The following is a 111,928-nucleotide window of genomic DNA, read 5'->3' on the forward strand; positions in this document are numbered from 1 at the left end:
CCAGCGCGCCGCCGGCCGCGAGCACGGTTCCGGCCGCCGCGCCCGCCCCGAGCGCGGGACCGCCAGAAACGATGCCGTTGGCGATGCCGGGACCGAAAATCGAAAGGCCGAGCAGCGACAGTGCGGCCAGCGCGATCGCCATGACCTGGTTGATGTCGGGCGCGACGCCGAGGCTGGCGTTGGTGAACTGGCTGAAGAGCGTCGTGCCGATGCCGGTGATGACGGCCAGGACCAGCACCTTGATGCCGGTCGAGACGACATGGCCCAAGACCTTCTCGGCCATGAACGCGGTCTTGTTGAAGAAGGCGAAGGGCAGCAGCACGAAGCCGGCGAGCGTCACCAGCTTGAACTCGATCAGCGTGATGAAGACCTGCACCGCGATGATGAAGAAGGCGAGCACGACGATGACCCAGGCGAGCAGCAACACGAGGATCAGCGCGAGGTTCGAGAAGACCGCCCAGAGGTTGGAAAATTGACCTGCGGCGTCGAGTAGCGGCCTGCCGGCTTCGAGGCCCTTCGCGGCGATCATGCCGGGTTTCATGAAATCGGAGATCGACATCGCCCCGCCGCTCGCCTTGAGGCCGAGCCCGGCGAACGACTGGAACACGATATTGGCGAGCGAGGAGAAGTTGCCGATGATGAAGGCGAAGGTGCCGATATAGAGCGTCTTCTTGATGAGGCGCTGAAGCACGTCCTCGTCCGCGCCCCAGGCCCAGAACAGCCCGGCGAGCGTCACGTCGATGGCGATCAAGGTCGTCGAGAGGAAGCTGACCTCGCCGCCGAGCAGGCCGAACCCGCTATCTATGTAGCCGGTGAAGACGCTGAGGAAGGTGTCGATGACCGATGTGTCGTTCATGGCGCGTCGCCTTTGGCGGGCGACGACGGGCCGCCGTCGCGCTCGGTGTCGGGGGCAGGCTCATCCTGTCGGAAGAAGCGGCGGCGGTTCTCGGCCCAGGCCGCCTCGCAGCCCGCGTCCGGCATGGTGAGCGTCGCGCATCGATCCAGCTCACGCGCGAGCCGGGCGCGGCCTTCGTCCGCCGCTACGGCGGCGCGCGGTGATGGAGGTGGTGCGCTCGGCCGGGTGGCGGCGACGATCGCCACCGTCATCATCAGCCCGGCCAGCGCCGACACCCCCGCGATCTTCGCCGTGCGCGACATGGGCGATCAGTTGCCCATGAAGCGGCGGAACCGCTCGCGGCCCTCCGCCTCCTCGGCGGCCTGGCGCGCGGATTGCAGCGCCTGTGCGCGGCCCTGCGCGGCGACCGCAGCGGTAAGGTCCGCGAGCTGCTGCGATTGCAGGGCGAGAAGCTGGTTGCCCGCCTGCGTCGCCTGAAGCGCGCCGGTCGCCGACTGGCTGGCCGAGACCAGACCGTCCATCGCCGTGCGCGCGCCGTCGATATTGCCGACGACGCCTGCCTGCACCTTCAGCGAGTCCTCGAACGCGCCGACGCTATCCTCCCACCGCGCATTCGCATTGGCGACCATCTGCGCCTGCGTGCCCGTCAGCGTCGCACCCTTGTAGCGGCTGCCGAACACCTGCTGGACGTTCTGCACGTCATAGGCGATGCGTTGCGCTTGCCCAAGAAGCTGCTGGGTGCGCTGCACCTGCTGCTGCAACTGCTGGAGCGAGCTGAACGGCAGCGAGGTCAGGTTGCGCGCCTCGTTGATGAGCGAGGTCGCCTGGTTCTGGATTTGCTGGATCTGGTTGTTGATCTGCTGGAGCGACCGGGCCGCCGTCAGCACGTTCTGCGCATAGTTGGTCGGGTCATAGACGATCCCGCCGAACTGCGCGTGCGCCGGTGTCGCGGCAGTGATGCCGATGGCGCTCGACGTCGCGATGGCGCCGGCCAGGATGGCACGGCGCAGGATAGTCGTCTTCATAGTGGTAACTCCTGCTGAGGTTGATGCGAGGGATCGGGAGGAAGAAGCTCGACGGCCCAGGCGCAGCCGCGATGGCGCAGCCATTCGGCCGCGAAGGCGGATTGCCCGTGGGCGTCGATCAATTCGGCGATGCGGAGCTGGTCGGTCTTTGACGACGCGGCGGCAAACGCCAGCGCCACCTCGCCCAGCCCCAGCTCGAAGAGCCGATTGCCGCGGCGTGACTGGCAGTAATAGTCGCGCTTGGGCGTCGCCCGGCTGAGGATTTCGATCTGCCGCGCGTTGAGCCCGAACCGCTCATAGATCGCCGCGATCTGCGGCTCGGCCGCGCGCTCGTTCGGCAGGAAGATGCGTGTCGGGCAGCTCTCGATGATGGCCGGCGCGATGCTCGACGTCTCGATGTCGGCGAGGCTCTGCGTGGCGAACACCACGCTGGCGTTCTTCTTCCGCAAGGTCTTGAGCCATTCGCGGAGCTGCGCGGCGAAATCCGGGCTGTCGAGGACCAGCCAACCCTCGTCGATGATGATGAGCGTCGGCGAGCCGTCCAAGCGGCCTTCGATCCGGTGGAACAGGTAGGACAGGACCGCCGCGGCCGAGCCGGCGCCGACCAGGCCCTCGGTCTCGAACGCCTGAACCGACGCCTCGCCGAGCCGTTCGGTCTCGGCGTCGAGCAGCCGGCCCCACGGCCCGCCGATACAATAGGAAGCGAGCGCCTGCTTGAGCTGCTGGCTCTGGAGCAGCACGGCCAACCCGGTCAGCGTGCGCTCGGGCGCCGGGGCGGACGCCAGCGATCCGAGCGCGGACCAGAGATGCTCCTTGGCCTGCGGATCGACCGCGACGCCTTCGGAGGCGAGGATCGCCGCCAGCCATTCAGCCGCCCAGGCGCGCTCGGCGGGATCGTCGATCGCTCCAAGCGGCTGAAGCTGGACGCCTGTCTCCGCTTCGTCGGCGAGCATCCCGCCGAGATCCTGCCAGTCGCCGCCCATGCCGAGCGCGGCGGCGCGGATGCTGCCGCCGAAATCGAAGGCGAAGACCTGAGCACTCTCGTAGCGGCGGAACTGCATCGCCATGAGCGCGAGCAGCACCGACTTGCCGGCGCCGGTCGGGCCGACGATCAGCGTATGGCCGACATCGCCGACGTGAAGGGAAAACCGGAACGGGGTCGAGCCTTCGGTCCTGCCATAAAGCAAGGGGGGTTGTCCGAAGTGCTCGTCCCGTTCCGGCCCCGCCCATACCGCTGACAGGGGGATCAGGTGGGCGAGATTGAGCGTGGAAACCGGGGGCTGACGAACATTTGCGTAGGTGTGGCCGGGAAGGCTCCCCAACCATGCCTCGATCGCGTTCATGCCCTCGGGGATGACCGTGAAGTCGCGGCCCTGGATGACCTTCTCGACCAGCCGCAGCTTCTCGGCGGCTATGGCCGGATCGCGGTCCCACACCGTCACGGTCGCGGTGACATAGGCCATGCCTGCATAGTCGGCGCCCAGCTCCTGCAGGGCGGTGTCGGCGTCGGCGGCCTTGTTCGAGGCGTCGCTGTCGAGCAGCGTTGATGCCTCGTTGGTCATCACCTCTTTCAGGATCGCGGCGACGCTCTTGCGCTTGGCGAACCACTGGCGACGGATCCGGGTGAGCAGCTTGGTCGCGTCGGTCTTGTCGAGCATGATCGCGCGGGTGGACCAGCGATACTCGAAGGCGAGCCGGTTCAGCTCGTCGAGCAGTCCGGGGAACGTGACGGACGGGAAGCCGACGATGGTCAGCGTGCGGAGATGATGGTCGCCCAGCTTCGGTTCGAGACCGCCGGTCAGCGGCTCGTCAGCCAGCAGCGCGTCGAGATGCATGGGCGTCTCAGGAACGCGGACGCGCTGACGGCGGGTCGAGATCGTGCTGTGCAGATAGGTCAGCGTCTCTTGCGTCTGGAGCCAGCGGACTTCGGGCACGAAACCTTCGACCAGGTTCAGCACGCGGTCGCTGCGATCGGTGAAACCCTTGAGCAGCTCCCAAGGGTCGACACCGGATGTTGAACGGCCCTCGTAGAGCCAGCCTTCGGCGCGCGCGGCTTCCTCGGCCGGCGGCATCCACAGCAGCGTCAGATAATAGGCACTCTCGAAGTGTGCCCCTTCCTCGCGGAACTGTTCGCGGCGCTCCATATCGACCAGCGCCGAGACCGGATCGGGGAACGTGGATTCGGGATAGTCGAGCGCGGGCGTGCGCTGCGCCTCGACGAAGATCGCCCAGCCCGAACCGAGCCGGCGCAGCGAATTGTTGAGCCGCGCCGTCGTCGCGACCAGCTCGGCCGGCGTGGCGCTATCGAGATCGGGGCCGCGGAAACGCGCCGTGCGTTGAAAGCTGCCGTCCTTGTTGAGCACGACGCCTTCGCCGACCAGCGCGGCCCAGGGCAGGAAGTCGGCAAGGTGCGCCGCGTGCCCGCGGTATTCGCGAAGGCTCATCATGACCGCATCCAGCTCGGGTAACGGAGGTGGCGGCGGGCCACGTCCACGAATTGCGGGTCACGGCGCGCGGCCCAGACGGAGAGCGCATGGCCGATGGCCCAGATGACGAGGCCGGCGATCCAGAGGCGCAGGCCAAGGCCGATCGCGCCCGCCAACGTCCCGTTGACGATGGCGAGCGACCGGGGGGCGCCGCCGAGCAGGATCGGCTCAGTCAGCGCCCGGTGGACGGGGGCGTAGAAGCCCGCGATCGGTTCGCCATATTCGGCTGCGCCCGTCATGCGATCAGCGCCCCGCCGCCGAAGCTGAAGAAGGACAGGAAGAAGCTCGACGCAGCGAATGCGATGCTCAGCCCGAACACGATCTGGATCAGCCGGCGGAAGCCGCCCGACGTGTCGCCGAAGGCCAGCGTCAGGCCGGTCACGATGATGATGATGACCGCGACGATCTTGGCCACCGGCCCCTCGATGCTTTCGAGGATCGACTGGAGCGGCGCTTCCCATGGCATCGACGATCCACCCGCATGGGCCGGGACGGCGAAGGTCAGCGCGATCACGCTGGCGGTGGCGGCAAGCATGGCGCGACGTGCGCCATGCCGGATGGCATGGATCATGGCAGGTCTCCCGGTTGGGTGTTGGAAAGCGGTGTGAGCCGGTAATCGCCGGTCGCAGGGTCGAGCCCTTCGACACGGGCCAGCTCGGCGAGGCGGCGGCCGTGCCCGTCGCGGACCAGCACGGCGATCAGGTCGATGGTCTCGGCGAGCAGCGCGCGCGGGACCGTGATGACGGCCTCCTGGATGAGCTGCTCCATGCGGCGCAGCGCGCCGAGCGCCGTCCCGGCGTGGATCGTGCCGATGCCGCCGGGATGGCCGGTGCCCCAGGCTTTGAGGAGGTCGAGCGCTTCGGCGCCGCGCACCTCGCCGATCGGGATACGGTCGGGGCGCAGGCGCAGCGAGGACCGCACAAGATCGGACAGCGAGATGACGCCATCCTTGGTCCGCATGGCGACCAGATTGGGCGCGGCGCATTGCAGCTCGCGCGTGTCTTCTATGAGGACGATGCGGTCGGTGGTCTTGGCGACTTCGGCCAGGAGCGCGTTGACCAGCGTGGTCTTGCCGCTGCCGGTGCCGCCTGCGACGAGGATGTTGGCGCGGGTCTCGACGCCGTGCCGTAGCGCCTCGGCCTGGCGCCCTGACATGATCCCCGCCGCCGCATAGTCGTCGAGCGTGAACACAGCGACGGCGGGCTTGCGGATCGCAAAGGCCGGCGCGGCGACCACGGGCGGCAACAGCCCCTCGAACCGCTCGCCGCCTTCGGGCAGCTCCGCCGAGACGCGCGGAGACTTCGCGTGAACCTCGACGCCGACATGGTGTGCGACGAGACGAACGATGCGCTCGCCGTCCGCTGCCACCAGCGTCATGCCGGTGTCGCTGATGCCCTCACCGAGCCGATCGACCCACAGCCGGCCGTCCGGGTTCAGCATAACCTCGATGACGGCGGGGTCTTCGAGCCAGGCCGCGATCGAGGCCCCGAGCGCGGTGCGCAGCATCCGCGCGCCGCGGGATTTCGCTTCGGATCGGATCGGGTGGACGGTCAAGACTTGGCCCCTGCAATGGACCGGGCGAACCGCCGCCCGGCGTCAGGAGCACATCAAGAGAGCCAGAAATTTATCCGCCGCAACAGCTAGTTGAAGGCGTAGTAGAGGCGGCGGCATATACTTGCAGGATGCGGATCGGCCGACCGGCATCCCGCCCGCCGAGACCATGATTATTCCGAATCGGGCGACTGCTTCGGCCAGACGTCCTCGGGGATCTCATCCATCAGGCTCTTGCCGCTCGCGTAGCGGCGGCCGAGTGTTTCTACGAACCCCTCATAGCGCTTGCGCCCCTTGACCTGGGCCGCGGCCTGCTCGTCGTCGGGAAGCGGCGGCGTTACGGCCAGCCAGAAGCGGACGAATAGCGTCAGCGCCTCGGTCGTCAGGCCCGTATTGCGCTCAAGCCGTTGAACCTGTCGCGACAGGCGGTCAAGCCGCCGCGCGAACGCGGCCTCCATCCGATCGGCGCCGTCCGGCGACAGATAGGAGGCGACCGCCGCCTCCACGATCGCCGAACGAGAGATGCGCCGACGGATGGCCAGCTCGTCGACCTGTTTGGCGAGCGCCGGCGGGAAATAGACATTGAGGCGGGTGCGCATCACGGACTCCTACAGATCGATCCCGTCGCCGGGGTCGAGCGACGCCTGCCGCGCGAGCCCCTGCATCCGGCGCCTCACGGCGGCCTGCCGCGCCGCGTCCTCGGGTTCGTCGTCGACGATCGCGAACTCCTGTGCGGGCGGCGCCGTCGTCTCCGGCGCGATGGCGACATGCTCGGGCAGCTCGGGCTCCCGGCGCAGCCCGCCATTGGCGGCGTCCTCCTGCGCACGAACGATCCGCGCCACATCGGCGGGATCGGCGGCGGCCGCGCGGCCGGTCCAGTCGTCAGGCCGGGCCGCGACCGCGGCCGGCTCGGGCGCGGCCATGATCCGCTCGGCGAAACGCGGATCGCGGAAGTAGCGCGCCTTCTTCGCGCGGATCGGATGAACGCCCGCCACCATCACGATCTCGTCGTCGGGCGGGAGCTGCATCACCTCGCCCGGCGTGAGGAGCTGCCGGGCGGTCTCGGACCGCGACACCATCAAATGTCCGAGCCAAGGCGAGAGACGGTGCCCGGCATAGTTCTTCATCGCGCGCATCTCGGTCGCGGTGCCGAGCGCGTCCGACACGCGCTTGGCGGTCCGCTCGTCGTTGGTGGCGAAGCTCACGCGCACATGGCAGTTGTCGAGGATCGCGTTGTTGGGGCCGTAAGCCTTTTCGATCTGATTGAGCGACTGTGCGATGAGGAACGCCTTCAGCCCGTAGCCCGCCATGAACGCCAGCGCGGACTCGAAGAAGTCGAGCCGGCCGAGCGCCGGAAACTCGTCGAGCATCAGCAGCACGCGATGCCGGTCGCCCTTCGGCGTCAGCTCCTCGGTCAGCCTCCGTCCGATCTGGTTGAGGATGAGGCGGATCAGCGGCTTGGTCCGCGAGATGTCGCTGGGCGGCACGACGAGGTAGAGCGTCGCCGGCCGGTCGCCCTCGACCAGATCCGATATGCGCCACTGACAGGCCCGCGTGACCTGCGCGACGACCGGATCGCGGTAAAGGCCGAGGAACGACATGGCGGTGCTGAGCACGCCCGATCGCTCGTTATCGGATTTGTTCAGCAGCTCGCGCGCGGCCGAGGCGACCACGGGATGCACGCCGGCCTTGCCCAGGTGCGGCGTCGCCATCATCGCGGCCAGTGTCTGCTCGATCGTGCGCGACGGATCGGACAGGAATCCCGCAACGCCGGCCAGCGTCTTGTCGGGCTCGGCGTAGAGGACGTGGAGGATCGCGCCGACCAGCAGCGAGTGAGAGGTTTTCTCCCAATGATTGCGACGCTCGAGACTGCCTTCGGGATCGACCAGCACGTCGGCGACATTCTGCACGTCGCGCACTTCCCACTGGCCGCGCCGCACCTCCAGCAGCGGGTTGTAGGCGGCCGACGCGGCGTTGGTCGGATCGAACAGCAGCACCCGGCCATGCCGCGCGCGGAAGCCCGCGGTGAGCTGCCAGTTCTCGCCCTTGATGTCGTGGACGATCGCCGATGCCGGCCAGGCCAGCAGCGACGGCACGACCAGGCCCACGCCCTTGCCGCTCCTCGTCGGCGCGAAGCACAGCACATGCTCGGGGCCGTCGTGGCGAAGATAGTCGCGCGCGAGCTTGCCGAGCACCACGCCGTTTGGTCCGAGCAGGCCGGCGGCGCGAACCTCCCGCTCGGTCGCCCAACGCGCCGACCCGTAGGTCTCGGCGTTCTTCAGCTCGCGGGCACGCCATACCGACATGCCGATGGCGACGGCGATCGACACGAACCCGCCCGACGCCGCGATATAGGCGCCCGTCAGGAAGATGCCGGGCGCATAGGCGTCGAACGAAAACCACCACCAGAAGAAGGCAGGCGGCGGATAGATGCGCCACTCGCCAAGCATGAACCACGGCGGACCAAGCTCGGGCTGATAGGCGAGCGCGGCGGCGGTCCACTGCGTCGCGCCCCAGACCGCGGAAAGCACGATCAGGAACACGATGATGATCTGGCCCCACAAAATCTTGGTCGCGGACATGAGTTCACTCCTGAATTAGAGGCCGAGGCCGCGCTTGCGGCCCAGCGCCCAGTCGATGCCGCCGCCTGCGCGGACGACGCCGGACACCTGCCGGCCGAGTTGCTGTTCGAGGGTGCTGGCCCAAGGCACGAGCTGGAAACCGAGGCCGTCGTCGATCATGGCGAAGCGGCCGGACGTGAGCGCGAGGCGCTGGCGCACGACGCCTGCGATCTTCTCGCCGGTGGCAGCCGGGCGATAGGCAAGCCCGGTCTCGCCCGCGATCTTCGCGCCGACGGAATCCAGCTCGCGCTTGCGGAGCCTGTCGAGCATCCCGCGCTCGAACACCGTGCGTTCGCCGAAGCGGCGCGCCAGCCCCTCGCGAACGAGATGATCAGTGCGCGCGTCCATCGCCCGGCGCACCTCGGCGCCGAACCCGCCGTCCGCGACGCCGGCGCCGCGCTCGATCAGGCGATGGTCGAGCCAGGTCGCGCCGGGCGCCTTGATCTGCGCGGGCAAGTCGAGATCTGATCGCGTGGCGAGGATGAGCGCCGGCTTCTCGTCGCCGGGCCTGCCGACGCCGCGCAGCTCGACGATGCCGCCGAGCGCCGGGCTATGCTCCAGCGCTTCGAGACCCGGCAGGCGGACGTGATGGGTGCGGCCGTCCGTGCCGTCGATGACGGCATAGGCCGTCCCGGTCAGTTCGTCGTGCAGTCCTTTGTCGATCAGCCGGCCAGCGATCGGCTTCTCGGGAGCGCCGCTGACGACGGCATAGCTGTCGAGCGGCCGATCCTGTCCGCGCTCTTTGAGCGCCGCGCCGATCGTGCGGATGATGTCGCCGCGTGACCCCAACTCGCGCAGCTTCGCCTGCGCGCCTGTCGCAACCGCCCATTGACCCGGCTCACCCTCGGCCGCCAGCCCCATCGTCTCCAGATGCTGCAACCGCCCGATCATCAGCCGGCGGAGTCGCGGATCGTCCGGGCCGGGCCGCTCGGGGCGCAGGTCGATCACGCCCAGCTCGTCGGCGGCGCGCCCGATCTCCCCGTCGAGCCGGGTCCAGCGCTCGGCCGTCACCTCGCGGTCGAGCGCGCGCTGGACTTCGTGCTCGGGTTTCGGCCCTAGCTCCGCGAACGCCAACTCCTCGGCGCGCGAGCGCAGGCCGTGGCCGATATAGTCGCGCGCCATCACGAGATCGGCGCCGGTGTCGGTGACACCGCGCACGAGCAGATGGACGTGCGGATTGTCGGTGTTCCAGTGATCGACCGCGATCCATTCCAGGCGTGTGCCGAGGTCGGCTTCCATCTGGCGGACGAGATCGCGGGTGTATTCGCGCAGGTCGGAAAGATCGGCGGCATCCTCGGGCGAAACGATGATGCGGAAATGATGCCGGTCGTCCTTGCATCGCTCCGCGAAACCGCGATCGTCGGCACGATCCCCGTCGGCGTCGAACATGCGCGCGGGCGAGCCGTCGCGGGTGACGCCCTCGCGCTTCAGATAGGCGATGTGCGCGGACAGCGGCGCCATGCGCCGGCCGCCGACGCGGTGGCGGACGGGCAGCGCCTTGACCAGCACGCGCCGGCCCGATCCGAACAGGCGGCTCCGCGCGAACGATGTGCGCCCGCGCCCGAAGCTCGATTGCCCCCGCGAGCGCGATCCGCCCCACCCGGCGCGCTTGCCGCCGCCGCTGCGGGCGGCGACGCGCAGCACCTCGGCCACCAGGCCGCGCGCATTGCGGCCCTGCGCCTTGCTGCGCTTGGCCTTGCCTGGCCGGATGCGGAAATCGCTGTCCTCGCTCATGGCCGGGCCGTTTTCCGCCGAAAACGGCCTGTGGTGCCGTTCGAGGCGCTGTTTTTGCTCGCTTTTTTCTTCCGCGCGGCACGCGCGCCGACCGACGCCCCCACGTTAGCCATAAGAAAAGCCTCGGCTTTTCGGCAAAACGGGGTGCGGCTTGTATCTTGCCCTCGTCTGTCCCGGCCGTTTTCTCCCTCCCCAGCCTCACTTCTGCTTCGGATGGTCGAGGGTTGCGCGATGCCGATCATTGCGATCGGCCCGCGCGAGCGCGGGAGACGAACAGCGTGTCGGCCTGCCTCTCCGTTGGCGATGCAATGGCGTTATCCTCGCCGGGTGCTGGTCGGCCCGGCGGTGCTGGCGCTGCACCAGTCGCGCTCCCCGGTTGCACAGGAACCGCATCCGAATCCGCGCTCGCCGTGCGCACGAACAGCGCGGCGCGGCGCCAGGCGAATGGATCGGGCGAAGCGCTCACCGCCGTTTCAACTGCGTCCGACGTGCCGACAATCGACGTCAGTTTTGCGAGATAGGCGCGCGTCTCGGCGGGCAGCGGACGGCCGCGCGACAGGTAATCTTCGTAGCGTCCCGGCCCCGCGTTGTATGCCGCCAGCATCGCCGTCGCGCTGCCATAGCGGTCGAACATCGCGCGCAGATAGGCCGCGCCCGCCATGATGTTGTCGCGCACGTCATAGGGATCGCTCCCGAGACCGTGGCGGGCGCGAAGATTGGCCCAGGTCGCGGGCATGATCTGCATCAGGCCCATCGCCCCGGCCGACGAAACGGCGCGGGCATCGCCGTTGCTCTCGACGCGCATCACCGCCCAAATCCACGCCTCGGGGATGCCGAACCGGCGCGCCGCGTCGGCGACATGCTCGGCATAGGGATGACGCGCCACGGCTCGATCCGTCGCCGCGTCCTGCGCCGACGCCGCCATTGGGACAGCCCCGGCCGAAAGCAGACCGAGGGCGAGCGCCACCGCCGATCCGGCTCCGCACCGCCGCCAGCCTGCCAGCGTGCTCGCTGCGGTAAAGGGTACGCGCGGCGCGCCGGCCTTCGGCCGCCCTTGACCTTCGCTGCGCGCCCCGGCCGGCCTACGCCCGAGCGGGACGAAGGGATGAGACGGCTTTCCCGCGAACAAAGGGATGATGGAGAAGCGCACGATCTCAGTCCTGCTCGCGCGGCTTCTGGGGCCGGTTCCAGCGCAGCGACCATGCCGATTTGTCATTGGTGTTCTGGAACAGCGCGGCGCGGATCGGCTGCGCGAAGGTGGGATCGTCGATGCGCAGCGAGACGTAATCCCCGGCGCGTTCGCCGCTCTCGTTCCAGCCCGCGCCGATCTCCGGTCCGTCGCCGTCATCGCCGCGATGGACGCGCCAGTCCGGCGCCTTCTCGGCATCGCTCGGCTCGGCCGGAACGATGGAGATGCGGATGTCGAGCATCGCGCTTTCGAGGATGCCTTCAAAGCCATTGGCGGTGCGGATGAAGCTGCCGATCTGCATGGGAATCTCCTTTGGGTTGGCAGGGAAAAATCGGGTCAGCGCCAGGTGAGCGGCGCGTCGGGGGTCTGGCGGGTGAGGATCGGGATCGCGCGGCCGAGCACGGCGGACGCGCGGAGCGGCCCGAAATAGCGGCCGTCCAGGCTGTCGGGATGATCGGGATTGAGCAGCAGCAGCTCGCCCGCCGCGAGCGTGCGGCAGCCCTGCCAGACCGGCAGCGGACGGCCGATCCGGTCGCGCATCAGCGCGACAGCGACGGGCCGTCCCTCGACGCTCACCGCGACACCGATCCGGCACACATGCTGCCCGGCCTTGGCGGCGACGTGCTTCAACAGCGGCACGTTCCTGCCGAGATAGCCGCGCTCGGCCATCCAGCGGCCAAGCCGCTCGGGCGGCTCGACCGCGACCAACGCGCCGCGCGGCGGATCGCGGTCCGGCTCGATCCGATAGAGGCCGAGCGGCGCGCTCGCGCTGGCGTTCCAGACGACGCGCGGCAGCGGATCGGTGATCGCGATGACCGCGAACGCGCCAGCGAAAGCCGACGCGGTGATCGCTGTCGCGCGGACGTAGAAGCGGCGGGTCATCCTTCGATCTCCCGGCGCTTGAGCCAGGCGCGATGTCGCTCCAACGTGTAGAGTCGCGGCTGATGTCCGGCGGCGATGCGGTTGTGGACGTGGCGCCAATGATCGGGTGCGGCGTCGCACGGATCGACACCGGCCGCTTCGGTCGCGTCGATCGCGGCCAGCACCTGTTGGACCTTGGGCCAGCCCTCGATCTTGAGCAGGATGTCGCCGCCCGGCCGCACGAACGGCAGCGTCGTGAACGGCTCACCGGCTGCGACCGCGCGCACCACGTCGATGCGCGAGATGATCGTGCCGTAGTCGTTCGACGCCCAGCGGACGAACGCGAACACGGCGCCCGGCCGGAAGCTGACGATGCGGCGGCGGCGATCGACGATCTCGTCCTTGGCGATGCGGCCGAACCTGATCCAGTGCTCGACCCGCTTCTCGATCCAGGTCAGTTCGACGCGGGTTAGGCCGTCGCCGGTGGCGGTCGGCAGGCGCATAGGTGACGGCGGCATGATCATCGCCGGCTCCGGGCGATGGCCGAGTCGGCGCGCGGCATGAGGTCGTCCTGCCCCGGATCGGAGGTCGAATGCTTGATGCCGATGTCGGCCCAGGCGCGCAGGTCATCGACCGAATAGACGACGCGGCCGCCGATCCGGCGGTAGGCCGGGCCGGTCCCGAAATAGCGGTGCTTCTCCAGCGTTCGGCCCGAGAGGCCGAGAAAGCGCGCGGCTTCCGGCGTGCGCAGGAAGCGGGGCGGCAGGTTGGTGGGCGTATCGGACAAGTGACGGCTCCTGCGGGCAGTGGCGGCAGGAGGCGTAAATGACAGGCCGGACGCGGCCGGGTGGGGTATGAAGATGTGCGGCTGCACGGATCTGACCACCCCCTGCGAGGGCGCCACCGGGGCGGACGGATCAGCGAATGCGGAGCAGTTTGCGGTAGTCGCCGTTCATCATCGCGATGCCGTCGCGGACCAGGCGCACGACGAACGACCGCGAAGCGGACATCTTCCAATCGCTGGCGGACAATCTGGTCGCGTCATCACGTCCGAGCTCGACCGCGATCTGGCGATAGGTCGCCCCGCCATCGCGCAGGTCGAGCGCGCGGAGCATCAGGTCGAGCCGCGCCAGCCGGTAGGCGGTGAGCGGCCAGCCGCGCGGCAACGGCCCCGCCGCACGCCCGAACAGGCGGCGGTGGAAGCGCAGCAGGCTCGCGATGCGCGTGATGAAATCCTTGTCGAGCGGGATGACGGCGGCGAGCGGGCGACCGGGCTCCGGATCGCGCAGCCAAAGCCGATGCTCGCCGGCAGCGTCAGAGACGATGACATGGCGCCCTTCGATACCGGCCACGTCGGCGAACAGCGCGCCGAGCGCGCGCGGATCGACCGGCGCGGCACGCTCGAATCCATCCGGGGCGGCGTCGAGAATGACCGTGACGGCGGTCAGTTCCGGCCGCCAGACGACCGGCTCTGAAAGATCATCCGGCGCCGTGGCGAAAGGACAACCCCCAGCGCCGCGCGAATGCCGCCTCGGCGGCATCCTTCGCGACGGCGCCGCTGGCGATGCGCTTCTGCATCTGCGCATGTTCGGCGCGATAAGTGGGGTTTCGCCGTAGAAACTCGGCGGCGATTTCAGCGCGCCCGCTTGCATCGGACAAGCCGCCGATGCGTTGCTGGCGCCGTCCCGGCGGCATCGGCATTGCATCCTCCCAGCCGCGCATTGCGCGAATTTCGGGAGGGACAACATTGCCGCGCAGGAAGCGTCGCAATAGCGCGAAGGTTGCGCTCAACCATGCTCGGAAGGCTGCGGCGCGAACCACGAGGAAGCGCCAAAATGGATGAAATCTTAACGCTTTAGGGACGCTCGCAACCGAGCAGATGGGCGTAGCCAACTTCGGTCATCCACCGCGCTCGCGCGAGATGGCTGGCGTGCATGGTCTTCGCCCTATGCGGTTCGGCGGCGGCGTCGATGCCGAGAATAAGGGCGGCGACCTCGCGCCAGTCGGCGCCCTCCTCGGCCGCGTCGAGCAAGCGCAGATAGTCCGCCAAATGGCTTTCGTCATAGGCGGTGAGCTGCGATACATCCGGCGCGCGATCTGCGAAATGGCTGGTGCTCATGGCGCCCCCGACATGATCCTCATTAACGAACCTAGACCAAATACATGCGCCGGCTATGTGCAAGTCTCGCATCGTTCGTTGCACCTGTTGCAGCGACAAGCGCCGCCAGACCGGCGATACACCTTATAGGAGATAAACCGGATAGTGTGTATCGTCCAGTTTGCCGCGCATGGATATGCGCCGCCTCGTGGGATTGAACTTCGCCAGATTGAGGAAGGAGAAGGGCTTTACCCAGGAGCGCTTTGCCGAGACATCGGGCTTTACTCAACAATATGTAAGCGATCTGGAGCGCGGGCGACGCAATCCCACGGTCGTCACCCTGTTTCATCTGGCATCGGCGCTTGGCGTTACACCGGCCGAACTTGTCGCCGAAACCGACTTGCCTGGGGGCGACTAACCTCTCCTGAGAAGCGAGCTGGGCGCCAGCCCGGCGAGCGCGCCATTGCGGCCGCGCGGACCTTGGGACGCGCGGCCGCCGCCGATCCGGTGCAGCGGATCGGCGCGAAACGGGAAAGGCCGCAGGGCCGGAAACTCGGCCCTGCGGTGGCGAATGCTCAAGCGGCTTTGAGGCGCTGCATCCCCTCGGCCAGCGTCCACAGCGCACGGTTGAGCGTCACATTCTGGTCGATGCCGTTGATCGCGCGGGTCTGACTGCGCCGGATGCGGCCCTCGGCATTGCGCTTGCGGCCATGCAGCCCGCCGCGAACGACATTCTCCTGAATGACGTTGAACGTGGTCCAGAGACTCCGGTCCACATCCTCGCGGCGGCGCGGCTCGATGATCTGGTCGGGCCGCACCGGACTTTCATCGTCGCCGTAGCGGGCGACAAGGCTCACCTCGCCAAGCAAGCGCTGTTCGTCGGGGGAAAGCTGAATCCCCTTCATGGTTTCGCTGGCGTCGATCAGCCGGGGAAAGTCCTCGGCGACGGTGTAAACGCCCTCGATAATGTCATGCTCGATATTCCCCTTGTGCGGAACGCGGACCTCCTCGAACCGCTCGCCTGCAATCATGCTGTTGGTGCAGACGAACCGCAGCATCCCGGCGAACATCTGGTAAGCGCTGGTCCCGTCATGGCTGTTGACGATGATGACTTCGGCGGCCTCGGGCTTACCGATCCCGTCATCGCGGCGCAGGCGCAGCATGTGCTTGGCGTGGCCGTGGCGGCTGCCGTCGCGAGGAACGGACTGCACGGCGAAGAACGGAAACCATCCTTCCCGGCGCAACCCCTCCACGATGTCGATGGTGGGAACATAGACGTAGCGATCAGAACGGCTGTCGTGCGCCTCGCGGGCAAAGATGGACGGGACATGGCGATAGAGCGCCTCGTTATCGAGCGCCTCATGGCCGCTGATCTGGTGGGCGTTGCGGCCGAACCGGGTGGCGAGTTGATGGTACATGGCTGAACTCCTTGGGCTTGGGTTTCCGCGCAGCGGAGCGCCGCGCTGAAACCCTGCCCGTCGGCGAGACCGGGGGTGCAACCGGAGTGGGCGGCTTCGCGGGGAACCGGCTGCACGGAATGGCGAAGCCGTGGAGGAAGCTGGGCGGAAGCCGCTCCGAAGGGCGCTGGGGGCAGCGCCCCAAGCACTGCGGCGCCAAGTGGCGCCGCACGACAAATGCGCCTAAGCGGGATCAGTCCGCGTAGAAGCTGCTGAGCGACACGAACGAACAGGGCTACACCTGCTCACCTCGAGCCACCGGGCAGATCGGGCGGAAGGCGTTCACATAGCCCGTCTAGATGAACGCGCTCAAGCAGAGCGGCAGCGCGCGCCTGTCGATGCACATGCGTGGCCGAGGAAAAGGAATAGTCGTGGGGAATGGTGAACGGGAGTGCGAGGACGAGTTGCTCGCGCTGGAGCGAGCACGCGATGAAAGACGCTGACGCGGCAGTCCGCAACCCTATCCCGGCCTTCGCTGCTGGCGGCGTGATTGGCACGCTCGGCGGGCTCATCGGTCTCGGTGGGGCTGAGTTCCGGCTGCCCCTGCTGGTGGGGCTGTTCGGCTTTCCGGCGCTCGAAGCGGTCATCCTGAACAAGGCGATGAGCCTGATAGTTGTGGCGACGGCGCTTCCGTTCCGCACCGGCACCGTGCCGTTCGCCGAAATCGCCACGCACTGGCCGGTCATCGTCAACCTGCTCGCTGGCAGCATCGCAGGCGCCTGGTTCGGGGCGGGTTGGGCGATCGGGCTCAAGCCCGAAACGCTGCACCGGATCATCGGTGTTCTGCTGGTCCTGATCGCGTTGGCGCTGGCATTCGGTCACGGCCTCACCGGCGGCCATGCGCTGGTGGCGAACGACTTAGTGCGGATCGCAGCCGGCATCCTGGCCGGGTTCGCGATCGGCATCGTCGCTGCTTTGCTCGGGGTCGCTGGCGGCGAGTTGCTGATTCCGACTCTGATCCTGTTGTTCGGGCTCGATGTGAAGCTCGCCGGCAGCCTGTCGCTCGCGATCAGCCTGCCCACGATGATCGCCGGGTTCGCGCGCTATAGCCGCGACCGTAGCTTCGCCGTGATCGGCCGGTATCGCATGTTCGTCATCGTCATGGCGCTCGGCTCGATTCTCGGCGCTTTCATCGGGGGGCGGCTTCTCGGGATCGTGCCTGAAGCCGTGCTGATGCCACTGCTGGCGACGATCCTCATCTTGTCCGCCGCCAAGATGCTTCTCCACCGTCGGCACTGATCCGTCCCTCTCTGGCGGCGAGCCGCCGAGAGGGAAACGCCCCGCCGGAGGGCGGGGCGTCGCGTCGCTCAGCGCGACCAGATGAGTGCATATTCGCCGGCGGTGTCGGTCTCGCTCAGGGTGGCGTAGATCGGCGCCGGGAAGCTCGGATCGTCCAGCTTGATCGAGATGTAATCGCGGTTCTCGCGGCTGGTCTTCTTCCATCCCGCGCCGCATTCGACCGAGCCGACCGCGAGGCGGTAATCGGGCGCCTTGTCGCTTTCCTTGTCGATCGGCCGGAGGGTCGCCTTGGCGTTGAGGGTCAAGGTCTTGACGGTTCCGGTGAAGGAGCCGTTGCTTGCCTGGGTGAAGGTGCCGATGGTGGCCATGTCGTAGTTCCTTTCGCTTTCGGGCCACGACCGCCGCGGCCTCGATGGCGATCGGTGAAGCGGGGATGATCGGACGCGCACCGCTTGCGGCCAGAGCGCAGCGGAGATAGAGCGGCGGTCCCGCAGGGAGGCGCCAAACCGCCTTTCAAATGCTGAACGCCATCAGTGAAGCAACGATGATGAATCGGCATCGCTTCATGCAGCCCTTGCTCTTTCCGGAGTAAATGAGGCTGCTATTTTGGGCCGATGTCTTTCAAGCGATTCACCGCCGAACTGCCGACCCAACTTGCTGCGAGGGTCGATGCAATCGCCGCCTGCAACGGCATGACACGCGATGAAGCCGTGCAGCAGGCATTGCAAACATGGCTGCTGCACGATGAAGAGGAGAGGCACCGCATGACATGGGAAGGACTGGACGACGTCGATGCGGGCCGCGTGGTCTCCCACGACGCCATCCAAGAGCATGTCGGCGCTTTGCTACATGGACGATCCTCGGGCCGAGGGCCGGTGTAATGAAGCGCCGGGCCAAGCGCCGGTTGCCGCGCGGGTGGGCGAAGGGGCTGACGTTCCCGCCGGATGAGCCGAAAAATCCGCCGCTGCGTCGCCGGAAGGATGATGGTCCGATCGTCGTGACCGACGACTGGCCCGAAGAGATTCCGATCGGTGACGACGAACTGCGGGTCATCGAACGCTACATGCGAAGCGAGCTGGACGATCTGTTCGGGCCGCTGCCCTAAGGTGCACAACCTTGCAGTTTTGCGCGTCATCGACTGACATGCAGTCATTGACTTATGGAGGTCAGCATGGCGGTGATAACGATCCGAAACATCGACGACGCGATCGAGAAGCGGCTGCGCGTGCGCGCCGCGATCAACGGCCACTCTATGGAGGACGAAGCGCGCGACATCTTGCGCTCAGCGCTTTCGACCGATGATCCGCGCCCCCGCAATCTCGCGCAAGCGATCCATCGGCGCTTCGGTCCGCTCGGCGGTGTCGAGCTTCCCGAGACGCCCCGCGAGGCCATCCAGCGGCCGGTGAACTTTGGCGAATGATCGTCCCCGGCATCAACGTCATCTCCGAGCTGATGCGGCGCGAGCCCGACGCAGCGGTGATCGCGTGGATCGGGCAGCGACCGACGGAGGGCGCTTCACCACGACATTGACGCAGGCGGAAATCTTCTATGGCTTGGCGCTGCCGCCCGAAGACCGCCGTCGGGACGCGCCGATGGTGGCCGCGCTGCCGATGTTCGAGGTCGATCTGGCCGGGGGGCTATCGTTCGATAGCGGTGCCACCTTGGCCTATCCTGACATCGCGGCGCCAGCGCGGCGCACGGTTAGCGATTCGCAATGTCATCGACTTGACCGATTGCGGCATCGCGGTGGTAAACCCTTGGACAGAGACATGGACTGCGCCGCCGTCCGTTCTTATCTGCGCTGCCCGGCACTAGGCGAATCCGCCGAGACCGCCCCGTTCAATTTGGCCTATTGTGCCATTCGCCGTCCTACACGCCGCCGACGGCGGATGCGCTCATCCCCGTCGTCGGCGAGTATATCGACTTTCAGGCCATGCCTCCGGTTAAGCCAGTAGTTCAAGCTCTTCATCGCCTGGCCATTCTGGATCAAAGAATTTCTGGTCGTCTCCATGTTCGACGAAAATGCCGTTAAACCCGCTCGTTGCGGTGCGGAAACTGTCGCAGATGGCATCGGCGAGTCCGCGTCGATCCATGCCGAGCGTAACCGTGACGCTGTAGATGGCGGAGGCTTTGGAATCGCACCAGATTGTGGAGACACGTAGCCGCACGTCATCAGGCATTGCGTCCACGACGGCCTTCATCGTCTGCAATTCATGTGCGACCGAGTAGCGGCTCTGGAGGAGAACCCCTCGATGCTCCAGTTCATCGTAGGGGACCTTGGGGCCAGCATCGCGCCATTCGATCCCCTCTTGATGGGCGAGCGCGGCGGCCAGATCGTCGTCCATCTGCTCATAGTCGACCGGCGGTGTCTGCGGCGCTCCCCATTGCGACGCCCGGCGCAGAATCTCTGTGTGCAGTTCCGAGTCATCCGCGATCTGGACCGTCGTCATGTTCTTCTCGACCACCAAGATGCCGGCATCGACCAGCGAGTGCAGGGCGACATCGAAATTCGGATCGCGCGCGAGGTTGGGCAGTATCGATACAGGCGTTCCCTCGAAGGTCAGCCATAGCCGTTTGGGATCAAGCTTAGGCGTGAAGCCGGAACCGCCTTCGACATTCAGCAGCATTCCCGAGATGATCGCAAGGCGCAGACGCTGCCCCGGACCCGAACCAGGCCGCAGCAACGATGCGTTCGCCCGAAGGACGATCTCAAGACTGAGCGCATAGGGAAGGACATCGCGCACCCACAGGTCTGAGGGTGTCAGCGCTCCCTTACTCTTCTGATCGAGAGAAGCCGATACCGGACGATGGCAAGCCTGCGGCAGCGCCTTGATCAGATTCCCCCAATAATCATACGGACTGGCCGCGCCCTGCCGCTGACCGATCCGGGCGTTGAGATCGTGCCAACTGCGATAGCCACCCGCCACAGCGACGGCATTCTGGCATTCGGACAGCGGAAAAATCATCGCGCTGGCCTGGAGGAGGCGCTTGAGCTGCTTGGCGCACTTCTTGGCGCCATCGAGAGTGGAGTACATCGTCGCATCCTTCATTCCGGCCTTGAAGATGCGCTGCTCATCTCTCTAGCGGCCGAATAAAGTTGCGGTCACAACAGAGCAAAATTCGTTGGATCAACGATCCTTCGCCAAGGCAGCGGCCGCGCCGACGATAGCGGCGCACGCCAGAAACTACGCCGGTCCATTCAAATTGCAATACCGGACCCGCGACGATGAGCGCGGTGCGGGCTGAGGATCGTCGAATAGGACCAAGTTCGGCACGACCGGGCCATCCTCCATCGATCAGGGGGCTGCCGAGCGCGCGCCTACTTCAATCGCTTTGAGCTCACTTCGGGCCGCATCGACGAACGCGCATTTCGCCGCGAAGTGATCGCCGTCCTCCCCGCTGCTTTCTCTGCCGTTGGCTGAAAGCGCCAAATCGCAAACTCGCTTCGCGCACTGCTGCACGGCATCGGTGGAGAGAAGGGATATCTCCGCGTAGAGCGCAAGCAACGGCGTGACGTTGTCGATCGACTTCGAACCGGCCCCTGCGACGAGCAGCACATTGCGGTCCGCTTCCGCGATGAACTTCGCGTAGAGCCGTTGCCGTTCCAACAGGCGCTCGCGGACAAGCCCAAGCTTCCACTCATGCGAGCGCATCCCGCGCCCTGCGACATAGCTCGCGATACCGGCGATCAGGGCGGCGCCGAGCGACGCGATGATAGGGATAAGAAACTGTGCGGAAGACGCTGTCATAATGCGGCCCCCATCAGTCGCGAACCCCGGATTGTGGTAACGCCTTCTCTATGAGCTCAACCTTTGCGATCTTCTTCCGCGATCTAGCGGACCGCTGGCTGGAGACGGAATAGCCGAATTCCAGAAAGAAATGTGCGACCCTGATCGTCCCATGGATCGGTGCGAGATGCGCGTCCCGGTCATGTTCGGTGTCGAAATCAGCGGCGGGAAACATCGTCGAAGGGGCCTCAAAAGCGCCGCCCGTCGGTGACGGTCTCAGCCGAAGAGTTGTCGATCGGGCCGCGTTGGACAACTCTTCGCACAGCGGCGTCAGCACATCGTGCTTGGGATCGGTCAGCATAGCGACCATCGCGGCGACAGCTTCCCCGCGCGCGTAGATGCCGGTCACGAAGCGGCCCAGACCCTTGTCGCCAAGATAATGATCCCGGTCGGCCTTGAAGCGGCTCATCTTCTTGAACTCGAATACCAACGCAACGGATTGAGTGGTGGTGTTGAAGCTGTAGACGATATCAGTCCGTCGCTCCTCTTGAACCTCCGCCGTTTCGAGATCCATTTCCAGAATGACATTCTCGGCGGACCAGTGGCCGAGCAGACCACGGCGCCGGCCCGTCACCAACTCAGCATGGGTCTTCAGCGCCTTTGTGAGCACGGGTTCATGAAGTTTCGGATGGAAGCCTGGCTTTTGGTGAGCGGCAAGCGTGGACCAACTCTCCATTAGCGCGTCAACCGCCTCGGTCGCGCTTTGGAGAGGAAATGCCGTTAGCCAGTCGGATGTGCCAGTCACGCAGGCACTCGCTTCGATGGAGAAGGGTCGGCCGCCACGCGCTGCACTGTGCGGACCATCTGCTCGGCGTCGCGTAGCGCATGGCGAACGGTCCAACTTCGGCGGGCGAGCGGGCGTACGAGATAGAGATCGCCGCCGTTCCATATCTGCGTGTCAGGAACTAGTTGCATAGCATCGCCCGACGGGATGACCGTCAGCCCAGCCTCACGAAGCTGCGCAACGGTGGCAAGCACCAGCGCGTCATCTATCTGGCTGCGGTCCAGAACAGGTTTATCAGTCACGTCCGGGCGATACCGCACGCGCACGATGCCGAGCGGTCCCGCCCGGCTTGGTTCGCTCGCCATCACGCCGACCTCGAACTGCCCCTGACCCCCCATCCGTTCTCGCCACTCGGTCAATGCGCGACCGAGCGTGCGGGCGTAGGCATCGAGGTCGCCATGAGCGAGCCGAAGTTGCGCCAGCTCGCGCATCCGCTTGAAGCCGCGCGGACGGATCGCCGGCATCAGCTTGTCGACCGTCTCGCGCACCAATTCCTTCTCGGTCGCGCCGAGATCGAAGAAATTGAAGACATGCTCGTCGAGCGTCGCCTGGTCGGCTTCGTAGCGTGCCGCTTGCTGCAATTCGGGTACGCTCTCCAGCGCGATCAACCAGTCGCTGATGGCCTGCATCGCGACGAGCGCCTTGGAGGGATCAGGAGCCATCTCGGGGCGGAAGAAGGGGAAGGTCTCGACATCCTTGAGATGGACGCCGTTCCGTTCCGCGAGCATCTTCCATGCGCGCATCATCAGGAAATAGCGGGCGAGGCTTGAGCGCAGATAGATGGTTGCAAAGCGGAGCAAGGGGGCATCGACAGACGCCCCGGAGATCACGCCGACGCTGTGGGTGAAGCTCGCAGGTTTATCGAAGAAAACGGCGCGAATCGATAACTCCGCGCGCGAGAAGCCGTCCGGGAACAGCACACGGGGCCCGTCGAACACCGACATCAGGCTGTCGTTCAGCCCGACGACGGTCGTGCGCGAAGGGGGCCAGGCACTAAGGCGATCGGGATGGAGCACTGGTGCGCCGGTGCGCAGCGCCTCAATCGGAACATGCTTCATGTTCTTGAGCCGGTCAGCGCTTTCCGGTGTGCGGCTCTTGTCTTCGAGATGCACGCCTTTCCGGTTGACCCATTGCCGGAATTCCTGCGGGCCTTTCCAGAGGTCGCCAAACGAGCCAAGCGCACTGAGCCGCGACCAAAGAGACAGATCGTTTGCGTCGCCCCACATATAGGTGATGAGACGTTGAGGGTCCTGCGCGATCGACCTCGTATCGAGGAAATGGCGATCAGCGGTCTGCATGGTGAGACGACCGAACGCCAGGCTGAGATCGGCTTTGGGCACGCAATAGTCGAAGCTTTCGCCGTGCGGGATGCGTGTTGCCCGGATTCGTTCTACGCCGTCGTCGCGGGATTCGGCTGCGGGCCGCGCTGTCCCGACAAACAAATGGCATGTGTTCGCCGCGGTCGGGAACAGGAGCTGCTGAAGATCGCCGAAATTGATCAACCGGAGCGGCTTAACACGTTCGAGAAATTCGCTGACAAAGACCGCGCTGGACGCGCCGAGGAATTGCCCGATCGGGAGGATGAGGCAGATCTTGCCGCCGCCCTCGACGAAGTCGAGCGCACGCATGGCGAACGCCCCGGCGATCTGCCGTCGCACGAAGGGAATATCGGTCGATTCGGCCCAGACGTCCGCACTGGTCTTCACATCGCCGGGGGGCTCAGTCCAAGGCGGGTTCGACAGGATCAGCGTGAAGCGCTTCCCCGTGAAACCGTGCTTCGGACTGAACAGGTCGCCAGTTGCGCCATAGAAGAGATTGGTCTGCTTGAGCGACGGAAGCTTGACCTGCTCGCGCTCCTGGGCGGTGAGGATGTCCGCGGGATCGAGACCTTCAAGCACCGAGAGATAGAGGCTGAACGCCGTCACTCGGCATGCCATCTCGTTGATGTCGGCACCGAAGATCTGGCGCTGCAGCAGTTCGCCGCGTTCCTTGAAACCGAGCTGGCGGCCGGAAATCGCCTCCGCATGGGCGAGCAGCCGGCGAAAAGCGGTGGTGAGCAGAATACCCGACCCGCACGCGCCATCGAAAATCCGTTCTGCCAGCGGGTTGTCCGAAAGCGCCAGGACCTGTTCGACCGCCAGCATCGCAAGGTGCCGGGGCGTATAATATGCGCCGTCACGCTCCTGCTGCTCGTCGGAGAGCAACTCCTCGTAGAGGCCCGACAGCAACTCGACCGGAATGTAGCTAAAGTCGTAATTCCAGAATGATCCCTGGCCGGTGCGCATGTTGGTGCGTCGCAGGAACGAATCGAGCGTTAGGAAACCTTTGCTGTCGAGTTCCGACCAGGGATCGTGGCGATCGTCCCCCAGGAAGTCGCCGTTGAAGTCCTGTCGCAGGCAATCGATCAGCTTGATGATGCCGTCCCGGTCGCTGGCCGTGACAAGTTCATGGAGGGAGGTCACGCCGCGCCGCTTCCGATAGTGTGCGCCGACGATCTGACGATGTTCGAGATAGGAGATGAAAAGTATTTGCCCCATCAGCAGTTCGGCGAGACGGCGCCAGAGCCGCTCGCGTTGTTCGGGGTCTAGATCGTCCCGCTGCTTGAAGCCTTCTTCCGCCAGGATTTCCACGGCAGCCGAGAGATTTTCCAAGAGTTTGCGATCGACGCGGGCGCGCAACTCGAACCATTTGGGTAGGCGCTCAGAGAGATTCGCCGATGCGACCTCCAGTGCCGAAAAGGGGCCATCGGGGGCCGCCTCGGCGAGCGTCAGACGCTCCTGTGCATTCTTGAGGCGCCGGACCGGTAAGGCGACGGCGGTGTCGCCGCGCACATCGATCACGACGGTGGCGAGGTTCTGGTTCCAGATGCGCTGGCGGATAGTGTCGAGCTGGTCGCGCGACAGCGGCTGATCCTCGCGGGAGACGAACACGACCGCAGGCACGCCTTCGACATCGAAGACTGCGCGCGCGCCGATCGCCCCGTCGTCGCTCAGCATCGCGCGTAGTTCGAGCGCGTAAGGGTGCGTGTCCGGGACGTCGTCGGTCCGCAGATGCAGTTGCGCCGGCTCGGCCGAATAGCCGAGGCGGTCGAGCCAACCCTGCAGCATCTCGCTCATCGCCCGGCTGCCTTAGCTCTTGCAGGCATGGCCGGCGAAGCGGCCGTGTCACGCACCGCGCGGACCGGAAACAATTCAAGCTGGCCTTCGCGGCGCACAGGTGATGGCAGGGCAAAGCCCTCGCGGAGGATATCGAGATGTTGATCGAGACCGAGGATGAGGGCGTCTTCGCCAGACGCCGGGGTATCGCCGGCGCCCAGCAACTCCCAACGATCATTGCCATAAAAGGCGATACGTCGCCCCCACAGCGCAATGAACGAAGTGCCCTTCAGTGTCTGGCGCAGGCTGTCGAACAGGTCCTTGTGCCCCTGCAGCTCAATGCGGAACTGGCGATGCAGCGTCGTTGCCAAGCGGAGGACAAGGATCGTCTGCCAGCTATATTGCGCCGGCGCACCCTTGCGACCAGGCCGTTCGTCTGCCGGAATGAGCGCGCGCCGAACCGTCCATTCCCGTAGCAGGTCAATGGAAAGGCCGGTCAGGCGGCTGGCAACTGGCGTAGCGACATAATTCATCAAACGGCCTAAATCGGGTATCGTGCCCGATCTCCCCCGAGAACGGGTACTCTACCCGATGTCCCGGGTAAAGCGGCTTCGTGCGGCCTCGGCCGATGAACCTCTCCGAACGCCGCCAATTTGAGGACATACTCGGCCATTCTCGCAAGCCGACACGGGTTGATCCATACGGTGTTCCGCTCCATTGACGAAGCGGTGCTTGGCTCGGCGACTGCCTAGCGGAGCTACCTTCGATGGGGCTTTTGTGAAGCGTCTCCGGCAACGCTAGGATGAAGGGCTGCCTAGGGCCCGCTACCACGCAGTTGCGATGGAAATGGTGATTACCGGGTGATTGCAACGATGAAAATCCCCACGGGATTCTCCGGAAATTCCGTTTTGATATCAATGCAATGTTACGATTTTGTCTCTGAGGTCTGGTACTTCCGCTACCGGCGTAAATGAATCCTCCCCTGCAAGGGGAGGTGGCAGGGCAAAGCCCTGACGGAGGGGTGTCACCCTCTCGTTCAGGCAACAGCCAACACGCTAACTTTACCCTGATCCGTTCGTTTCGAGCGAAGTCGAGAAACGTTGCGCACAGGTTTCTCGACCTTGGCCTGTCCTGAGCGCCTGCCTTGGCAGGCAGTCGAAGGGCTCGAAACGAACGGAGGTTGGTGCTTCAGCCCCCCCTAAAAATCCTCCGCCGCCAGCGCCATGATCGCCCCCTCACCCGCCGCGATACTCGCCGCCAGCCCCCCGGCCTGCGGCAACACCCGCCGCGCATAATAGTCCGCCACCGCCAGCTTGCCCTGATGCAGCGTCGTCTCGCCAGACCCGGCCGCCATCGCCATCCGCGTCCACATCCATCCCATCGCCACCAGAGCGAACAGCCGCAGATAGTCGACCGCCGCCGCCCCGGTCGCGTCCACGTCCGCCCCGCGCAGCGCCACCGTCGCCTCGCGCAGCAACGCCAGCGCCTCGCCGGTCCGCACCGCAATCACCCGGTCGCCCGCCGCCGCGACATCGACCGCGATGCCATCGAAGAAGCCCTCGACCACCGCGCCGCCCGCCATCGGCAGCTTGCGCCCGACCAGATCCATCGCCTGCACCCCGTTGGTGCCTTCGTAAATCTGCGCGATCCGCGCATCGCGGACATATTGCTCCATCCCCCATTCGCGAATGTAGCCATGGCCGCCAAAGACCTGCTGCGCCTGCACCGCGCTCTCGAAACCAAAATCGGTAAAAGCCGCCTTGATCACCGGCGTCAGCAGCGCCACCAGCGCATCGGCTTGTCCCCGCTCGCCCGCATCCTCATGCCCCTTCGCCCGGTCGAGTTGCAGCGCGGTCCACCCCGCCAGCGCCCGCCCGGCCTCCACGAAGGCGCGGACATTCAGCAGCATCCGCCGCACATCGGCATGGTCGATGATCGCCACCGGCCCGCGCGTCCCGTCCGCGCTACGCCCCTGCACCCGGTCGCGCGCATAGGCCGCCGCCTGCTGATAGGCGCCACCCGCAATGCCCAGCCCTTGTATGCCCACCATCAACCGCTCGGCATTCATCATCGTGAACATCGCCGCCAGCCCGCGATGCGCCTCCCCCACCAGCCAGCCGGTCGCGTCATCATAATGCATCACGCAGGTCGGCTGGGCGTGGATGCCCATCTTCTTTTCCAGCGACCCCACCGACATGGCGTTGCGCACGGTAAAGCCGCCATCGGCATCGGGCAGATACTTTGGCACCAGGAACAGGCTGATCCCCTTCACGCCGGGCGGCGCATCGGGCAGCCGCGCCAGCACCAGATGGACGATATTGCCGCCAAAATCATGGTCGCCCGACGAAATGAAAATCTTGGTCCCCGCCACCGCATAGCTGCCATCGCCGTTCGGCGTCGCCCGCGTCTTGAGCAGCGCCAGATCGGTCCCCGCCCCGCTCTCGGTCAGCGCCATCGCCCCGGTCCATGTCCCGCTCACCAGTGGCCCCAGATAGCTGGCTTTCAATTCGTCGCTGGCATGGGCCGCAATCGCCTCGCACGCCCCGCGCGACAGGCCGGGGAACAGGCCGAAGGACAGGTTGGTCGCCGATATCATCTCGTCGAACCAGAGTTGCAGGACAAAGGGCAGCCCCTGCCCGCCATGCGCCGGGTCCGCCGACAGCGACGTCCAGCCCGCCTCGGCAAAATCGCGATAGGCCTGCGCGAACCCGTCAGGCGTCTGCACCGCGCCATCGACCAGACGGCTGCCCTGCTCGTCACCCTCGCGGTTCAACGGATGCAACCGCTCGGCACACACCTTCCCCGCCTCCTCCAGCACCGCCACCGCCAGATCAGCGTCGACCTCCTTGCCCAACTCCGCCATCGCCCGGTCGAAACCCAGCACCTCGGTCAGCAAAAAACGATAATCGTCGATCGGCGGGACATAGCTCTGCATGACGGTTCCTCTTCTGTCGCGGCAATACTACACCAAACATATGTTACAGTCAATTTGGTGCGCGCGGGGAGCGCAACCTTCTCCCTTGGGGGGAGAAGGATACGAAGCCTTGACGACGCAGTCGTCTAGGCAAAGTTGGATGAGGGGGATCGACGCTGGTGGCGCGCGCCGCACCTTCTTCACCCCAGATCCTTCGACAGGCTCAGGACAGGCTTGATCCGGGGTCCCGCTTCTTCTCTTACGCACGCGAAGAAAAGCGGGATGCCGGGTCAAGCCCGGCATGACGAAAAGGGGAAATCGTGATGGACGACCAAAAGCGACCAGTTGCGGCCATAGCCACAGAAGAGCATTTGTCCTGCAAGCAGACGAACGAGATGTGAGGCAGTCATGCCAATTGAGATGTTAAGTTCAGAAGATGCGTTAGAGCGCATCAAAGCCAGCACACAAAGCGGGGGGCAGGTGCTTGGCGTGGACGGTTTTAAAATCGTGCCTGAGGGCTATATTGGATTGCTCGACCTAATTCTCGACTTGTCCGTGCATCCTATCTCGCCTCACGCTGCCGAAAGCGCCGCTTTGCAATTCGTTGAGGCCCATGCACGGGAGGGCATCATGTGGGAAATTGTTATCGGGCTGACGACCATCGGCTAACGACCAAGAGCCGACCTTGTCCCCCCTCCCGCAAGCGGGAGGGGGTTAGGGGGTGGGCCTGCGCAAGGTTGCATTTGCCCACCCCGCTGCGACTAAGGCGCTTCGCGCCTAAGTCTCGCTACCCCTCCCGCCTGCGGGAGGGGTGTGGGAAAGCCCCCCTACTCCGCCGTCCACCCGCCATCGACGACCAGACTCGTCCCCGTCATCAGCGCGCTGGCATCCGACGCCAGGAACACCACCGCGCCCATCAGATCCTCGACCGTCCCCAGCCGCCCCAGCTTGATCTTCTCCAGCACGCTCGCCAGAAACGCCTTGTCCTCGAAAAAGGGCTTGGTCATCGGCGTTTCGATGAAGGTGGGCGCAATCGTGTTGGATCGGATGCCATGGCCCGCCAGGTCCAGCGCCATCGCCTTGCTCAGCCCCTCCAGCCCCCATTTGGACGCGCAATAGAGCGAGCGGCGCGGCCCGCCGACATGGCCCATTTGCGATCCCATATGGATGATCGACCCGCGCAGCCCCGCGCCGATCATGCCGCGCGCCACCGCCTGGCCCATAAAAAAGGCCGCGCGCAGGTTCAGCCCCAGCACCGCGTCATAGTCCTCTTCGGACACATCGGTGAACGGCTTGGGCCGGTTGGTCCCGGCATTGTTGAGCAATATGTCGAACGCCGCGACGCCATCCAGCGCTTGCCCCACGCCCGCCACGTCATTGACGTCGATCTGAAGCGTATCGGCCTGTCCCCCCGCCGCGCGGATCGCCTGCGCGCCCGCCTCAATCTCCGCCCCGCTGCGCGCCGCCAGCGTGACATGCGCGCCTGCCTGCGCCAGTGCCGCCGCGCAGGCCAGGCCAATGCCCCGCCCCGCGCCCGTCACCAGCGCCCGCCTGCCATCCAGCCGGAAGCTTGGGGTTGTCGGCAGCGCGTCCATCACGCCGCCGTCGTCGCCGTGGGCGTCGCCGTCCCTGCATAGGGAACATCGCGCCCGCCATAGCGCCGCACACGGATATTGGCCTGCTCGCCATGCCCGGCAAAGCCCTCCAGCGCGCACAACCGGCTGCAATATTCGCCGACCAGCGCCGACGCCTCATCGGTCAGTATCTTCTGATAGGTGCAGGTCTTGATGAACTTGCCGACCCACAGCCCGCCGGTAAAGCGCGCCGATTTCTTCGTGGGCAAAGTATGGTTGGTGCCGATCACCTTGTCGCCATAGCTCACATTGGTCCGCGCGCCCAGAAACAGCGCACCATAATTGGTCATATGCGTCAGGAAATAATCGGGGTCTGCGGTCATCACCTGGACATGCTCGGACGCCAGATCATCGGCAATCCGCACCATCTCGGCCTCATCTTCCGCCACGATCACCTCGCCATAGCTTTCCCACGCCCGCCGCGCATAGTCGGCGGTCGGCAGGATGGTCAGCAAGCGCTCGACCTCCTTCATCGTCTCGCGCGCCAGTCTCTCGGACGTGGTCAGCAATATGGCGGGGCTGTCCGGCCCATGTTCCGCCTGTCCCAGCAGGTCGGTCGCCGCCAGCTCCGCGTCGCATCCGATCTCGTCGGCAATCACCAGCGTCTCGGTCGGCCCCGCAAACAGGTCGATCCCCACCCGCCCGAACAGCTGCCGCTTGGCCTCCGCGACAAAGGCATTGCCCGGCCCGACGAGTATGTCGATCGGGTCGATGCTCTGCGTGCCGATCGCCATCGCGCCGACCGCCTGAATGCCGCCCAGCGCATAGATGGCGTCCGCCCCCGCCATCGCCTGCGCCGCCACGATCGCGCGGGCGGGCTGGCCCTGGAATGGCGGCGCGCAGGTGATGACGCGCGGCACGCCCGCCACCTTGGCGGTGATGACCGACATATGCGCGGACGCCAGCAGCGGATATTTGCCCCCCGGCACATAGCAGCCCGCCGAATTGAGCGGAATATTGCGATGGCCCAGAATGACCCCCGGCAGCGTCTCGACCTCCACATCCTTCATGCTATCGCGCTGGATCTGCGCGAAATTGCGGACCTGCGTCTGCGCAAATTCTATGTCCTTGCGCTCCTGTGGGGTCAGGCTGTCGACGCACGCATCAATCTCCGCCTGGCTCAGGCGATAATCGTCCCGGTCCCAGCCGTCGAACTTGATCGACAGGTCGCGCACCGCGGCATCGCCCCGCGCCTCGATATCGGCCAGCGTCGCCTCGACAATATCGCGAACCTTGCGATCGGCATCGGCCTTCGCCTGCGCGGTCGCGCCCCGCTTCAGATAGTGCGCCATCCTGTCATCCTCCCGGCATTGAACATTCGACGAATAGGCTTGCACGGCGCACCATCGCCGTCAGCCAAGCCCGGTGCGGTTGGTCCGCCACACCGAATCGTCATCTTGTTGCATACATATGCAATACCAGGCCATTCAGGCAACCCCGAACCAGCAACCCCTCGCAATTGCCGCAGCAAAGCCGTTGCAAACCTATGCAACATATCCCATGCATTGGCCCATGAACGACCGCATCTTCGTCACCGCCCATGATGTCGCCCGCGCCGCCGGTGTCTCACAATCGGCGGTCTCCCGCGCCTTTACCCCCGGCGCCAGCATCTCGCCCGACACCCGCGCCCGCATCCTGACCGCCGCAGATCAGCTGGGCTACCGCCCCAATCTCCTCGCCCGCTCGCTCATCAATGGCCGCTCGAACATTGTCGGGGTCGGTGTCGGCAATCTCGCCAACCCCTTCTTCGTCGAAACCATGCAATTGCTCTCCCGCGCCCTCGACGACGCCGGACTAAGGCTGCTGCTTTTCCCGGCGGACAGCGGCGCAACCGCCGAACCCTCGATCCACGAAATCCTGCACTACCGGCTCGACGCCCTCGTCCTGCTCTCGGTCGGCCTGTCCTCGACGCTCGCCGAAGAATGTCGCCGCGCCCAGGTGCCGGTCGTCCTCTACAACCGCACCACGCTGGACGATGCGACCTCCAGCGTCATTGGCGATAATCAGATCGGCGCGCGCACCATCGCCGCCCATCTGCTCGCCGGCCGCCATCAGCGGATCGCCTATATCGCCGGCACCGCCGGATCATCGACCAACGCCCAGCGTGAAGCCGCCTTCTTCGCCTATCTCGCGCAGCAGGGCGCACCCGCCCCGTTGCGCGAGGATGGCCATTACGACATCGCCGCCGCCACCGCCGCGACCCGCCGCCTGCTCACCCGCCCGGATCGGCCCGACGCGATCTTCTGCGCCAACGACCTGATGGCCATCGCCGCGATCAATGTCGCCCGCCACGAATATGGGCTGGATGTGGGGCGGGAAATTTCGATCGTGGGCTATGACGATGTCCCCATGGCCGCCTGGCCCGCATTCTCGCTGACCAGCTACTCGCAACCCGCCGAGCAGATGGTCGCCCAGACCGTCCGCCTCATCCGCATCCTGCGCGATGATCCGGATGCGCATCAGGACGTCATAGTCGATGGCACGCTGATGCTGCGCGGCAGCAGCCGATCGGTGGCTAATCCCTCGGCTTATGCGACGACAACAAATATCGCCACACCCCGACCAGATTGATCCCCAGCATGGCAACATTCTGCCAGCCAATCCCCTCGCTGTCCTGCGCCAGAAATCCCCAGGCGATCAGCGCGATCGAACTGGTGACGAACAGCACGAACGCCCATCCCGTCACCCGCCGCCCGATATTGAGCGACACCAGCAGCGCCGCCAGCACCGCCACCCCCGCGCCATAATATTGCAGCCCTGTCAGCAGCGTGTCGCTCATACAACCCAAACGCAACGGCAGTACCCAGGTTGCAATCATTCCTGTAAAATGCTGTTCCCCGGCGAAGGCCGGGGTCCAGTCCAGAGCGCGGAACTGGACCCCGGCCTTTGCCGGGGAACGCCATGATCTTTTGCGCAAGTCACTATTCTAGCAATTTGCGATCACCCCCTCTAGGCAGGCAGCATGATCGCCAGCATTGACCCGTTCCACGCCATCGCCATCAGCCGCGAAGCCCACCGCCTCGAAGCGGCAGGGCGCTCCATCCTGCACATGGAATTTGGCCAGCCGTCCACCGGCGCGCCCGCCGCATCCATCGCCGTCGCGCACCATGTGCTGGACACCGACCCTATGGGCTATTGGGAAAGCCAGCCGCTCAAAGACCGGATCGCCCGCCATTATCGGGACCGGCATGGCGTCACTATCGATCCTGAACGGATTTTCCTGACCTGCGGCGCATCGCCCGGCCTTGTCTTGGCGCTCACCAGCCTGTTTGCGCCCGGCGCACGGGTCGCCACCGCCCGCCCCGGCTACGTCGCCTATCGCAACACATTGAAAGCGCTCTATCTGGAGCCGCTAGAAATCCCCTGCGGCCCAGCCGAACGCTACCAGATCAGCGCCGACGCGCTGTCAGCGCTCGATCCCGCGCCCGACGGCCTCATCCTCGCCAGCCCCGCCAACCCCACCGGCACGATCATCCCGGCGGATGAACTCGCCCGCATTGCCGCCACCTGCGCCGCGCGCGGCATCGCCATCATCTCGGACGAAATCTATCACGGCCTGTCCTTCGGCGACCCGGCCCGATCGATGCTGGAATTCGCCCCCGACGCGATCGTGGTCAACAGCTTCTCCAAATATTTCAGCATGGCCGGCTGGCGTCTGGGCTGGATCGTCGTGCCGCCTGTCCTGATCGACGCCGCCCGCGCCCGCATGGGCAATCTCTTCCTGACGCCCCCCGTCCTCGCTCAACAGGCCGGGCTACAGGCGTTTGAGGAGAGCGCCGAACTGGACGGCCATGTCGCCACCTACCGCCGCAACCGGCAGTTGCTGCTGGACGCCCTGCCAGCCCTCGGTCTCGCCAGCATCGCCCCGCCCGACGGCGCTTTCTACCTCTATGCCGACATCAGCCACCTGACCGACGACAGCCTCGCCTTCTGCCACCGCCTGCTCCAGGACACCGGCGTCGCCACTGCGCCCGGCATCGATTTCGATCCGGTCGAAGGCCACCACTTCATCCGTTTCAGCTTCGCCGTCTCCACCGACCGCGTAGAGGACGCCATCGCCCGGATGGTGCCATGGTTCCAGGCTCAGCGTAACGACAAAGCGCCATAACGGACCCAAAGGGTCCGCAAGGCCGAACGGCGGTCCTTGTCTTTGCGAGGGAAGCCAAGGCGGCGAATGCCGCCGCCGGCGCTTGAGGCCAAACAAACAGTGGTGCGGGCGGTCGGAATCGAACCGACACTCCTTGCGGAACCGGATTTTGAGTCCGGCGCGTCTACCAGTTTCACCACGCCCGCACGGCCTGGGTGCCGCCAAATGACAAAATCCTTGCCCCCCGTCCAGCCGAAAATCAGTCCGCGCGACATTCATCACCCAAAGTCTCGCACCCGCCCGATTTTCGCTGCACCACAGCAGAGCCGTTGCAGCATTGCTGCCGGAACGATAGCCTCCTTGCGCTATCATCCGCGTGCGCTATAAGGGCGTCATCGTGCAGATATAGATATGTTCAACGGAGAAGGACCATCCTTTGACCGAATCGTCTGCTACGTTCCTGTTATTCGGCGCCACCGGTGATCTTGCGCGGCGCATGATCTTCCCCTCGCTCTATAATCTCCTGTCGGACGGGCTGCTGCCCGACGACTTTCTGATCGTCGCCTCCGGCCGGTCGGAGATGGATGACGATGCCTTCCGCGACGATGTCGACGCGGCGCTGCGTCAATTCCTGGCGGCCGACCGCTACGACGGCCAAGTCGCCGCCACCTTCCGCACCATGATCTGCTATCAGCCGGTCGAGGCAGGCAATGCCGTCCAGTTCGCCGCGCTTGCCGAACGGATCGACGGGCGGCTGGAGCGCGGCCTGTCCGTCTATCTTTCCACCCCGCCCTCGCTCTTTGCCCCCACGGCGCAAGGTCTGGCCGATGCTGGCCTTATCACCCCGCTCACCCGGATCGCGATGGAAAAGCCGATCGGCAAGGATCTGGCGTCCTCCAAGCAGGTCAATGACGGCATCGGCGCGCTCTTTGCCGAAGATCAGATTTTCCGCGTCGACCATTATCTGGGCAAGGAAACCGTCCAGAACCTGCTGGCGCTGCGCTTTGGCAATCTGATGTTCGAGCCTTTGTGGAACGCCACCGGCATCGACCATGTCCAGATCACGGTGGGCGAAACCGTGGGGCTGGAAGGCCGCGTCTCTTATTATGACGGGGTCGGCGCGCTGCGCGACATGGTGCAGAACCATATGCTCCAGATCCTCTCGATCATCGCGATGGAACCGCCCGCCCGCATGGACCCCACGTCTGTGCGCGATGAGAAGGTGAAGGCCTTGCGCTCGCTCCGCCCGATGACCGCCGAAACGGTCAAGACCCACAGCGTCCGCGGCCAATATACGCCGGGCGCAGTCGGCGGCAAAATCGTCACCGGCTATGCCGATGAACTGGGCCAGCCATCGACCACCGAAACCTTTGTCGCGATCAAGGCGCATATCGACAATTGGCGCTGGCAGGGCGTTCCCTTCTACCTGCGCACCGGCAAGCGGATGCCCGCGCGCCAGTCCGAAATCATGATCCAGTTCAAGCCGGTCCGCCACTCCATCTTCGGTCGCGACGGTCACGGATCGGGGCTTGAATCCAACACGCTGGTCATCCGCCTCCAGCCCGAAGAATATATCCGCCTGACCATCATGTCGAAACGGCCGGGCCTTGAGCGGCAGGTGCATCTGGACGAAGTGACGCTCGACGTGTCGCTCACCGCCGCCTTTGCCGGGCAGCGCCGCCGCATCGCCTATGAACGGCTGATCCTTGACCTGCTGGCCGGCGACGCCACCCTGTTCGTCCGCCGCGACGAGGTGGAGGCGCAATGGGCGTTTATAGACTCGATCATCGACGGGTGGAAAGAGGCCAATATGAAGCCCGCCCCCTATTCTTCCGGCAACTGGGGTCCATCCTCGGCCATTGCCCTTATCGAACGTGACGGAGCCAGCTGGCATGACTGAACTGCATCCCACCATCGCCAAGGTGACGGAGCGCATCGTCGCGCGCAGCGCCAAAAGCCGCCGCCACTATCTCGACCTCATCGAACGGGGCCGGGACGCAGGCACCAACCGTGAGTCGCTGAGTTGCGGCAATCTCGCCCACGCCTTTGCCGCCAGTGGCGAGGACAAGCCCGTCATCCGCACCGGCGCGGCGATGAATATCGGCATCGTCACCGCCTATAATGACATGCTGTCCGCGCATCAGCCCTATGGCCGCTATCCCGAAGCGATCAAGCTGGCCGCCCGCGAAGTCGGCGCCACCGCCCAGGTTGCTGGCGGCGTCCCCGCCATGTGCGACGGCGTGACCCAGGGGCAGGCGGGCATGGACCTCTCGCTCTTCAGCCGCGACACGATCGCGCTCTCCACCGCCATCTCCCTGTCCCACGCCATGTTTGAAGGCGTCGCCCTGCTTGGCATTTGCGACAAGATCGTGCCTGGCCTGCTGATGGGCGCGCTGCGCTTTGGCCATCTGCCGACCATCCTGATCCCCGCCGGGCCGATGCCATCCGGCCTCGCCAACAAGGAAAAGGTCCGCATCCGCCAGCTTTATGCCGAAGGGAAAGTGGGCAAGGACGAACTGCTCGAATCCGAAAGCGCCAGCTATCATGGCGCTGGCACCTGCACCTTCTATGGCACCGCCAATAGCAACCAGATGATGATGGAAGTGATGGGTCTCCACATGCCCGCCGCCGCCTTCGTCAACCCCGGCACGAAGCTGCGCCAGGAACTCACCCGCGCCGCCACCCACCGCCTCGCCAGCATCGGCTGGGACGGCGATGATTATCGTCCACTCGGCCACTGCGTCGATGAAAAGGCGATCGTCAACGCCATCATCGGCCTGATGGCAACCGGCGGCTCCACCAACCACGCCATCCATCTGCCCGCCATCGCCCGCGCCGCCGGGATCAGCATCGACTGGACCGATTTCGCCGAAATCTCCGATGCTGTCCCGCTGCTCGCCCGCGTCTATCCCAACGGCTCCGGCGACGTGAACCATTTTCACGCCGCTGGCGGCATGAGCTATATCATCCGCGAACTGCTCGCCAGCGGGCTGCTCCACCGCGACATCATGACCGTCGCGCGCGGCGACCTCACTGACTATGGCAAGGAACCGGTGCTGGAAAATGACGCGCTGCAATGGCGCGACGTCCCCGCCTCGCGCGACGACAATATGCTCCGCCCCGTGTCCAACCCGTTCAGCGCCGATGGCGGCATGAAGCTGCTGGCGGGCAATCTGGGCCGCTGCGTCATGAAGGTCAGCGCCGTCGATCCCGCCCTCTGGACCATCGAGGCACCGGCTGCCGTATTCCACGATCAGGACGACGTCCTGCGCGCCTTCAAGGCGGGCGAACTGGAACGCGACGTCGTCGTCGTCGTCCGCTTCCAGGGACCAAAGGCCAACGGGATGCCCGAACTGCACAAGCTGACGCCCGCACTGGGCGTGCTACAGGATCGCGGTTTCAAGGTCGCACTGGTGACCGATGGCCGCATGTCCGGCGCATCCGGCAAAGTCCCCGCCGCCATCCACCTTTCGCCCGAAGCACTGGGCGGCGGCCCCATCGGCAAGCTGCGCGACGGCGATCTCGTCCGGGTCTGCGCCCAGAGCGGCACCATCGACGCGCTGGTCGATGCCGCAATCTGGGACGCCCGCGACATCCCCGCCGCCCCGCCCCCGCCCTATGATACCGGTCGCGAACTTTTCGCCCTGTTCCGCCATCATAGCGACCTGGCCGAACAGGGCGCCTCCCCCATCCTCGCCGCCATGGAAGCCGAGCTTTAACCCTAACTTCCGTCATCCCCGCGAAAGCGGGGACCCATCTCCCGACCTTGCGGTTTCAACCGTTGGCGGAGACGACAATAAGAATATGTTTTGAGGCGCCTGACCATGACCAACATCATCGCCGCCGACATTGGCGGCACCAACGCCCGCTTCGCGCGCGCCTCGCTCGACGATCGCGGCGTGCCGACGCTCGGCACCGTGCGCAAATATAAGGTCGCCGACTATCCCAGCCTGCAAGCCTGCTGGGCCGCCTTTGCCGAAGACGAAGCCAAAGGTGGCGAAGGCGACCTGCCCGACGCCGTCTCGATCGCTTTCGCCACCGCCATCGGTCGCGAAGTCATCAAGCTGACCAACTCCAGCTGGGTCGTCCGTGCCGATACGCTGGCCGACGATCTGGGCGTCCGCACCGTCAAGCTGGTCAATGATTTCGAGGCGGTTGCCCACGCCGTCTCGCGCCTTCCGCAAGAAAATCTCCCTTTGCTCTTCGGCGAGGACCGCCCCTTCCCCCGCGATGGCGGCGTCACCATCCTTGGCCCCGGCACCGGCCTTGGCGTCGCGATGATCGCCTATGACAATGGCCATCCCCATGTCATCGCGACCGAAGGCGGCCATCTCGACTTCGCCCCGCTCGACAGCCTAGAGGAAAAAATCCTCGCCTATCTGCGCGACAAATTCCTCCGCGTCTCGACCGAGCGGATCGTGTCCGGCCCCGGCCTCAACTATATCTACAAGGCGATGGCGACCATCGGCCATGATCGCGTCATGCTGATGGAGGACCCCGAATTGTGGCAGGCGGCGCTGGAGGATAGCGATCCCTTCGCCCGCGCCGCGCTCGAACGCTTCTGCCTCTGTTACGGATCGGTCGCGGGCGACCTCGCGCTCGCCCATGGTCCCCATGCCGTGGTGCTGGCCGGTGGCCTGACCCAGCGGATGCGCGACTTCCTGCCGCACAGCGGCTTCCACACCCGTTTCAAGGCCAAGGGCCGGTTCGAAAGCCTGATGGCCTCCGTCCCGATCCGTATGGCCATCCATGATGAAATCGGCCTGTTCGGGGCCGCCGCCGCCTTTAGGGAGCAATGAACATGAGCAAATTGACCGTCGAAAAAGTGATGGGCCTCGCCCCGGTAATCCCGGTGCTGGTGGTCGACCGGGTCGAGGACGCCCTCACCATCGCCCGCGCCCTTGTCGCCGGTGGCCTGCCCGCGCTCGAAGTCACGCTGCGCACCCCCGCCGCGCTTGATGTGATCCGGGAAATGAGCCAGGTCGAAGGAGCGGTCGTCGGCGCAGGCACCGTCCTAAACCCCGAACAGCTCGACGCCGCGATGGAGGCAGGTGCGCGCTTCATCGTCAGCCCCGGCCTCACCAAGCCGCTGGGCAAGGCCGCGATCGCCGCCAAAATCCCCTTCCTGCCCGGCACCGCCACGGCGGGCGACATCATGCGCGGCATGGACATGGGCCTGACCCATTTCAAATTCTTCCCCGCCGAAACATCGGGCGGCCTGCCAGCGCTCAAAGCCCTCGCCGCACCGCTCCACACCGCCCGCTTCTGCCCCACCGGCGGCATCACGCTCAAAAGCGCCCCGGAATGGCTGGCCCAACCCTTCATCAAATGCGTCGGCGGCAGCTGGGTCGTACCAAAGGGACCGGTCGATGGCGCAAAGATCGAAGAACTGGCCCGCGCCGCCGCCGCCCTCCCGCGCGGATAAAAGTGGGCGGATGACGTAGGGCGGGGCCATTGCGCCCCGCCACATCGCGCCCTAGATGGAACGCCATGATGACCCGTCGGCTGCTCCCCTATCTCGCCCTGCTCCTGTCCGGCTGCACCGGCGCGCAGCTGAGCTATCCCTCGCTCGCCAAGCGCCCGATCGAGAGCGCCCCGGTCGCCGAAGCTACCCCGCCCCCGGCCCCTGTCGCCGCAGACGCCAAACTGGCCGCGCAGATCAGCCGCTTCACCGCCCAGTCGGAAACCGGCCGCACCGGCTTCGACGCTGCCTACGCCGCGGCTGAAAAAGCCGCCCGCGCCGCGTCGGGATCGTCGGTATCCAGCGACGCCTGGGTCGCCGCGCAGGTCGCCATCAGCGCGCTGGAAACCGCCCGCAACGACAGCGTCTCCGCCCTCGCCAGCCTCGACACCCTCTATGTCGATCGCACCAGCGCCATCGCCGATGGCAAGGAAAATGGCGGCCTCGACGCCCTCGACACCGCCCGCACCGCCGCCCTCGCCATCGTCGACAACCAGAATGACCGCATCGACGCGCTCAAGGGCCAGCTGGCCCAGCCTTAGGGCGGAATAAACCCCACTCCGTTCGTTTCGAGCGAAGTCGAGAAACGTCGCGCGGAGGTTTCTCGACTTCGCTCGAAACGAACGGGTAACGGTAAAGTTATCGCGCCCTAAACCGCGTCCACTGCCGCCTTATGCGCCCGCGCATAATCGACATAACGCGCCGCGCCACCCCTCACCTTCTTCACCATCTCATCGGACAGGTCGCGCATATATTTGGCCGGTCGCCCCGCCCAAAGCTGCCGCCCCGGCAGTCGCTTACCCGGCGAGAGCAAGGCACCCGCCGCCAGCATCCCGTCACTCTCGATCACGCAGCCATCCATGACGATCGCGCCCAGCCCCACAAAGGCCCGGTCCTCCAGCGTGCAACCATGCACCATCGCCATATGGCCGATCAGCACATCATCCCCGATGATCGTCGGCCACCCTTCCAGCGGCCGGTCGATCCCGTCGCCGGGGCTGTCGCAATGGATCACCGTGCCATCCTGCACATTGCTGCGCGCGCCGATCCGTATCTGGTTCACGTCCGCGCGGATGACGCAATTATACCAGATGCTCGCATCCTCGCCGATCTCGACATCGCCGATGATCCGGCATCCCGGCGCGATGAAGGCGCTGGGGTGGATAACCGGCGCCTTGCCCTTGAACGGAATGAGGCTGACGCCCGGATAGTCACTCATCTCACGCCCCCAGCAGCCGCGCCGCGTGCAGCGCATGGTAGGTCAGCACGCCCGAACAACCCGCCCGCTTGAACGCCATCAGCGTCTCCAGCACCAGCGCGTCGCGGTCCCCCGCGCCAGCGGCAGCGGCATGTTCGATCATCGCATATTCGCCCGACACCTGATAGGCGAACACCGGCACCGCAAACTGCTCCTTAACCCGGCGGATGATGTCGAGATAGGGCAGCCCCGGCTTCACCATCACGCTGTCCGCGCCCTCGGCCAGGTCCAACGCCACCTCGCGCAATGCTTCTTGCCCGTTGGCCGGGTCCATCTGGTAATTTTTCTTGTCGCCCTTCAACAACCCGCGCGATCCCACCGCATCGCGGAACGGCCCGTAAAAGGCGCTCGCATATTTTGCGGCATAGGACATGATCTGGACATTGGCATGGCCGTCCGCCTCCAGCGCCGCGCGGATCGCGCCGACCCGCCCGTCCATCATGTCGCTGGGCGCAATGATGTCCGCCCCCGCCGCCGCCTGGTTGAGCGACTGGCCGATCAGCACATCGACGGTCGCATCGTTGAGAACATAGCCGGTGTCGTCCAGCAGCCCGTCCTGCCCGTGCGCCGTATAGGGGTCCAGCGCCACATCAGTCAGCACGCCGATATCCGGCACCGCATCCTTGATCGCCCGGATCGCCCGGCACATCAGATTGTCGGGATTGAGCGCCTCCGCCCCATCATCGCTGCGCCGCTCGGCCTGCGTATTGGGAAACAGCGCCAGACAGGGAATCCCGGCATCCCGCGCATCCCGCGCCCGCGCGACGATGCCATCCACCGACCATCGCGACACGCCGGGCAGCGCCGCGATCGGCTCCTCGACATGATCCCCCTCGGTCACGAACAAGGGCCAGATGAAATCGCTGGGTGACAGGCGATTTTCCGCAAACATCGCCCGGCTCCACGCCGAAGCCCGCACGCGCCGCATCCGCAGCGCCGGATAGGAAGATTGGCTCATGGCGCGGGTCTAGGCGCGGTCGAGCGGGGGATCAAGCAAGAGTGATCAAACAGGGGACGTCCCGCTCCTCAGCGCGGAAAGAATAGGGACTATCCAATCCGGTCCCCCATTCCCACGATCCTGCCGATATCCTAGAAGCCGCCCATGCGCACCGTCCATCACATAGCCATCATCTGTTCCGACTATGCCCGCTCTCGCGCCTTTTACCGCGACATATTGCAGTTGCCGGTGATCCGCGAAGTCTGGCGCGCCGAACGCCAGTCGTGGAAGTGCGATCTGGACGCGGGCAATACCCAGATCGAACTATTTTCCTTCCCCAACCCGCCTGCCCGCATAAGCCGCCCGGAAGCCTGCGGCCTGCGACACCTTGCCTTCACCATCGCCAATATCGATGCGGAGGTAGCGCGGCTCGACGCCGCCGGGGTCGCGTGCGAACCGATCCGGATCGATGAATATACCGGCCAGCGCTTCACTTTCTTCACCGACCCTGACGGGCTGCCGCTCGAACTTTATGAGCAGCCGACGCCCTGACCTCCGCTACTTCGCAAACCGCCGAAAGAAACTGTCCCCATTCCAGCTTGGCCGCGCCGCGCCATTGGCCACCCTCAGCGTCACCGCCGTCACATAGTCGTTGAGCTTCGCGCTCTCTGCGGGCATCACCGGCTGGTTCAGATCGTCGAAGGGCGAATGGTAGATATTCGCCCGCCACGCCTTTTCGGTGGCCGCTTCGGGCGTCCCGGCCTTGAATCCATATTTGAAGAACAGCGCCGGTATGCCTTCGCGGATGAAGGCATATTGGTCCGACCGGATGAACACGTTGCGGTCGGGGAAGGGATCGGGGGTGATGGGCAGGTTCATCGCCGCGCTCACCGCCTCGGCATCCTTGCCCAGCGAGCTTTGATCATAGCCGATCGGGGTCACGCTGGTCAGCGGGAAGATCGGCAGCGCCATGTCGAAATTCAGGTCGGCGACGATGCTTTTCTGCGGCACGGTCGGGCGGCGCGCAAAATAGCGGGCGCCCAGCAACCCCTTCTCCTCCGCCGTAACGATGGCGAACAGGATCGACCGTTTGGGCTTCACCTTGCTGGCTTTGAGCGCGCGACCAATCTCCAACAGGCTGGCGACCCCCGACGCATTGTCGAACGCGCCATTATAAATGGCGTCCCCCTTGATCGGCGTGCCGACGCCATAGCCGTCCAGATGCGCCGACAGCACGACATAGTCATGCCGCAGCTTGGGATCGCTGCCGGGCAGCACAGCCACCAGATTGGGCGATGACAATTCGGCCCGCGTCGCACTCACCTGCGCCTTCAGTCGCACTGCTAACGGAAAGGATGCGACCGGCGCAGACGCATCCGCCGCCGCCGCAATCGCGCCGAAATCCTGCCCAGACCCGGCAAACAGCAGATCCGACTTGGCCGGGTCCATCTGCGCCCCCAGAAACGGCGTCTGCGTATCCCGCAAACTGACATCGCTATAATAAAGCGCGGGCGCGCCCGACAGGGCGATCCGCCGGTCCCAGGGAATCTCCACCTGCTTGGGCGTCACCAAAGTAATCAGCCCCAGCGCGCCCTGCTCCGCCAGCCAGTGCGACCGTTCCGACCGCGCATGGGATTTGAGCGCGCCCGACAGGCTCGCCGGACCACCGGACAGCACGACGACGATCTTGCCCTTCAGGTCCAGCCCGGCAAAATCATCATGCCCCGCTTCGGGCAGATGCAGGCCATAGCCCGCAAACACCAGGGGCGCGTCGATGCTTTCAGGCACCGGCCCGCCCCCGCCGCCAAAGATCAGGTCGCCCGGCACTGCCAACGGCACCACCCCCTGCGGACCCGTCAGCGCCGCGCTGGACTTGTCCGACACGATCCGCTGCTCGACAAAGGCGACCGGCTGGCGATAGCCCTGCGTTCCCGCCGGTTTCAGCCCCATCGCCTGAAACTGGCCGATCACATAGGCCGCCGCCTTGTCATAGCCGGGCGTCCCGGTGCCGCGCCCCTGCATCGCGTCGCTCGCCAGCGCCTCGACATGCGCCCACCAGCGCGCGCCCCTGTCCCCCTCAGCCTCCCCTTCCGCCTCGGCCAGCGCGGTGCTGCCGACCATCAACGCGATCAGGGATATGCCGAAGGAAAGGCCGCGCATGCTCATGCTACTCCGCTCTAAACTCATCTCTATCTTGCCCGATCCTGTCCGACGAACAAGGGGGCTTGGAACCACCACCCCGAACGTGTATTAACATGACAATACAGTATGGAGATGATGATGCCCCATTCCCCGACTTTGTCCGCCCTGCTCGTCGCCGGACTCGCCCTCTCGACCACTGCCTGCTCGCGCCACGCCGATGATAGCGCGCGCGCATCCAATACCAGCGCGACGCAGGACTGGTCGACGCTCAAAAATTTCACCGCGATCGACGCCACCGGCCCGGACGATGTCGCCGTGACGATCGGCGACAGCTATTCCGTCAAGGCAGAGGGTGATCCCAAGGCGATCGAACAGCTCGACATCATGGTCAAGGGCGACCGGCTGGTCATCGGCCGCAAGTCGAACGGCAACTGGAGTTGGGGCCGCAAGGACGATAATGAGGGCGCGACCATCCGCGTCACCATGCCCGCCATCCGCGCCGCTGCCTTGACCGGCGCGGGCGATTTCACGCTCGACCGGGCGGAGGGCGACACGCTCGACCTCTCGCTCACCGGCGCTGGCGATTTCGACATTGGCGCGGTCAAATTGCGCAGCCTGAAAACCGACATCACCGGCGCAGGGTCGGTCAAGATTTCCGGCACAGCTGATGAAGGCAAACTCGCCATCACCGGCGCGGGCGATATCGACGCGGACGGCCTCAAACTGGGCAAGGCCGACGTGTCGATCCTGGGTGTGGGTGACATTGCCTTTGCGTCGGACGGCGCGGTCGCTATCAGCATCATGGGGCCGGGCGACGTGACGGTGAAGGGCAAGGCGCAATGTACGACCAGTGGCACAGGACCGGGCGAGGCGCGCTGCGCGCCCTGATCGGCGCGGCACTCCTGATCGCGACGCCCGCACCGGCGGCAACGCGCGGCTATACCATCACCAGCTTCGACGCGATCCGGCTCGACGCACCGGTCAGCGTGATCGTCACCACCGGCGCAGGCGCATCGGCCCGCGCGGAGGGGCATCAGGCGCTGCTCGACCGGCTGAACGTCAATGTCTCCGGTCGCCTGCTGACCATCACCATGATCCGACCGCGGCCCGGCGAGAAAAGCGGCGGCACGGCGACCCTGCGCCTCTCCACCGGCGATCTTTCCCGCATCGTCCTGACCGGCGGCGGATCGGTCGCGGTCAGCCGGATGAAGGGGCTGAGCGGGGATATCGTGCTGGGCGGCAATGGCGATGTGAGTGTGGCGGCGATCGACCTCGACCAGCTCGATCTGTCGCTGGCGGGCGGTGGCCGCGCGACCCTGACCGGGCGAACCGGCATCGCCAATATCCGCGTGTCCGGTCCGGGCGCGGTCGCGGGCGACGCCCTGCGCGCGCGACAGGCGACCCTTGCCAATGACGGGCCGGGCAGCATCGCCCTGACCGCCGATGTCACGGCCAGGATCACCGCCACCGGCTCCGGCGACGTCACCGTCAACGGCAAGGCCGCCTGCTCGGTCGACAATCGCGGCACCGGGCGCATCGCCTGCGGCGGCGAAAGCTATTGAACGATAATGACAAAGCCCCGCCGCTCTGGCATCGGCCAATCCGACATAGTGCGAACGGGGCGATCATGACGACTATCGGGATTTTCGGGGCCGCAGGCCGGATGGGCCGCGCCATCGCGCAGGTCGCGGCGGACGCAGGCCTTGGCATAGCGGGCGGCACCGACCGCGACGGCATCGGCGAGATCGCACCGGGCATCGCCATCACCACCGATCCGCTGGAACTGGCGCAGCGCAGCGACGTGCTGATCGACTTCTCCGTCCCCGGCGCCCTCTCTGTCCATCTCGATGTCTGCATTGCCGCCAACAAGCCGATCCTGATCGGCACCACCGGCCTTGAAGCCGTCCATCACGCCCTGGTCGACGAAGCCGCCGCGATGATCCCCATCCTCCAGACCGGCAACACCTCGCTCGGCGTCAACCTGCTCGCCGCACTGGTGGAACAGGCCGCAGCGGGCCTTGGCGACGACTGGGATATCGAGATTGTCGAGATGCACCACCGGCACAAGGTCGATGCCCCTTCCGGCACCGCCCTGCTGCTGGGCGAGGCCGCCGCGCGTGGACGCGGCATCACGCTCGCCGACCATAGCGAACGCGGCCGCGACGGCATCACCGGCGCACGAGCGCAGGGCGCGATCGGCTTTGCGAGCCTACGTGGCGGATCAGTCGCGGGCGACCATCAGGTCATCTTCGCGGCTGAAGGCGAACGGATCGAAATCGGCCACCGCGCCGAAAACCGCGCCATCTTCGCGCGCGGCGCGGTCAAAGGCGCGCAATGGCTGATCGGCCAGAGCGTCGGGCGTTACGACATGAAGGGCGTGCTGGGTCTCTGACGCCCATGAACAAGGCCCAGATCTTCGACTTTTTCAGCCGCCTGACCGAAGCGAATCCCGCGCCGGTGACGGAGCTGGCCTATGGCAATCCCTATCAGCTGCTGGTCGCGGTCACGCTCTCGGCCCAAGCCACGGACGTCGGCGTCAACAAGGCGACCCGCGCCCTGTTCATGGACGTGACGACGCCCCAGCAGATGTTGGACCTTGGCGAGGAAGGCCTCAAAACCCATATCCGCACCATCGGCCTGTTCAATACCAAGGCGAAGAATGTCATCGCCCTGTCGGACATATTGGTGCGCGATTTCGGCGGGGAAGTGCCGCAGGATCGCGACACGCTGACCACCCTGCCCGGCGTCGGGCGCAAGACCGCCAATGTCGTCGTCAACACCGCCTTCGGGCAGGAGACGTTCGCGGTCGACACCCACATCTTCCGCGTGGGCAACCGCACCGGGCTGGCCCCCGGCAAGACGGTGCTGGCTGTGGAAACAAAACTCGACAAGCGCGTCCCCCAGCCCTTCCGCCGCGACGCTCATCACTGGCTGATCCTGCACGGTCGCTACATCTGCAAGGCGCGCAAACCCGAATGCTGGCGCTGCCCGGTCGCCGACCTGTGCCGCTTCAAGCCCAAGACCCCGCCGCCCGCCTAAAATCGCACCGTTCTTCCCCGGTTCAGACCCGCTCGGCTAGAGACGGGTTTCATCGTCCTGCGACGTCGATTCGTTCAAACGCAATCGAAGGAGAGAAAGCATGTCCGTCCGTCTCGCTTTGGGTCTCGCGCTGGCCTGCGCCGTCACCCCCGCCATCGCCAAGACCGCGCCCGACCCCTATGTGCCGACCGGCGGCAAGGCGCTCGACTGCGTCCCGCTGACGTCGATCCGCTCAACCAATGTGCGCGATGACCGCACCATCGACTTCATCATGAACGGCAATAAAATCTACCGCAACACCCTTCCCAACAGCTGCCCCAGCCTGGGATTTGAGAAGCGCTTTTCCTACCGCACCAGCCTATCGCAGCTCTGCTCGGTCGATATCATCACCGTGCTGTGGAACAATGGCCCCGGCCTGCAACCGGGTGCCAGCTGCGGCCTGGGCAAATTCCAGCCGATGCAGAAAGCGCCGAAATAAGATGGCCCGGCGGCGATTTTGCCGCTGGCGCGGACGAACGGCCTTTGCTAAGCGGCCTGTCTGACACGGCTTACCGGCCAGCGTCACGCACCCATAGCTCAGCTGGATAGAGCGTTGCCCTCCGAAGGCAAAGGCCAGTGGTTCGAATCCACTTGGGTGCACCATAACCTCGCAATCAAACCGCTTTCCCTGAACACGGGCGTCTCATGCCCGATAGCTTCTGACCCCTGCCCCCATGCGCCGGGCCAGCATTTCGGACAATAGCAGCGCGGTCAGCGACAACAGGATCGACGCGATGGCAAGGCGGGTGACCACGGCTTCCGCGCCGGGGGCTTGCAGCGCCGCATAGATGGCGATCGGCAGCGTGCGGGTTTCGCCGGGAATGTCGGACACAAAGGTGATGGTCGCGCCAAATTCGCCGATCGACCGGGCAAAGCCCAATATCACGCCCGCCAGCACACCGGGCAGGGACAGGGGAAGGGAAATGGTCAGGAACACCCGCAGCGGCCCCGCGCCCAGTGTCCGTGCCGCGCCTTCCAGTCGTCTGTCCACCGACTCGATCGAGAGGCGGATCGCCCGCACCATCAGCGGCATGGCCATGATCCCGGCGGCAAGGGCTGCGCCGGTCCAACGGAACAGCAGGGTGATGCCAAACCAGTCCGCCAGCCAGCGCCCGACCGGACCATTCGCGCCGAACAGCAGCAACAGCAGCCAGCCGGTGACGACCGGCGGCACCACCAGCGGCAGATATACCAGCGCGTCGAGCAACATCCTGCCGGGAAACTGCCATCGCACCAATATCCAGGCCAGCGCGAACGCAATCGGCAGCATCGCCCCGACCGCAACCGCGCTGACCTTGAGCGACAGGGCGATAATCGGCCAGTAATCGGGCGGCAGGTCAAGCATCACGGCATCTTCCTGTCCATGGCCTGACTGGCAGCCATCATTCGAAATCCATCTGGACGATATGGGCGGACAGGCGTTCCGCCTCCGCCAGATCATGGGTGACATACAGGATCGGCACGCCCACTTCGTCCCGCAACCGTTCGACCAGCTGCAATATGTCAGCGCGCCGTGCGCGGTCGATCGACGCCAGCGGCTCATCCATCAACAGGCAGGACGGGCGCGTCAGCAAGGCCCGGCCAATCGCCACCCGCTGCGCCTCCCCCATGGACAGGGTCGATGGCCAGCGATCGAGCAGCGATGCAATGCCAAGGAAGCGGGCCATTTCCTCCAGCGCATCCGCCGCATCGGGCAAGTGGCGGATACCGTAGAGCAGGTTGCCGCGTACCCGCAGGTGCGGGAAAAGCCGGGCATCCTGAAAGATATAGCCCAGACGCCGATGTTCGGGTGCCACATCGATGCCCAGCGCGCCGTCGAACAGTGGCACGTCCTGCACATGAATATGCCCGCCATCGGGCCGCAACAGTCCGGCGACCATGTTGAGTATCGTCGTCTTGCCCACCCCCGACGGGCCGGACAGCGCCGTCACCCCCGGCCCGGCATCGACCCGGCACACGATTCGCCGATCACCAAGGCTGCGCCAGATGTCGATGCGAAATGTCGACGCGGTCGAAGGCGGCGATGGATCGGGACGGGCTGTCACAGCGGGTTGGGAAAGGGACATTGCCGCCCTTGTGCCCCGATCCTGTCCAGCGATGCAAGCGCGCAACGATGGCGCAGGACAATCCATCAAGACGTCAACATGGCGTCCCGATCAGCCGGGTGCCGCCGCGGAACCGGCCAGCAGGCCACCGTCGATATTGACCTCCGTCCCGGTCATATAGGTCGCTTCGTCCGACGCCAGCATCACCGCAATCGTCGCGACCTCATCGGGCGTGCCGAACCGCTTGAGCGGCGTGTCGGCCACCATCGCGGCCATCCTGGCGTCCCGATCCGGGCCATCGCCGATCATGGTTTCCCACATCGGCGTCAGGATCGCGGCGGGATGGATCGAGTTGCAGCGGATGCGCCAGCCCTGCTGCGCGCAATAGAGCGCCACCGACTTGCTATGGTTGCGGATCGCCGCCTTGGACGAGGCATAGGCGGCGGCCAGCGGAATGCCCACCAGCCCCGATCGCGACGACATGTTGATGATAGATCCGGTGCCGCGCGCCTTCATCGCGCCGATTGCATAGCGGCACCCCAGAAATGTGCCGTCCAGGTTGATCCGGTGGACAGCCTGCCAGTCTGCCAGCGTCGTATGTTCTGGATCATGGGCGACCCGGCCATGCTCGAACCCGGTCACGCCCGCATTATTGACCATGACGTCGATCGTCGGGACAGCGTCAGCAAGACGCGCCCAGTCCGCTTCCTCCCGCACGTCGAGCGCGATGAAGCGGCATCCGATTTCCGCCGCCGCCGCTGCGCCCGCCGACTCGTCAATATCGGTCAGAATGACGGTCGCGCCCTCGTCATGGAAACGCGCCGCAATCGCATGGCCAATGCCGCGCGCAGCGCCGGTGACGACGCAAATCTTCTTATTCAATTTGTGCATGATGATCTCGAAACAGAGCCAGAAGGGCGGATACCTCCGCAACTATTGTCGTGCCGCTTCAGCGGTTACGCTGCTTCATTTCGATGACTCCTTACGTCATCCAGCCTAGGCCGGTCGCCCGATCGGCGCAACCGCCTATGGCCGGGCATCCCCCTTCACTTGCCGCTCATGATCGATCAGCCATGTCTTGGCCGCCAGTCCGCCTGCAAAACCGGTCAGCGCGCCGTTGCTGCCCACCACCCGGTGGCAGGGCGCAATGATCGAGATCGGATTGCGGCCATTGGCGGCCCCTACGGCGCGCGAAGCGGTCGACTGGCCGATCGCGCAGGCAATCGCGCCATAGCTGCGCGTTTCCCCGAACGGGATCGCCAGCAGCGCGGCCCAGACCCGTTGCTGGAACGCCGTCCCCCGGAAATCGAGCGGCAGGTCGAACTGCCGGCGCGCTCCAGCGAAATAATCCGCCAGTTGCGCGGCGGTCTGGCGCAGCACCGGATGATCCGCGTCATCCTGCGTTGCTGGCAGCTTGACCCGCGCGGGATCATCCTCCTCCCACAGGACAGCCACCAGCCCGGCGTCGCTGGCTACCAGCGTCAATATGCCGACGGGCGAGGGAAACAGGGTCGTGGCAAGGGGCATCGAACAGTCTCTCTATCGGTCCTGCCATATGTAGCAAGGGACGGGACGGCACGCCTCCCGCCCCTTGCGATCAAAGCCGTCTTATTTCAGCCCGCCACCCATCGCCCGATACAGTTCGACCATATTGGTCGCACGGGTCAGCCGCGTCGCCAGCAGGCTTTGCTCCGCCGTGGACAGCGCCCGCTGCGAATCCAGCGTCGTCAGGAAGGGATCGACCCCGGCGCGAAAACGGGCGTCCGACAGCGTATAGGCGACCCGCGCCGCATCGCGCTGCGACGTCTGCGCCTCCAATTGCTGGCTCATCGTCCCGCGCCGCGCCAGCGCATCGGCTACTTCGCGGAAACCGGTCTGGACGCTCTTTTCATAGGTCGCCAGCATCGCGTCATAGGTCGCCTTGGCATAGGCCAGATTGCCCTTATTCTTGCCGAAGTCGAAGATCGGCAGCGATGCCGACGGCGCGACCGACCAGAATTGGCTGCCCGACCCGAACAGGTTGGAGAGGCCAAGGCTCAGCGATCCGAACGCGGCGGTCAGCGAGATATTGGGGAAGAACGCCGCCCGCGCCGCGCCGATATTGGCGTTGGCGCTGCGCAGCTGATGCTCCGCCGCCGCAATATCGGGCCGCCGCAACAATATGTCCGACGTTATGCCAGCGGGCAGATTGTCGATCGTCGCTCCGGCAGGTGGCAAAGCGTCGGGCAGGTCGCTCGCCGCAACCGTCGTACCCGCCAGCAGGTTGAGCGCATTCTGGTCCTGCGCCACCAAAGTCAGCGTCTCGGCAATGGTCGATCGCGCTGCATCATAGCTCGTCTGCGCCTGCCGCACTTCCAGTTCGGACGCGATCCCCTTGGCAAAGCGCGCACGGTTCAGCTCCAGCGTCTTGCCGAACGCGCTTTCCAGATCGCGGGCGATGCGCAAGCGTTCCTGATCCGCCGCCATGGTCAGCCAGGCATTGGCCACCTCCGCAATCAGCGCGGTCTGCGCCGCGTTGCGCGTTTCGACGCTGGCGAAATATTGCTCCTGCGCCGCCTTGCTCAGGTTGCGGACCCGCCCGAACAGGTCGATTTCCCAGGCCGATATCCCGACCTGCGCCTGATACAGATCCGTCCGGCCCGATCCGACCTGCGAGAAAGGCGTATCCTGATAGGTTGCGCTACCGCCTGCCGCCACCCTCGGCAACAGGTCGGCCCGCTGCACCTTATATTGCGCCCGCGCCTGCTCGACATTGGCCAGCGCGACACGCAGGTCGCGATTATTGGCGAGCGCCGTTTCGATCACCCGCGCCAGCCGGGCGTCGGTAAAGAAATCGCGCCATGCCGTGTCGGCCGGAACGATCGCCGCCCCGTCCGCCGCGCCATAGGCCGGTCCCTGCGGACTGGTCGCTGGCACCGGCAATACGGGCCGCACATATTTGGGGGCCATGTCGCAGGCGGCCAGCGTCAGCGACAGGGTGATGGCGCCCAGCGCCTTGATATTACGCATCTCTTATGCCTCCTGCGGCGCAGCAGGGCTCGCCTGCTCATCGGCCGCATCATGGGTCTTATGTTCACGGAACAGCCGCTTCACCACGGTGAAGAATACCGGCACGAAGAAGATGGCCAGCACGGTCGCCGACAGCATCCCGCCGACCACGGCCCAGCCGATCGCATTCTGGCCACCGGCCCCTGCCCCGGACGATACCGCCAGCGGCAGCACGCCGAATATGAAGGCGAAGCTGGTCATCAGGATCGGCCGCAACCGCAGCTTGCCCGCTTCCAGCGCCGCCGCCGCGGGCGACATGCCCTCGCGCATCTTCTCCTCGGCAAATTCCACGATCAGGATCGCATTCTTCGCCGACACGCCGATCGTGGTGATCAGGCCGACCTGGAGGTAGATGTCATTGTTCAGCCCCGCCAGCGTCGCCGCGATCACCGCGCCCAGCACGCCCAGTGGCACCACCAGCAGCACCGCGATCGGCACCGACCAGCTTTCGTAGAGCGCAGCAAGGCACAGGAACACGATCAGCATCGACAGCGCATAGACATAGGGTGCCTGCCCGCCGGACGTGCGTTCCTCATAGGAAATGCCGTTCCAGCTATAGCCGATGCCAGCAGGCAATTTGGCGGCATATTCCTCCATCGCCTGCATCGCGTCGCCGCTCGAAACGCCCGGTGCAGGCGCGCCCTGAATGTTCATCGACGGCACGCCGTTGAACCGTTCCAGCCGCGCCGGACCCTGGGTCCATTCCGTCGTGGCAAAGGCCGACAATGGCGCCATGACACCGCTACTGCCCCGGACATGCAGCGCGCCGATGGAATCGGGCGTCGTGCGGAACGGTGCATCCGCCTGCACGAACACCTTTTTCACCCGGTCGCGGTCAATGAAATCATTGACGTAACTGCTGCCCAGATTGGTGCTGATCGTGTCGTTGACGTCCGCCTGGGCAATGCCCAGTGCGCCTGCCGCCGCCTGATCGACGGTCAGCTTCAATTGCGCGCTGTCCTCCAGGCCATTGGGCCGCACCTGCGCCAATCGCTTGTCGGCCATAGCCATGCCGAGCAACTGATTGCGCGCCTCCAGCAGCTTTTCATGGCCGACATTGCCCTGATCCAGCAGCTGGAAGTCGAAACCCGACGCATTGCCCAGTTCCTGCACGGCGGGCGGCACGAAGGCGATCACCATAGCGGACGAGATTTTGTGCAGGGCGGCGTTGGCGCGCTGCGCCACGGCCATGACGCTATTGTCATGCCCCTTGCGCAGCTTCCAATCCTTCATCCGCACAAAGGCGATGCCGACATTCTGCCCCTGCCCGACGAAGCCGAAGCCGGAAATGGTGAATACCGCCGCGACATTCTTGGACTCGTCCTTCAGATAATAGTCGCGCACCCGGTCGAGCGTCCGCTCGGTCTCCTCGATCGTCGCGCCCGATGGCAGCGAGACCTGGTTGATGATGCGCCCCTGATCCTCTTCGGGCAGGAAACCGCTGGGCAGCCGCAGGAAGATGACCGCCATGCCGACCGTGACCAGGCCAAAGACCAGCATGGTCCGGCCCCAGCGCCGCTCGACCTTCTCCACACCCTGCCCATACCGCACCACGCCCTTGTCGAACGTCCGGTTGAACCAGCCGAAAAAGCCCTTCTGCGTGGCATGATCATGCTTGGCTGGCTTCAGGATCGTGGCGCACAAAGCGGGCGTCAGGACCAGCGCCACCAGCACCGACAGGATCATTGAGGAGACGATGGTGATCGAAAACTGGCGGAAGATAACGCCGGTCGAACCACCGAAGAAAGCCATCGGCAGGAACACCGCCGACAGGACAAGCCCGATGCCGATCAGCGCGCCGCTGATCTCGTCCATCGACTTTTTCGCGGCTTCCTTGGGACTAAGCCCTTCGTCCTGAATCAGCCGCTCGACATTCTCCACCACAACAATGGCATCGTCGACCAGCAGACCGATCGCCAGCACCATGCCGAACAATGTCAGCGTGTTGATGGTGAACCCCGCGACATGCAGGATTGCCAGCGTTCCCAGCAGCACAACCGGCACGGCGATGGTGGGGATCAGGGTCGCACGCCAGTTCTGGAGGAACAGGAACATCACGACGAATACCAGCAACACCGCTTCGACCAGCGTGTGGATCACCTGTTCGACCGACAATTTCACGAAGGTCGAATTGTCGACCGGGAAGTCATATTTGACCCAGGTCGGGAAATTCTTGGACAGCGCAGCCATCTGCGCCTTCACGTTGGTGACGGTATCCAGTGCATTGGCACCTGGTGCCAGCTTGATGCCGAAACCGGCGGCCGGATGGCCGTTGAACTTGGCGCCGAAGCTGTAATTTTCCGAACCCAGCTCAACCCGCGCAACGTCGGACAACAGGACGACTGAACCGTCACCGTTGCTGCGCAGGCGGATGGCGCGAAATTCCTCAGGCGTCCGCAACCGCGACTGGGCGGTGACGGTGGCGTTGAGCGCCTGGCCCTTGGGCGATGGCGTGCCACCGACCTGACCCGCCGAGACCTGCGCATTTTGCGCCTGGATCGCGGCCTTTACGTCGCCGGTGGTGACGCCCAGATTGGCCATCTTATAAGGGTCCAGCCACACCCGCATCGCATATTGCGCACCCAGCAACTGGGTATCGCCCACACCACTGATACGGCTGATCGGGTCTTGCAGCGATGACGCCACGAAATCGCCTGCATCCTGCTGATCATGGATGCCGTCATCGGCATAGACCGCCATCACCATCAGAAAACTGGCGGTTGATTTGGTAACGCGCAGCCCCTGTTGCTGCACTTCCTGCGGCAACAGCGGCGTGGCCTGAGACAGCTTGTTCTGGACCTGCACCTGCGCGATGTCGGCGTCAGTGCCCTGCTCGAACGTCAGGGTGATGGTCAGATTGCCCGCGCTGTCGCTGGTCGACGAAAAATAGCGCAGATTGTCGATGCCCTTGAGCTGCTGCTCGATAATCTGGGTCGTTGTGCTTTCCAGCGTCTGGGCGTTGGCGCCCGGATAGCTGGTGCCGATGCTGACGGTGGGCGGCGCGATTTCAGGAAATTGCGCGACGGGCAGCATCCGCATGGCGAGCAGCCCCGCCAGCATGATGACGATGGCGATGACCCATGCGAAGATGGGCCGGTCGATAAAATAGCGGGCCATGATTTACTGCGCCCCGCCCGTGGAGGCGGTAACCTGCTGCGGCGCACCGGGCTTGACCACCGTGCCGGGGCGCAGATTGACCAGTCCTTCGACGATCAGCCGGTCGCCCGCCTTCAGGCCGCTTGTGACGATCCACTTGTCACCAACCGCACGATCCACGGTCACCTGGCGCATTTCCGCCTTATTATCCTTGCCCACGACCATGGCGGTCGCGCGGCCACGCGCGTCGCGGCTGATGCCCTGTTGCGGTGCCAGGATGGCCTGGGTCCGCTGGCCCTCGATCATTTTCGCACGGACATACATGCCCGGCAGCAACAGGCCGTCGGGATTGGCGAAGGACGCCCGCAGCGTTACCGCGCCCGACGTCGGATCGACCGACACTTCGGAAAATTGCAGCCGACCCTCGATCGGATAGGCGCTGCCATTGGGCAATAACAGCTGGACACGCGCGCCATCCGCGCCGCTCACCCCGCCGCTCTTCATCGCCTGTTTGAGGTCAATGATCTGCGCGGCGGACTGGGTGACATCGACATAGACAGTGTCGGTGCGCTGGATCGTCGCCAGCGGGTCCGCCTGCCCCGCCTGCACCAGAGCGCCCGGCGTGAACAAAGACCGACCGATCCGGCCGGAAATGGGCGCGCGGATGCGGGTGAAATTCTGGTTCACCTGCGCCGATTTCACCGCGCCACGCTGCGCTGCAACATCGGCACGCGCCTGTTGGGCTGCGGCATCGGCATTGTCATATTCTTGACGGCTGACTGCATTGATGCCGACCAGTTCCTTGTAGCGTTGCGCCTGCAAGCTGGTGGAGCGGATCGCGGCATTGGCCCGCGCCAGCGATCCCTGCGCCTGCGCGACGGCAGCGCGATAGGGGGCATCCTCAATCTCGTAGAGCAGTTGCCCGGCCCGCACGACGCTGCCCTCGGCAAACAGGCGGCGACGGATCACGCCGCTGATTTGTGGCCGGACTTCTGCGGTTTCCACCGCAACAATGCGGCCGGGCAGCTCATTGAGCAGCGGCGCGGAGCCTGTCGCCAGCGTCACCACGCCCACGGCGGGCGGCGGCGGCGCGGGCGGCGGGCTGTCCCCGCAGGCACTGAGCGCCAATGCCGACGCACAGGCCAGCAATCCGATGAACTTCCCCTTTTGCATCGCGCATATTTCCGTTTTGATAGGATACTGATAGGAATGAACGTTCATTCCGCTTGCGCGGCAGGTAGGATCATGCAAAGACTAATTCAAGAGAGAAAAAAGGCCGAGGGGTAAAAATGACCGCAGTGCAGCAAGATCAGCCAGCGTCCGAAAAGACGGGTAAGGAACGGATTATGGAGGCTGCGCGCGACCTGTTCGACAGTCACGGCTTTCACCAAACCTCCATGGCCGAACTCGCTGTAGCAGCACAGGTTTCGGTCGGGCAGATCTATCGCCTGTTCAAGGGCAAGGAGGATATCATCTCCGCCATTGTCCAGGCCGATGCCGACGAACGCTACCTGCACATGGATGCGCTGCGCACCCGGCTCAACGCGGGCGAACTGACGATCGAACAGACGTTCGAGCAATTGCTGTTGCATATCGTCGATGAAAAGGACGAAGCCCTGTCCTTCGACATCATGGCCGAAAGTTTCCGTAATCGGCCGGTCGGCGACACGATCGCCGCGATGTGTGTGCGCTTTCGCCGCTACATCCGCGACTTTGCCTGCGCCGCCAATCCCGACCTGTCCGGCGAAGCGCTGGACGGCGCAGAAGAAATTGTCCTCGCCTGCATGTTTGGCCTCGGCCATCGCAGTCTGTCGCGCCCTAGCCTGAGCGCGGCGGACACCGCCCGCCTGTCCGCCCGGATGATCGTCGCGGCGCTGCGCGCGATCGGCTAGGCCATGCGCCAACCGAGCGCGCGTTTTTGTGCAGCCCCGGCTATTTCGCGGTGACCCCTTCGGGCAGGACGATCGCCGACCAGCTTTTTGCAGGGGCCAGATAGCGGGCGGCCAGCGCCTGCAACTGCGCCGGGGTGACGGTCAGCATATCCTGCGCCATGGTCTGCATCGCTGCGACATAGCGGGCATCATGGGTCGCGCCCTCCATCTGGTTCATCCAGAAGGCATTGCCCGTCCCTGCCCGCATCAGCATCTGCCGCATCGGGGCGACCGCGCGCTGCAACTCATCATCACTGACCGGCGTCTTGGCCAGATCAGCCGCGGTCGATTTCACCACATCGTAGAAATAGCCGATCCGGTCGGGCCGCACCTGACTGGTCACCAATATATAGCCGCCACTCTCATAGGAGAAAGGCCAGCTATTCTGGACACTGGGCGAATAGGCCGCCCCCTCGGTCGATCGCAGCCGGTCGAACAGCCGATCGTTGAAGATCTGCGTCAGTATCTCCAGCTGGCGGGCTTCCTTTTGCAGGGTGAAGCCGCCCGATGTCGGCCATGCCATGACGGCAGCGGCCTGTTCCTTGTCCCCCTTGTGCCGCAGCACCACCGGCGCTTCGACATGGGCGGGAAAGCGCATCGCCCGGTTGGCCGCTGGCACCGGCGTATCGGGACGCGGCGGCAGCGCGCCTAGCGTCGCAGCCACCGCCGCGATCGCATCATCCGCCTTCACCTGCCCGAAAATCTGCACCTCGATCGGACCCGACGCCAGGATCGGTTCCCATGTCGCGCGGAAGGCCTGCGGCGTCAGCGCATTGATTTCAGCCAGCGAGGGCGTGCGGAACCGCACATCCTTGCCATGCAGCAACCAGCTAAGGTCACGGCTCAATACCGCATCGGGCGACCGGGTCATGGCGTCATAAGCCACGGTCGCGCCGGTCTTGACCCGCGCGATCGGTGCCGGGTCCCAACCGGGCGCGCCCAGCTTGGTCGCGAACAGGCGCAACTGGTCCTTATAGTCCGCCGGACGCGTCACCGCCTGCAACTCGAACGCATCCTCGTCGGTCGCAAAGTCCATGCCCATGCGGCGACCATTGGTCAGATCATCCAGTTCCCGCTGCCCCAGCGTGCCGATGCCACTGGCAACCAGCGCATAGTCGCCCGCCCAACTCGCTACCGGCTTGACCGGAGAGAAAGCCTGCTGGCCATGGCCGAACCGCACATTGATCCGCACCTTCTCGGTCTCGGCATCATTGGCGAACAGGGTCAACTTGACCCCGTTGGAGAAAGTGATGCTCTCCATCCCCGGCAGGCCGATCGGCGTGCGGGACAAAACGGTCGCCGGCGCGCCCAATTTGGGCAGGTCGGCCATCGTCACCAGCTTGTCGGCCAGCCGCGCATTGGTCGCGGCCTTGACCGGCGCGGCGACGGCAGCGGCCAGCTTCGCGTCCAGCCCCGGCTGCGCCTTCCCCGTCACCAGCAGGGTGCGGAACACGCCCGCGGAAAACAGCCGGTTCGTCGATTCGACGATCTTGGCAGGCGTCATGCTGGCCTTGCCGGATCGGAAGATGCTGAGCGCCGCGTCGGGGCTGACCGTGGTTTCGCGAATATCGACCGCGCTGATCAGGTCGCTCGCCTGCTTGGCGCCAGCCTCCGTATCGGCATTTTCGACCTGGATCGCCAATGCCGTGTCCATCTGCGCATATTCGCGGTCAATCTCGGTCTGGCTGGGCGGCGTGGTCTTGGCGTCCTCCACAATGGCGCGCACGTCGGCCAGCGCTTTCTCCCAATTATCGCCGGTCGGGATGATCGTCATGAACGTGCCGTCGACCGACCGGCTGACATCCTGCTGCTCGACGCTCGATTGCAGAAAGCTGCCGCCACTGCGCGCAGCCTGCTCCAGCCGCCGGCTGATGATCTGCAAGGCCAGCATGTCAGTCAGCTTATCCTGATTGTACAGGATAGTGTCGGCGCGCGGCTTCCACGGGCGCAGCCACGCCAGCGTCATGCCCAGCGGCACCCCCGGTTCCACCGCAACGCGGGTAGCGGGCAATTTGGGATCGGGCGTGCCGAAATCGGGCAAAGGCGCGCCCTTGCCCGGCACCGACCAGCCACCAAACTGCTCCTTGATCAACTGTTCGGCCAGCGCCGGGTCGATATCCCCAGCAATCGCGATCACCGCATTTTCCGGGCGATACCAGCGCTGGTGAAACGCCGTCATCTTGGCCGCCGTTGCCGCATTGAGCGTCGCGACCGTGCCGATTGGCGCATGGTCTGCCAGTGGTTGCCCGGCGAAGAAATGCAGGCGGCTGATGTCGGAAATCCGCATCTGCGGCCCGTCGCCCTCGCGCCGTTCGGCCAGCACCACCGCGCGTTCGGCATTGACCGCGCTGTCGATGATATTGGGATCGGCCATCATGCCGGACAGGATTTTCAGGCTCTCGCCCAGCGTCTGCTGCGTCGCCTGCGGCAGGTCGAGCGCGTAGCTGGTGCCGGTCGGCGTCGTCTGCGCATTGCTGTCGCTGCCAAAGGTCACGCCCAGCCGCTGCCAGATACGCTTGGATTCGCCATCGGGGACATGGCGTGACCCGCGAAAGGTCAGATGCTCCATGAAATGCGCGTAACCCTGCTCGTCGGGTCGCTCCATCAGCGATCCGGCATCGATCCGCAGCCGCACCGACACCTGCCCCGGCGGCACGCCATTGCGACGGATCGCATAGCGCAACCCGTTGGACAGCGTGCCAAAGCGCCACGCCGCGTCGATGGGGACATCGCTATTTTCATACAGCCACGGCCGCACCTGCGGCGCAAGCGCGCCGCCCGCAACGGCAGGAGCAGGATCGGTCCGGGCAGCGAGTGGCGCGGGCGAACCCGACAGCAACAGGGCAAGGACAGTCAGCGAAGCGGCGGTGCGCCGTGGGGAAAATCTCATAGGCGGGTGAGCCTAACGGGATTTTCCTGAATGGCTACTGACAAAGACGGTCATGGGAGACGCGCAAAACGCCCGTCCGCCTCGAGCGTGTCGAGATGCGTTTCTCGACTTCGCTCGAAACGAACGGCGGATTGGTTTAGCGCGGCGCGCCGGTGCGCTGAACGGCACCCTTATGCGCACCAACGGCACCGCCACTGCGGCGACGGCGGAAGGGGCGCTTTTCGCCACCCTCTGCGTCGGGGCGATGGGCGCGGTCGGGGGTGCCGCGCTGCTGCTTCTGGCCGTCCTGATATTTGCGCTGGCCATCGGCACGACGTGCCTGCTGTTGCGGCGTCTGGCTCGGTCCCTTCTTGGGGGCAGCCGGCTTGGGCAGGTTACGCACCGCTTCCATGAAATTCTCCGGCAGCGGCTCCATTTCCAGCTTGACCCGCGTCGCCTTTTCAATGGCCTTCAGATAGGGCCGCTCATCGTCCGCCACGAAGCTGATGGCAATGCCTTCGGCTCCGGCGCGCGCGGTGCGGCCAATGCGGTGGACATATTGTTCGGCCACGTTGGGGATTTCAAAGTTGATGACGTGCGACACGCCCGACACGTCGATGCCGCGCGCGGCAATGTCGGTCGCGACCAGCAGCTTCACCTTGCCCTGACGGAAAGCCTGGAGCGCGGTGGTGCGCTGGCCCTGGCTCTTGTTGCCATGGATCGCAAACGCCTCGATCCCCGCGCCTTCCAGGAAGCGCACGACGCGGTCGGCGCCATGCTTGGTGCGGGTGAAAATGAGCGCCCGGTCAATATCTTCGCTTTTCAGGATCAGGTGGAGCAGCGCCTGCTTCTCACCCTGATTGACGAAGGTCGCGCGCTGATGGACGCGCTCGGCAGTGGTCGATTGCGGCGCGACGCTGACCTTGACCGGATTGTTCAGGAACTGGGCGGCAAGCGCCTCGATTTCCTTGGGCATGGTGGCCGAGAAAAACAGGTTCTGGCGATCGGCCGGCAGCATCTTAGCGACGCGCTTCAAGGGCTGGATGAAGCCCATGTCCATCATCTGGTCCGCTTCGTCGAGGACGAAGATTTCGGTATCCTTGATCGTCAGCGCGCGCTGGTCGATCAGGTCGAGCAGGCGACCAGGGGTCGCAACGACGACATCGACGCCGCCCGCCAGCGCGCGGATCTGCTTGTTGATCGGCACGCCGCCGAACACAGTTTCGACCGACAGTTTCAGGAAGCGGCCATAGTCGCGGAAGCTCTGCGCAATCTGCGCGGCGAGTTCGCGGGTCGGGGCCAGCACCAGCATCCGGCAGCCCTTGATCGGCGTCGCTCTGGGGTTACGCGCGAAATAATCGAGGCTGGGCAGCGCGAAGGCTGCGGTCTTGCCGGTGCCGGTCTGGGCGATGCCGCACAGATCCTTGCCTTCCAGCAGGACGGGGATCGCCTTTTCCTGAATAGGCGTCGGGGTCACATAATTTTTGGAGGCGAGCGCCTTCATGATCGGCTCAGCCAGACCAAAGTCATTGAATTGCATTTAGAAAACTCACAAGTCGGCCTTGGCGCCAACTTGCTCTGCGGACGCAGGAAGGGCGCGAGGCGGGTTACGAAACGACCCGCGTGAAAAGGGAAGCCTCAAGCTTGGCGCAGACTCTCATTGGCCGGTCCGTGGTCCTTGAGCGGCTGTTCCAGCCCCCCAGGTTGCGGACGATCACGCTGCCAATCGCTGTGGAACCGTCATGGCCCCTCTGCTGCGCTGCAACGCATATGGCGAAGATGCAGGCAAATAGCAAGCGGCCGTGCGGAATGGCACGGCCGCTTGCTTTTTGGATGTGCTTTCGCACATTCGGCCGCACCGGCCCGTTCCCCCACCCGATTACCCCACGGCAGTATATTCTGGGTGGTCGGGTGGGGTAGCGGGCCGGTGCGGATCAAAAATGCGCCCTTTCGCGCATTTTTCAAAGAGTCGCCCTTAGAGCGAGATTTCAGCGTGCTTGGACTGCATTTCCTTGGCGACGTCTCCACCGAACATCATCTTGAACACCCCGACAATCGACAGGTCAGCCAGCCATATTTCCGCGGTGCCAAGATCAAAGCGCAGCATCAGCAAATTGGGATCGTTGCGACCGCCCTCATACCAGGCCTCGACTTGGCTTGACCAGTAACGGTCGATCACCGCCGGATCGGTTTCTTCGACCAATGTGCCGTTGATGCAGGCAAACAGGCCGTGATCCTTGGCCGCAAACTGGGCCATGGCCGGGCCGCCGGGGGCCAGACGATTGTCGCGCGAGGTATAGAACCAGAAGCAATGATCAGCATCTGGATCAAGCTGCGCCGTCATCGGCAGGCTATGCTCGTGACTATTATTCAGCCCCACCATCAGGAAGGGGCTTTTGCTCAGATCGCTCCAGAAATGTTCGCGAATATCTTTTTCCGTCGCCATTATATCTCTCCTGCTGGGTCATCGCGAATAATCGACGGCCGGCAGCGAAGTTCCCGAGACGCTTGATCTTCCCCCCGCACATCTCCACATAGCGGCCATGCTGATCGAGACCGAACTCACGCCCAATCCGGCGACCATCAAATTCCTCCCCGGCCAGGCGGTCATGGGCAATGGAACCCGCGACTTTGCGACGCCGGAGGAAGCCGAAGCGTCACCATTGGCCGATGCGCTGTTCGGCTTGGGCGATGTGACTGGCGTGTTTTTCGGCGGCGACTTTATTTCGGTGACGATCGCCCCCGGATCGGAATGGCGCGACGTCAAGCCGGACGTGCTGTCGATCCTGCTGGAACATTTTTCCGCCAACATGCCGCTGTTCGCGCCGGGATCAGCCGCGGGCATAGCCGTGCCTCTGGATGACGATGCCTTTGGCGATGACCCGGAAGATGCCGAGATCGTCGCGCAAATCCGCGACCTCATCGACACCCGCGTCCGCCCTGCCGTCGCCAATGATGGCGGCGACATCATCTATCGTGGCTTCGACAAAGGCACCGTATTCCTCCAGTTGCAGGGCGCCTGTTCAGGCTGCCCTTCCTCCAGCGCGACGCTGAAAAACGGGATCGAGCAACTGCTCAAACATTATGTCCCCGAAGTCACGGAAGTCCGCGCGGTCTGATCGGGGCGGCCTTCCCTTTCCACCATTTGGCAAATCGCGACGGATCGACTAACCGCAAGAGGCAACTTGAGGGGAGTATCGTTTGCGCCTGCTGGTGATTGACACCGCGACACAGGCTTTGTCCGTGGCGCTGCTGGAAGAAGGCGTGCCGGTCGCGCGCTTTCATGAGATTGTCGGGCGCGGCCATGCCGAAGCTTTGTTGCCCGCCATTGCCGCCCTGCCCGATGGCGGCCGCGCCGACGCCATCGCCGTCAATGTCGGTCCCGGCAGCTTCACCGGCGTCCGCATCGGCATCGCTGCCGCTCGCGCGCTGGCGCTGGCCTGGGGGCTGCCACTCCACGGCTATAGCGCACCATCGCTGATCGCGGCGCAGGCCGCGCAAATCCATGCCAGTAACGGGCCGATCGCCGTCACCATCACCGGCGGGCATGGCGAACTTTTCTGGCAATGCTTCACTGCCGACGGGCAAAGCGCGACCACGCCGATCGCCTCTACCGCTATCGCCACGCTGGCGACGCAGCTTGAGATCGCCACCCTCTATGGCACTGGCGCGGAAGCATTGGTGACGGCGCGCGGCCATGGTGCAGCGGTCAATCTCTATCCCGATGCGGCGGATTACGGCCTGATCGCCGCCCTGCCCGCCCTGCCCCCGACCCCTATCTATGGCCGGGGTGCCGATGCGCAGACCATGGCGGAGCGCGCCGCGTCATGATGCCGGGCCTTGTCCTCGACACCTATGACCAGAGCGAGCGCAATGCGATGGCAGACGCCATGACGGTGATGGAGCCCGCCTTCGACCCGGTCTTTGGCGAGGCGTGGACCTTGCCGCAACTGGCCGGCGTCATGATGATGCCCGGCACCTGGCTGACGATCGCGCGGGTGGACGCCGCGCCGCTGGGCTTTGCGCTGGTGCGATCCGTGCTGGACGAATGCGAATTACTGCTGCTGGCGGTCGATCCGGCCTGGCGCGGACGGGGTATTGGTGACGCCTTGCTGCGCGACAGTTTGCGCACAGCACGCCGTAGGGGCATCACATCCATGAATCTGGAAGTGCGCGCGAGCAACACTGCCGTGCATCTCTATGAGAAAACAGGCTTTGAATATGTACATCGTCGTCCCGGTTACTATCGCGGTAATGATGGACAACTATATGATGCTCTGAGTTTTCGCTTCGACATGCTGGCTTGACGCCATATGCTCTTGCGAAAAGGTCCGGCAAGGTCTAGCGGATATGTACCGCTCCTGAAATGAATCTCGTAGGACGGGTCGCACAACAATAGCCTTACAGGATACAGGACAATGGAAATCGAATCCGCCCAGAGCGAACTGCTTATTACTTTGACGTCCGACATTGTCGCCGCTCATGTCTCCAACAACAGCGTGTCCGTCTCTGATGTCGCCGCTCTGATCCAGAATGTCCATGCCGCCTTGTCGGGCCTCAGTGAACCGATCACCGTGCCAGACGTAAAGCCCGAACCTGCCGTGTCGGTTCGTTCGTCGATCAAGCCGGATTTCATCATCTGTCTGGAAGATGGCAAGAAACTCAAGATGCTCAAGCGCCACCTGATGACCCATTATCAGATGACGCCTGACGACTATCGCGCCAAGTGGGGCCTGCCCGCCGACTATCCGATGGTCGCCCCCAACTATGCCGAACAGCGTCGCTCGCTGGCCAAGAAGATTGGCCTTGGCACCAAGCGTCGCCGCGCGGGCAGCGCCGCGAAGTAATCCGCCCGGCTGACGGAACGGTCTTGCGTCGGGGGGCACATGTCGCCATGTGCCCCTTTACGCGACGGGAAAAGCCGCTAGGCTCCCAACATTGTCCGCACCTCTAAAGCCAGCGAGACTCCATGAACCGCAAGATCGACGTCGAAGCCCTGTGCCATGAAAAGGGGCTGCGCATCACCGAACAGCGCCGGGTGATCGCCCAAGTGCTGAGCGATGCGACCGATCATCCCGATGTCGAGGAATTGCACAAGCGGTCCGCCGCGATCGATCCTGGCATTTCGATCGCCACCGTCTATCGCACCGTGCGCCTGTTTGAAGAGGCCGGCATTTTGGAGCGCCATGATTTCGGCGACGGTCGCGCCCGTTACGAAGCCGCGCCTGAATCGCATCACGATCATCTGATCGATGTCGAAACCGGCAACGTCATCGAATTTGTCGACCCGGAACTGGAGCAGTTGCAGAAGATCATCGCAGAGAAGCTTGGCTTCCGTCTGGTCGATCATCGGATGGAGTTATACGGCGTCTCCCTCGACCGGAAGAACTGACGCGCTGCTGCTGCTCCGTCGCTGGACGCGCATAGCCGCGCTGATCGCCAGCCTGCTGCTGTGCCTGTTTCCCCATCTGCTCTGGCGCGTCCTGCGTCGCCGGTCACCCTGGCCGCGTCGCTTTTTGGGCATGGCCGCGCGCGCAGTGGGTGTGCGGGTAAAGATCGCGGGGCAGCCGCATAACGGCGACATGTTCCTGCTCGCCAATCATGTCAGCTGGATCGACATATTGGCCATGGGCGGCGCGACCGGCGCAGCCTTTGTCGCGCATGACGGCATCGCCCGCTGGCCGGTGGTCGGCTGGCTGGCGGCGCAAAACAATACATTGTTCGTCGCCCGCGAACGGCGCGGCGCCTTGTCTGGGCAGATCGACGCGCTGCGCGCCGCCATGCTGGGGCATCAACCGGTTGCGCTGTTCCCCGAAGGCACGACCAGCGACGGCAGCGGGCTGCTGCCGTTCAAGCCTTCGCTGCTTGCCGTGCTGCTGCCGCCGCCGCGCGCGGTGCTGATTCAGCCGGTGCATATCGACTATGGCGCGGCCACATCCGCCATCGCCTGGCATGGCGACGAACCGGCCGGGACCAACGCCTGGCGCATTTTGGGGCGCAAAGGTCGGCTTGACGTGACGCTGCGCTTTCTGGAGCCGTTCGATCCTGCCGATTGCGCCGATCGCAAGGTCATCGCCACCACCGCACGGGACGCAATAGCAGCCAGCATCGCGCAAAATGCGCCCGATAGCGCCGCATCGCAGCATCGGCCTTCCGCTACCCCCCTGCCGCCTGTATAGCTGGGCCATGAATCGTCCCCTACCGCCCAAGACTCCGGCCACTTTCCACGTCAAATCCTTCGGCTGTCAGATGAACGTCTATGATGGCGAACGCATGGCCGAGATGCTGGGCGAGCGTGGCATGACTGCCGCTACGGACGGAAACGACGCCGATCTGGTGATCCTCAACACCTGCCACATCCGCGAAAAGGCGGTGGACAAGGTCTATTCCGACATTGGCCGGATGACCCGCGAGGATGGCACCCGCCCGATGATCGCGGTCGCTGGCTGCGTGGCCCAAGCTGAGGGCAGCGAGATCAGCCGCCGCGCCAGGACTGTCGATATCGTCGTCGGCCCGCAAGCCTATCACCGCCTGCCTGACCTCATCGCAAAGGCCGGTCGCGGCGAAGCGGCGGTCGATACCGATATGCCCGCAGAGTCGAAGTTCGACGCGCTGCCCGTCCGCACCAAGCAGGCGCGACCCACGGCTTTCCTGACGATCATGGAAGGGTGCGACAAATTCTGCACCTATTGCGTCGTCCCCTATACGCGCGGCGCAGAGATCAGCCGCTCGTGGAACGCGATCATCGACGAAGCCAAAGCGCTGGTCGATGGCGGGGTCAAGGAAATCACGCTGCTGGGCCAGAATGTGAACGCCTGGACGGGCGAGGATGACAAGGGCCGTGCGCAGGGCATGGACGGTCTCGTCCGCGAACTGGCCAAGATCGATGCGCTCCAGCGTATCCGCTATACCACCAGCCATCCCAATGACATGAGCGACGGCCTGATCGCCGCCCATGGCGAGATCGACAAGCTGATGCCCTTCCTCCATCTGCCGGTGCAGTCGGGCAATGACCGTATCCTCAAAGCCATGAACCGCAGCCACAGCGTCGAGTCCTATCTGCGCCTGATCGAGCGGGTGCGCGCGACGCGGCCGGACATCGCGGTGTCGGGCGACTTCATCGTCGGCTTCCCCGGCGAGAGCGAGGAAGAGTTTGCCGACACGCTGCGCATCGTCGATGCGGTGGGCTATGCCCAATGCTATTCGTTCAAATATAGCACCCGCCCCGGCACCCCCGCCGCCGACATGGACGGGCAAATCGCCGCCGACGTCATGGACGATCGCCTCGCCCGGCTCCAGGGCGCGATCAACCGCCATCAGGTCGAATTCAACGCCGCCACGGTCGGTCGCCGCACCACCATATTGCTGGAACGCACGGGCCGTTTCCCCGGCCAGCTGATCGGCAAGACGCCATGGCTGCAATCGGTTCACGTCACCGCGCCCGACCATGTTGTCGGTGACATGATAGACGTCGACATCATCAGCGCCGGTCCCAATAGTCTGGCCGGCGAATGTAGCAGGAGGAAAGCCGCTTGAACCAAAGCCTCGTCATTCCCGCATCCGTGGGACGCCATCTCCCCGATTTACGGCTCAGGCCGATCCTCACGAGATGCATGACGAGCAAGGGAGGCTTTTGAATGGGCAAGAAACCGCACCAACCCCGCACCGACATCGCCGAACGCGCGCGGCTCGAAGTCACGTTTGAAAAGCCGCATCTGCTGGGCACTTTGTTCGGCCAATATGACCAGAATCTGGTCGCGATCGAGAATCGCCTTGGCGTCTATATCGCCGCGCGCGGCAACAAGTTGCAGATCGAGGGCGAGGCGGAAGCCGCTGCCCGCGCCCGCGACGTTATGACCGGCCTCTACAACCGCATCGTCGCCGGGCAACAGATTGACGCAGGCGCGGTAGAGGCTGTGATCGCCATGTCGTCCGAACCCACGCTGGACGGCATCATCCGCCATGACGTGGCCGAACCGCCCACGGTGATGATCCGCACCCGCAAGAAAACCATCGTCCCCCGCTCCGCCACCCAGGTCACCTATATGGAGGCGATGAACCGGAACGACATCATCTTCGCCCTGGGGCCAGCAGGCACCGGCAAGACCTATCTGGCCGTCGCGCAAGCGGTCAGCCAGCTCATCACTGGAACGGTCGACAAGCTGATCCTGTCGCGCCCCGCCGTCGAGGCAGGCGAGCGGCTCGGCTTCCTGCCCGGCGACATGAAGGAGAAGGTCGATCCCTATCTCCGCCCGATCTACGACGCGCTCTACGACACGCTGCCCGCCGAGCAGGTCGAACGGCGCATCGCTAGCGGCGAGATCGAGATCGCCCCGCTCGCCTTCATGCGCGGGCGGACGCTGGCCAACGCCTTCATCGTGCTGGACGAAGCGCAGAACACCACCATCGCCCAGATGAAGATGTTTCTCACCCGCTTTGGCGAAGGCAGTCGCATGGTCATTTGCGGCGATCCCAAGCAGGTCGATCTGCCGCAACCGGGCGCGTCGGGCCTGGCCGATGCAGTCGCGCGGCTGGACGGGGTAGAGGGCATCGCGATGGTGCCGTTCGGCATCGGTGACGTCGTGCGTCATCCCGTCGTCGGCCGGATCGTGCAGGCTTATGAGGGGCCGGATGCTTAAGCAAAAAAATCCGTTCGCACTGAGCGAAGTCGAAGTGCCCAACCGAGCGGAGCGAGGTGCCTTCGCTCCGCTCTGGCAAAGGCTTCGACTTCGCTCAGCCCGAACGGGGGAAAGTGCGTTCCATGATTGACGTAGCCGTCCTCCATGACACCGGCTGGATTGGCACCGACTGGGAACTGCTCGCCCAGCGCGCCGTGTTCGCCGCCATCACCCACAGCCCTTACGCCGCCTTCGCCACCGACGAGGCGCTCTACGAAGTCGCGGTCAAGCTGACCACGGACGAAGAAGTGCATCAACTGAACCGCGCCTATCGGGACAAGGACAAGCCCACCAACGTCCTGTCCTTCCCGATGGTGCAGGCCGACCTGTTGCAAGGCACCGCCAACACCGACGATGGCGAGGTATTGCTGGGCGACATCGTGCTGGCGGAGGGGGTCTGCGCCTCCGAAGCGGCCGACAAGGGCATCTCGATCGCCGATCATGCCGCGCATTTGATTATCCACGGGACTTTTCATTTGCTTGGATATGATCATATGGACGACAATGAGGCAGAGGCGATGGAAGCGCTGGAAGTCGCGGCGCTGGCCAGCCTTGGCCTTTCCGATCCCTACGGGGACAGAGTGACATCAGGGGTATAGGACGAACTATGGCTGAGGGCAGCCCGAAGGACGGCAACGGTTCCAAGGAATCGGACAGTAGTAATGAAGGCGGTTTATGGAGCGGCATAAAGACGCTCCTGTTCGGCGATGGCGAATCCACGACCCTGCGGCAGGAGCTGGAGGAAGCGCTCGACGAATATGACGAGGATGAGCAGGACGATAGCGCATCCCCGCCAGCCAAGGGCGACCTGTCGGCGATCGAGCGCCAGATGGTCCGCAACCTGCTCCATTTTTCCGAACATACGGTCGATGACGTCGCGGTCCCCCGCGCCGATATCATCGCGATCGAGGAGAAAGCGAGCTTCGCCGATCTTGCCGCTCTGTTCGCCGAAGCGGGCCACAGCCGCATCCCGGTCTATCGCAACACGCTCGATACCATCGTCGGCATGGTCCATATCCGCGACGCCTTCGCGATCCTGGCGGGCAAGGCACCCGTGCCGGACACGCTGGGGCCTTTGATCCGCCAGCCGCTCTATGTGCCAGAAAGCATGGGCGCGCTCGACCTGCTCGCCGAAATGCGCGCCAAGCGCACCCATCTGGCCATCGTGCTGGACGAATATTCGGGCACCGAAGGGCTGCTGACCTTCGAGGATCTGGTCGAGGAAATCGTCGGCGACGTCGAGGACGAGCATGACGACGCCCCCGAAGCGATGCTGGTGCCGCTGGCCGGTGGCCTGTGGGAAGCCGATGCCCGCGCCGAACTGGACGACGTCGCCGAGGAAATTGACGAGAAGCTGGGCGATATCGAGGAAGATGTCGACACGCTGGGCGGCCTGGCCTTCATCATCGCGGGCCGCGTGCCGGAGCCGGGCGAGATACTCGACCATGAACAGAGCGGCTGGAAACTGGAAATCCTGGCCAGCGACGGACGACGGGTGACACGGTTGCGGCTGCATCCCCCGGTCGAGAAGGTGCTGGACGAGGAGGATTGATATTCGTCCGACCTCTTAAACCCGTTCGGGCTGAGCTTGTCGAAGCCCTGCTCTTCTTGCGCAAGAAGGACAGCCCTTCGACAGGCTCAGGGCGAACGGAGCTTCAGTAGGCCCGGCCCATCTCTCACCCCGGAATAGAAGCCCCGAACAGCAGCACCGGATCACCCGCCGGCGACAGCGCAATCTCGCCACCCGCGCCGGTCACCAGCTGCCGCACCATCCAAGCCGCCGCCGTGCGCGATGCCAGCCCTTCGGGCGGCAGCGTCCCTGCCAGCGCCGCGCGCAGATCGGGGTCCAGCACAACCTTCGGCCCCTCGCCTCGCACGACGATTTCCGTCACACCGGGCCGCTTTTCCGCGCCGATGTCCAGCTGCCCGCCGCGCACCAGCGCATCGCCGACGATCAGCGCCAGATTGAGCAGCACCTTGACCGGGAGCTTGCCCAGCATCTGTTCCTCGACCATCCAGCCGATCTTGACCCGGCCAGTCCCGGCAAACATCCCCTCGATCGCGACCCGCGCCTCATGCGGCGGCACCGCGTCACCAAAGCCCCCGGCAGAGCCGAAAGCGAGGCGGAAATATTTGAGTTTGTTGGCGGATGTCCGCGCGCTGTCGGCCAGCAGGTCCAGGCAGCGCTGGCGCATGTCCGGGTCGGTTTCATCCGCCATCAGTTCCAGCCCGTTGTTGAGCGCGCCGACCGGACTCAAAAGGTCGTGGCACAGGCGCGAACAAAGAAGGCTGGCAAATTCGATGCTGTCGATGGGGTGGGTCATGTCAGGGTCTGTGCCGCCGATTTTTGTGAAGAATAAGGATGGCCTGACTGGCTAATGCGCTGCCGCGCCGGGCGATGCAACCCCGCCGCGCTGCCTTTCGCTCATACGACCCGCAGCGTCGCCGGAGCGAAGCGCACGCCGCCCGCACCATCCCCCCGCGCCACCCAAAGCCGCGCATTGTCCCCCGCAACGATCAGCCACAGACTGCCATCCGGCGCAGCACAGGCCGCATCTGTAGCCGACGGCACCGCCACGCCGGATGGATGCGAATGATAATGGCCGATAATCTGCTCGCCCCCCTCCCGCGCCGCCCGGTGCGCCGCGATCAGTGCCACCGGGTCCAGCTCGAAATGGCGCGCCGGATCGAGCGCTACATTGGCGGCGGGCGCAATCGCCTCGATTCGCCCGGCCGCGCCCAGCAACAGGCCGCACACCTCCGCCCGGTCCGCCGCCGCGATCGCCTGGATCTGGTCCAGCAGCATCCTTGATATTGTAATCGCCATCCCTACATCCCTAGCCAATGGGTCCGGGGGTTTCCATCATCGAAGCGACAATCGCGCAGGCGCAGGACGGGATGCGGCTCGACCGGGCGCTGGCCGACCTGCTGCCCGACCTGTCGCGCGAACGGTTGAAGGCGCTGATCAACGACGGCCATGTCCGGTCGACCGGCCAACCGATCAAGATCGGCACCACCATCAAGGTCGCGACCGGCCAGAGCTTCGCCATCACCATGCCCGCCCCGGTCGCGCTCGACAACGTGGCACAGGATATTCCCCTGACCATCGTGCATGAGGATGCAGACCTGATCGTGGTGGACAAGCCCGCCGGGCTGGTCGTTCATCCCGCCGCGGGCAATCTGGACGGCACATTGGTCAACGCCCTGCTGCATCATTGCAAGGGGCAGCTGTCGGGCATTGGCGGCGTCGCCCGCCCCGGCATCGTTCATCGCATCGACAAGGACACGTCGGGCCTGCTGGTCGTCGCCAAATCGGACAAGGCGCATGACGGACTGGCGCGCCAGTTCAAGGATCACAGCATCGAACGGCTCTATGCCGCGATCGTCTATGGCCATCCCCTACCCGGCTCCGGCACGGTCGATGCGTGGCTCGGCCGGTCCGACGCTGATCGAAAGAAGATGGCGGTTCATCGGGAAGGACGCGGCAAACATGCCGTCACCCATTATCGCACGGTCGAACGGCTACGCGATGCGGCGATGGTGGAATGTCGGCTGGAAACCGGCCGCACCCATCAGGTCCGCGTCCATATGCACCATATCGGACACCCCTTGATCGGTGATCCGGTTTACGGTAGAGAAAGAAAAGGTTTCAAATCAATACTGGAAACGCTGGGTTTCAAAAGGCAGGCATTGCACGCAAAAAGCCTGGGGTTCATACATCCGGTAACGGACGAACGGCTTATGTTCCAAAGTGCACTCCCTGCCGATATGCAGGAACTGTTAAGCCTGCTCCACGTATAGACATGAACAAGTTTGCGCCGGTGTTTGTGACGCCTCTTCTGGGTCCCGCCGCGCATGAAAGGGAAAGGTGAAGCGACATGGCCAAGACGAGCAATGTCCCCGCGGTTCCGGCGCTGGGCGGTGAAGCCAGCCTCAACCGCTATCTCTCGGAAATCCGCAAATTTCCGCTTCTGACGCCTGAGCAGGAATATATGCTCGCCAAGCGGTATGAGGAGCATCAGGACCCTGAGGCCGCGGCCCAGCTGGTCACCTCGCATCTGCGCCTCGTGGCGAAGATCGCGATGGGCTATCGCGGCTACGGCCTGCCGGTCAGCGAGCTGATCTCCGAAGGCAATATCGGCCTGATGCAGGGCGTGAAGAAGTTTGAGGCCGAACGCGGCTTCCGCCTGGCGACCTACGCCATGTGGTGGATTCGCGCCTCGATCCAGGAATTCATCCTACGCAGCTGGTCGCTCGTGAAAATGGGGACCACCGCGTCGCAGAAGAAGCTGTTTTTCAACCTGCGCCGGATGAAGAACAACATCGAAGCATTCGAGGATGGCGATCTGAAGCCGGAGGATGTGACCAAGATCGCGACCGATCTGGGCGTGTCCGAACAGGATGTCGTGTCGATGAACCGCCGCATGGCGATGGGCGGCGACACGTCGCTCAATGTCCCCATGCGGGAGGACGGCGACGGCCAGTGGCAGGATTGGTTGCAGGATACCGATCCGTTGCAGGACGAGCGCGTCGCCGAGGAACAGGAACGCACCCAGCGCCACGAAATGCTGGTCGAGGCGATGACGGACCTTAACGACCGGGAAAAGCATATCCTGGCCGAACGGCGTCTGGCTGAAGAGCCTAAGACGCTGGAGGAACTGAGCCAGGTCTATGGTGTATCGCGCGAACGCGTCCGCCAGATCGAGGTCCGCGCCTTTGAAAAGCTGCAAAAGGCGATGATGCGGATCGCCGGCGACAAGCTTAGCCATATGGCCCGCTTCGCCGCCGCCTGATCGGTTAGAAAGAAGTTGAAGAGACGTCGGGAGCGATCCCGGCGTCTTTTTTGTGGCTACCCCGCTTGAGCGAAAGCCACCGCCCGCGTTACGCTGGCGGCATGACCGCCAGACCCGCCTCCCCCCGCCGCCGCTCCCGCTGGATCAGCATCCCGTTCAAGCTGCTGATCGGCTTCATCATCCTGTCGCTGCTGATGGTGACGCTCTATCGCTTCGTGCCCCCGCCGGTGACGATGACCATGCTGCTCGACCCCAATGGCATCACCAAGGACTGGATGAGCCTGGACGAGATCGACTCCGATATGGCCCGCGCGGCGATTGCGGCAGAGGACGGCAAATTCTGCACCCATCATGGCTTCGATGTCGATGCCATCGCCAAGGCAGCGATCCACAATGCGAGCGGCGGGCGGGTGCGCGGCGGATCGACGATCAGCCAGCAGACCGCGAAAAACGTGTTCCTGTGGCAGGGCGGCGGCTTCGTTCGTAAAGGGTTCGAGGCCTGGTTCACCATGTTGATCGAGGCGATCTGGGGCAAAAAGCGGATCATGGAAGTCTATCTGAACGTCGCGGAAACCGGCATCGGCACCTATGGCGTGCAGGCGGGCGCGATCCGCTATTTCAAACATGGCGCCGGCCGCCTGACCCGCGCCGAAGCCGCCCGCATCGCCGCCATCCTGCCCCTCCCCAAACGCCGCGCCGCCGTCGCGCCGAGCGGCTTCACCCGCCGCTACGGCAACACCATCGCCGCCCGGATCGGCGCGGTGCAGCGCGACGGGCTGGACGCTTGCCTCAAATGAAAAAGGGCGGGGATTGCGCCCCGCCCTTTTCTTTTTGTCGATGATGTGTCGGATCAGAAGCTGACGTGCAGCGAACCCGATACCGCGCGCGGTGAACCGATCTGGACGAAGCCGGGGCTGCCATAGGCACCCGTCGCCAGAGTGATCGACTGGTTCAGACCACCGCCGAAACCGCCGACATAGAATTTGTCGAACAGGTTGCTGACGTTGAGCTGGAAGTAGGTGTCTGGCACGCCGAAGCGGGCCAGCGAGACACGGGCGTCCAGATCGACCAGCGTGTAGGACGGAGCCGCCGCGCTGTAGATTTCAACCGGAGCCGCCGTCGTGCCGCGATAGGTCGGCAGGTTGGTGTCATAGACATAACGACGACCGGTACGCTTGGCCTGAATACCCAGCGTGACGCCTTCATAATTCACTTCGCCGCGCGCACCGAGCGTATAGACCGGCGCACCGCTTTCACGCTTGCCAGCGGTAGGCGCGAACACCGGCGTGGTGACGCCAGCAACGGTGACAGTCCCGATCTGAATATCGTCCTGGATCTTCGACTTGAGATATGAGCCGAACACATAGAGGCTGATATTCTCGATGGGCTGATAGGACACGCTGCCGTCAAAGCCGTATTTCTCGACCTTGCCGAGGTTGCGATAGACGCTGACGTTCAGTTCAGGGTCGAAGGCAGAGGCCAGACGGTTCTTGTAGCTGGTGTACCAGAAGCTGCCCTGCGCCTGGAACTTGCCGGCGCTGTAGCGCGCGCCAAGATCAAAGCTGTCGGTCGTTTCCGGCGCAGGCTGCGCCGATTCATTGTCCTGCGCAAAGAAAAAGGCGTTGTAGAGCGAATCGGTACCCGGAACGCTTAGACCCTTTGAATAGTTGGCGAACACGCTGGCTTGCGGCGTGATCTTGAAGTTCAGGCCGACGTTGGGCAGCACCTTGTCATATTTGAACTTGCGCGTCTGGGGCGCAGCCCAGGTCGGGCGCAGGGTGCCGGTCGTCGCGGGAATGACGCCGTCGGTGCCGAAACACTCCACGAACCCGGCCGCGCTGCTGGTATAGCAGTTGTTGGTGAGTTTGCGGGTAAAGAAGGGTGCGCGCACGCCCAGATTGACGGTCAGCATTTCATCCATGAATTTGCCGACATATTCACCCGACACCTGATGCAGGATGGCATAGGACAGGCGATCGCGCTTTTGCAGGATCGCGCCATTCACGTCAGCCTGCGGATTGTCGACAGCAAAGACGTCGATCGTCTCGCCATTCGATCCAAGCAGGCCGACTTCACCGGTCTGACGGTGACGGCCATGGTCGAACGTATAGGCGACACGAACGCGGTGGTTGTCGTTGATGTCGTAGCGCAGCGAACTGATGACCGCATAACGATCCGTGGTCGTCTGGCTGGGCGACAGGACGTTGACCTGGTCCAGAATATCGCCGTCGCCGTTCAGATCGCGACCAAAATAGGGCGCGCCACCGAAGAAGCCCGCAACATTCTGCGTGCCGCTGCCAGCATCAAGGTCAAAGAAACCTTCGCGCGCCGTGCTGGTGCCGCCGCCATTCGCCTTCACATATTGATAGCTGGGATCGACCGTCAGCGTCAGGCTATCGGTCAAGGCAAAGCGCGAATTGATGCGGATATTACCGGTGTTCGACGGGTTGAAGCGATAGTCGAACAGCGTGCCGCAGGTTCCAGCGGCCTGCGCACCGGGGCCACCGGCGGGAAGCGTACAGGCCGGGATCGTGTAGAAGCGCTCATCCTTGGTGATCGGATAGCGATTGGTCGAGTTCGGCCCGGCAACGCGGCCCTGATCGGTATCGACGCGCAGTGGCAGCGAGCCGAAGAAGTTGTTGCGGTTGGCGTTCCAATGGCCCGCGATCGAAATGAAGTCGCCATTGCTGCCGATCGGCTGATAGATTTTGGCGTTATACTGCTGCTTGTCGATCTGGCCGAAATTGTTGAACACATTGTCGTTGCGGGTTGTGGAGGCGGAGAACCACGCCTTCGTGCCGAACGGGGTGAACACGCCGGTTTCAACCAGGCCGAGCAGGCGGAAAAAATCATAATCGCCAGCGGCGCCGACCATCGTCACCTTGAAATCGTCCGAACCCTGGATCGAGCGATAGTTGACCGTGCCGCCCGAAGCCGCCGCCGTGGGGCTGTCCACGTCGGTCGAACCCAGGTTGACGTTGATTTCCTCGATCAGTTCGGGGTCAAGCTGCTGGTTGGAATAGATGGCATAGTTGCCGGTGTCGTTCAGCGGCATACCGTCGAAGGTCAGCGAAACGCGATCCGGGCCAAAGCCGCGAATGTTGAGCTGGCCACCGGCCGAACCATAGGGATCGTTATTCTGGAAGCTGACGCCGGGGATCAGGTTGATCGCATTGAGGATGGTGTTGCCCGAACCCTGCTTGGCGATCAGTTCCTGCGTGATGACGCCCTTCGCCTTGGTCGTGTCGGGCAGGACAACACCGCCCACGCCCTTGCCGACCTTGGCACCGGTGACGATGATCGTGTCTTCAAAATCGATCGAGCCGGTCGACTGGGCGAAGGCGGCGGTTGGGGCGGCTACGGCGATCATCGCGGCGCTGCACATCAGAAATTGTTTCATGTGACCCTTTGTCCCTTGTTCAGGAGCGGCGCTGGAGCGCCCTGCTGTTATGCTCTTGCAAGCCGGAGCCGCCTGTGACGACCTCTGGCGACGGCCCTGTGATGCTATGGCTGCACTTTTGTTACAATGTACAACAGCGCTCGTCACAGGTGCGAACAAAGCAGCGCCATCGCGTGCCGGGCGAGGGTCGCGTCGATATTAAATCGTTGTTTTATATATATTTTATGCCATTTTTAGCGCGCTATTTGACGGTGGTGCAATTTTGCAACGCAGCAAGAATATTTGCGCGGACGCAGAACAGCACTACGAAAAAGGGGCCGACGGTTACCCGCCAGCCCCTTTTTCGTTCTTAACCTGATGATGAAATCAGGCGGCGTCCTCGGCGCGCTTGGCGCTTTCGCTGAATACGCGAATCGGCTCTTTCTTGCCCGCGACCACATCCTTGTCGACCACCACTTCGCCCACGCCCTGCATGGAGGGCAGGTCGAACATGGTGTCGAGCAGGATCGCTTCGAGGATCGAGCGCAGGCCGCGTGCGCCGGTCTTGCGTTCGATCGCCTTCTTGGCGATCGCGACCAGCGCTTCGTCGGTGAAGCTGAGATCGACATTCTCCATCTCGAACAGCTTGCCATATTGCTTGACCAGCGCGTTCTTGGGTTCGCCCAAAATCTTGACCAGCGCCGACACGTCCAGATCTTCCAGCGTGGCGATGACGGGCAGACGACCGACAAATTCGGGGATCAGGCCGAATTTCAACAGATCTTCTGGCTCACTCGACCGCAGCAATTCGCCGGTCTTGCGTTCTTCGGGGGCCGCGACATAGGCGCCAAAGCCGATCGACTTGGCTTCCAGACGATCGCCGATGATCTTTTCCAGACCCGCGAACGCGCCGCCGCAGATGAACAGGATGTTGGTCGTATCGACCTGGAGGAACTCCTGCTGCGGATGCTTGCGCCCGCCCTGTGGCGGCACCGACGCGGTCGTGCCTTCCATCAGCTTGAGCAACGCCTGCTGCACGCCCTCGCCCGACACGTCGCGGGTGATGGACGGATTCTCCGCCTTGCGGCTGATCTTGTCGATTTCGTCGATATAGACGATGCCGCGCTGCGCCTTCTCGACGTTGTAATCCGACGCCTGGAGCAGCTTGAGGATGATGTTCTCCACATCCTCGCCGACATAGCCAGCTTCGGTCAGCGTCGTCGCGTCGGCCATGGTGAAAGGAACGTCGAACGTCTTGGCCAGCGTCTGCGCCAGCAAAGTCTTGCCGCAGCCGGTGGGACCGACCAGCAGGATGTTGGACTTGGCCAGTTCGACCTCGCCCGGCTTGCTGCCATGGTTCAGACGCTTGTAATGGTTATGGACCGCAACCGACAGGACACGCTTCGCCCGGTTCTGGCCGATCACATAATCGTCCAGCACGTCGCAGATTTCCTGCGGGGTCGGCACGCCGCCATCCTTCTTGCCGACAAGACCACCCTTGGTCTCCTCGCGGATGATGTCGTTGCACAGCTCGACGCACTCATCGCAGATGAACACGGTCGGCCCAGCGATCAGCTTGCGCACTTCATGCTGCGACTTGCCGCAGAAGGAGCAATAGAGCGTGCTCTTGGAATCGGAGCCGGTAAGCTTAGTCATTCGCCAATCTTTCTTCCCTGCCGGTTCTACAATCACCAAAACCGCATTCCGGCGCGGGTATTCTGGTCCATATTCATTCTAGACCGTGGCGCGCCGGTTTCACAAGGGGTGAAAGTAGCGCGCCCCGGTAAAGATGGGCTTTAAGAGTCGCTGGCTTCGGGCAGCGCAGGCCGCTTGCTGAACACTTCGTCGACCAGACCGAAGGCCTTTGCCTCGTCCGCCTCAAGGAAGGTATCGCGGTCCATCGCCCGCTCGATTTCTTCCAGCGGCTTGCCGGTATATTCGACATACAGGTCGTTCAGGCGGCGGCGGATACGCAGGATTTCCTTGGCCTGGATCTCGATATCGCTGGCCATGCCCTGCGCACCGCCCGAAGGCTGGTGGATCATGATGCGGGCATTGCCCAGCGCGATCCGCTTGCCCGGCTCACCGGCGGCGAGCAGGAAGCTGCCCATCGACGCGGCCTGGCCAATGCACACGGTGCCGACCTGGGGACGGATATATTTCATCGTGTCGTGGATCGCCATGCCCGCCGTCACCACGCCGCCGGGCGAGTTGATATACATCCAGATGTCCTTCTTCGGATTTTCCGATTCGAGGAACAGCAGCTGGGCGACGATCAGCGAGGCCATGTGATCTTCCACCTGGCCGGTCACGAAGATGATCCGTTCCCGCAACAGGCGCGAGAAAATGTCGAAGCTGCGCTCGCCACGGTTCGACTGCTCGATAACGATAGGAACCAGCGCGGCCATGGGATCATGCATGATGTTGGTCATTTTGCTCTTTCAGTCAGGTGCTTTTGCCCACCCCCTACATCGGCACAAACGGCAAATGGTTCAAGGGGGCGTGTGGGAAGGAAGCCGGTTCAGTCGCGCCGGGCGAAGTCGGAAGGGGCGCGGAAGCCCAGATAAGAGAGCCGCCGCACCTCCCGCCGCCCGCGCACCACGGTATCGAGGATGAGGCCGCACATGCCCGACAGCGTCGCCAGGATCATGAGGCCCGTGACGAGGATGGCGGTCGGGAAACGCGGCACCAGCCCCGTGTCCATATAGGTGACGATCAGCGGCGCGGCCAGCCCCAGCCCCAGCGCCGCCAGAAACGCTGCAATGACCCCGAAGAACAGGATCGGCCGCTCGATGCGGTAGAGGGTGAAGATGGTGCGCAGGATACGGAAACCGTCGCGATAGGTCGACAGCTTGCTGACCGATCCTTCGGGCCGCGCGCCATAGGCGGTGACGACTTCGGCGACCGGCATGGCGAGTTCGAGCGCATGGACGCTGATCTCGGTCTCAATCTCGAAGCCTGCCGACAGCACCGGGAAGCTTTTGACGAAGCGGCGGGAAAAGACGCGATAGCCCGACAATATGTCGGTAAAACTGCGCCCGAACAACTGCTTGAGCAAGCTGGTGAGCGCCCAGTTGCCCAGGCGATGGCCGGGGCGATAGGCTTCCTCCGCCTCCGATTTGCGGCACCCGACCACCATGTCGAGATTATCCTCCAGCATGGCCGCGACCATCGCGGGGGCAGCGGCCGCCTCATAGGTCGCATCGCCATCGGCCATGATATAGATGTCGGCGTCCACATCGGCGAACATGCGGCGCACGACATGGCCCTTGCCCTGCTGAGACACGCGGCGGACGATCGCGCCAGCCTCCCGCGCCAGGTCGCGGCTGCCATCGCTGCTATTATTGTCGAACACATAAATGTCGGCATGGGGCAGCGCGCGGCGGAAATCCTCCACCGTCTGCACGATCGCGCCTGCTTCATTATAGCAGGGCAGGATGACCGCGATGCGCGGTACTGCCAGCCCGCTGTCGCTCGTCATGGCGGGAAATTCCTTCATCGGCCTTACGATCCTGCTGCTTTCCGTGCCGAACGGCATGGACCGACAGGGTTAATATTTCCTCTGCCATGCCACCTGCGAAATGAAAAGCGCCCGCGCTTCCTGTTGGAAGCCGGGCGCTTGTTCATCGCATTTCCGCCTGGCTTATTCAGCCTTGGCAGCGGCCTTTTTAGGAGCAGCCTTCTTCTTGGGCTTTTCCTCGGCGGCAGCGTCCGCGGCGGGCGCTTCGGCTTCCGCCTCGGCAGGGGCAGCCTTCTTGGCGGCGGCCTTCTTAGGCTTGGCCGGCGCTTCCTCGGCTACCGCTTCGGCGTCGGCGGCGGGTTCGGCAGCGGCCTTCTTGGTCGCCGCTTTCTTCGCCTTGGGCTTTTCGTCATGGTCATGGCCGCAATCGGGGCCGTGGACGTGGGGCTTGATGTCGCCATCTTCGGCTTCGATCGCCGCTTCCAGCTCTTCCTTGGTCACGGCGCGGTCGGTGACTTCGGCCTTGTCGAACAGGAAGTCGACGACCTTGTCCTCGTACAGAGGCGCGCGCAGCTGGGCGGCGGCCATCGGGTCCTGACGGACATATTGCACGAAACGCTCACGATCCTGCGGGCCGTACTGCTGCGCGGCCTGCATGATCAGGCGGTTCATTTCCTGGTCGCTGACGGTCACGCCATTGGCCTGGCCGATTTCGGAGAGCAACAGGCCGAGGCGGACACGACGCACGGCGATGGCGCGATAATCCTCCTTCTCGGCTTCCATTTCGGCGATCGCGGCGGCCGGATCTTCCTCATGGGTCGCTTCATGCTGAAGCTGCTGCCAGATCTGCTCGAACTCGGCTTCGACCATGCTCGGCGGCACGTCGAAATCATGCGCGGCAGCCAGCTGGTCGAGCAGCTTGCGCTTCATATGGGTGCGGGTCAGGCCATTATGTTCCTGCTCGATCTGGCCCTTGAGCAGATCCTTGAGCTGGTCGAGGCCTTCCAGACCCAGCGACTTGGCGAAATCATCGTCCAGCTTGGGCTTGTCGCCGTCCAGGATCGACTTCACCTTGATGTCGAAGGTGGCGAGCTTGCCGGCCAGATGGGCCGCGCCATAATCTTCGGGGAAGGTCACTTCGATGACCTTCTCTTCGCCCTTCTTCACGCCGCCCAGCTGCTCCTCGAAACCGGGGATGAACTGGCCTGCGCCAAGCTTGAGCTTAACGTCCTCGGCTGCGCCGCCTTCAAAGGCTTCGCCGTCGATCTTGCCCAGGAAATCGATGACCAGCGTGTCACCGTCCTGCGCGACATGATCGTCGCCCTTTTCTTCCAGCGCGCCCTGCTGCGTGGCGATGCGGCCGGCGGCCTCCTCAACCTGCGCGTCGGCAACTTCGACGGTCAGCCGTTCCAGCTTGATGCCTTCGACGCTGGGTGCGGCGATTTCGGGCAGCACTTCCAGCGCAACCTTGATTTCCGCGTCCTTGCCGAACTCGAAAGCTTCGTCCAACTCGACCGAAGGCTGCATCGCGGGACGCAGCTTCTGGTCGGCGATCAGTTTCTGGATGCTTTCCTGAATGCTGTTGTTGAGCGCGTCGCGCTGGAGCGCTTCGCCATGCATTTTCTTGACGAGATTGGCGGGCACCTTGCCGGGGCGGAAGCCGGGCATCCGCACCTGCGGGGCCATGGCCTTCACTTCCTTTTCCACTCGCGCGTCGATATCCTTCGACGTGATGGTGACAGTGTAGGCGCGCTTAAGGCCCTCGTTCAACGTCTCGACAGTCTGCATCTCTTCTCTCAAACGCTTTCTTCAGCTGAATTTCGATGGCGCTGCCGCGGGCGGCATACTGGTGCGGGCGAAGGGACTCGAACCCCCACATCTTGCGATACCAGAACCTAAATCTGGCGCGTCTACCAGTTTCGCCACGCCCGCATCGGTCGCCGGTCGGCGCGGCATAGAGAAAAGCGTGGGCAAGGGCAAGGGATAGTGAGTCGGGTCGCGGAACCGGCGTGATGGCCCATGCGTAACCTGTTCACCCCCTAGCAGAGAGAGGCAGACATGGCCACCCAGCCCGACCCCACGCCCAACCCGGATGGCGTGCCCCCGCCCGACATCATCGACCCGCAGTCGCCGCCCGAAACCCCTGCGCCTGCGACTCCAGAAGAATTGCCGATGACCGAGCCGGATGAAATAACCCCGGTCGGCCCCGATTATGACCAGCCCGACAGCGCCCCTGCCGAAGTGCCGCCCGACTGAGCGCAATTTTCCGTCTCCAGCGCGACATATCCACAGTTTTTATGTCCAGCGGCGGAACCTTTTGGGTTGATCGCTAAAATATGATCGCTCCGCCGCTGGACAGACCCCTGCAACCATGATTGAATTGTGACAAATAAAAATCACGGAGAGGCGCGGCTGACAAAATAGGGGGTCGACGTGCATAGGGTTCGCGCAAAGCTGGAATGGTTCAAAACCGTCATCCTGCCACAGGAAGCCGCGCTACGCGGTCGCTTGCGACGCATATTGCCCTCCACCCATGAACTTGACGACATGGTCGCCGAAGTCATGACCCGCGCCTATGCCACGGAAAATTGGGAAAATGTGACGACGGGCCGGGCCTATCTCTTCACCATCGCCCGCAACCTCGTCATCGACACCGCCCGCCGTAACAAGGTGGTCAGCTTTGAAACCATGGCCGACCTGGAACTGCTGGGCGGCGAAAACACGATCGAGGCGCAATTGCACGCCCGCGAAGCGCTCCGCCAGGTGCAGGTCATCGTCGAGTCGCTGCCTGTTCAATGTCGCCGCGTCTTTATTCTTCGCCGCATCCACGAAAAATCGATGCTGGAAATAGCGGAGGAGATGTCCCTATCCGTTTCTACTGTTGAAAAACATCTGGCCAAAGCCATCGCGATAGTTATGCGGGCCTGGGCAGAACGTGAGGAAACGGATTTCGAGCGTGCAGGGGTCGGGGCCAGAATCAAGCTGCGGGACCAGGGCCGCGATCGAAGCGGAAGCAGCGCGCCTGCTGGCCAGGCTTAACAGCGACCCCAGTCCGCAAGACGAAGCCGAAATTTGCGAATGGGTCGAGGCTGACCCCAGCCATGCCGTTGCCTTCGCCCGTGCCGAAGCCGCATGGGAAGCAGCCGAGCGGCTGAAAAGCGCCGCCGCCGACGTCACCCTGCCCCCGATGGCGCAGATCGTCAGCGAAGAACAGCAGCGCCGCCTGTCGCGCAACATCATGGTCGCCGCCGCCGTCGCGGTCATGCTCTTCATCGTCGCCGCGATCGTCACCGTCCGCACCTTTAGCGGGGTGGAACGCTATCAGACCGGCATCGGCCAGATTCGCGACATCGCGTTGGAGGATGGATCGACCCTGCACCTCAACAGCGACAGCGAGGCAGAAGTCCGCTTCACCGACAATGGACGCAAAGTACGCATCCTGAAGGGCGAGGCATCGTTCGATGTCGCGCGCGACCCCGAGCGTCCGTTCGATGTCGAGGCGCGATCGGCGGTCATCCGCGCGGTCGGCACCGCCTTCAACGTGCGGATGCGCCCCTCGATCGTCGAACTGACCGTCACCCACGGCACCGTCACCGTCCATTCGGGCGACAATGTACAGAAGCGCGTCAGCGCGGGCAGCGGCGCGGTGATCCAGCCGCGCACCATCGCGCTTACCCGGCTGGACCCCAAGCTGGTCGGCCAGCGCACCGCCTGGCGCGAACAGATGGTCGAGCTGGACGGCGAAACGATCGAGCAGGCGACCGGCGAATTTAACCGCTACCGCACGGCGCCGATCCTGATCGGAGACACCCGCGTATCGGCGCTCCGCATCGGCGGCCGCTTCCGCATCAGCGACAGCCGCGAATTTCTCTCCGCCCTGCAACTCAGCCTCCCCATCCGCGCGGTGACCGGCGAGGATGGCTCCGTCATGCTGCTCTATCGCGACGAAGAGCCGGCGATGGCGGACAATGGGGTCGGATTGTGACGCGCAGGGCGGACCAATATAAAAGCGTGATGCCTACATCTTGATCCGTTCGTTTCGAGCGAAGTCGAGAAACGTGGTGAGCAGGTTTCTCGACTTCGCTCGAAACGAACGGATGTGGGGATTTCACCCGGGACGAATCAGTTTCAAAACCCGCTCGGGCAATAGCCTGCCCTACCCCAACAACTCCCGCACCATCTCCGGCACCAGCACACTCGCCGGTCCCAGCCGGCTTTCCTCGAAATAATAGCTGCCCGCCGACGGATCGAGATTCAGCTCCAGCGTCCGCGCGCCGACATGGCGGGCGGTCTGGACGAAGCCTGCCGCAGGATAGACCGCGCCCGACGTGCCGATCGACACGAACAGGTCGGCGCGCCGCAGCGCATCGTCGATCGCGTCCATCTCATAAGGCATCTCGCCAAAAAACACGATGTCGGGCCGCAGCTTTGGCCGCCCGCAGCCATCGCAGACCGATCCGGGCGGCAGCGATCCGTTCCACGCCACCGCCTTCCCGCACCCCGCACACAGCGCCGATCGCAGCGCGCCATGCATATGGATCAGCCGCTTTGCCCCCGCCCGCTCATGCAGGTCATCGACATTTTGCGTGACGATCAGCAATTCCCCAGGCCACGCCCGGTCGAGCGCGGCCAGCGCCTCATGCGCGGCATTGGGCGCGACCTCGTCCAGCTTCGCGCGCCGCTCGTCATAGAAACGATGCACCAGCGCCGGATTGCGCGCGATCGCTTCTGGCGTACAGACATCCTCCACCCGATGCCCCTCCCACAATCCATCCGGCCCGCGAAAGGTGGCAAGCCCGCTTTCGGCGGAAATGCCAGCGCCGGTGAGGATGACGATATTGCGTATGTCCGGGTTCATGTCGCCCAGCCTAAACAAAGCCCGGCGTCAATGCCATGGTCCTGCTTATCGAAGTCTTTACCCCGTCCGGGCTAGACCCCGACCCATTATTAAAGCCGGAACATGCCCCATGCGTTTTGCCCTGACCCTGCCCGTGATCGCCGCCCTCGCGCTGCCGCAGCCTGCCTTTGCGCAGGTCGCCGCCGCCGATAGTGGCGATACCGGCTGGATGATCATGTGCGCGCTGCTGGTGCTGCTGGCCGCGCTGCCGGGGCTGATGCTGCGCCATGCGGGGCTGGTCAATGTGCGCAACGCTTTATCGGTGATGACGCAGGGCGCGGCGGTGGCGGCGGTCGTGTCGCTGGGTTGGGCCATTGCGGGCTACTCGATCGCCTATGCACCGGGCAGCGCCTGGCTGGGCGGCGGTGCGAACCTGTTGCTCGCCAATCTGGGGCAGTTGCGCGAAGGCCTGACTGTTCCTGAATCCGCCTTCGTCCTGTTTCAGATGGCGCTGGCGCTGATCGCCGCCTGCCTGCTGATCGGCGCGGTGGCGGAGCGGGTGTGGCTGGGCTGGCTGGTCGGTTTTGCGCCGCTCTGGCTGTTGCTGGTCTATGCGCCGGTCGCCCATGCAGTCTGGGGCGGTGGCTGGCTGGCGGACCTTGGCGTGCTGGATTTTGCCGGCGGACTGGTCGTGCATGGCGTGGCGGGTTTTTCCGCGCTGACGCTGGCGCTGATCGCCGGGCGGCGGTGCGAAGCGTCCGACCCCGGCCATGCGCCGGTGCTGAGCCTGGCGGGCGGCGCGCTGCTGTGGGTCGGCCTGTCGGGCGTGGTCGGCGGCTGGGCCTTGGGCGCGACCGATGATGCCGCGACCGCGATCCTGAACTATCATTTCGCTGCCAGTGCTGCTGCCTTGGTCTGGGCCGTGCTCGACCGGCTGCTGGGCGCGCGCAGCAGCGCGACCGGCATCCTGTCCGGCGCGCTGGCCGGCATCGCCGCCATTTCCGCGAGCGCTGCGCTGGTCGGCACCGGCGGCGCGATGATGATCGGTGTGATCGCCGCGATCGTCTGTCGCCTGATTGGCGGGCTGGCGGGTCGCTGGATCGACGATCCGGCGAGCGTGTTCGTGGTCCACGGACTGGGTGGCCTCACCGGCGTCCTGCTGCTCCCGTTCTTCGTCCTGCCGCTGCTCGGCGGGGTTGGCTATGAAACGCCGGTCAGCCTGGGTGCCGCTTTGCTCGGCCAGCTGATCGGCCTTGTCGTCGTCGCGCTCTGGGCGATGATCGGCACAGCCATCGCCGCGCTGATCGTGTCAATGGTTATCCACATGCGCGTCAGCACGCAGGAGGAAGCCGACGGTCTCGACGCCAGCCAGCATGGCCAGCAGGGCTGGGATTTCCGCTAAACGCCATGTCCGTCGCCGTCGCCATCTTCGCCCATCAGGAAGAAAAGCGCATCGCCGCCTGCCTTGGCTCGCTGCCGCTCGACCGGGCGGACACGCTATTCCATGTGCTGGTCAACGGCACCACAGACTCCACCGTGGCGCGGGCGCAGGAAGCGGCTGGCGGGCGGGCCAACATCATCGTCCATGACATTGCTACGGGCGGCAAGTCGCGCACCTGGAACTATATGGTCCATGATTTGCTGACCGGCGATGAGGAAGCCGTCATCTTCATGGATGGCGACGCGGAGATACAGGCCGGGTCGATCGACGCTTTGGTGGCAGACCTTGCCGCCCACCCCCATGCCAATGCCGCCGCCGGAATGCCGGTCAATGGCCGGATGGCGGAAACCTATCGCCGCGATTTGCGCACGCAGGGCGGATTGTTCGGCGATCTCTATGCGCTGTCGGGCCACTTTGTGGCCGCGATCCGCACGCGCGGCCTGCGCCTGCCCGACGACCTGATCGGTGATGACGGGCTGGTCGCGGCCTGGGCGCACACCGATTTGCAGAAGGATAGCGGCTGGGACGTCACCCGCATCGTCGCCTGCGAGGGCGCAGGGTTTGTGTGCGAACAGGTTAGCCTCGCCCGCCCCTCCACCTGGCGGATGCAATATAGGAGGCTGATCAACTATTCGGTGCGCTTCTACCAGAACCGGATCGTGTCCGACATCATGACGCGGCAGGGACCGGACGGCCTGCCCCTGCGCCTCGCCAGCCTCTACCCCGAGTGGCTCCCCCGCTTCCGCCCGCGCGGCGGCATCAGCGCCTGGTTCGACCGCAAGGCATTGGCCCGGATGCGGGGCGCAGTTTAGGACGGGGGTGAACACAATGATCCGTTCGTTTCGAGCGAAGTCGAGAAACCTCAGCGCCACGGTTTCCCGACTTCGCTCGAAACGAACGGAGGTTGGGCTTCTACCCTGAAGTCGTCATGGCCTAGCGATCCTTGCCTGCCAGTTCCTTGTTCACGAACAGCGCGAAGCCGGTCACCACCGCACCCGACAGCAGATAAGCGCCCGACGCGGCCAGCCCAAACTCCGCCGAAATCGCCAGCGCCACCAGTGGGGCAAAGCCCGCACCCACCAGCCACGCCAGATCCGACGTCAGCGCCGATCCGGTGTAGCGGGTCGCGGTGCGGAAATTGGAGGCGACCACGCCCGACGACTGGCCGAAACTCAAGCCCAGCAGGATGAAGCCCAGCACCATGAAGGCGACTTCGCCCAGATCGCCGCCATTGAGCAGCAGCGGCGCAGCGACCGCAAAGAAGCCAATCCCGACCGCCGAATAGCCGAGCAACCGGCGGCGACCGATCATGTCCGCGACGAAGCCCGACACGATGATCGCCAGCACGCCGACGCAGGCACCAATCGCCTCGATCACCAGAAAGCGCTCCAGCGGCTGGTCGGTGTAGAGCGCGATCCATGACAGCGGGAACACGGTGACCATGTGGAACAGGGCGAAACTGGCGAGCGGCGCGAAGGCGCCGATGACGATGTTGCGCCCTTCGCTGCGGATGGTCGGAATGACCGGCGAAGGCTGGAGTTCGCGCGTCTCGTAGAGGCGCGAAAACTCCTCCGTCACGACGATGCGCAGCCGCGCGAACAGCGCCACCACATTGATCGCGAACGCCACGAAGAAGGGATAGCGCCAGCCCCAGTCGAGGAAATCGGCGCGCGACAGGGTGGAGAGGAAGAAAGCGAACAGCCCTGCCGTCACGATCAAGGCCAGCGGCGCGCCCAGTTGCGGCATCATCGCATACCAGCCGCGCTTGCGCTGCGGCGCGTTGAGCGAGAGCAGGGACGCGAGGCCATCCCATGTGCCGCCCAGCGCGACACCCTGCCCCGCACGGAACAGCGCCAGCAGCATGGCGGACCAGTGGCCGATCGTCGCATAGCCAGGCAGGAAGGCAATCGCCGCGGTCGATCCGCCGAGCAGGAACAAGGCGATGGTCAGCTTCACCCCCCGGCCATAGGCGCGATCCACCGCCATGAAGATGAACGACCCGATCGGCCGCGTGACGAAGGCCAGCGCGAAAATGGCGAAGGACCAGAGCGTGCCCATGAGCGGCGACAGATAGGGAAAGACATGGGCAGGAAAGACGATGCAGGACGCGATCGCATAGACGAAAAAGTCAAAAAATTCCGACGTCCGGCCGATGATGACGCCGATGGCGATCTCGCCGGGCGCGATCTTCTTGCCCCCCTGCGCATGAAGATTGCGCACGTCATGTTCCGCCTGCGTTTCGTTGGGCGTTGTCGTCGCGGATGTCATGGCGTGGAACGGGCCTTCATGCTGCGGGAACGATTGTCCGCCGCACTTCGTTGCACGGCGAATCATCGGCTTGTCAAATAGACCCATGCCCTATTTCGCAGCCGCACAGGGATAGGACAAAAGGTCCAATGTCGCCCCGGTAACTTCCTGACTAGACGGAGGCCATGATCGCTCGACCACCTGCCAAAAGCCGCGCAATTCTGCGCCGATTCGCGCCCCTGCTGCTGCTGCCATTGGGGGCGTGCAACTGGGTGGTGATGGCCCCGTCCGGCGACGTTGCGATGCAGCAGCGCGATCTCATCCTGATCGCGACGGTGCTGATGCTGCTGATCGTGCTGCCGGTGATGGCCACCATCGCCTGGTTCGCATGGAAATATCGGGCGAAGGCACAGGCCGCCGATTATGATCCCGACTGGGATCATTCGACCAGCCTGGAACTGCTGATCTGGTCCGCGCCGCTGCTGATCATCATCGCGCTGGGGGCGGTCACCTGGACCAGCACCCATCTGCTCGACCCCTACCGCCCGATCGAGCGGCTGGACGCGCAGCGCAAGGTCGATCCAGCCGCCAGGCGGTTGCAGGTCGAGGTTGTCGCGCTCGACTGGAAATGGCTGTTCATTTACCCTGAGCTTGGCATCGCGACGGTCAATGAACTGGCCGCGCCGGTCGACCAGCCGATCGAATTCAAGATCACCTCCGCCTCCATCATGAACAGCTTTTTCGTGCCGGCGCTGGCGGGGCAAATCTATGCCATGCCGGGGATGCAGACCAGCCTGCACGCGGTCGCCAACAAGCCCGGCAACTTCGATGGCTTTTCCGCCAACTATTCGGGCGCTGGCTTTTCCAACATGCGCTTCAAATTCCACGCGATGGACCAGAGCGGCTTTGCCCAGTGGGTCGCCCGCGTAAAGGCCAGCGGCAAGGCGCTCGACCGCGCCACCTATGTGAAGCTGGAACAGCCGAGCGAGAAAGTGAAGCCGACCTATTTCGCCAGCGTCGAACCCCGCCTGTTCCACGCCGCGCTCAACATGTGCGTGCAACCGGGCAAGCGCTGCATGGACGCGATCATGATGACCGACAGCCAAGGCGGCGCAGGCAAGGAATCAGCTCGCAACACCGCTGGCCTGCGCCATGACGGCACCATCGACGTGGGCGGCTACCACCCGGTCGAACCCGGCAAGAAGGGCGAGATCGCCCAGCCTGCGGGCATGACGCCAGCAGCAGAACGCACCCCCGCCGAGCGCGGCAAACAGGCGCCGGGGCAGCAGGATCATGAGGGGCATGATGGGCATTAACGCGAATACTCCCCTCTCCTTTAGGTCGGATCGAGTCACGTGCCTCGATCCGAGGGCTGGGGGTGGGGGCTATCGTCTTGACGCCGCGCTTGCCTCACGCCCCCACCCCAACCCCTCCCCTGAAGGGGAGGGGCTTGAGATAACCCCCTCCCCCTTTTCAAGGCCGTAACGTCCATGTCCCCGCATCCCGCCTCCGAAAATAGCGGCATCTGGAAGCTGATCTTCGGTCGGCTCGACTGGAGTTCGCTTCCGCTGCATGAGCCGATCGTCGTCGGCACCTTCCTGATGGTCGCGCTGGGCGGCGCGGTGGTGTTGGGGCTCGTCACCAAATATCGGCTGTGGGGCACGCTGTGGCACGACTGGTTCACGACCGTGGACCATAAGCGTATCGGCATCATGTATATGATCCTGGGGCTGATCATGTTCCTGCGCGGCTTTGCCGATGCGATCATGATGCGGTTGCAGCAGGCGATGGCCTTCAATGGCTCTGAAGGCTATCTGAACGCTCATCATTACGACCAGATTTTTACCGCCCATGGCGTCATCATGATCTTCTTCGTCGCGATGCCGATGATCACGGGGATCATGAACTATATCGTCCCGCTGCAAATCGGCGCGCGCGACGTCAGCTTCCCCTTCCTCAATAATTTCAGCTTCTGGATGACGACAGCGGGTGCCGTGATCGTCATGATGTCGCTGTTCGTGGGCGAATTTGCCCGCACCGGCTGGCTCGCCTACCCGCCTTTGTCGGGCATCGCTTACTCGCCCGGCGTCGGCGTCGATTATTATATCTGGGGTTTGCAGATAGCGGGCATCGGCACGCTGTTATCGGGCGTCAACCTGATCGCCACCATCGTCAAGATGCGCGCGCCGGGCATGACGATGATGAAGCTGCCCATCTTCACCTGGACCTCGCTCTGCGCCAACATACTGATCGTGGCGGCCTTCCCGGTGCTGACCGCCGTATTGGCGCTGCTCAGCCTCGACCGCTATGTCGGCACCGCCTTCTTCACCAACGACATGGGCGGCAACCCCATGATGTATGTGAACCTGATCTGGATCTGGGGCCACCCGGAAGTCTATATCCTGATCCTGCCGCTGTTCGGGGTGTTCAGCGAAGTGACATCCACCTTCTCGTCCAAGCGATTGTTCGGCTATAGCTCGATGGTCTATGCGACGATCGTCATCGCGCTGCTCAGCTACCTCGTCTGGCTGCACCATTTCTTCACCATGGGATCGGGCGCCAGCGTCAACAGCTTCTTTGGCATCACGACGATGGTGATTTCCATCCCCACCGGGGCCAAGCTCTTCAACTGGCTCTTCACCATGTATCGCGGTCGCATCCGCTACGAATTGCCGATGATGTGGACGGTCGCTTTCATGCTGACCTTCACCGTGGGCGGCATGACCGGGGTGCTGCTCGCCGTCCCGCCGGCCGACTTCGTGCTGCACAATTCGCTGTTCCTGATCGCCCATTTCCACAATGTCATCATCGGCGGCGTCCTGTTCGGCCTGTTCGCGGCGATCAACTACTGGTGGCCCAAGGCGTTCGGTTTCCGGCTGGAAACCACCTGGGGCAAGCGCAGCTTCTGGCTGTGGGTCGTGGGCTTCTGGGTCGCCTTCATGCCGCTCTATGTGCTGGGCCTGATGGGCGTTACCCGCCGGATGCGCGTGTTCGATGACCCATCCCTGCAAATCTGGTTCCAGATCGCGGCGCTGGGCGCGGTGATGATCGCGGCGGGCATCGCCTGCATGTTCATCCAGTTCGCGGTCAGCATCAAGAATCGCGACCAGTTGCGCGACACCACAGGCGATCCATGGGACGGTCGCACGCTCGAATGGGCGACCAGTTCGCCCCCGCCCGACTATAATTTCGCCTTCACCCCCGTCATCCATGATGGCGACGCCTGGGCGGACATGAAGAAGCGCGGCTATCAGCGCCCGCTGACAGGTTACGCCGCGATCCACATGCCGTCCAACACCGGCACCGGGATCATCATCGCGGGCCTGTCGGTCGCCTTCTCGGTCGGGATGATCTGGTACATGTGGTGGCTGGCGGGCCTGTCCTTCATCGCCATCCTGGCCGTCGCGATCGGGCATACGTTCAATTACAAGCGCGACTTCACCATCCCAAAGGATGTGGTCGAGCGCATAGAAAGCGAGCGCAGCACGCTGCTCGCAGCAAAGGGCTGATATCATGGCCACACGCTCCCAAATCGACCCCGCCTTCCTCGACAATGACGGAAAGCCCCTCTTCCATCTGGGCGAGGAGCCGCATCATCCCGAAGGGTCCAGCACCGCGCTCGGCTTCTGGATCTACCTGATGAGCGATTGCCTCATCTTTGCCTGCCTGTTTGCGACCTATGCGGTGCTGGGCGGCAATTATGCGGCGGGACCGGGGCCACGCGACCTGTTTGACCTCAATCTCGTCGCGCTCAACACCGCGATGCTGCTCTTCTCGTCCATCACCTATGGCTTTGCCATGCTGGCGATGGAAAAGAACCGGGTCGGCGCGACACAGGCTTGGCTGGCGATCACTGGCCTGTTCGGCCTGGCGTTCCTCAGCATCGAACTTTATGAATTTGCCCATCTGATCCATGAAGGCGCGACGCCGCAGCGGTCGGGCTTCCTGTCCGCCTTCTTCGCTCTGGTCGGCACCCACGGGCTGCACGTCACCTTCGGCATCGTCTGGCTGGTGACGCTGATGGTGCAGGTCGGCAAAAAGGGGCTGATCGCCGCCAACCAGCGCCGCCTGATGTGCCTTTCCATGTTCTGGCACTTCCTCGACGTCATCTGGATCGGCGTCTTTACCTTCGTCTATCTCATGGGGATGCTGCGATGAGCGCGCACGATCACGAAACCCACGCTGGCAGCCACGGCACGATGGGCAGCTATATGATCGGCTTTGGCCTGTCTGTGCTGCTGACCGCCATCCCCTTCTGGCTGGTCATGAACAAGACCTTCGCCAATCCGCAGGTGACCGCCTTCATCATCATGGGCTTTGCCGTGGTGCAGATCGTCGTTCACATGATCTACTTCCTGCACATGAACACCCGTTCGGAAGGCGGCTGGTCGATGATGGCGCTCATCTTCACGCTGGTATTGGTGGTCATCACCCTGTCCGGCTCCATGTGGGTCATGTATCATCTCAACGCTAACATGATGCCCCATATGGAGCATGATATGAGCCAGATGCCGTGACATCCCCGCGCCAGGGCCGGGCGGGCTTCCCGGTCGGCCTGACGCTGATCGCCGCCTTGCTGTTTGCGGGGCTGTGCGCATTGGGCGTCTGGCAGGTCGAGCGGCTGGCGTGGAAGCGCGACCTCATCGCCCGCGTCGAAGCCCGCATCCATGCCGCGCCCATCGCCGCGCCACGCAGCGCGACACAGGCGGACGAATATCGCCGCATCACCGCCACCGGCAGCTTCCTGCATGATCGCGCCACGCTGGTGCAGGCGTCCACGGTGCGCGGCCTCGGCTTTTGGGTGCTGACCCCGCTGCGCCGCGCCGACGGCACCATCCTCCTCATCAATCGCGGCTTCGTGCCGCCCGACGCCCGCACCCGCTACGCCCGCCCGACCGGCATCGTCCGCGTGACCGGCCTGCTGCGCCTGACCGAGCCGGGCGGCGGCTTCCTGCGGTCGAACGATCCAGCCGCCAATCGCTGGTATTCGCGCGACGTCGCCGCCATCGCCACCGCCCGCGCCCTGCCCGCCACGCCCACCTATTTCATCGACGCCGATGCCGATCCCCGCGCCGACGCCCTGCCCGTTGGCGGCCTCACCGTCATCCGCTTCCCCAACAATCATCTTGTCTATGCGCTGACATGGTTCAGTCTGGCCGCCATGACCGCGGGCGCCTATATCATCCTCATGCGCCAAAGCCGCCGCCCATGACCGCGCTCCTGCCGATAGCGACACGCTGGCTGCCCAGCCAGTGGCCCGCCGACGCTGCCGGGCGCAAGAATATGGCGCTGTTGGTGCAGTTGCGCTGGATCGCGCTGGCGGGTCAGATCGCGACCATCCTGATCGTCCATTATGGCATGGGCATCCGCCTGCCGATGGTGCCGATGCTCGTCGTCCCCTGCATCGCGGCGGGGGTGAACCTCGCCAGCCTCGCCATCTTGCGGCGGCGCACCGACATTACCCATGCCGAACTGTTCCTGGCGCTGCTGTTCGACGTCCTCTCGCTCACCGCCCAACTCTATATGAGCGGCGGCGCGACCAATCCCTTCATCTCGCTCTATCTGCTCCAGGTCGCGTTGGGCGCGGTGCTGCTGCATCGCTGGAGCGTGTGGGGCATCGTCGCAGTGTCCGCCTTGTGCGCGGCAGGCCTTGCTTTCTTCTACCGCCCGCTGGACCTCAGCGATGCGCTGGAGGGTCGCCTGTTCGACCTCCACATCATCGGCACCTGGGTCTGCTTCACCATGATCGCGGTGCTGCTGGTGCTCTTCATGACCCGCGTGACCCGCAACCTTGCCGCGCGTGAGGCCTATCTGGCGCAATTGCGGCAACAGGCGGCGGAGGAGGAGCATATCGTCCGCATGGGCCTGCTGGCGTCGGGCGCGGCGCATGAGCTTGGCACGCCGCTTTCCTCGCTCGCCGTCGTGCTGGGCGACTGGCGGCACATGCCCGAAATCACCAGCCACCCCGCGCTGGTCGAGGAAGTGGAGGAGATGCAGGCCGCCGTCACCCGGTGCAAGGCGATCCTGTCGGGCATATTGCTGTCCGCAGGCGAAGCGCGCGGCGAAGCGCCGCAGGTCACCAATGTCCGCGCCTTTATCGACAGCATGGCGCAGGGCTGGCGCGCGGCCAATCCGGGGATGCCGCTGCGCTGCGATTTCGGCCCGCACGACTATCCGCGCATCGTCGCCGATCCGGTGATCCGGCAAGCGATCACCAACCTGCTCGACAATGCGCGCGAAGCGGGCGCGACCTATATCGACCTGCTGGTCGGGCGCGACAGCCAGTGGCTCAACATCGCCGTGCGCGACAATGGACCGGGGTTCAGCGCGGACATGCTGGCCGATTTCGGCAAGCCATATCGCTCCAGCAAGGGGCGGCAGGGTGGCGGGCTTGGCCTGTTCCTGGTCGTCAATGTCGTGCGTAAACTGGGCGGCAGCGTCAGCGCCAGCAATGGCGCGGATGGCGGCGCGCTGATCCTGCTGCGCCTGCCGCTCGGCACATTGGCGATCGAGGAGGATAAGGATGACCGATAACCGTCTGCTCATGATTGTCGAGGATGACGACGCCTTCGCCAAAACCCTCAAACGCTCGTTCGAACGCCGCGGCTATACCGTGCTGATCGCCGACAGCGTGGAGATGGTCGCCATGCTGCTGGCCGATCATGATCCGGGCTATGCCGTCGTCGACCTGAAACTGGGCGGGCAATCCGGGCTGGTCTGCGTCCAGGCGCTCCACGCCCATGATCCCGACATGCTGATCGTCGTGCTGACCGGCTTTGCCAGCATTGCGACCGCGGTGGAGGCAATCAAGCTGGGCGCGACCAATTATCTCGCCAAACCGTCCAACAGCGACGACATAGAGGCCGCCTTCGCCCGTTCCGGCGGCGACACCGCCACCCCGCTCGCCCCCCGCCCGACCTCGATCAAGACGCTGGAGTGGGAGCATATCCACGAAGCGCTGAAAGACAGCGAGTTCAACATCTCCGAAGCCGCCCGCCGCCTGGGAATGCACCGCCGCACGCTGGCCCGCAAACTCGCCAAGCGCCAGGTTGGTTGACGGCGCATTTGCGCCGTGGCAATGGGCGGTCGCACGCGGGTGTAGCTCAATGGTAGAGCAGCAGCTTCCCAAGCTGACGACGGGGGTTCGATTCCCCTCACCCGCTCCAAATCCCCCAATCATCCGGCTAATCCAAACGCGCCTTGGCGCGCCGCACCGGGCAGGCTAAGTCTTGGGCAGCCAAGGGGGATTCATGCGTTTAGGCTGGGATGAGATAAAGCGTCGAGCCAAGGCGTTCAGCGATGACTGGAAGGACGCGCATTATGAGCGCGGCCAGACCCAGACATTCTACAATGAATTTTTCGAGATTTTCGGGATCAAGCGCAAGCAGGTCGCCATCTATGAACAGCGGGTCAAGCTGCTGAACAACCGGCACGGTTTCATCGACCTGTTCTGGCCCGGCACGCTGCTGGTCGAACAGAAAAGTGCCAGCCTGGACCTGGGCCGGGCGCAGGGGCAGGCGCTCGATTATGTCGAGGGTATCCACCCGACGCAGCAACCGCGCTGGGTGCTGTCCTGCGATTTTCAGACCTGGGTGCTGCTGGACCTTGAAACCCGCACCGAACTGAAATTCCGCCTCGCCGATCTGCACAAGCATATCACCGCGTTCGATTTCATGCTGGGCCGCAAGGTCAGTTTTGAAACCCAGGCGGGCGTCACCATCAAGGCGGCGGAACTGATGGGCAAGCTGCACGACGCGCTGGAGGAATCGGGCTATGTCGGGCATGATCTGGAACAGTTGCTGGTCCGGCTGCTCTTCTGCCTGTTCGCCGACGACACCGGCATTTTCCAGCCCAAGGATATTTTCCTCCAGCTGGTCGAAAATGACACCAAACCGGACGGCAGCGATGTTGGCCGCATTCTCAATGACCTGTTCGACGTTCTCGACACGCCGGAAAATGCCCGCCAGTCGACCCTGCAAGCCGAACTCAACGCCTTTCCCTATGTGAATGGCCGCCTGTTTGCCAAGCGTGTCCGCACCCCGCATTTTACCCAGGCGATGCGCGATCATCTGCTGGACGCGGCGCGGCACGACTGGTCGGGCGTATCGCCCGCCATTTTCGGGTCGCTGTTCCAGTCGGTGATGGACGCGAAGGAGCGCCGGGCCAAGGGCGCGCATTATACGACCGAAGCCAATATCATGAAGGTCATCGGCCCGCTGTTTCTGGATGATCTGAAATCGGAACTGGCCGCCATCGTCGCGCGCAAGACCGGCCGGGACCGGGCCTTGACCGAGTTTCAGCATAAATTGGCGCGGCTGACCTTTTTCGATCCCGCGTGCGGGTGCGGCAATTTTCTGGTCATCGCCTATCGCGAAATCCGGGCGTTGGAACTCGAAGCGCTCAAGGCCCAATATGGCGACCAGCAGATTGACGCAGCCCTGCTGTCCCGCGTCACGGTCGACCAGTTTTACGGCATCGAATATGAGGAGTTTCCGGCCCGGATCGCCGAAGTCGCGATGTGGATGATGGACCATATCGCCAATAATGCGATCAATGAGGCGTTCCGCCTGAACTATGCCCGCATCCCGCTCAAGGACAGCGCCCACATATTGCATGGCGACGCGCTGGAAGCGGACTGGGCCGATCTGCTGCCGCCGGAAAAATGCAGCTATATCATGGGCAACCCGCCTTTTGTTGGCGCGAAATATCAGAGCGCGTTTCAGCGGGCGCAGGTGCGGCACATTGCCGGGCTGGGCGGCAGTGGCGGCACGCTGGATTATGTGGCGGCTTGGTTCATCAAGGCGGGGCAATACATACGTCCCACCCATCTAATAGAAAATGGGCGTAAAACTTATGACACACATTCTGCCGTGTCTTACCGCACAGAACGCCATGCGTATAATATCCGCATTGCCTTCGTTTCCACCAATTCGATTACCCAGGGCGAACAGGTGGCGCAGCTATGGCCTCTCCTGTTCGACCGCCACGGGCTGGAAATCGCCTTCGCGCATCGCACCTTCAACTGGTTCAGCGAAGCCAGGGGCAAGGCGCATGTCCATGTCGTCATCATCGGCCTGGCCCACCGCGATCATGAACCGGCGGAAAAGCGGCTGTTCAGCTATCCCGACATCAAGGGCGATCCAGTTGAAAGTCGCCATGCCGCGCTAACCGCCTATCTGTTCGATGCAAAAGGCGTCGCGAACCGGCATCTGGTGGTGAAGGAGGAAAGCAGGCCGATCAATGGGGCGGGAAAGGTCGCGATTGGTTCCAAGCCGATCGATGGCGGCCATTACATTTTCGACGCCAACGAACGGGCCGAGTTCCTTTCAAGAGAACCCGGTGCGATAAAGTATTTGCACCGCTACATTGGAAGAGTTCATCAATGGCGGCGACCGGTCGATCCTTTACCTTGGAAATGCCGTGCCATCGGAAATCAGGGGCTTACCAGCCGTCATGGAACGAATTGCTTTAGTTCGTCAGATGCGGTCAGCCAGCAATAGTGCTGCAACACGGAAATTGGCTTTAGAACCAACACGGTTTCATGTGACCGTCGTTCCAACGCACGCCTATCTTGTGATCCCAAAGGTGAGTTCTGAACGTAGAGATTATGTTCCGATGGGCTGGCTTCATCCGCCGACCATCGCAAGTGACCTGCTATTTGTTCAACCTAATGCCTCGATTTATGACTTTGCCATTCTGACCAGTCGCGCGCACATGGCTTGGCTGGCCCATATCGGTGGAAGGCTGGAAAGCAGGTTCAGATACTCCATCGGCCTCGTCTACAACACCTTCCCATGGCCCGACGCCACCCCCGCCCAGCGCGCGAAGATAGAGGGGCTGGCGCAGGCGGTGCTGGATGCCCGCGCCGCCTATCCCACGTCCAGCCTGGCCGATCTGTATGACCCGGACACCATGCCCGCCGACCTGCGCCGCGCCCATGCCGCGCTGGATCGCGCGGTGGACCGGCTCTACCGCGCGGCCCCGTTTGAAACCGACCGCGACAGGGTGGAACATCTGTTCGGCCGCTATGAGGCGCTGGTCAATCCGCTGGAACGGCTGGGCGCCGCGAAAAACCGCCGCGTGGCGCGCAAGGCCGGTCAGGATGCGGGCGGGGCATAGGGCTAGGTATTAACGACCGCGACTTGCAATTCCTCCCCCTTGAGGGGGAGGTTAGGTGGGGGTGTACTGCCGCCAGCGTGGACGCGCGGCTTCGCCTCGCTCCCCCTCCCCTTGATTGGAGTCACAATCAGCCCCTCAATAAGGCGCATCCCCATCCCGCGCCGGAATCGCGCCGCGCCTCCCGATATTCCAGCCCGCCAGCCGATGCCCCGCCAGCGCCGCGTCCACCGGCGTCGCGCCTGCCAGCCGCGCGTGGAGATAGCCGCCGTTGAACGCATCGCCAGCCCCGCTGGAATCGATCACCGGCACCCTTTGCGGGATCGGCACGATGGTGCCATCGACCAGGCAGCCATCGCCGCCCAGCTTCACCACCACTTCGCGCCCCTCACCCGCGCCCCAGCGGGCGGCGGCGTCCTGCGCGTCGTCGGCTGCGCCCATCTCCACCTCGTCCGCCAGCGTCGGCAGGCCCATGTCGCTCACGGCAATCGCCCGGTCGCGCCAGTGGCAGGCGGTCGCCGCGTCGCTCCACAGCCGGGCGCGATAATTGCCGTCGAAGGCGACCTTGCCGCCATTGGCCCGCACGTTCGCGCACAGGTCCAGCAACGCCTCCCGCCCCGCGTCGGGCAGGATGGCCAGCGTGATCAGCGAGAAATAGAGCAGGTCGGATTGCGCCGCCCGCGCCACCATCTCCGCGCTGCCGGGCAGGTCGAACATCCGCCGCGCCGCTGCCTCGCCCCGCCAGTAGTGGAAGCTGCGCTCGCCGGTCGCGTCGGTCTCTATCGCGTAGAGCCCCGGCAGCCGGTCCGCCGCGCGCAGCACCAGGCTGGTGTCGACCCCTTCCGCCTCCCACGCCGCGCACAGCTCCGCGCTCATCGGGTCCGCACCCAGAGCACTGGCCAGCCGCACCGTGTCGCCCGACCGCGCCAGGTGGATCGCGGTATTGATGACATCGCCGCCATAGCGCAGGTTCCAGCTGTCGCCGCTCCCCCGGCTCAGTTCCAGCATCGCTTCGCCGATGACCGTGACATTCGCCTTTGCTACGCTGTTCATGCTGCATCCCGTTCTTTATGACACCGGTTTCGTGCGGAGTGACCGCGCGCAAGTCAAGCCATCGCCCGGACAAAGTCCCGTTTTGCATCAATTGGGGAACATTTGCGCGACAACAACGTTTTGCCTGTTGGCAAGGACGCCTATAGACCATCCGACGTCCGCCTTCGGGGAATTCATGATTAGCGCTGCGCCTGGACGTCCCGACAACCGCTTTGAACTTCTGGTCCAGAGCGTTACCGATTATGCCATCTACATGCTTGATCCCACCGGCACCGTCGTCAGCTGGAACGCGGGCGCGCGCCGGTTCAAGGGCTATGAGGCGGACGAGATTATCGGCCAGCATTTTTCCCGTTTCTACACGGCGGAGGATCAGGCGAGCGGCATTCCCGCCCTGGCGCTCTACACCGCCGACCATGATGGCCGGTTCGAGGCCGAAGGCTGGCGCGTGCGCAAGGACGGCACCCATTTCTGGGCCAGCGTCGTCATCGACCCGATCCGTGATCCCCACGGGCAATTGCTGGGTTTCGCCAAGATCACCCGCGACATGAACGAACAGCGCGCCGCGCGCGAAGCGCTGCGCCACAGCGAGGAACGTTTCCGCCTGCTGGTGGAAAGCGTCACCGACTATGCCATCTATATGCTCGACCCCATCGGCACGGTGACGAGCTGGAACCGGGGGGCCGAACGCTTCAAGGGCTATCGCGCGGACGAGATTGTCGGCCAGAATTTCGCCCGCTTCTATAGTGAGGAGGACCGGATGGCCGGCCTCCCCTCCCGCGCGCTCCACACCGCCGAAACCGAGGGCCGGTTCGAAGCCGAAGGCTGGCGCATCCGCAAGGACGGCACCCGTTTCTGGGCCAATGTCGTGATCGATCCGATCCGCGATTCCGACGGGCAGCTGCTGGGCTTTGCCAAGATCACCCGCGACCTTACCGAACGGCGCGAATCGCAACGCGCGCTGGACGAGGCACGCGACGCCATCGTCCAGACGCAGAAGATGGACGCGATCGGCAAGCTGACCGGCGGGGTCGCGCATGATTTCAACAATCTGCTGGCGGTGATCGTCGGCAGTCTCGATCTGGCGCGGCAACGCATGGGCAGCGGCGCGGACATCAGCCGCTATCTCGACAATGCGATGGCGGCGGCAGAACGCGGCGCGACGCTGACGCAACGGATGCTGGCCTTTGCCCGCAAGCAGGAACTGAAACTGCAAAGCGTCGATTGCATCGGGCTGGTCCGCGACATGGCCGACCTGCTCCAGACGACGCTTGGGTCCGGCATCACCATCGAAACCCGCTTCCCCCTCGCCCTGGCCGCCGCCCATGCTGATCCCACACAGCTGGAACTCGCGCTGCTGAACCTGGCGGTCAACGCCCGCGACGCGATGCCGGGTGGCGGGCTGATCATTGTCGAGGCGGCGGAAATCACGGTCGATAGCGGCGAACGGCCCGATCTGGCAGCGGGCGCCTATATCCGCCTGGCCGTCACCGACGCTGGCGAAGGGATGGACGAGGCGACGCTGCAACGCGCGCGCGAACCCTTTTTCACCACCAAGGGCGTGGGCAAGGGCACCGGGCTTGGCCTGTCGATGGTCCATGGCTTTGCCCAGCAATGCGGCGGATCGCTGACCCTGTCGAGCGAGGTCGGGGTCGGCACCAGCGTCGCCCTGTGGCTGCCCGTCGCCAGCGCCGATGCAGTCGAGGCCGCCCCGGCGCGCAGCGAGGCGGTGGACGGCCTCGACACGCCCATGGTCATATTGGCGGTCGATGATGATGATCTGGTGCTGATGAACACGGCGGGGATGCTGGAGGATCTGGGCCATACCGTGTTTCAGGCCAGCAATGCCGTCGACGCGCTGCGCCTGCTGGAACAGGGCGCGGTCGATCTGGTGGTGACCGATCATGCGATGCCCGGCATGACCGGCGCGCAACTGGCCGACGCGATAGAGGCCTGTTTTCCGGGCCTGCCCGTCATCATCATCACCGGCTTTGCCGAACTGCCCCCCCACGCCAGCGCCCGCCCGCGCCTCGACAAGCCCTTCAAACAGGCGGAACTCGCCCGCATCGTCAAGGCCAGCCGGGCCTCGCGCGCCGCCGACCGGGTTGTCCATGCCACGGTCGCGCCGGGCGGCGATTGACGCTTTTGGCGGATAGGGGCTTGCCAGCGGCCTGCACATCGCCAATGGGGCAAATATTCCAACAAAATCGCAGGATTACATGGACACGCCGTTTGCGCCCACCCCGACATCGCATTTCTTCACGTCGCTGCGCACCCGGCTCCACTATCTCGACTGGGGCAATCCGTCCGCACCCACGCTGATCCTGATCCATGGCGGGTTCGACCATGGGCGCAGCTGGGACTGGACCGCACGGGCGCTGGCGAAGGATTATCATGTCGTCGCCCCCGACCTGCGCGGCCATGGCGACAGCGGCTGGTCGGCCGACGGCGCCTATATGATGACCAACTATGTCTATGATCTGGCGCAGCTGGTGGACTTGCTGGACCGGTCGCCGGTGACGATCGTCGCCCATTCGCTGGGCGGCTCGATCGCGCTGCGCTATGCCGGGCTATTCCCGGACAAGGTGCACAAGATCGTCGCGATTGAGGGGCTGGGCCTGTCGCCCGACCGGGTCAGGGAGAAGGCGGAAAAGTCCGAGCCGGACCTTTGGCGCGCCTGGATCGAAACCCGCCGCGCCAGCGCCCGCCGCACCCCCAAACGCTATCCCACGATCGAGGCCGCGGTCGGGCGGATGCGCGAACGCAACGAACATCTCTCGCTCGAACAGGCGCTGCACCTGACCATCCATGGCGTCAACCGCAACGAAGATGGCAGCTATAGCTGGAAATTCGACCCCTATCTCAACGGCATGGCACCTCAAGCCGGGTCGGACGACAGCCTGCCCGCCTTCTGGGCGCAGATCACCGCACCGACCTTGCTATGCCTAGGGCTGGACAGCTGGGCCTCCAACCCGGTCAAGGACGGTCGCGCCGCCCACTTCACCAACGCCCGCCTGGTCGAATTTGCCGATGCGGGCCACTGGCTCCACCACGACCAGTTTGCGCGCTTCATCGCGGAATTGCGCGCGTTTTTGTGAGTTTGTCCGTCCGATAATCATCTCCAAATCCGTTCGCCCTGAGCCTGTCGAAGGGCCGCACTTCTTGAGAAGAAAAACAAGGCTTCGACAGGCTCAGCCCGAACGGTGTTGGGAGACTGAGAAAGTGGCAGGCAGCCTAAGCCACAAACCCCGACACCGCCGCCTCATACTCCGCCTTCAACCCGGCGATGAACGCGCCAGCAGGCTGCACCTTCGTCACCGCGCCGATTCCCTGCCCGCATCCCCACACATCGCGCCAAGCCTTCTTGTCGGTCATGGCGCTGGCGAAATCCATATCCGCCGCCTTGGGCAGCGCGTCCGGGTCCATGCCTGCCGCGACGATGCTGGGGCGCAGATAATTGCCGTGGACGCCGGTGAACACGTCGGAATAGACGATGTCGTCGGCGTGGGACTCGACGATCATCTGCTTGTAGGCGGCGTCGGCATTGGCCTCGCTCGTGGCGATGAAGGGTGATCCCATATAGGCCAGGTCCGCCCCCATCATCCGCGCCGCCGCGATCGACCGGCCCGTCGCGATCGACCCGGACAGGGCGAGCGGCCCGTCAAACCACTGGCGGATTTCCTGCACCAAGGCGAAAGGCGACAGCGTCCCGGCATGGCCACCCGCCCCGGCCGCGACCGCGATCAGCCCGTCCGCACCCTTCTCTATCGCCTTGCGCGCGAAACGATCGTTGATGACGTCATGCAGCACGATCCCGCCATAGCTGTGGATCGCCTCATTCACCTTTTCCTGCGCGCCCAGCGACGTGATGATGATCGGCACGCGATATTTGACGCACAGCGCCAGATCCTCCTCCAGCCGGGGATTGGTCTTGTGGACGATCAGGTTGACGGCAAAGGGCGCATCCTTGTCGGTCAGTTCCGCCTGAAGCCGTTGCAGCCAACTTTCGAACACGCCCGAAGGCCGGGCATTGAGCGACGGAAAAGCGCCGACAATGCCCGCGCGGCACTGGGCGATGACCAGTTCGGGCTGCGATATGATGAACATGGGCGATCCGATCAGCGGCAACGACAAACGGCCTTGAAGCGATGTCGGCAGGGTCATGATCGCGGCTCTCCATATCTGTTCGCCGTCCGCGCTATCATTCGCCGGGCCGCAGAAAAAGGCCAAATCTACTGTATTGATGATATAATACAGTCGTGGTATGAAGGGACATAATCAACAGTCCTTTGGAGCTGGACGATGTATAGCGAGAGCGATCTACAGGATGCCGTAGCGGCCGGGGTGATCCCGGCGCAAAGTGCGCAGGCGCTGCGCGACCATGTCGCCCGGTTGCGGTCCAGCCCGGTGGTGGATGAAGAATCCTTCCGCCTGCTGACCGGCTTCAACGATATTTTCGTGTCGATCGCCGGCGTCATCCTGCTGGTCGCGGTCGGCTGGCTGGGCAACAGCGTGCGGCTGGGCGCGGCGGAACATCATCCCTCGCTGATGTCAGGCCTGCTGGTCGCGGCGACCAGCTGGGGGCTGGCCGAATATTTCACCCGCCAGCGGCGCATGGCGCTGCCGTCGATCCTGCTGCTGGCCGGCTTTGTCGGCGGTGTCGCCTTTTCGCTTGGCGCGCTGGCAGCGCAACTCTTCCCCGATGCGGGACATCGCGGCGGCGCGCTGATCCTGTCGGGTGTGGCCGCGTTCAGCGCGCTGGCGGCCTTCGCACACTGGCGGCGCTTCATGGTGCCAATCACCGTGGCGGCGGGCGCAGGCGCAGCGGCGCTCGTCGTCGCCAGCCTCATCATTGCGGCGGTGCCTTTCAATCAGACATTGCCCTTCCTGCTGCTGCTCGCCGGCGGTCTCACCATCTTCGCCTTCGCCATGTGGTGGGACATGTCCGACCGCAGCCGCATCACCCGCCGGTCGGACGTCGCCTTCTGGCTGCACCTGACCGCCGCGCCGATGATCGCCCATTCGCTCTTCCACTTACTCGGCGTGTTCGACGGCGATGACATCAGCGTGGCCAAGGCGTTGATGGTGATCGCCCTCTATGTCGCCTTTGGCCTGGTTGCCCTGGCGATCGACCGGCGCGCGCTGCTGGTCTCCAGCCTCGCTTATGTCCTGTTCGCCCTCTACGCCCTGTTCAAGCAGGCAGGCGCGGTCGAACTCTCCGCTGCCTTCACCGCGCTGGTGATCGGCTCCTCGCTGCTGCTGCTCTCCGCGCTCTGGCACCATGCCCGCACGCTGGTGGTCAGCGGCCTGCCCCCGGTCCTGACCGACAAGCTGCCCTATCTGGACCGCGCACCGGCCTGATGGGGACGCTCGCGAAGGAAGTGGTGGAGGGGTAGTAGGACTAACCCTCGACGATCCGCAACAATTTGCGCTCGACCGGGGCCAGGATGTTCTGCAACTCCTGGCCCCGCTTCAATATATGGCCGCCTTCGCCGACCAGCGTCCACATGCCCTGCCGGTTGCGCAGCGCCGGGCGCTTTTCGATGCGATATTCGGGGCGTTCGGCGGCGCGGCGGAAGGCGCTGAAAATCGCGGCCTCCCGTCCCATATCCATCGCATAGTCGCGCCAATGCCCGGCCGACACCATCCGGCCATACAGGTCCATGATCCGCTGCAATTCCAGCCGGTCGAACCCGACCTGCCCCGCCCCATCCTTGGGAAACGGCGTCACATTGGACATCAGGCCCGGCCACGTTCCTTGAACAGCGACGGCTCGTCATCGGGCAGCTTTGGCCGCTGCTGTTCCGCGATTAACTCGGCCAGCCGCTTCTGCAATTGCTCGACCTCGCACTGGAGCAGTTCCAGCTTCTGCTTTTCAGGGTCGAAACAATCGGTGCAGGGGGTGCCATAGGGCATGAAGTCGCGCTGATAGGCGGTCACGTCGACCAGCATCGCGCGCGCAGGGATGCCCACCATGGTCGCACCTTCGGCCACATCCTTGGTCACCACCGCATTGGCCCCGACCCGCGCCCGCGCGCCGACCGTCACCGGCCCCAGCACCTGCGCGCCAGACCCGACGATAACGCCATTGCCCAGAGTCGGATGACGCTTGCCCGCAATCCCATTGGCCGGATCAGTCCCGCCCAGTGTCACATTTTGATACAGCGTGACATCGTCGCCAATCTCCGCCGTCTCGCCAACCACGGTAAAACCATGGTCGATGAAGAAGCGCTTGCCGATTTTGGCGCCCGGATGAATGTCGTTCCCGGTCAGGAAGCGCGAGAAATGATTGACCGCCCGCGCCAGAAAAAAGAGCCGCGCCCGGTAGAGCCGATGCGCCACCCGGTGGAACGCCAGCGACCAAATGCCCGGATAAAGCAGGATTTCCGCCCTAGATCGGGGCGCGGGATCGCGCGACTTGACCGAATCAAGATAGGCAATGAGGTTGCGCACCATCCACATGTCCCCGAACCGGGCGTGCCTGTCCGCACGCCGCTATAGCAAAATCGCCCCCAACATAGCGTCCCAAGTCCGATTTTTCCAGAGACGGCGCTATTTCCCCTTTGCGGCGCAAAATAGAAACTTGCTTGGCGGCCCCGGATAAGCCAATCATAGCAGTAGACAATCAGACCAAAGGCAAACGGATGATCGACGCTTTCATCGCCAATTTCGGCGAAATCCTGCCCTTCATCCTTGTCGGCTTTGGTGCCCAGATGGTCGATGGCGCGCTCGGCATGGCCTATGGCGTCATCTCCAGCACCCTGTTGCTCACGCTCGGCGTGCCGCCCAGCCGCGCATCGGCCAGTGTCCATGTCGCTGAAACCTTCACCACCGCCGTCTCCGCGATCAGCCATATCCTGCACAAGAATGTGGACTGGAAACTGTTTTCCAAACTGATCATCCCCGGCGTCATCGGCGGCGTGACTGGTGCCTATGTCCTGTCCAATATCGACGGCGCGGTCATCAAACCCTATATCCAGACCTATCTCGCGGGCATCGGCCTCTATCTGGTCTGGCGCGGCTTTCACCTGCCGCCCAAGCAGAAAGACCCCAATTGGGTTGCGCCGCTCGGCCTGGTCGGCGGGTTCATGGATGCGACCGGCGGTGGCGGCTGGGGTCCGATCGTGACGTCCAACCTGTTGTTGCAGGGGTCCAGCCCGCGCCATACGATCGGCACGGTCAACACGGTCGAATTTTTCCTGACCCTGTCGATCAGCATCACCTTCCTCATTCATCTGGGCTGGCAGGCCTTCACCACCTATACGCTCGGCCTGCTGATCGGCGGCGTCGCCGCCGCCCCGATCGGCGCGATGCTCGCCCGGCATATCCCGCCCCGCCTGCTGTTCACCGCGGTCGGCATCATCCTGACCATCACCTCGATGTTCGGCCTCGCCAAATTTCTTGGATATATCGGCTAAGGCACTTATATTCGGCTTTCTGATCGAGGAAGCCGATAGATGTCCAACTACATGCCCACCCTTAAACAGCTGCAATATCTGGTTGCGCTGAAGGAACAGGGTCATTTCGGCAAGGCCGCCGACAGCTGCTACGTCACCCAGTCGACCCTGTCGGCGGGCATCCGCGAGTTGGAGTCGCTGCTCGGCGTCACCCTGGTCGAGCGCACCCGCCGCGTCGTCCGCTTCACCGCGCTGGGCGATCGCATCGTGGAAAAGGCGCACCGTGTCCTGCGTGAGGCGGAGGAGCTTTCCGCCATCGCCGAAGCGTCCGGCAAGCCGCTGTCGGGCGAATTGCGCATGAGCGTGATCCCGACCATCGCCCCCTTCCTGCTGCCGCGCCTCCTCCCCCGGCTGCGCGCCGACCGACCCGAACTCAAACTCTATCTGCGCGAGGAAACCACAACGGCGGCGATCGAATCGCTGCGCCACGGCAATGTCGATTGCGTCCTGCTCGCCCTCCCCTTCCCCACCGGCGAACTGGAGAGCGAGATCCTGTTTCAGGACCGCCTCTATGTCGCCTTCCCGCGCGACGATCCCCGCGACCCGCCCGACTGGATCGGGCCGGAAATGATCGACGAGAGCAAATTATTGCTGCTGGAGGATGGCCATTGCCTCAAGGACCATGCGCTGGCCGCCTGCAACCGCCCCGAACTGCGCGCCAGCGCGATCATGATGGGGACGTCGCTGCACACGCTGATCCAGATGGTCGACAATGGCCTGGGCGTCACCATGCTGCCCGAAATGGCGATCACCAGCGGCATATTGGAGCATACCCAGATCGTCGCCCGCCCCCTCCGCTCCGACCGCGCCTGGCGCGACATCGCCCTGGTCTGGCGCAAGAACAGCCCCCGCGAAAAGGAATTCCATCTGCTCGCCGGGATATTGCGCGAGGCATCCGACCCTCCGGCAGTGATGGTGGAGGCGGCGTAGTGCCACAACGAGATGACGTTAAATAAAACCGTTCGCCCTGAGTAGGGACTGAGCCCTTCGACTGCCTGCTTGCAGCAGGCGCTCAGGATAAACTTCAGCGAAGGTGAAGTCGAAGTTGAACAGGTCGGATCGTCCCCCGGACGATCCTGAATCATCCGGGGGATGGTTCACCTGTTCAAGTATCGAAGGGTGGCGTCCAAACGCACTCCTTCGATACGCCGTTTCGACTTCGCTCAACGGCTACTCAGAGCCTGCCCCCGCGAAGGCGGGGGACGAACGGCAATGGTGAAATCAACCCCACCCCTTCGCCTTCACCTCATCCTCAACCCGCGCATCGACCCACCCGGTCGCGCCATTGGCGAAATGCTCCTTCTTCCAGAAGGGCGCTTCCGATTTCAGCCAGTCGATCAGGAAGGCGCAGCTTTCCAGCGCGGCGGTGCGATGGCGCGATGCGGTGCCCACGAACACGATCCGCGCGCCCGGCTCAAGCCGCCCGAAACGGTGGATGACGCTCAACCCCAGCAGTGGCCAGCGCGTCATCGCCTCGTCACAGATGCGATCGACCTGCGCCTGCGTCATCGCCGGATAATGTTCCAGTTCCAGCGCGACCAGCCCGCCACCACCGCGCACCACGCCGGTAAAGCTTGCCACGCCGCCGCCGCCCAGCGCTTCGAGCGCCGCCAGTTCCGCCGCCACCTCGAAATCACCGGCCTGCACCGCGACCCGCTTCATCCCCCGGTCACCGGCGGAAACAGCGCCAGCTCGCGCGCATCGCCAATCACCGTATCGAGCGCCACGAACCTTTGGTCCAGTGCCGCGCGCAGCCGCGTCGCGTCCCCCAGCGCCTCGGCATAACCGCCGCCCCGCGCCGCCAGCGCGGCCATCAGATCGGCAACGGTCGCGCCCATTTCAGGCCGCGCCACCTGCTCCTCATCCAGTCCGATCCGCTCACGCACCCAGGCGAAATAGACGATCGTCAGAGCCACCACCGCTCAATCCATATGCTTTATGCCGACGCGCAGATAATCCCAGCCGGTTATCAGCGTCAGCAGTGCAGCAGCCCACAGCGTCACGATGCCGACCGCCTGGACGAAGGGAAATTGCGGTACCGCCCCCGCCAGGATCAGCGCACCCAGCGCAATGATCTGGAACGTCGTTTTCCACTTGGCCAGCCGCGACACCGGCACCGACACCTGAATCCCCGCCAGAAATTCGCGCAGCCCCGACACGGCAATTTCGCGCAGCAGGATGATCATCGCGGCAACGATGTGGATGCCCGCTATGTCGCGCGTCGCGGTCAGCATCAGGATGACCGCGGCGACCATGATCTTGTCGGCGATGGGGTCCAGGAAAATGCCCAGCCGCGACACCGCGCCCTGCGCGCGCGCCAGATAGCCGTCGAAATAATCGGTAATGCCCATCAGGCAGTAGAGCGCGAAGGCCAGCGCATAGCCGGTGATCCAGCGCGCGCCCATTTCCGCGGGCCACAGCAGGGCGACCAGCAACGGCACCGTGACGATGCGCGAAAGCGTGAGCAGATTAGGCAGCGTCAGCATCGCAGCCGACTGCCACAGTCCGGCCCGACGCACAAGGCGCGGCAGATGTTTGCGGTGACGGGATTGGACAGCGGCACCGGCAGCGGCTAGACCCCGCACCGGTCGCTAACGGAAAAGAAGCCAGATTCATCCATGAAAGCCTCTCTCAGGCTCCTGAACAAGCGCCGTTTTCTGCCGCTTTTCATCACCCAGCTGCTGGGCGCGTTCAACGACAATCTGTTCAAGAACGCGATGGTGCTGTTCGTCGTCTATCAGGTCTATAATGACGAGCGGTCCGAAACCTGGTTCAGCGCGCTGGCGACCGGCGTCTTCATCCTGCCCTTCTTTCTTCTGTCTGCGCTATCGGGGCAACTGGCCGACCAGCGCGACAAGGCGGTCATCATCCGATGGGTCAAGGGCGCGGAAATCGCGATCATGCTGGTCGGCGCGGCGGGCCTTGGCCTCATCTGGGGTGGCATCGCCATCCACACGCTGGCCATTCCGCTGCTGCTGCTTGCGCTGTTCGCCATGGGGGTTCACTCCACCTTCTTCGGCCCGATCAAATATGCCATCCTGCCCCAGCATCTTCACGATGAAGAAGTGCTGGGCGGCACCGGCCTGGTGGAGGCCGGCACCTATATCGCCATTCTGGCGGGCACGATTCTGGCAGGCCTGATCCCGGTGGAGATTGCCGCCATCGGCATCGTCATCACCGCCTTGATCGGCTATGTCGCGGGCCGTGAAGTGCCGCCCGCCCCGTCGCTGCTGCAACGCACGCCGATCGATTTCCACATCATCCGGTCGTCCGTCACGCTGGTGCGCGGCACCATGCATATCCGGCGGCTCTTTCTGGCCATCATGTCGATCAGCCTGTTCTGGGCGGTCGGCTCCATCCTGTTCATCCAGTTTCCGCCGCTCGTCAAAAATGTGCTGACCGCCGACAAATCGGTCGCCAGCCTGTTCCTGGGCATTTTCTCGATCGGTATCGCCATCGGATCGGTCGCGATCAACCGGCTGCTCTGCGGCCATGTGTCGGCAAAATATGCCCCAGCCTCGGTCATCGGCATGGGCGCCTGCATCGTCGCCTTCCATGTCGTTTGCGCACTCTGGACGCCCGCGCCCGCCGGGGAGATGCTGTCCTTTACCGGCTTCCTCGCCCATCCCATGGCGATCGCGCTGTCCGCCTGCCTGCTGGGCGTTGCGACCTTTGGCGGCATGTTCGTCGTGCCGCTCTACGCCTTCCTGACCACCACGGTCGAAAAATGCGAAGCCGCCCGCACGGTCGCGGCCAATAATATCGTCAATTCAGGCGCGATGGTCGTCGGCTCGGTCATCGCGATCGGCCTGACGGTCGCAGGGCTGTCCGTCGTGACGCAGCTGCTGCTCGTCGCCCTGCTCTGCCTGCCCTGCGCCTGGCTGGCGTGGAAACTGCACAAGGCCTGCGACGGCCCTGTCTGCGCCTGATGCGCTCAGGAAATGAAGCTGTAGAACGCCGTGAAGAAGGCGCAGAAGCTCAACCCAAACAGCTTCCAGTCGCTATCGTCATCCACCATCTTCCGCTTGCGCGCAGGCGCTGGCTCCACAACGCGCAGCACATGCTGGGGCAAGCGCTGGCGAAAGGGGTGGCGGGCCGATTCGGTCGTCAGGACAAGGGGGCGTGTTCGCATAGTCACTGGTTAACGCATTATTTACCATTTGGGCCATCGCCAAAGATAGTTAACATTGGCCTGTCCCGGTGCGGGACAGACTTGACTGTATCAGACGAATAATACAGCATGGCTGAACCGATGACCGATCCGTCCAGCACTGTCGATCCTGCCTCGCTGTCCCCGCGTGAATTTGGCGCAGGGCCCCCCAGCGCCTTCGCCCCGCCCACGCCCTGGCGCCGCCGGTTGCAGATATTGGGCTGGATCATCGCGGCCGGTCTGGCGCTGCTGATGCTGATGATCGGCTGGCTCGCCGTCACCGCCCCGCTTTCCCGATCGCTGCGGCCGATCGCGCCCCCCAGCATCAGCCTGATGTCGGCGGACAGCCACCTCATCGCCCGGCGCGGCGCGGTGATCGACACGCCCGTCACCATCGCCCAGCTGCCCGCCCATGTGCCGCAAGCCTTCATGGCGATTGAGGATCGCCGCTTCTACAGCCATTGGGGCGTGGATCCGCGCGGCGTCGCCCGCGCCGCCTGGCACAATCTCTGGTCGGACGGGTCGTCGCAAGGCGGCAGCACCATCACCCAGCAGCTGGCCAAGGGCGTGTTCCTCTCCAGCGACCGCACCATGGGCCGCAAGGCGCGTGAGGCGATGATCGCCTTCTGGCTCGAAGCCTGGCTGACCAAGGACCAGATCCTCGAACGCTATCTCTCCAACGTCTATTTCGGCGACAATGTGTACGGCCTGCGCGCCGCCTCGCTCCATTATTTCAACCGCGCGCCCGAACGGCTGACCATTCCGCAGGCCGCGATGCTGGCGGGCCTGCTCAAAGCGCCCTCCCGCCTTGCCCCCACCAGCAACCTGAAGGGCGCGCGCGCCCGCGCCGCATTAGTGACGCAGGCGATGGTGGACGCTGGCTATATCAGCCAGGCCGAACGCAACGCCCTGCCGCCTGCCCGCCTCAACGTCCGCGAAACACCCGACGCCACCACCGGCACCTATTTCGCCGACTGGGTCTTGCCGCAGGCCCGCGACCGGGCGGGCGCGGTCTATGGCGAGCAGAAGATAGACA

General features: G+C 64.3%; 112 protein-coding genes, 4 tRNA genes and 1 pseudogene (1 of these 117 cut by a window edge). 56 read left to right on the top strand and 61 right to left on the bottom strand.

Features of this window, described 5'->3' with window-relative positions; translation table 11 throughout:
* From trbL to Q0D44_RS02485, 18 genes are all read right to left on the bottom strand, one after another.
* The coding region (gene trbL / locus Q0D44_RS02400; RefSeq protein WP_294131853.1) for a P-type conjugative transfer protein TrbL at positions 1-856 on the bottom strand (856 nt) is incomplete at its 3' end.
* Complete coding sequence (gene trbK-alt, locus Q0D44_RS02405; protein ID WP_230188845.1) at positions 853-1,158, bottom strand: putative entry exclusion protein TrbK-alt; 306 nt, start codon at positions 1,156-1,158, stop codon at positions 853-855. The genes trbL and trbK-alt, both read right to left, overlap by 4 nt.
* Positions 1,159-1,164: 6 nt before the next feature.
* Complete coding sequence (gene trbJ / locus Q0D44_RS02410; protein WP_230188844.1) at positions 1,165-1,881, bottom strand: P-type conjugative transfer protein TrbJ; 717 nt, start codon at positions 1,879-1,881, stop codon at positions 1,165-1,167.
* Positions 1,878-4,328 carry a conjugal transfer protein TrbE gene (gene trbE / locus Q0D44_RS02415; protein WP_230188843.1) on the bottom strand — a complete coding sequence of 817 codons (2,451 nt, stop codon included), beginning with the start codon at positions 4,326-4,328 and terminating at the stop codon, positions 1,878-1,880. Before trbE ends, trbJ begins: the two co-directional genes overlap by 4 nt.
* A complete protein-coding gene (locus Q0D44_RS02420; RefSeq protein ID WP_230188842.1) occupies positions 4,325-4,606 on the bottom strand; it encodes a VirB3 family type IV secretion system protein in 282 nt (93 codons plus the stop codon). The genes trbE and Q0D44_RS02420 overlap by 4 nt, the downstream gene beginning before the upstream one ends.
* The gene (locus Q0D44_RS02425; protein ID WP_230188857.1) at positions 4,603-4,902 is read right to left on the bottom strand and encodes a TrbC/VirB2 family protein; all 300 of its coding nucleotides are present in this window, start codon (positions 4,900-4,902) and stop codon (positions 4,603-4,605) included. Before Q0D44_RS02425 ends, Q0D44_RS02420 begins: the two co-directional genes overlap by 4 nt.
* 32 nt (positions 4,903-4,934) lie before the next feature.
* A complete protein-coding gene (gene trbB, locus Q0D44_RS02430; protein ID WP_230188841.1) occupies positions 4,935-5,921 on the bottom strand; it encodes a P-type conjugative transfer ATPase TrbB in 987 nt (328 codons plus the stop codon).
* A gap of 170 nt (positions 5,922-6,091) precedes the next feature.
* Positions 6,092-6,517, bottom strand: a complete 426-nt coding sequence (locus Q0D44_RS02435; protein WP_230188840.1) for a CopG family transcriptional regulator — start codon at positions 6,515-6,517, stop codon at positions 6,092-6,094.
* 9 nt (positions 6,518-6,526) lie between these two features.
* Positions 6,527-8,500, bottom strand: coding sequence for a conjugal transfer protein TraG (locus tag Q0D44_RS02440; protein WP_230188839.1), 1,974 nt, complete (start codon positions 8,498-8,500; stop codon positions 6,527-6,529).
* 15 nt (positions 8,501-8,515) lie between these two features.
* The gene (locus tag Q0D44_RS02445) at positions 8,516-10,273 is read right to left on the bottom strand and encodes a DUF3363 domain-containing protein (protein ID WP_230188838.1); all 1,758 of its coding nucleotides are present in this window, start codon (positions 10,271-10,273) and stop codon (positions 8,516-8,518) included.
* Between the two features lie 238 nt (positions 10,274-10,511).
* The gene (locus Q0D44_RS02450; RefSeq protein WP_294131857.1) at positions 10,512-11,240 is read right to left on the bottom strand and encodes a lytic transglycosylase domain-containing protein; all 729 of its coding nucleotides are present in this window, start codon (positions 11,238-11,240) and stop codon (positions 10,512-10,514) included.
* Positions 11,241-11,427: 187 nt separating this feature from the next.
* Complete coding sequence (locus Q0D44_RS02455) at positions 11,428-11,763, bottom strand: DUF736 domain-containing protein (RefSeq protein WP_230188836.1); 336 nt, start codon at positions 11,761-11,763, stop codon at positions 11,428-11,430.
* 35 nt (positions 11,764-11,798) lie between these two features.
* Entirely contained in the window at positions 11,799-12,344 is a 546-nt protein-coding gene (locus Q0D44_RS02460) for a S26 family signal peptidase (protein WP_230188835.1), read from the bottom strand.
* Positions 12,341-12,847, bottom strand: a complete 507-nt coding sequence (locus Q0D44_RS02465) for a DUF2840 domain-containing protein (protein ID WP_230188834.1) — start codon at positions 12,845-12,847, stop codon at positions 12,341-12,343. The genes Q0D44_RS02460 and Q0D44_RS02465 overlap by 4 nt, the downstream gene beginning before the upstream one ends.
* Complete coding sequence (locus Q0D44_RS02470) at positions 12,844-13,110, bottom strand: helix-turn-helix domain-containing protein (RefSeq protein WP_015459426.1); 267 nt, start codon at positions 13,108-13,110, stop codon at positions 12,844-12,846. Before Q0D44_RS02470 ends, Q0D44_RS02465 begins: the two co-directional genes overlap by 4 nt.
* A 130-nt stretch (positions 13,111-13,240) precedes the next feature.
* Complete coding sequence (locus Q0D44_RS02475) at positions 13,241-13,864, bottom strand: DUF2285 domain-containing protein (RefSeq protein ID WP_230188833.1); 624 nt, start codon at positions 13,862-13,864, stop codon at positions 13,241-13,243.
* On the bottom strand, positions 13,803-14,114 hold the full coding sequence (locus Q0D44_RS02480) for a DUF6499 domain-containing protein (RefSeq protein WP_294131860.1): 312 nt from the start codon (positions 14,112-14,114) through the stop codon (positions 13,803-13,805). Before Q0D44_RS02480 ends, Q0D44_RS02475 begins: the two co-directional genes overlap by 62 nt.
* A gap of 64 nt (positions 14,115-14,178) precedes the next feature.
* On the bottom strand, positions 14,179-14,442 hold the full coding sequence (locus tag Q0D44_RS02485; protein ID WP_230188831.1) for a DUF2285 domain-containing protein: 264 nt from the start codon (positions 14,440-14,442) through the stop codon (positions 14,179-14,181).
* Positions 14,443-14,611: 169 nt separating this feature from the next.
* On the opposite strand from Q0D44_RS02485, the gene Q0D44_RS02490 reads away from it, so the two are divergent.
* Positions 14,612-14,839 (top strand): helix-turn-helix transcriptional regulator, encoded by a 228-nt coding sequence (locus tag Q0D44_RS02490; protein WP_230188830.1) that lies wholly within the window; start codon positions 14,612-14,614, stop codon positions 14,837-14,839.
* A gap of 157 nt (positions 14,840-14,996) precedes the next feature.
* Here Q0D44_RS02490 and Q0D44_RS02495 read toward each other — a convergent pair whose 3' ends face one another.
* Entirely contained in the window at positions 14,997-15,839 is an 843-nt protein-coding gene (locus Q0D44_RS02495) for a DUF932 domain-containing protein (RefSeq protein ID WP_230188829.1), read from the bottom strand.
* Between the two features lie 468 nt (positions 15,840-16,307).
* Here Q0D44_RS02495 and Q0D44_RS02500 point away from each other — a divergent pair, with 468 nt between their 5' ends.
* Positions 16,308-17,117 carry a sulfite exporter TauE/SafE family protein gene (locus Q0D44_RS02500; protein WP_294018311.1) on the top strand — a complete coding sequence of 270 codons (810 nt, stop codon included), beginning with the start codon at positions 16,308-16,310 and terminating at the stop codon, positions 17,115-17,117.
* Between the two features lie 68 nt (positions 17,118-17,185).
* On the opposite strand, the gene Q0D44_RS02505 is transcribed toward Q0D44_RS02500, so the two are convergent.
* Complete coding sequence (locus Q0D44_RS02505; protein WP_230188826.1) at positions 17,186-17,485, bottom strand: DUF736 domain-containing protein; 300 nt, start codon at positions 17,483-17,485, stop codon at positions 17,186-17,188.
* A 246-nt stretch (positions 17,486-17,731) separates the two neighbouring features.
* On the opposite strand from Q0D44_RS02505, the gene Q0D44_RS02510 reads away from it, so the two are divergent.
* The 3 genes from Q0D44_RS02510 (at position 17,732) to Q0D44_RS02520 (ending at position 18,537) form a co-directional block, all read left to right on the top strand.
* Positions 17,732-17,998, top strand: a complete 267-nt coding sequence (locus Q0D44_RS02510) for a ribbon-helix-helix domain-containing protein (RefSeq protein ID WP_230188821.1) — start codon at positions 17,732-17,734, stop codon at positions 17,996-17,998.
* On the top strand, positions 17,998-18,222 hold the full coding sequence (locus tag Q0D44_RS02515; protein ID WP_230188820.1) for a hypothetical protein: 225 nt from the start codon (positions 17,998-18,000) through the stop codon (positions 18,220-18,222). The genes Q0D44_RS02510 and Q0D44_RS02515 overlap by 1 nt, the downstream gene beginning before the upstream one ends.
* 66 nt (positions 18,223-18,288) lie before the next feature.
* Entirely contained in the window at positions 18,289-18,537 is a 249-nt protein-coding gene (locus Q0D44_RS02520; RefSeq protein WP_230188819.1) for a hypothetical protein, read from the top strand.
* Between the two features lie 523 nt (positions 18,538-19,060).
* Here the strand turns inward: Q0D44_RS02520 and Q0D44_RS02525 are convergent.
* The 6 genes from Q0D44_RS02525 to Q0D44_RS02550 form a co-directional block, all read right to left on the bottom strand.
* Positions 19,061-20,167, bottom strand: coding sequence for a hypothetical protein (locus Q0D44_RS02525; protein ID WP_294131864.1), 1,107 nt, complete (start codon positions 20,165-20,167; stop codon positions 19,061-19,063).
* 246 nt (positions 20,168-20,413) lie between these two features.
* A complete protein-coding gene (locus Q0D44_RS02530; protein WP_230188816.1) occupies positions 20,414-20,866 on the bottom strand; it encodes a hypothetical protein in 453 nt (150 codons plus the stop codon).
* Positions 20,867-20,879: 13 nt separating this feature from the next.
* The gene (locus Q0D44_RS02535) at positions 20,880-21,650 is read right to left on the bottom strand and encodes a hypothetical protein (protein ID WP_230188815.1); all 771 of its coding nucleotides are present in this window, start codon (positions 21,648-21,650) and stop codon (positions 20,880-20,882) included.
* Positions 21,647-24,805, bottom strand: coding sequence for an N-6 DNA methylase (locus Q0D44_RS02540; RefSeq protein WP_230188814.1), 3,159 nt, complete (start codon positions 24,803-24,805; stop codon positions 21,647-21,649). Before Q0D44_RS02540 ends, Q0D44_RS02535 begins: the two co-directional genes overlap by 4 nt.
* Positions 24,802-25,317: a hypothetical protein gene (locus tag Q0D44_RS02545; RefSeq protein ID WP_230188813.1), complete on the bottom strand. Its 516-nt coding sequence runs from the start codon at positions 25,315-25,317 to the stop codon at positions 24,802-24,804. Before Q0D44_RS02545 ends, Q0D44_RS02540 begins: the two co-directional genes overlap by 4 nt.
* Positions 25,318-25,982: 665 nt before the next feature.
* Positions 25,983-27,719 (bottom strand): acyl-CoA dehydrogenase family protein, encoded by a 1,737-nt coding sequence (locus Q0D44_RS02550; protein ID WP_294131871.1) that lies wholly within the window; start codon positions 27,717-27,719, stop codon positions 25,983-25,985.
* A gap of 387 nt (positions 27,720-28,106) precedes the next feature.
* Here Q0D44_RS02550 and Q0D44_RS02555 point away from each other — a divergent pair, with 387 nt between their 5' ends.
* Positions 28,107-28,367 carry a hypothetical protein gene (locus Q0D44_RS02555; protein ID WP_294131874.1) on the top strand — a complete coding sequence of 87 codons (261 nt, stop codon included), beginning with the start codon at positions 28,107-28,109 and terminating at the stop codon, positions 28,365-28,367.
* A gap of 158 nt (positions 28,368-28,525) precedes the next feature.
* On the opposite strand, the gene Q0D44_RS02560 is transcribed toward Q0D44_RS02555, so the two are convergent.
* Complete coding sequence (locus Q0D44_RS02560) at positions 28,526-29,293, bottom strand: SDR family oxidoreductase (RefSeq protein WP_294133152.1); 768 nt, start codon at positions 29,291-29,293, stop codon at positions 28,526-28,528.
* A complete protein-coding gene (gene hisD / locus Q0D44_RS02565) occupies positions 29,293-30,624 on the bottom strand; it encodes a histidinol dehydrogenase (RefSeq protein ID WP_294131878.1) in 1,332 nt (443 codons plus the stop codon). Before hisD ends, Q0D44_RS02560 begins: the two co-directional genes overlap by 1 nt.
* A gap of 220 nt (positions 30,625-30,844) precedes the next feature.
* Here hisD and Q0D44_RS02570 point away from each other — a divergent pair, with 220 nt between their 5' ends.
* Positions 30,845-31,903: a substrate-binding domain-containing protein gene (locus Q0D44_RS02570; protein ID WP_294131880.1), complete on the top strand. Its 1,059-nt coding sequence runs from the start codon at positions 30,845-30,847 to the stop codon at positions 31,901-31,903.
* Here the strand turns inward: Q0D44_RS02570 and Q0D44_RS02575 are convergent.
* Positions 31,848-32,111 (bottom strand): hypothetical protein, encoded by a 264-nt coding sequence (locus Q0D44_RS02575; RefSeq protein ID WP_294131882.1) that lies wholly within the window; start codon positions 32,109-32,111, stop codon positions 31,848-31,850. The two genes, Q0D44_RS02570 and Q0D44_RS02575, sit on opposite strands and share 56 nt — an antisense overlap.
* Before the next feature lie 183 nt (positions 32,112-32,294).
* On the opposite strand from Q0D44_RS02575, the gene Q0D44_RS02580 reads away from it, so the two are divergent.
* Entirely contained in the window at positions 32,295-33,440 is a 1,146-nt protein-coding gene (locus tag Q0D44_RS02580; protein WP_294131884.1) for an aminotransferase class I/II-fold pyridoxal phosphate-dependent enzyme, read from the top strand.
* A 100-nt stretch (positions 33,441-33,540) separates the two neighbouring features.
* Here the strand turns inward: Q0D44_RS02580 and Q0D44_RS02585 are convergent.
* Positions 33,541-33,625, bottom strand: a tRNA-Leu gene (locus Q0D44_RS02585).
* A gap of 230 nt (positions 33,626-33,855) precedes the next feature.
* On the opposite strand from Q0D44_RS02585, the gene zwf reads away from it, so the two are divergent.
* The 5 genes from zwf to Q0D44_RS02610 all read left to right on the top strand — a co-directional run bounded on the left by zwf (position 33,856) and on the right by Q0D44_RS02610 (position 39,422).
* Positions 33,856-35,319 carry a glucose-6-phosphate dehydrogenase gene (gene zwf, locus Q0D44_RS02590; RefSeq protein WP_294131886.1) on the top strand — a complete coding sequence of 488 codons (1,464 nt, stop codon included), beginning with the start codon at positions 33,856-33,858 and terminating at the stop codon, positions 35,317-35,319.
* Positions 35,312-37,138, top strand: a complete 1,827-nt coding sequence (gene edd, locus Q0D44_RS02595) for a phosphogluconate dehydratase (protein ID WP_294131888.1) — start codon at positions 35,312-35,314, stop codon at positions 37,136-37,138. Before zwf ends, edd begins: the two co-directional genes overlap by 8 nt.
* Before the next feature lie 105 nt (positions 37,139-37,243).
* Positions 37,244-38,218 carry a glucokinase gene (glk, locus tag Q0D44_RS02600; RefSeq protein ID WP_294131890.1) on the top strand — a complete coding sequence of 325 codons (975 nt, stop codon included), beginning with the start codon at positions 37,244-37,246 and terminating at the stop codon, positions 38,216-38,218.
* A 2-nt stretch (positions 38,219-38,220) separates the two neighbouring features.
* Complete coding sequence (eda, locus tag Q0D44_RS02605) at positions 38,221-38,844, top strand: bifunctional 4-hydroxy-2-oxoglutarate aldolase/2-dehydro-3-deoxy-phosphogluconate aldolase (protein ID WP_119745286.1); 624 nt, start codon at positions 38,221-38,223, stop codon at positions 38,842-38,844.
* A gap of 65 nt (positions 38,845-38,909) precedes the next feature.
* Positions 38,910-39,422 (top strand): hypothetical protein, encoded by a 513-nt coding sequence (locus tag Q0D44_RS02610; protein ID WP_294131900.1) that lies wholly within the window; start codon positions 38,910-38,912, stop codon positions 39,420-39,422.
* Positions 39,423-39,529: 107 nt separating this feature from the next.
* Here Q0D44_RS02610 and Q0D44_RS02615 read toward each other — a convergent pair whose 3' ends face one another.
* Both Q0D44_RS02615 and hemB read right to left on the bottom strand, forming a co-directional pair.
* Positions 39,530-40,099 (bottom strand): gamma carbonic anhydrase family protein, encoded by a 570-nt coding sequence (locus Q0D44_RS02615; RefSeq protein ID WP_294131902.1) that lies wholly within the window; start codon positions 40,097-40,099, stop codon positions 39,530-39,532.
* 1 nt (position 40,100) lies between these two features.
* On the bottom strand, positions 40,101-41,096 hold the full coding sequence (hemB, locus tag Q0D44_RS02620) for a porphobilinogen synthase (protein WP_294131909.1): 996 nt from the start codon (positions 41,094-41,096) through the stop codon (positions 40,101-40,103).
* Between the two features lie 144 nt (positions 41,097-41,240).
* On the opposite strand from hemB, the gene Q0D44_RS02625 reads away from it, so the two are divergent.
* A complete protein-coding gene (locus tag Q0D44_RS02625; RefSeq protein WP_294131912.1) occupies positions 41,241-41,627 on the top strand; it encodes a VOC family protein in 387 nt (128 codons plus the stop codon).
* Positions 41,628-41,633: 6 nt separating this feature from the next.
* On the opposite strand, the gene Q0D44_RS02630 is transcribed toward Q0D44_RS02625, so the two are convergent.
* A complete protein-coding gene (locus Q0D44_RS02630; protein ID WP_294133154.1) occupies positions 41,634-43,235 on the bottom strand; it encodes a M28 family metallopeptidase in 1,602 nt (533 codons plus the stop codon).
* A gap of 108 nt (positions 43,236-43,343) precedes the next feature.
* On the opposite strand from Q0D44_RS02630, the gene Q0D44_RS02635 reads away from it, so the two are divergent.
* The 6 genes from Q0D44_RS02635 (at position 43,344) to Q0D44_RS02660 (ending at position 46,898) form a co-directional block, all read left to right on the top strand.
* Positions 43,344-44,105 carry a head GIN domain-containing protein gene (locus Q0D44_RS02635; protein WP_294131915.1) on the top strand — a complete coding sequence of 254 codons (762 nt, stop codon included), beginning with the start codon at positions 43,344-43,346 and terminating at the stop codon, positions 44,103-44,105.
* Positions 44,057-44,779 carry a DUF2807 domain-containing protein gene (locus Q0D44_RS02640; protein WP_294131917.1) on the top strand — a complete coding sequence of 241 codons (723 nt, stop codon included), beginning with the start codon at positions 44,057-44,059 and terminating at the stop codon, positions 44,777-44,779. Before Q0D44_RS02635 ends, Q0D44_RS02640 begins: the two co-directional genes overlap by 49 nt.
* 65 nt (positions 44,780-44,844) lie before the next feature.
* On the top strand, positions 44,845-45,609 hold the full coding sequence (dapB, locus tag Q0D44_RS02645) for a 4-hydroxy-tetrahydrodipicolinate reductase (protein WP_294131920.1): 765 nt from the start codon (positions 44,845-44,847) through the stop codon (positions 45,607-45,609).
* Positions 45,610-45,614: 5 nt separating this feature from the next.
* A complete protein-coding gene (nth, locus tag Q0D44_RS02650; RefSeq protein WP_294131922.1) occupies positions 45,615-46,256 on the top strand; it encodes an endonuclease III in 642 nt (213 codons plus the stop codon).
* A gap of 100 nt (positions 46,257-46,356) precedes the next feature.
* On the top strand, positions 46,357-46,734 hold the full coding sequence (locus tag Q0D44_RS02655) for a hypothetical protein (protein ID WP_294131926.1): 378 nt from the start codon (positions 46,357-46,359) through the stop codon (positions 46,732-46,734).
* Positions 46,735-46,821: 87 nt separating this feature from the next.
* A tRNA-Arg gene (locus tag Q0D44_RS02660) sits at positions 46,822-46,898 on the top strand.
* Positions 46,899-46,938: 40 nt separating this feature from the next.
* On the opposite strand, the gene modB is transcribed toward Q0D44_RS02660, so the two are convergent.
* The 7 genes from modB to Q0D44_RS02695 form a co-directional block, all read right to left on the bottom strand.
* On the bottom strand, positions 46,939-47,640 hold the full coding sequence (gene modB / locus Q0D44_RS02665) for a molybdate ABC transporter permease subunit (RefSeq protein ID WP_294133156.1): 702 nt from the start codon (positions 47,638-47,640) through the stop codon (positions 46,939-46,941).
* 37 nt (positions 47,641-47,677) lie between these two features.
* Complete coding sequence (locus Q0D44_RS02670) at positions 47,678-48,361, bottom strand: ATP-binding cassette domain-containing protein (protein ID WP_294131929.1); 684 nt, start codon at positions 48,359-48,361, stop codon at positions 47,678-47,680.
* A 90-nt stretch (positions 48,362-48,451) separates the two neighbouring features.
* Positions 48,452-49,231: an SDR family oxidoreductase gene (locus tag Q0D44_RS02675; RefSeq protein WP_294131931.1), complete on the bottom strand. Its 780-nt coding sequence runs from the start codon at positions 49,229-49,231 to the stop codon at positions 48,452-48,454.
* 135 nt (positions 49,232-49,366) lie between these two features.
* On the bottom strand, positions 49,367-49,867 hold the full coding sequence (locus Q0D44_RS02680; RefSeq protein ID WP_294131983.1) for a methylated-DNA--[protein]-cysteine S-methyltransferase: 501 nt from the start codon (positions 49,865-49,867) through the stop codon (positions 49,367-49,369).
* Between the two features lie 81 nt (positions 49,868-49,948).
* A complete protein-coding gene (locus Q0D44_RS02685) occupies positions 49,949-51,349 on the bottom strand; it encodes an efflux transporter outer membrane subunit (RefSeq protein WP_294131986.1) in 1,401 nt (466 codons plus the stop codon).
* Positions 51,350-51,352: 3 nt separating this feature from the next.
* Complete coding sequence (locus Q0D44_RS02690) at positions 51,353-54,505, bottom strand: efflux RND transporter permease subunit (RefSeq protein ID WP_294131989.1); 3,153 nt, start codon at positions 54,503-54,505, stop codon at positions 51,353-51,355.
* 3 nt (positions 54,506-54,508) lie between these two features.
* Complete coding sequence (locus tag Q0D44_RS02695) at positions 54,509-55,657, bottom strand: efflux RND transporter periplasmic adaptor subunit (RefSeq protein ID WP_294131993.1); 1,149 nt, start codon at positions 55,655-55,657, stop codon at positions 54,509-54,511.
* Positions 55,658-55,773: 116 nt separating this feature from the next.
* Between Q0D44_RS02695 and Q0D44_RS02700 the strand changes: the two genes are divergently transcribed.
* Complete coding sequence (locus Q0D44_RS02700; RefSeq protein ID WP_294131996.1) at positions 55,774-56,376, top strand: TetR/AcrR family transcriptional regulator; 603 nt, start codon at positions 55,774-55,776, stop codon at positions 56,374-56,376.
* 40 nt (positions 56,377-56,416) lie between these two features.
* Here Q0D44_RS02700 and Q0D44_RS02705 read toward each other — a convergent pair whose 3' ends face one another.
* From Q0D44_RS02705 to Q0D44_RS02715, 3 genes are all read right to left on the bottom strand, one after another.
* On the bottom strand, positions 56,417-59,305 hold the full coding sequence (locus tag Q0D44_RS02705) for a M16 family metallopeptidase (protein WP_294131998.1): 2,889 nt from the start codon (positions 59,303-59,305) through the stop codon (positions 56,417-56,419).
* Positions 59,306-59,441: 136 nt separating this feature from the next.
* A complete protein-coding gene (locus Q0D44_RS02710) occupies positions 59,442-60,824 on the bottom strand; it encodes a DEAD/DEAH box helicase (protein ID WP_294132000.1) in 1,383 nt (460 codons plus the stop codon).
* Between the two features lie 435 nt (positions 60,825-61,259).
* Positions 61,260-61,730: a pyridoxamine 5'-phosphate oxidase family protein gene (locus Q0D44_RS02715; protein ID WP_294132002.1), complete on the bottom strand. Its 471-nt coding sequence runs from the start codon at positions 61,728-61,730 to the stop codon at positions 61,260-61,262.
* Between the two features lie 97 nt (positions 61,731-61,827).
* On the opposite strand from Q0D44_RS02715, the gene Q0D44_RS02720 reads away from it, so the two are divergent.
* The 10 genes from Q0D44_RS02720 to Q0D44_RS02765 all read left to right on the top strand — a co-directional run bounded on the left by Q0D44_RS02720 (position 61,828) and on the right by Q0D44_RS02765 (position 69,514).
* Entirely contained in the window at positions 61,828-62,403 is a 576-nt protein-coding gene (locus tag Q0D44_RS02720) for a NifU family protein (RefSeq protein WP_217671959.1), read from the top strand.
* Positions 62,404-62,485: 82 nt separating this feature from the next.
* Positions 62,486-63,115 (top strand): tRNA (adenosine(37)-N6)-threonylcarbamoyltransferase complex dimerization subunit type 1 TsaB, encoded by a 630-nt coding sequence (gene tsaB / locus Q0D44_RS02725; protein ID WP_294132013.1) that lies wholly within the window; start codon positions 62,486-62,488, stop codon positions 63,113-63,115.
* The gene (gene rimI, locus Q0D44_RS02730) at positions 63,112-63,591 is read left to right on the top strand and encodes a ribosomal protein S18-alanine N-acetyltransferase (RefSeq protein WP_294132016.1); all 480 of its coding nucleotides are present in this window, start codon (positions 63,112-63,114) and stop codon (positions 63,589-63,591) included. Before tsaB ends, rimI begins: the two co-directional genes overlap by 4 nt.
* 111 nt (positions 63,592-63,702) lie before the next feature.
* The gene (locus Q0D44_RS02735; protein ID WP_294132025.1) at positions 63,703-64,131 is read left to right on the top strand and encodes a MucR family transcriptional regulator; all 429 of its coding nucleotides are present in this window, start codon (positions 63,703-63,705) and stop codon (positions 64,129-64,131) included.
* A gap of 122 nt (positions 64,132-64,253) precedes the next feature.
* The gene (locus tag Q0D44_RS02740; RefSeq protein ID WP_294132028.1) at positions 64,254-64,676 is read left to right on the top strand and encodes a Fur family transcriptional regulator; all 423 of its coding nucleotides are present in this window, start codon (positions 64,254-64,256) and stop codon (positions 64,674-64,676) included.
* A 4-nt stretch (positions 64,677-64,680) separates the two neighbouring features.
* Positions 64,681-65,463, top strand: coding sequence for a lysophospholipid acyltransferase family protein (locus Q0D44_RS02745; protein ID WP_294133158.1), 783 nt, complete (start codon positions 64,681-64,683; stop codon positions 65,461-65,463).
* A 7-nt stretch (positions 65,464-65,470) separates the two neighbouring features.
* Positions 65,471-66,820 (top strand): tRNA (N6-isopentenyl adenosine(37)-C2)-methylthiotransferase MiaB, encoded by a 1,350-nt coding sequence (miaB, locus tag Q0D44_RS02750; RefSeq protein ID WP_294132031.1) that lies wholly within the window; start codon positions 65,471-65,473, stop codon positions 66,818-66,820.
* 101 nt (positions 66,821-66,921) lie between these two features.
* Positions 66,922-67,923: a PhoH family protein gene (locus Q0D44_RS02755; protein WP_119746023.1), complete on the top strand. Its 1,002-nt coding sequence runs from the start codon at positions 66,922-66,924 to the stop codon at positions 67,921-67,923.
* A 122-nt stretch (positions 67,924-68,045) separates the two neighbouring features.
* The gene (ybeY, locus tag Q0D44_RS02760; RefSeq protein WP_294132048.1) at positions 68,046-68,561 is read left to right on the top strand and encodes an rRNA maturation RNase YbeY; all 516 of its coding nucleotides are present in this window, start codon (positions 68,046-68,048) and stop codon (positions 68,559-68,561) included.
* A gap of 8 nt (positions 68,562-68,569) precedes the next feature.
* Positions 68,570-69,514: a hemolysin family protein gene (locus tag Q0D44_RS02765; RefSeq protein WP_294132051.1), complete on the top strand. Its 945-nt coding sequence runs from the start codon at positions 68,570-68,572 to the stop codon at positions 69,512-69,514.
* A 124-nt stretch (positions 69,515-69,638) separates the two neighbouring features.
* On the opposite strand, the gene Q0D44_RS02770 is transcribed toward Q0D44_RS02765, so the two are convergent.
* Together Q0D44_RS02770 and Q0D44_RS02775 are read right to left on the bottom strand one after the other, a co-directional pair.
* Positions 69,639-70,286, bottom strand: coding sequence for a histidine phosphotransferase family protein (locus tag Q0D44_RS02770; protein WP_217671952.1), 648 nt, complete (start codon positions 70,284-70,286; stop codon positions 69,639-69,641).
* A gap of 101 nt (positions 70,287-70,387) precedes the next feature.
* Positions 70,388-70,789 carry a M67 family metallopeptidase gene (locus Q0D44_RS02775; RefSeq protein WP_294132063.1) on the bottom strand — a complete coding sequence of 134 codons (402 nt, stop codon included), beginning with the start codon at positions 70,787-70,789 and terminating at the stop codon, positions 70,388-70,390.
* 17 nt (positions 70,790-70,806) lie between these two features.
* On the opposite strand from Q0D44_RS02775, the gene Q0D44_RS02780 reads away from it, so the two are divergent.
* The 3 genes from Q0D44_RS02780 (at position 70,807) to mtgA (ending at position 73,552) form a co-directional block, all read left to right on the top strand.
* The gene (locus Q0D44_RS02780; protein ID WP_294132066.1) at positions 70,807-71,763 is read left to right on the top strand and encodes an RluA family pseudouridine synthase; all 957 of its coding nucleotides are present in this window, start codon (positions 70,807-70,809) and stop codon (positions 71,761-71,763) included.
* A gap of 77 nt (positions 71,764-71,840) precedes the next feature.
* Positions 71,841-72,755, top strand: a complete 915-nt coding sequence (gene rpoH / locus Q0D44_RS02785; RefSeq protein ID WP_119746033.1) for an RNA polymerase sigma factor RpoH — start codon at positions 71,841-71,843, stop codon at positions 72,753-72,755.
* Positions 72,756-72,856: 101 nt separating this feature from the next.
* On the top strand, positions 72,857-73,552 hold the full coding sequence (mtgA, locus tag Q0D44_RS02790) for a monofunctional biosynthetic peptidoglycan transglycosylase (protein WP_294133160.1): 696 nt from the start codon (positions 72,857-72,859) through the stop codon (positions 73,550-73,552).
* Positions 73,553-73,605: 53 nt separating this feature from the next.
* Here the strand turns inward: mtgA and Q0D44_RS02795 are convergent, their stop codons facing one another.
* From Q0D44_RS02795 to Q0D44_RS02820, 6 genes are all read right to left on the bottom strand, one after another.
* Complete coding sequence (locus Q0D44_RS02795) at positions 73,606-76,155, bottom strand: TonB-dependent receptor (protein ID WP_294132077.1); 2,550 nt, start codon at positions 76,153-76,155, stop codon at positions 73,606-73,608.
* Positions 76,156-76,521: 366 nt separating this feature from the next.
* Positions 76,522-77,790: an ATP-dependent Clp protease ATP-binding subunit ClpX gene (clpX, locus tag Q0D44_RS02800; RefSeq protein WP_037491445.1), complete on the bottom strand. Its 1,269-nt coding sequence runs from the start codon at positions 77,788-77,790 to the stop codon at positions 76,522-76,524.
* 140 nt (positions 77,791-77,930) lie between these two features.
* Complete coding sequence (gene clpP / locus Q0D44_RS02805; RefSeq protein ID WP_294132082.1) at positions 77,931-78,566, bottom strand: ATP-dependent Clp endopeptidase proteolytic subunit ClpP; 636 nt, start codon at positions 78,564-78,566, stop codon at positions 77,931-77,933.
* 89 nt (positions 78,567-78,655) lie between these two features.
* Entirely contained in the window at positions 78,656-79,633 is a 978-nt protein-coding gene (locus tag Q0D44_RS02810; RefSeq protein ID WP_294132088.1) for a glycosyltransferase family 2 protein, read from the bottom strand.
* Positions 79,634-79,777: 144 nt separating this feature from the next.
* Entirely contained in the window at positions 79,778-81,382 is a 1,605-nt protein-coding gene (tig, locus tag Q0D44_RS02815) for a trigger factor (RefSeq protein WP_294132096.1), read from the bottom strand.
* Positions 81,383-81,441: 59 nt separating this feature from the next.
* Positions 81,442-81,526: transfer RNA gene (locus Q0D44_RS02820), tRNA-Leu, on the bottom strand.
* A 126-nt stretch (positions 81,527-81,652) separates the two neighbouring features.
* Here Q0D44_RS02820 and Q0D44_RS02825 point away from each other — a divergent pair.
* The 3 genes from Q0D44_RS02825 (at position 81,653) to Q0D44_RS02835 (ending at position 83,579) form a co-directional block, all read left to right on the top strand.
* Positions 81,653-81,850: a hypothetical protein gene (locus Q0D44_RS02825; protein WP_294132103.1), complete on the top strand. Its 198-nt coding sequence runs from the start codon at positions 81,653-81,655 to the stop codon at positions 81,848-81,850.
* Positions 81,851-82,027: 177 nt separating this feature from the next.
* The gene (locus Q0D44_RS02830) at positions 82,028-82,633 is read left to right on the top strand and encodes a sigma-70 family RNA polymerase sigma factor (RefSeq protein ID WP_217671941.1); all 606 of its coding nucleotides are present in this window, start codon (positions 82,028-82,030) and stop codon (positions 82,631-82,633) included.
* Positions 82,551-83,579, top strand: a complete 1,029-nt coding sequence (locus Q0D44_RS02835) for a FecR domain-containing protein (protein WP_294132107.1) — start codon at positions 82,551-82,553, stop codon at positions 83,577-83,579. Before Q0D44_RS02830 ends, Q0D44_RS02835 begins: the two co-directional genes overlap by 83 nt.
* 171 nt (positions 83,580-83,750) lie before the next feature.
* On the opposite strand, the gene Q0D44_RS02840 is transcribed toward Q0D44_RS02835, so the two are convergent.
* Positions 83,751-84,452 carry an NAD-dependent deacylase gene (locus Q0D44_RS02840; RefSeq protein WP_294132110.1) on the bottom strand — a complete coding sequence of 234 codons (702 nt, stop codon included), beginning with the start codon at positions 84,450-84,452 and terminating at the stop codon, positions 83,751-83,753.
* A gap of 109 nt (positions 84,453-84,561) precedes the next feature.
* Between Q0D44_RS02840 and Q0D44_RS02845 the strand changes: the two genes are divergently transcribed.
* Together Q0D44_RS02845 and Q0D44_RS02850 are read left to right on the top strand one after the other, a co-directional pair.
* A complete protein-coding gene (locus Q0D44_RS02845) occupies positions 84,562-85,833 on the top strand; it encodes an ammonium transporter (protein ID WP_294132112.1) in 1,272 nt (423 codons plus the stop codon).
* A gap of 5 nt (positions 85,834-85,838) precedes the next feature.
* Positions 85,839-86,684, top strand: a complete 846-nt coding sequence (locus Q0D44_RS02850) for a glycosyltransferase family A protein (protein ID WP_294132114.1) — start codon at positions 85,839-85,841, stop codon at positions 86,682-86,684.
* A gap of 121 nt (positions 86,685-86,805) precedes the next feature.
* Here the strand turns inward: Q0D44_RS02850 and Q0D44_RS02855 are convergent, their stop codons facing one another.
* Positions 86,806-88,140: an MFS transporter gene (locus Q0D44_RS02855; protein WP_294132116.1), complete on the bottom strand. Its 1,335-nt coding sequence runs from the start codon at positions 88,138-88,140 to the stop codon at positions 86,806-86,808.
* 164 nt (positions 88,141-88,304) lie between these two features.
* Here Q0D44_RS02855 and cyoA point away from each other — a divergent pair, with 164 nt between their 5' ends.
* The 10 genes and pseudogenes from cyoA (at position 88,305) to Q0D44_RS02905 (ending at position 98,238) form a co-directional block, all read left to right on the top strand.
* Complete coding sequence (gene cyoA / locus Q0D44_RS02860) at positions 88,305-89,435, top strand: ubiquinol oxidase subunit II (RefSeq protein ID WP_294132119.1); 1,131 nt, start codon at positions 88,305-88,307, stop codon at positions 89,433-89,435.
* A 174-nt stretch (positions 89,436-89,609) separates the two neighbouring features.
* Positions 89,610-91,628: a cytochrome o ubiquinol oxidase subunit I gene (gene cyoB, locus Q0D44_RS02865; protein WP_294132122.1), complete on the top strand. Its 2,019-nt coding sequence runs from the start codon at positions 89,610-89,612 to the stop codon at positions 91,626-91,628.
* Between the two features lie 4 nt (positions 91,629-91,632).
* Positions 91,633-92,277, top strand: a complete 645-nt coding sequence (gene cyoC / locus Q0D44_RS02870; protein ID WP_294132125.1) for a cytochrome o ubiquinol oxidase subunit III — start codon at positions 91,633-91,635, stop codon at positions 92,275-92,277.
* Complete coding sequence (gene cyoD / locus Q0D44_RS02875) at positions 92,274-92,636, top strand: cytochrome o ubiquinol oxidase subunit IV (RefSeq protein WP_294132128.1); 363 nt, start codon at positions 92,274-92,276, stop codon at positions 92,634-92,636. Before cyoC ends, cyoD begins: the two co-directional genes overlap by 4 nt.
* Positions 92,633-93,331: an SURF1 family protein gene (locus Q0D44_RS02880; protein ID WP_294132131.1), complete on the top strand. Its 699-nt coding sequence runs from the start codon at positions 92,633-92,635 to the stop codon at positions 93,329-93,331. The genes cyoD and Q0D44_RS02880 overlap by 4 nt, the downstream gene beginning before the upstream one ends.
* A complete protein-coding gene (locus Q0D44_RS02885; protein WP_294132133.1) occupies positions 93,328-94,653 on the top strand; it encodes an ATP-binding protein in 1,326 nt (441 codons plus the stop codon). The genes Q0D44_RS02880 and Q0D44_RS02885 overlap by 4 nt, the downstream gene beginning before the upstream one ends.
* On the top strand, positions 94,643-95,176 hold the full coding sequence (locus tag Q0D44_RS02890; RefSeq protein ID WP_294132138.1) for a response regulator transcription factor: 534 nt from the start codon (positions 94,643-94,645) through the stop codon (positions 95,174-95,176). Before Q0D44_RS02885 ends, Q0D44_RS02890 begins: the two co-directional genes overlap by 11 nt.
* Before the next feature lie 35 nt (positions 95,177-95,211).
* Positions 95,212-95,285, top strand: a tRNA-Gly gene (locus Q0D44_RS02895).
* 84 nt (positions 95,286-95,369) lie between these two features.
* Positions 95,370-97,863 (top strand): annotated as a pseudogene (locus tag Q0D44_RS02900) (DNA methyltransferase); the annotation flags it as partial.
* 105 nt (positions 97,864-97,968) lie between these two features.
* Positions 97,969-98,238: a type IIL restriction-modification enzyme MmeI gene (locus Q0D44_RS02905; protein WP_366008990.1), complete on the top strand. Its 270-nt coding sequence runs from the start codon at positions 97,969-97,971 to the stop codon at positions 98,236-98,238.
* A gap of 135 nt (positions 98,239-98,373) precedes the next feature.
* Here the strand turns inward: Q0D44_RS02905 and Q0D44_RS02910 are convergent, their stop codons facing one another.
* On the bottom strand, positions 98,374-99,288 hold the full coding sequence (locus Q0D44_RS02910; protein ID WP_294132145.1) for a sugar kinase: 915 nt from the start codon (positions 99,286-99,288) through the stop codon (positions 98,374-98,376).
* A 175-nt stretch (positions 99,289-99,463) separates the two neighbouring features.
* On the opposite strand from Q0D44_RS02910, the gene Q0D44_RS02915 reads away from it, so the two are divergent.
* Positions 99,464-101,425, top strand: coding sequence for a PAS domain-containing sensor histidine kinase (locus tag Q0D44_RS02915; RefSeq protein ID WP_294132148.1), 1,962 nt, complete (start codon positions 99,464-99,466; stop codon positions 101,423-101,425).
* Positions 101,426-101,504: 79 nt separating this feature from the next.
* A complete protein-coding gene (locus tag Q0D44_RS02920; RefSeq protein WP_294132154.1) occupies positions 101,505-102,383 on the top strand; it encodes an alpha/beta hydrolase in 879 nt (292 codons plus the stop codon).
* Positions 102,384-102,519: 136 nt separating this feature from the next.
* On the opposite strand, the gene Q0D44_RS02925 is transcribed toward Q0D44_RS02920, so the two are convergent.
* Positions 102,520-103,449, bottom strand: a complete 930-nt coding sequence (locus tag Q0D44_RS02925) for a nitronate monooxygenase family protein (protein WP_294132158.1) — start codon at positions 103,447-103,449, stop codon at positions 102,520-102,522.
* Between the two features lie 138 nt (positions 103,450-103,587).
* On the opposite strand from Q0D44_RS02925, the gene Q0D44_RS02930 reads away from it, so the two are divergent.
* Complete coding sequence (locus Q0D44_RS02930) at positions 103,588-104,646, top strand: hypothetical protein (RefSeq protein ID WP_294132161.1); 1,059 nt, start codon at positions 103,588-103,590, stop codon at positions 104,644-104,646.
* Between the two features lie 40 nt (positions 104,647-104,686).
* Here Q0D44_RS02930 and Q0D44_RS02935 read toward each other — a convergent pair whose 3' ends face one another.
* Together Q0D44_RS02935 and epsC are read right to left on the bottom strand one after the other, a co-directional pair.
* Positions 104,687-105,025 (bottom strand): DUF2794 domain-containing protein, encoded by a 339-nt coding sequence (locus Q0D44_RS02935; protein ID WP_294132162.1) that lies wholly within the window; start codon positions 105,023-105,025, stop codon positions 104,687-104,689.
* A complete protein-coding gene (epsC, locus tag Q0D44_RS02940; protein ID WP_294132168.1) occupies positions 105,025-105,741 on the bottom strand; it encodes a serine O-acetyltransferase EpsC in 717 nt (238 codons plus the stop codon). The genes Q0D44_RS02935 and epsC overlap by 1 nt, the downstream gene beginning before the upstream one ends.
* Before the next feature lie 188 nt (positions 105,742-105,929).
* Here epsC and Q0D44_RS02945 point away from each other — a divergent pair, with 188 nt between their 5' ends.
* Both Q0D44_RS02945 and Q0D44_RS02950 read left to right on the top strand, forming a co-directional pair.
* Positions 105,930-106,703, top strand: a complete 774-nt coding sequence (locus tag Q0D44_RS02945; protein ID WP_294132170.1) for a sulfite exporter TauE/SafE family protein — start codon at positions 105,930-105,932, stop codon at positions 106,701-106,703.
* 39 nt (positions 106,704-106,742) lie between these two features.
* Entirely contained in the window at positions 106,743-107,672 is a 930-nt protein-coding gene (locus Q0D44_RS02950) for a hydrogen peroxide-inducible genes activator (protein ID WP_294132173.1), read from the top strand.
* A gap of 291 nt (positions 107,673-107,963) precedes the next feature.
* Here Q0D44_RS02950 and Q0D44_RS02955 read toward each other — a convergent pair whose 3' ends face one another.
* Genes Q0D44_RS02955 through pgsA form a run of 3 tightly spaced genes read right to left on the bottom strand, consistent with a single transcriptional unit; the run spans position 107,964 to position 109,228 of the window.
* Complete coding sequence (locus tag Q0D44_RS02955; RefSeq protein WP_294132176.1) at positions 107,964-108,404, bottom strand: molybdenum cofactor biosynthesis protein MoaE; 441 nt, start codon at positions 108,402-108,404, stop codon at positions 107,964-107,966.
* Entirely contained in the window at positions 108,401-108,661 is a 261-nt protein-coding gene (moaD, locus tag Q0D44_RS02960; protein WP_294132180.1) for a molybdopterin converting factor subunit 1, read from the bottom strand. Before moaD ends, Q0D44_RS02955 begins: the two co-directional genes overlap by 4 nt.
* A gap of 3 nt (positions 108,662-108,664) precedes the next feature.
* Positions 108,665-109,228: a CDP-diacylglycerol--glycerol-3-phosphate 3-phosphatidyltransferase gene (gene pgsA, locus Q0D44_RS02965; RefSeq protein WP_119745326.1), complete on the bottom strand. Its 564-nt coding sequence runs from the start codon at positions 109,226-109,228 to the stop codon at positions 108,665-108,667.
* Between the two features lie 132 nt (positions 109,229-109,360).
* On the opposite strand from pgsA, the gene Q0D44_RS02970 reads away from it, so the two are divergent.
* Positions 109,361-110,671, top strand: a complete 1,311-nt coding sequence (locus tag Q0D44_RS02970) for an MFS transporter (RefSeq protein WP_294132185.1) — start codon at positions 109,361-109,363, stop codon at positions 110,669-110,671.
* Positions 110,672-110,676: 5 nt separating this feature from the next.
* On the opposite strand, the gene Q0D44_RS02975 is transcribed toward Q0D44_RS02970, so the two are convergent.
* Positions 110,677-110,874 (bottom strand): hypothetical protein, encoded by a 198-nt coding sequence (locus Q0D44_RS02975; RefSeq protein ID WP_294132189.1) that lies wholly within the window; start codon positions 110,872-110,874, stop codon positions 110,677-110,679.
* A gap of 108 nt (positions 110,875-110,982) precedes the next feature.
* On the opposite strand from Q0D44_RS02975, the gene Q0D44_RS02980 reads away from it, so the two are divergent.
* Positions 110,983-111,928: the beginning of a PBP1A family penicillin-binding protein gene (locus Q0D44_RS02980; RefSeq protein WP_294132192.1), read on the top strand. 1,109 nt of this gene lie beyond the right edge of the window; the window shows 946 of its 2,055 coding nt (coding positions 1-946); its start codon is at positions 110,983-110,985; the stop codon falls past the right edge of the window.

Origin of the sequence: Sphingobium sp. (assembly GCA_023266575.1) — a bacterium.
Taxonomy (GTDB): domain Bacteria; phylum Pseudomonadota; class Alphaproteobacteria; order Sphingomonadales; family Sphingomonadaceae; genus Sphingobium.

Bases quoted from the DNA above. Each gene is read 5' to 3' on its own strand.
- Q0D44_RS02575 (WP_294131882.1), bottom strand. From the start codon at position 32,111: ATGAGCGACACGCTGCTGACAGGGCTGCAATATTATGGCGCGGGGGTG.
- Q0D44_RS02490 (WP_230188830.1), top strand. From the start codon at position 14,612: ATGGATATGCGCCGCCTCGTGGGATTGAACTTCGCCAGATTGAGGAAG.
- Q0D44_RS02655 (WP_294131926.1), top strand. From the start codon at position 46,357: ATGTCCGTCCGTCTCGCTTTGGGTCTCGCGCTGGCCTGCGCCGTCACC.
- Q0D44_RS02560 (WP_294133152.1), bottom strand. From the start codon at position 29,293: ATGGACGCGCTGCCGACAACCCCAAGCTTCCGGCTGGATGGCAGGCGG.
- hisD (WP_294131878.1), bottom strand. From the start codon at position 30,624: ATGGCGCACTATCTGAAGCGGGGCGCGACCGCGCAGGCGAAGGCCGAT.
- Q0D44_RS02630 (WP_294133154.1), bottom strand. From the start codon at position 43,235: ATGCGCGGCCTTTCCTTCGGCATATCCCTGATCGCGTTGATGGTCGGC.
- edd (WP_294131888.1), top strand. From the start codon at position 35,312: ATGACTGAACTGCATCCCACCATCGCCAAGGTGACGGAGCGCATCGTC.
- Q0D44_RS02580 (WP_294131884.1), top strand. From the start codon at position 32,295: ATGATCGCCAGCATTGACCCGTTCCACGCCATCGCCATCAGCCGCGAA.
- Q0D44_RS02530 (WP_230188816.1), bottom strand. From the start codon at position 20,866: ATGACAGCGTCTTCCGCACAGTTTCTTATCCCTATCATCGCGTCGCTC.
- Q0D44_RS02545 (WP_230188813.1), bottom strand. From the start codon at position 25,317: ATGAATTATGTCGCTACGCCAGTTGCCAGCCGCCTGACCGGCCTTTCC.
- Q0D44_RS02810 (WP_294132088.1), bottom strand. From the start codon at position 79,633: ATGAAGGAATTTCCCGCCATGACGAGCGACAGCGGGCTGGCAGTACCG.
- miaB (WP_294132031.1), top strand. From the start codon at position 65,471: ATGAATCGTCCCCTACCGCCCAAGACTCCGGCCACTTTCCACGTCAAA.
- modB (WP_294133156.1), bottom strand. From the start codon at position 47,640: ATGCTTGACCTGCCGCCCGATTACTGGCCGATTATCGCCCTGTCGCTC.
- Q0D44_RS02485 (WP_230188831.1), bottom strand. From the start codon at position 14,442: ATGAGCACCAGCCATTTCGCAGATCGCGCGCCGGATGTATCGCAGCTC.
- Q0D44_RS02510 (WP_230188821.1), top strand. From the start codon at position 17,732: ATGTCTTTCAAGCGATTCACCGCCGAACTGCCGACCCAACTTGCTGCG.
- Q0D44_RS02455 (WP_230188836.1), bottom strand. From the start codon at position 11,763: ATGCAGATCGGCAGCTTCATCCGCACCGCCAATGGCTTTGAAGGCATC.
- pgsA (WP_119745326.1), bottom strand. From the start codon at position 109,228: ATGCTGACGCTGCCTAATCTGCTCACGCTTTCGCGCATCGTCACGGTG.
- Q0D44_RS02610 (WP_294131900.1), top strand. From the start codon at position 38,910: ATGATGACCCGTCGGCTGCTCCCCTATCTCGCCCTGCTCCTGTCCGGC.
- Q0D44_RS02515 (WP_230188820.1), top strand. From the start codon at position 17,998: ATGAAGCGCCGGGCCAAGCGCCGGTTGCCGCGCGGGTGGGCGAAGGGG.
- Q0D44_RS02795 (WP_294132077.1), bottom strand. From the start codon at position 76,155: ATGAAACAATTTCTGATGTGCAGCGCCGCGATGATCGCCGTAGCCGCC.
- Q0D44_RS02890 (WP_294132138.1), top strand. From the start codon at position 94,643: ATGACCGATAACCGTCTGCTCATGATTGTCGAGGATGACGACGCCTTC.
- trbK-alt (WP_230188845.1), bottom strand. From the start codon at position 1,158: ATGTCGCGCACGGCGAAGATCGCGGGGGTGTCGGCGCTGGCCGGGCTG.
- Q0D44_RS02675 (WP_294131931.1), bottom strand. From the start codon at position 49,231: ATGCACAAATTGAATAAGAAGATTTGCGTCGTCACCGGCGCTGCGCGC.
- trbJ (WP_230188844.1), bottom strand. From the start codon at position 1,881: ATGAAGACGACTATCCTGCGCCGTGCCATCCTGGCCGGCGCCATCGCG.
- cyoA (WP_294132119.1), top strand. From the start codon at position 88,305: ATGATCGCTCGACCACCTGCCAAAAGCCGCGCAATTCTGCGCCGATTC.
- hemB (WP_294131909.1), bottom strand. From the start codon at position 41,096: ATGAGCCAATCTTCCTATCCGGCGCTGCGGATGCGGCGCGTGCGGGCT.
- ybeY (WP_294132048.1), top strand. From the start codon at position 68,046: ATGATTGACGTAGCCGTCCTCCATGACACCGGCTGGATTGGCACCGAC.
- Q0D44_RS02700 (WP_294131996.1), top strand. From the start codon at position 55,774: ATGACCGCAGTGCAGCAAGATCAGCCAGCGTCCGAAAAGACGGGTAAG.
- Q0D44_RS02720 (WP_217671959.1), top strand. From the start codon at position 61,828: ATGCTGATCGAGACCGAACTCACGCCCAATCCGGCGACCATCAAATTC.
- Q0D44_RS02735 (WP_294132025.1), top strand. From the start codon at position 63,703: ATGGAAATCGAATCCGCCCAGAGCGAACTGCTTATTACTTTGACGTCC.
- Q0D44_RS02440 (WP_230188839.1), bottom strand. From the start codon at position 8,500: ATGTCCGCGACCAAGATTTTGTGGGGCCAGATCATCATCGTGTTCCTG.
- Q0D44_RS02915 (WP_294132148.1), top strand. From the start codon at position 99,464: ATGATTAGCGCTGCGCCTGGACGTCCCGACAACCGCTTTGAACTTCTG.
- Q0D44_RS02780 (WP_294132066.1), top strand. From the start codon at position 70,807: ATGGGTCCGGGGGTTTCCATCATCGAAGCGACAATCGCGCAGGCGCAG.
- Q0D44_RS02825 (WP_294132103.1), top strand. From the start codon at position 81,653: ATGGCCACCCAGCCCGACCCCACGCCCAACCCGGATGGCGTGCCCCCG.
- Q0D44_RS02970 (WP_294132185.1), top strand. From the start codon at position 109,361: ATGAAAGCCTCTCTCAGGCTCCTGAACAAGCGCCGTTTTCTGCCGCTT.
- Q0D44_RS02775 (WP_294132063.1), bottom strand. From the start codon at position 70,789: ATGGCGATTACAATATCAAGGATGCTGCTGGACCAGATCCAGGCGATC.
- Q0D44_RS02855 (WP_294132116.1), bottom strand. From the start codon at position 88,140: ATGACATCCGCGACGACAACGCCCAACGAAACGCAGGCGGAACATGAC.
- Q0D44_RS02625 (WP_294131912.1), top strand. From the start codon at position 41,241: ATGCGCACCGTCCATCACATAGCCATCATCTGTTCCGACTATGCCCGC.
- Q0D44_RS02765 (WP_294132051.1), top strand. From the start codon at position 68,570: ATGGCTGAGGGCAGCCCGAAGGACGGCAACGGTTCCAAGGAATCGGAC.
- Q0D44_RS02930 (WP_294132161.1), top strand. From the start codon at position 103,588: ATGTATAGCGAGAGCGATCTACAGGATGCCGTAGCGGCCGGGGTGATC.
- Q0D44_RS02740 (WP_294132028.1), top strand. From the start codon at position 64,254: ATGAACCGCAAGATCGACGTCGAAGCCCTGTGCCATGAAAAGGGGCTG.
- Q0D44_RS02845 (WP_294132112.1), top strand. From the start codon at position 84,562: ATGCGTTTTGCCCTGACCCTGCCCGTGATCGCCGCCCTCGCGCTGCCG.
- Q0D44_RS02505 (WP_230188826.1), bottom strand. From the start codon at position 17,485: ATGGCCACCATCGGCACCTTCACCCAGGCAAGCAACGGCTCCTTCACC.
- Q0D44_RS02950 (WP_294132173.1), top strand. From the start codon at position 106,743: ATGTCCAACTACATGCCCACCCTTAAACAGCTGCAATATCTGGTTGCG.
- Q0D44_RS02945 (WP_294132170.1), top strand. From the start codon at position 105,930: ATGATCGACGCTTTCATCGCCAATTTCGGCGAAATCCTGCCCTTCATC.
- Q0D44_RS02715 (WP_294132002.1), bottom strand. From the start codon at position 61,730: ATGGCGACGGAAAAAGATATTCGCGAACATTTCTGGAGCGATCTGAGC.
- Q0D44_RS02420 (WP_230188842.1), bottom strand. From the start codon at position 4,606: ATGACGGGCGCAGCCGAATATGGCGAACCGATCGCGGGCTTCTACGCC.
- Q0D44_RS02910 (WP_294132145.1), bottom strand. From the start codon at position 99,288: ATGAACAGCGTAGCAAAGGCGAATGTCACGGTCATCGGCGAAGCGATG.
- Q0D44_RS02685 (WP_294131986.1), bottom strand. From the start codon at position 51,349: ATGCGTAATATCAAGGCGCTGGGCGCCATCACCCTGTCGCTGACGCTG.
- Q0D44_RS02550 (WP_294131871.1), bottom strand. From the start codon at position 27,719: ATGCAGAGCTATGTCCCGCCGATCGACGATTATCGTTTTTTGCTGACC.
- Q0D44_RS02850 (WP_294132114.1), top strand. From the start codon at position 85,839: ATGTCCGTCGCCGTCGCCATCTTCGCCCATCAGGAAGAAAAGCGCATC.
- clpP (WP_294132082.1), bottom strand. From the start codon at position 78,566: ATGACCAACATCATGCATGATCCCATGGCCGCGCTGGTTCCTATCGTT.
- Q0D44_RS02525 (WP_294131864.1), bottom strand. From the start codon at position 20,167: ATGAAGGATGCGACGATGTACTCCACTCTCGATGGCGCCAAGAAGTGC.
- mtgA (WP_294133160.1), top strand. From the start codon at position 72,857: ATGACCGCCAGACCCGCCTCCCCCCGCCGCCGCTCCCGCTGGATCAGC.
- Q0D44_RS02710 (WP_294132000.1), bottom strand. From the start codon at position 60,824: ATGCAATTCAATGACTTTGGTCTGGCTGAGCCGATCATGAAGGCGCTC.
- Q0D44_RS02640 (WP_294131917.1), top strand. From the start codon at position 44,057: ATGTACGACCAGTGGCACAGGACCGGGCGAGGCGCGCTGCGCGCCCTG.
- Q0D44_RS02695 (WP_294131993.1), bottom strand. From the start codon at position 55,657: ATGCAAAAGGGGAAGTTCATCGGATTGCTGGCCTGTGCGTCGGCATTG.
- eda (WP_119745286.1), top strand. From the start codon at position 38,221: ATGAGCAAATTGACCGTCGAAAAAGTGATGGGCCTCGCCCCGGTAATC.
- cyoB (WP_294132122.1), top strand. From the start codon at position 89,610: ATGTCCCCGCATCCCGCCTCCGAAAATAGCGGCATCTGGAAGCTGATC.
- trbE (WP_230188843.1), bottom strand. From the start codon at position 4,328: ATGATGAGCCTTCGCGAATACCGCGGGCACGCGGCGCACCTTGCCGAC.
- glk (WP_294131890.1), top strand. From the start codon at position 37,244: ATGACCAACATCATCGCCGCCGACATTGGCGGCACCAACGCCCGCTTC.
- dapB (WP_294131920.1), top strand. From the start codon at position 44,845: ATGACGACTATCGGGATTTTCGGGGCCGCAGGCCGGATGGGCCGCGCC.
- Q0D44_RS02885 (WP_294132133.1), top strand. From the start codon at position 93,328: ATGACCGCGCTCCTGCCGATAGCGACACGCTGGCTGCCCAGCCAGTGG.
- Q0D44_RS02635 (WP_294131915.1), top strand. From the start codon at position 43,344: ATGGAGATGATGATGCCCCATTCCCCGACTTTGTCCGCCCTGCTCGTC.
- tig (WP_294132096.1), bottom strand. From the start codon at position 81,382: ATGCAGACTGTCGAGACGTTGAACGAGGGCCTTAAGCGCGCCTACACT.
- Q0D44_RS02755 (WP_119746023.1), top strand. From the start codon at position 66,922: ATGGGCAAGAAACCGCACCAACCCCGCACCGACATCGCCGAACGCGCG.
- clpX (WP_037491445.1), bottom strand. From the start codon at position 77,790: ATGACTAAGCTTACCGGCTCCGATTCCAAGAGCACGCTCTATTGCTCC.
- Q0D44_RS02445 (WP_230188838.1), bottom strand. From the start codon at position 10,273: ATGAGCGAGGACAGCGATTTCCGCATCCGGCCAGGCAAGGCCAAGCGC.
- Q0D44_RS02705 (WP_294131998.1), bottom strand. From the start codon at position 59,305: ATGAGATTTTCCCCACGGCGCACCGCCGCTTCGCTGACTGTCCTTGCC.
- Q0D44_RS02935 (WP_294132162.1), bottom strand. From the start codon at position 105,025: ATGTCCAATGTGACGCCGTTTCCCAAGGATGGGGCGGGGCAGGTCGGG.
- Q0D44_RS02460 (WP_230188835.1), bottom strand. From the start codon at position 12,344: ATGACCCGCCGCTTCTACGTCCGCGCGACAGCGATCACCGCGTCGGCT.
- Q0D44_RS02570 (WP_294131880.1), top strand. From the start codon at position 30,845: ATGAACGACCGCATCTTCGTCACCGCCCATGATGTCGCCCGCGCCGCC.
- Q0D44_RS02840 (WP_294132110.1), bottom strand. From the start codon at position 84,452: ATGAACCCGGACATACGCAATATCGTCATCCTCACCGGCGCTGGCATT.
- cyoD (WP_294132128.1), top strand. From the start codon at position 92,274: ATGAGCGCGCACGATCACGAAACCCACGCTGGCAGCCACGGCACGATG.
- Q0D44_RS02690 (WP_294131989.1), bottom strand. From the start codon at position 54,505: ATGGCCCGCTATTTTATCGACCGGCCCATCTTCGCATGGGTCATCGCC.
- Q0D44_RS02955 (WP_294132176.1), bottom strand. From the start codon at position 108,404: ATGAAGCGGGTCGCGGTGCAGGCCGGTGATTTCGAGGTGGCGGCGGAA.
- epsC (WP_294132168.1), bottom strand. From the start codon at position 105,741: ATGGTGCGCAACCTCATTGCCTATCTTGATTCGGTCAAGTCGCGCGAT.
- Q0D44_RS02540 (WP_230188814.1), bottom strand. From the start codon at position 24,805: ATGAGCGAGATGCTGCAGGGTTGGCTCGACCGCCTCGGCTATTCGGCC.
- Q0D44_RS02465 (WP_230188834.1), bottom strand. From the start codon at position 12,847: ATGATCATGCCGCCGTCACCTATGCGCCTGCCGACCGCCACCGGCGAC.
- cyoC (WP_294132125.1), top strand. From the start codon at position 91,633: ATGGCCACACGCTCCCAAATCGACCCCGCCTTCCTCGACAATGACGGA.
- Q0D44_RS02495 (WP_230188829.1), bottom strand. From the start codon at position 15,839: ATGTACCATCAACTCGCCACCCGGTTCGGCCGCAACGCCCACCAGATC.
- Q0D44_RS02670 (WP_294131929.1), bottom strand. From the start codon at position 48,361: ATGTCCCTTTCCCAACCCGCTGTGACAGCCCGTCCCGATCCATCGCCG.
- Q0D44_RS02435 (WP_230188840.1), bottom strand. From the start codon at position 6,517: ATGCGCACCCGCCTCAATGTCTATTTCCCGCCGGCGCTCGCCAAACAG.
- Q0D44_RS02615 (WP_294131902.1), bottom strand. From the start codon at position 40,099: ATGAGTGACTATCCGGGCGTCAGCCTCATTCCGTTCAAGGGCAAGGCG.
- Q0D44_RS02475 (WP_230188833.1), bottom strand. From the start codon at position 13,864: ATGCCGCCGAGGCGGCATTCGCGCGGCGCTGGGGGTTGTCCTTTCGCC.
- rpoH (WP_119746033.1), top strand. From the start codon at position 71,841: ATGGCCAAGACGAGCAATGTCCCCGCGGTTCCGGCGCTGGGCGGTGAA.
- Q0D44_RS02680 (WP_294131983.1), bottom strand. From the start codon at position 49,867: ATGCCCCTTGCCACGACCCTGTTTCCCTCGCCCGTCGGCATATTGACG.
- rimI (WP_294132016.1), top strand. From the start codon at position 63,112: ATGATGCCGGGCCTTGTCCTCGACACCTATGACCAGAGCGAGCGCAAT.
- Q0D44_RS02925 (WP_294132158.1), bottom strand. From the start codon at position 103,449: ATGACCCTGCCGACATCGCTTCAAGGCCGTTTGTCGTTGCCGCTGATC.
- Q0D44_RS02500 (WP_294018311.1), top strand. From the start codon at position 16,308: ATGAAAGACGCTGACGCGGCAGTCCGCAACCCTATCCCGGCCTTCGCT.
- nth (WP_294131922.1), top strand. From the start codon at position 45,615: ATGAACAAGGCCCAGATCTTCGACTTTTTCAGCCGCCTGACCGAAGCG.
- Q0D44_RS02520 (WP_230188819.1), top strand. From the start codon at position 18,289: ATGGCGGTGATAACGATCCGAAACATCGACGACGCGATCGAGAAGCGG.
- Q0D44_RS02555 (WP_294131874.1), top strand. From the start codon at position 28,107: ATGCCAATTGAGATGTTAAGTTCAGAAGATGCGTTAGAGCGCATCAAA.
- Q0D44_RS02770 (WP_217671952.1), bottom strand. From the start codon at position 70,286: ATGACCCACCCCATCGACAGCATCGAATTTGCCAGCCTTCTTTGTTCG.
- Q0D44_RS02425 (WP_230188857.1), bottom strand. From the start codon at position 4,902: ATGCTTGCCGCCACCGCCAGCGTGATCGCGCTGACCTTCGCCGTCCCG.
- Q0D44_RS02975 (WP_294132189.1), bottom strand. From the start codon at position 110,874: ATGCGAACACGCCCCCTTGTCCTGACGACCGAATCGGCCCGCCACCCC.
- Q0D44_RS02920 (WP_294132154.1), top strand. From the start codon at position 101,505: ATGGACACGCCGTTTGCGCCCACCCCGACATCGCATTTCTTCACGTCG.